Origin of the sequence: Algoriphagus yeomjeoni, assembly GCF_049821175.1 — a bacterium.
Classification (GTDB): domain Bacteria; phylum Bacteroidota; class Bacteroidia; order Cytophagales; family Cyclobacteriaceae; genus Algoriphagus; species Algoriphagus yeomjeoni_A.
The window spans coordinates 3,012,501-3,127,843 of the sequence record NZ_CP187512.1; the positions used below are offsets into that span (position 1 = coordinate 3,012,501).

At 40.6% G+C, this 115,343-nt stretch carries 104 protein-coding genes (1 of these 104 only partly in view); 41 read left to right on the forward strand and 63 right to left on the reverse strand.

The features are described 5' to 3' along the window. Positions 1 to 7: 7 nt before the first annotated feature. From ACPUEN_RS12110 to ACPUEN_RS12120, 3 genes are read right to left on the reverse strand one after another with little or no spacing between them, the layout of a single operon-like run. Positions 8 to 766, reverse strand: coding sequence for a helical backbone metal receptor (locus ACPUEN_RS12110; protein ID WP_425636137.1), 759 nt, complete (start codon positions 764 to 766; stop codon positions 8 to 10). 56 nt (positions 767 to 822) lie between these two features. Next, a complete protein-coding gene (locus ACPUEN_RS12115) occupies positions 823 to 1,887 on the reverse strand; it encodes a M42 family metallopeptidase (RefSeq protein ID WP_425636139.1) in 1,065 nt (354 codons plus the stop codon). Between the two features lie 35 nt (positions 1,888 to 1,922). After that, positions 1,923 to 3,506 (reverse strand): acyl-CoA carboxylase subunit beta, encoded by a 1,584-nt coding sequence (locus tag ACPUEN_RS12120; RefSeq protein WP_425636141.1) that lies wholly within the window; start codon positions 3,504 to 3,506, stop codon positions 1,923 to 1,925. 330 nt (positions 3,507 to 3,836) lie between these two features. Between ACPUEN_RS12120 and ACPUEN_RS12125 the strand changes: the two genes are divergently transcribed. The 5 genes from ACPUEN_RS12125 (at position 3,837) to ACPUEN_RS12145 (ending at position 9,078) form a co-directional block, all read left to right on the forward strand. Then, positions 3,837 to 4,781, forward strand: coding sequence for an exopolyphosphatase (locus tag ACPUEN_RS12125; protein ID WP_425636143.1), 945 nt, complete (start codon positions 3,837 to 3,839; stop codon positions 4,779 to 4,781). A gap of 69 nt (positions 4,782 to 4,850) precedes the next feature. After that, positions 4,851 to 5,921: an Ldh family oxidoreductase gene (locus ACPUEN_RS12130; RefSeq protein ID WP_425636145.1), complete on the forward strand. Its 1,071-nt coding sequence runs from the start codon at positions 4,851 to 4,853 to the stop codon at positions 5,919 to 5,921. Between the two features lie 680 nt (positions 5,922 to 6,601). Further along, positions 6,602 to 7,063 (forward strand): hypothetical protein, encoded by a 462-nt coding sequence (locus ACPUEN_RS12135; protein WP_425636147.1) that lies wholly within the window; start codon positions 6,602 to 6,604, stop codon positions 7,061 to 7,063. A gap of 138 nt (positions 7,064 to 7,201) precedes the next feature. After that, entirely contained in the window at positions 7,202 to 8,569 is a 1,368-nt protein-coding gene (locus ACPUEN_RS12140; RefSeq protein ID WP_425636149.1) for a Gfo/Idh/MocA family protein, read from the forward strand. Positions 8,570 to 8,583: 14 nt separating this feature from the next. Beyond that, on the forward strand, positions 8,584 to 9,078 hold the full coding sequence (locus tag ACPUEN_RS12145; protein ID WP_425636152.1) for a GNAT family N-acetyltransferase: 495 nt from the start codon (positions 8,584 to 8,586) through the stop codon (positions 9,076 to 9,078). Between the two features lie 214 nt (positions 9,079 to 9,292). Here the strand turns inward: ACPUEN_RS12145 and truA are convergent, their stop codons facing one another. Both truA and ACPUEN_RS12155 read right to left on the reverse strand, forming a co-directional pair. Next, complete coding sequence (truA, locus tag ACPUEN_RS12150; RefSeq protein WP_425636154.1) at positions 9,293 to 10,120, reverse strand: tRNA pseudouridine(38-40) synthase TruA; 828 nt, start codon at positions 10,118 to 10,120, stop codon at positions 9,293 to 9,295. A gap of 413 nt (positions 10,121 to 10,533) precedes the next feature. Then, positions 10,534 to 11,730: a histidinol-phosphatase gene (locus ACPUEN_RS12155; protein WP_425636156.1), complete on the reverse strand. Its 1,197-nt coding sequence runs from the start codon at positions 11,728 to 11,730 to the stop codon at positions 10,534 to 10,536. 218 nt (positions 11,731 to 11,948) lie between these two features. On the opposite strand from ACPUEN_RS12155, the gene ACPUEN_RS12160 reads away from it, so the two are divergent. Together ACPUEN_RS12160 and ACPUEN_RS12165 are read left to right on the forward strand one after the other, a co-directional pair. After that, entirely contained in the window at positions 11,949 to 12,239 is a 291-nt protein-coding gene (locus ACPUEN_RS12160) for a nucleotidyltransferase family protein (protein WP_425636158.1), read from the forward strand. A gap of 136 nt (positions 12,240 to 12,375) precedes the next feature. Beyond that, a complete protein-coding gene (locus tag ACPUEN_RS12165; RefSeq protein ID WP_425640192.1) occupies positions 12,376 to 12,648 on the forward strand; it encodes a DUF86 domain-containing protein in 273 nt (90 codons plus the stop codon). Here ACPUEN_RS12165 and leuB read toward each other — a convergent pair. From leuB to ilvD, 9 genes are all read right to left on the reverse strand, one after another. Next, a complete protein-coding gene (gene leuB, locus ACPUEN_RS12170; protein ID WP_425636160.1) occupies positions 12,625 to 13,692 on the reverse strand; it encodes a 3-isopropylmalate dehydrogenase in 1,068 nt (355 codons plus the stop codon). The genes ACPUEN_RS12165 and leuB overlap by 24 nt on opposite strands. Beyond that, entirely contained in the window at positions 13,661 to 15,247 is a 1,587-nt protein-coding gene (locus ACPUEN_RS12175; RefSeq protein ID WP_425636162.1) for an alpha-isopropylmalate synthase regulatory domain-containing protein, read from the reverse strand. The genes leuB and ACPUEN_RS12175 overlap by 32 nt, the downstream gene beginning before the upstream one ends. Before the next feature lie 6 nt (positions 15,248 to 15,253). Further along, entirely contained in the window at positions 15,254 to 15,844 is a 591-nt protein-coding gene (gene leuD, locus ACPUEN_RS12180) for a 3-isopropylmalate dehydratase small subunit (RefSeq protein ID WP_425636164.1), read from the reverse strand. A 107-nt stretch (positions 15,845 to 15,951) separates the two neighbouring features. Then, the gene (gene leuC, locus ACPUEN_RS12185) at positions 15,952 to 17,358 is read right to left on the reverse strand and encodes a 3-isopropylmalate dehydratase large subunit (protein ID WP_425636167.1); all 1,407 of its coding nucleotides are present in this window, start codon (positions 17,356 to 17,358) and stop codon (positions 15,952 to 15,954) included. A gap of 2 nt (positions 17,359 to 17,360) precedes the next feature. Continuing rightward, positions 17,361 to 18,869, reverse strand: coding sequence for a 2-isopropylmalate synthase (locus ACPUEN_RS12190; protein ID WP_425636169.1), 1,509 nt, complete (start codon positions 18,867 to 18,869; stop codon positions 17,361 to 17,363). 19 nt (positions 18,870 to 18,888) lie between these two features. Then, positions 18,889 to 19,932, reverse strand: coding sequence for a ketol-acid reductoisomerase (gene ilvC, locus ACPUEN_RS12195; RefSeq protein ID WP_425636171.1), 1,044 nt, complete (start codon positions 19,930 to 19,932; stop codon positions 18,889 to 18,891). Positions 19,933 to 19,994: 62 nt separating this feature from the next. Further along, on the reverse strand, positions 19,995 to 20,495 hold the full coding sequence (gene ilvN / locus ACPUEN_RS12200; protein ID WP_057939693.1) for an acetolactate synthase small subunit: 501 nt from the start codon (positions 20,493 to 20,495) through the stop codon (positions 19,995 to 19,997). A gap of 9 nt (positions 20,496 to 20,504) precedes the next feature. Further along, complete coding sequence (gene ilvB / locus ACPUEN_RS12205; RefSeq protein ID WP_425636174.1) at positions 20,505 to 22,199, reverse strand: biosynthetic-type acetolactate synthase large subunit; 1,695 nt, start codon at positions 22,197 to 22,199, stop codon at positions 20,505 to 20,507. A 4-nt stretch (positions 22,200 to 22,203) separates the two neighbouring features. Next, a complete protein-coding gene (gene ilvD, locus ACPUEN_RS12210; protein WP_425636176.1) occupies positions 22,204 to 23,883 on the reverse strand; it encodes a dihydroxy-acid dehydratase in 1,680 nt (559 codons plus the stop codon). 533 nt (positions 23,884 to 24,416) lie between these two features. Here ilvD and ispE point away from each other — a divergent pair. From ispE to ACPUEN_RS12225, 3 genes are all read left to right on the forward strand, one after another. Beyond that, positions 24,417 to 25,226, forward strand: a complete 810-nt coding sequence (gene ispE / locus ACPUEN_RS12215; protein WP_425636178.1) for a 4-(cytidine 5'-diphospho)-2-C-methyl-D-erythritol kinase — start codon at positions 24,417 to 24,419, stop codon at positions 25,224 to 25,226. Positions 25,227 to 25,307: 81 nt separating this feature from the next. Further along, positions 25,308 to 25,550: a ribbon-helix-helix domain-containing protein gene (locus ACPUEN_RS12220; RefSeq protein ID WP_425636180.1), complete on the forward strand. Its 243-nt coding sequence runs from the start codon at positions 25,308 to 25,310 to the stop codon at positions 25,548 to 25,550. Then, the gene (locus ACPUEN_RS12225; protein WP_425636182.1) at positions 25,537 to 25,869 is read left to right on the forward strand and encodes a type II toxin-antitoxin system PemK/MazF family toxin; all 333 of its coding nucleotides are present in this window, start codon (positions 25,537 to 25,539) and stop codon (positions 25,867 to 25,869) included. The genes ACPUEN_RS12220 and ACPUEN_RS12225 overlap by 14 nt, the downstream gene beginning before the upstream one ends. Positions 25,870 to 25,873: 4 nt before the next feature. Here the strand turns inward: ACPUEN_RS12225 and ACPUEN_RS12230 are convergent, their stop codons facing one another. From ACPUEN_RS12230 to tgt, 3 genes are read right to left on the reverse strand one after another with little or no spacing between them, the layout of a single operon-like run. Further along, positions 25,874 to 26,782 (reverse strand): DMT family transporter, encoded by a 909-nt coding sequence (locus ACPUEN_RS12230; RefSeq protein ID WP_425636184.1) that lies wholly within the window; start codon positions 26,780 to 26,782, stop codon positions 25,874 to 25,876. Beyond that, positions 26,783 to 27,856, reverse strand: a complete 1,074-nt coding sequence (locus ACPUEN_RS12235) for an LptF/LptG family permease (RefSeq protein ID WP_425636186.1) — start codon at positions 27,854 to 27,856, stop codon at positions 26,783 to 26,785. Positions 27,857 to 27,858: 2 nt separating this feature from the next. Continuing rightward, positions 27,859 to 28,989: a tRNA guanosine(34) transglycosylase Tgt gene (tgt, locus tag ACPUEN_RS12240; protein ID WP_425636188.1), complete on the reverse strand. Its 1,131-nt coding sequence runs from the start codon at positions 28,987 to 28,989 to the stop codon at positions 27,859 to 27,861. 121 nt (positions 28,990 to 29,110) lie between these two features. Here tgt and ACPUEN_RS12245 point away from each other — a divergent pair, with 121 nt between their 5' ends. Genes ACPUEN_RS12245 through rsmG form a run of 3 tightly spaced genes read left to right on the forward strand, consistent with a single transcriptional unit; the run spans position 29,111 to position 31,493 of the window. Continuing rightward, positions 29,111 to 30,247, forward strand: coding sequence for a glycosyltransferase (locus ACPUEN_RS12245; protein ID WP_425636190.1), 1,137 nt, complete (start codon positions 29,111 to 29,113; stop codon positions 30,245 to 30,247). Continuing rightward, the gene (locus ACPUEN_RS12250) at positions 30,238 to 30,849 is read left to right on the forward strand and encodes an RNA polymerase sigma factor (protein ID WP_425636192.1); all 612 of its coding nucleotides are present in this window, start codon (positions 30,238 to 30,240) and stop codon (positions 30,847 to 30,849) included. The genes ACPUEN_RS12245 and ACPUEN_RS12250 overlap by 10 nt, the downstream gene beginning before the upstream one ends. Then, positions 30,849 to 31,493 (forward strand): 16S rRNA (guanine(527)-N(7))-methyltransferase RsmG, encoded by a 645-nt coding sequence (rsmG, locus tag ACPUEN_RS12255; RefSeq protein ID WP_425636194.1) that lies wholly within the window; start codon positions 30,849 to 30,851, stop codon positions 31,491 to 31,493. The genes ACPUEN_RS12250 and rsmG overlap by 1 nt, the downstream gene beginning before the upstream one ends. A 4-nt stretch (positions 31,494 to 31,497) precedes the next feature. On the opposite strand, the gene ACPUEN_RS12260 is transcribed toward rsmG, so the two are convergent. Together ACPUEN_RS12260 and ACPUEN_RS12265 are read right to left on the reverse strand one after the other, a co-directional pair. After that, complete coding sequence (locus ACPUEN_RS12260) at positions 31,498 to 31,788, reverse strand: type II toxin-antitoxin system RelE/ParE family toxin (RefSeq protein ID WP_425636196.1); 291 nt, start codon at positions 31,786 to 31,788, stop codon at positions 31,498 to 31,500. Next, positions 31,785 to 32,003, reverse strand: coding sequence for a hypothetical protein (locus ACPUEN_RS12265; protein ID WP_425636198.1), 219 nt, complete (start codon positions 32,001 to 32,003; stop codon positions 31,785 to 31,787). Before ACPUEN_RS12265 ends, ACPUEN_RS12260 begins: the two co-directional genes overlap by 4 nt. A 189-nt stretch (positions 32,004 to 32,192) precedes the next feature. Between ACPUEN_RS12265 and dnaE the strand changes: the two genes are divergently transcribed. The 4 genes from dnaE (at position 32,193) to selD (ending at position 39,206) form a co-directional block, all read left to right on the forward strand. Beyond that, positions 32,193 to 36,479, forward strand: coding sequence for a DNA polymerase III subunit alpha (dnaE, locus tag ACPUEN_RS12270; RefSeq protein WP_425636200.1), 4,287 nt, complete (start codon positions 32,193 to 32,195; stop codon positions 36,477 to 36,479). A gap of 269 nt (positions 36,480 to 36,748) precedes the next feature. Beyond that, positions 36,749 to 37,069: a thioredoxin gene (trxA, locus tag ACPUEN_RS12275; RefSeq protein WP_111612532.1), complete on the forward strand. Its 321-nt coding sequence runs from the start codon at positions 36,749 to 36,751 to the stop codon at positions 37,067 to 37,069. Positions 37,070 to 37,135: 66 nt separating this feature from the next. After that, entirely contained in the window at positions 37,136 to 38,191 is a 1,056-nt protein-coding gene (mnmH, locus tag ACPUEN_RS12280; RefSeq protein WP_425636202.1) for a tRNA 2-selenouridine(34) synthase MnmH, read from the forward strand. Then, positions 38,163 to 39,206, forward strand: coding sequence for a selenide, water dikinase SelD (gene selD, locus ACPUEN_RS12285; RefSeq protein ID WP_425636204.1), 1,044 nt, complete (start codon positions 38,163 to 38,165; stop codon positions 39,204 to 39,206). The genes mnmH and selD overlap by 29 nt, the downstream gene beginning before the upstream one ends. 18 nt (positions 39,207 to 39,224) lie before the next feature. Here the strand turns inward: selD and ACPUEN_RS12290 are convergent, their stop codons facing one another. The 10 genes from ACPUEN_RS12290 to cmk form a co-directional block, all read right to left on the reverse strand. Beyond that, positions 39,225 to 40,313, reverse strand: a complete 1,089-nt coding sequence (locus tag ACPUEN_RS12290; protein ID WP_425636208.1) for a 6-bladed beta-propeller — start codon at positions 40,311 to 40,313, stop codon at positions 39,225 to 39,227. A gap of 368 nt (positions 40,314 to 40,681) precedes the next feature. Continuing rightward, the gene (locus ACPUEN_RS12295; protein WP_425640194.1) at positions 40,682 to 41,236 is read right to left on the reverse strand and encodes a DUF502 domain-containing protein; all 555 of its coding nucleotides are present in this window, start codon (positions 41,234 to 41,236) and stop codon (positions 40,682 to 40,684) included. 85 nt (positions 41,237 to 41,321) lie between these two features. Then, complete coding sequence (locus ACPUEN_RS12300; protein ID WP_425636209.1) at positions 41,322 to 41,951, reverse strand: 3-keto-disaccharide hydrolase; 630 nt, start codon at positions 41,949 to 41,951, stop codon at positions 41,322 to 41,324. Between the two features lie 130 nt (positions 41,952 to 42,081). Continuing rightward, positions 42,082 to 42,693: an NADH:ubiquinone reductase (Na(+)-transporting) subunit E gene (gene nqrE / locus ACPUEN_RS12305; RefSeq protein WP_111612527.1), complete on the reverse strand. Its 612-nt coding sequence runs from the start codon at positions 42,691 to 42,693 to the stop codon at positions 42,082 to 42,084. A 14-nt stretch (positions 42,694 to 42,707) separates the two neighbouring features. After that, positions 42,708 to 43,379 carry an NADH:ubiquinone reductase (Na(+)-transporting) subunit D gene (locus ACPUEN_RS12310; protein WP_425636212.1) on the reverse strand — a complete coding sequence of 224 codons (672 nt, stop codon included), beginning with the start codon at positions 43,377 to 43,379 and terminating at the stop codon, positions 42,708 to 42,710. A 30-nt stretch (positions 43,380 to 43,409) separates the two neighbouring features. After that, a complete protein-coding gene (gene nqrC, locus ACPUEN_RS12315; RefSeq protein ID WP_425636213.1) occupies positions 43,410 to 44,174 on the reverse strand; it encodes an NADH:ubiquinone reductase (Na(+)-transporting) subunit C in 765 nt (254 codons plus the stop codon). Further along, complete coding sequence (locus ACPUEN_RS12320) at positions 44,161 to 45,378, reverse strand: NADH:ubiquinone reductase (Na(+)-transporting) subunit B (RefSeq protein WP_425636215.1); 1,218 nt, start codon at positions 45,376 to 45,378, stop codon at positions 44,161 to 44,163. Before ACPUEN_RS12320 ends, nqrC begins: the two co-directional genes overlap by 14 nt. Before the next feature lie 5 nt (positions 45,379 to 45,383). After that, the gene (locus ACPUEN_RS12325; protein ID WP_425636217.1) at positions 45,384 to 46,736 is read right to left on the reverse strand and encodes a Na(+)-translocating NADH-quinone reductase subunit A; all 1,353 of its coding nucleotides are present in this window, start codon (positions 46,734 to 46,736) and stop codon (positions 45,384 to 45,386) included. Between the two features lie 133 nt (positions 46,737 to 46,869). Continuing rightward, positions 46,870 to 47,766, reverse strand: coding sequence for a 4-hydroxy-3-methylbut-2-enyl diphosphate reductase (locus ACPUEN_RS12330; protein ID WP_425636218.1), 897 nt, complete (start codon positions 47,764 to 47,766; stop codon positions 46,870 to 46,872). Then, complete coding sequence (gene cmk, locus ACPUEN_RS12335; protein WP_425636219.1) at positions 47,750 to 48,454, reverse strand: (d)CMP kinase; 705 nt, start codon at positions 48,452 to 48,454, stop codon at positions 47,750 to 47,752. Before cmk ends, ACPUEN_RS12330 begins: the two co-directional genes overlap by 17 nt. A gap of 129 nt (positions 48,455 to 48,583) precedes the next feature. Here cmk and ade point away from each other — a divergent pair, with 129 nt between their 5' ends. From ade to ACPUEN_RS12350, 3 genes are all read left to right on the forward strand, one after another. Beyond that, entirely contained in the window at positions 48,584 to 50,212 is a 1,629-nt protein-coding gene (ade, locus tag ACPUEN_RS12340) for an adenine deaminase (protein ID WP_425636221.1), read from the forward strand. A gap of 138 nt (positions 50,213 to 50,350) precedes the next feature. Then, positions 50,351 to 50,569 (forward strand): hypothetical protein, encoded by a 219-nt coding sequence (locus ACPUEN_RS12345; RefSeq protein ID WP_425636222.1) that lies wholly within the window; start codon positions 50,351 to 50,353, stop codon positions 50,567 to 50,569. A gap of 76 nt (positions 50,570 to 50,645) precedes the next feature. Next, the gene (locus tag ACPUEN_RS12350) at positions 50,646 to 51,839 is read left to right on the forward strand and encodes a DUF4221 family protein (RefSeq protein WP_425636223.1); all 1,194 of its coding nucleotides are present in this window, start codon (positions 50,646 to 50,648) and stop codon (positions 51,837 to 51,839) included. Positions 51,840 to 51,962: 123 nt separating this feature from the next. Here ACPUEN_RS12350 and ACPUEN_RS12355 read toward each other — a convergent pair whose 3' ends face one another. The 11 genes from ACPUEN_RS12355 to ACPUEN_RS12405 all read right to left on the reverse strand — a co-directional run bounded on the left by ACPUEN_RS12355 (position 51,963) and on the right by ACPUEN_RS12405 (position 63,570). After that, positions 51,963 to 53,543, reverse strand: a complete 1,581-nt coding sequence (locus tag ACPUEN_RS12355; RefSeq protein WP_425636224.1) for a peptide chain release factor 3 — start codon at positions 53,541 to 53,543, stop codon at positions 51,963 to 51,965. 435 nt (positions 53,544 to 53,978) lie between these two features. Beyond that, positions 53,979 to 55,214 carry a sensor histidine kinase gene (locus ACPUEN_RS12360; protein WP_111612518.1) on the reverse strand — a complete coding sequence of 412 codons (1,236 nt, stop codon included), beginning with the start codon at positions 55,212 to 55,214 and terminating at the stop codon, positions 53,979 to 53,981. Between the two features lie 294 nt (positions 55,215 to 55,508). Then, positions 55,509 to 56,819: an ABC transporter permease gene (locus ACPUEN_RS12365; RefSeq protein ID WP_425636225.1), complete on the reverse strand. Its 1,311-nt coding sequence runs from the start codon at positions 56,817 to 56,819 to the stop codon at positions 55,509 to 55,511. After that, on the reverse strand, positions 56,812 to 57,705 hold the full coding sequence (locus tag ACPUEN_RS12370) for an ABC transporter ATP-binding protein (protein WP_425636226.1): 894 nt from the start codon (positions 57,703 to 57,705) through the stop codon (positions 56,812 to 56,814). Before ACPUEN_RS12370 ends, ACPUEN_RS12365 begins: the two co-directional genes overlap by 8 nt. A 17-nt stretch (positions 57,706 to 57,722) precedes the next feature. Beyond that, a complete protein-coding gene (locus tag ACPUEN_RS12375) occupies positions 57,723 to 58,610 on the reverse strand; it encodes a hypothetical protein (protein ID WP_425636227.1) in 888 nt (295 codons plus the stop codon). An 80-nt stretch (positions 58,611 to 58,690) separates the two neighbouring features. Further along, the gene (gene dnaJ, locus ACPUEN_RS12380) at positions 58,691 to 59,803 is read right to left on the reverse strand and encodes a molecular chaperone DnaJ (protein WP_425636228.1); all 1,113 of its coding nucleotides are present in this window, start codon (positions 59,801 to 59,803) and stop codon (positions 58,691 to 58,693) included. A gap of 4 nt (positions 59,804 to 59,807) precedes the next feature. After that, positions 59,808 to 60,380 carry a nucleotide exchange factor GrpE gene (locus tag ACPUEN_RS12385; RefSeq protein ID WP_425636229.1) on the reverse strand — a complete coding sequence of 191 codons (573 nt, stop codon included), beginning with the start codon at positions 60,378 to 60,380 and terminating at the stop codon, positions 59,808 to 59,810. A 77-nt stretch (positions 60,381 to 60,457) separates the two neighbouring features. Then, the gene (gene obgE, locus ACPUEN_RS12390) at positions 60,458 to 61,453 is read right to left on the reverse strand and encodes a GTPase ObgE (protein WP_425636230.1); all 996 of its coding nucleotides are present in this window, start codon (positions 61,451 to 61,453) and stop codon (positions 60,458 to 60,460) included. A gap of 74 nt (positions 61,454 to 61,527) precedes the next feature. Beyond that, entirely contained in the window at positions 61,528 to 62,100 is a 573-nt protein-coding gene (locus tag ACPUEN_RS12395) for an adenylate kinase (RefSeq protein WP_425636232.1), read from the reverse strand. Positions 62,101 to 62,115: 15 nt separating this feature from the next. Beyond that, positions 62,116 to 62,652 (reverse strand): hypoxanthine phosphoribosyltransferase, encoded by a 537-nt coding sequence (hpt, locus tag ACPUEN_RS12400; protein ID WP_425636233.1) that lies wholly within the window; start codon positions 62,650 to 62,652, stop codon positions 62,116 to 62,118. Between the two features lie 9 nt (positions 62,653 to 62,661). Then, the gene (locus tag ACPUEN_RS12405; RefSeq protein ID WP_425636234.1) at positions 62,662 to 63,570 is read right to left on the reverse strand and encodes an aminopeptidase; all 909 of its coding nucleotides are present in this window, start codon (positions 63,568 to 63,570) and stop codon (positions 62,662 to 62,664) included. Positions 63,571 to 63,741: 171 nt separating this feature from the next. Here ACPUEN_RS12405 and ACPUEN_RS12410 point away from each other — a divergent pair, with 171 nt between their 5' ends. Continuing rightward, positions 63,742 to 65,028 carry an OmpA family protein gene (locus tag ACPUEN_RS12410; RefSeq protein WP_425636235.1) on the forward strand — a complete coding sequence of 429 codons (1,287 nt, stop codon included), beginning with the start codon at positions 63,742 to 63,744 and terminating at the stop codon, positions 65,026 to 65,028. A 450-nt stretch (positions 65,029 to 65,478) separates the two neighbouring features. Here ACPUEN_RS12410 and ACPUEN_RS12415 read toward each other — a convergent pair whose 3' ends face one another. Further along, on the reverse strand, positions 65,479 to 66,060 hold the full coding sequence (locus ACPUEN_RS12415; protein WP_425636236.1) for a DsrE family protein: 582 nt from the start codon (positions 66,058 to 66,060) through the stop codon (positions 65,479 to 65,481). A gap of 209 nt (positions 66,061 to 66,269) precedes the next feature. Here ACPUEN_RS12415 and ACPUEN_RS12420 point away from each other — a divergent pair, with 209 nt between their 5' ends. From ACPUEN_RS12420 to ACPUEN_RS12445, 6 genes are all read left to right on the forward strand, one after another. Next, positions 66,270 to 67,226, forward strand: a complete 957-nt coding sequence (locus ACPUEN_RS12420) for a calcium/sodium antiporter (RefSeq protein ID WP_425636237.1) — start codon at positions 66,270 to 66,272, stop codon at positions 67,224 to 67,226. A 23-nt stretch (positions 67,227 to 67,249) separates the two neighbouring features. After that, on the forward strand, positions 67,250 to 69,400 hold the full coding sequence (locus ACPUEN_RS12425) for a cation:proton antiporter (protein WP_425636238.1): 2,151 nt from the start codon (positions 67,250 to 67,252) through the stop codon (positions 69,398 to 69,400). Positions 69,401 to 69,447: 47 nt separating this feature from the next. Further along, the gene (locus ACPUEN_RS12430; protein ID WP_425636239.1) at positions 69,448 to 70,107 is read left to right on the forward strand and encodes a DUF3575 domain-containing protein; all 660 of its coding nucleotides are present in this window, start codon (positions 69,448 to 69,450) and stop codon (positions 70,105 to 70,107) included. Between the two features lie 166 nt (positions 70,108 to 70,273). Beyond that, positions 70,274 to 72,670, forward strand: a complete 2,397-nt coding sequence (locus ACPUEN_RS12435) for a TonB-dependent receptor domain-containing protein (RefSeq protein WP_425636240.1) — start codon at positions 70,274 to 70,276, stop codon at positions 72,668 to 72,670. A gap of 133 nt (positions 72,671 to 72,803) precedes the next feature. Further along, positions 72,804 to 75,038: a DPP IV N-terminal domain-containing protein gene (locus ACPUEN_RS12440; protein ID WP_425636241.1), complete on the forward strand. Its 2,235-nt coding sequence runs from the start codon at positions 72,804 to 72,806 to the stop codon at positions 75,036 to 75,038. A 63-nt stretch (positions 75,039 to 75,101) separates the two neighbouring features. Continuing rightward, entirely contained in the window at positions 75,102 to 75,506 is a 405-nt protein-coding gene (locus tag ACPUEN_RS12445) for a carboxypeptidase-like regulatory domain-containing protein (RefSeq protein WP_111612502.1), read from the forward strand. A 1-nt stretch (position 75,507) separates the two neighbouring features. Here ACPUEN_RS12445 and ACPUEN_RS12450 read toward each other — a convergent pair whose 3' ends face one another. Further along, positions 75,508 to 75,690: a CPXCG motif-containing cysteine-rich protein gene (locus ACPUEN_RS12450; RefSeq protein WP_425636242.1), complete on the reverse strand. Its 183-nt coding sequence runs from the start codon at positions 75,688 to 75,690 to the stop codon at positions 75,508 to 75,510. Positions 75,691 to 75,812: 122 nt separating this feature from the next. Here ACPUEN_RS12450 and ACPUEN_RS12455 point away from each other — a divergent pair, with 122 nt between their 5' ends. After that, positions 75,813 to 76,955, forward strand: coding sequence for an ATP-binding protein (locus ACPUEN_RS12455; RefSeq protein ID WP_425636243.1), 1,143 nt, complete (start codon positions 75,813 to 75,815; stop codon positions 76,953 to 76,955). Between the two features lie 56 nt (positions 76,956 to 77,011). Here the strand turns inward: ACPUEN_RS12455 and clpB are convergent, their stop codons facing one another. Then, entirely contained in the window at positions 77,012 to 79,630 is a 2,619-nt protein-coding gene (gene clpB / locus ACPUEN_RS12460) for an ATP-dependent chaperone ClpB (RefSeq protein ID WP_425636244.1), read from the reverse strand. A gap of 260 nt (positions 79,631 to 79,890) precedes the next feature. Between clpB and ACPUEN_RS12465 the strand changes: the two genes are divergently transcribed. Further along, the gene (locus ACPUEN_RS12465) at positions 79,891 to 80,400 is read left to right on the forward strand and encodes an ORF6N domain-containing protein (RefSeq protein ID WP_425636245.1); all 510 of its coding nucleotides are present in this window, start codon (positions 79,891 to 79,893) and stop codon (positions 80,398 to 80,400) included. A gap of 54 nt (positions 80,401 to 80,454) precedes the next feature. Here the strand turns inward: ACPUEN_RS12465 and ACPUEN_RS12470 are convergent, their stop codons facing one another. Beyond that, complete coding sequence (locus ACPUEN_RS12470; RefSeq protein ID WP_425636246.1) at positions 80,455 to 81,714, reverse strand: dipeptidase; 1,260 nt, start codon at positions 81,712 to 81,714, stop codon at positions 80,455 to 80,457. 170 nt (positions 81,715 to 81,884) lie between these two features. Between ACPUEN_RS12470 and ACPUEN_RS12475 the strand changes: the two genes are divergently transcribed. The 6 genes from ACPUEN_RS12475 (at position 81,885) to ACPUEN_RS12500 (ending at position 89,737) form a co-directional block, all read left to right on the forward strand. After that, positions 81,885 to 83,612, forward strand: a complete 1,728-nt coding sequence (locus ACPUEN_RS12475) for an alpha/beta hydrolase-fold protein (RefSeq protein WP_425636247.1) — start codon at positions 81,885 to 81,887, stop codon at positions 83,610 to 83,612. Between the two features lie 5 nt (positions 83,613 to 83,617). Then, on the forward strand, positions 83,618 to 84,502 hold the full coding sequence (locus tag ACPUEN_RS12480; protein WP_425636248.1) for an SMP-30/gluconolactonase/LRE family protein: 885 nt from the start codon (positions 83,618 to 83,620) through the stop codon (positions 84,500 to 84,502). 320 nt (positions 84,503 to 84,822) lie between these two features. Continuing rightward, positions 84,823 to 85,824, forward strand: coding sequence for an acyl-ACP desaturase (locus tag ACPUEN_RS12485; RefSeq protein ID WP_111612495.1), 1,002 nt, complete (start codon positions 84,823 to 84,825; stop codon positions 85,822 to 85,824). A 110-nt stretch (positions 85,825 to 85,934) separates the two neighbouring features. Continuing rightward, a complete protein-coding gene (locus ACPUEN_RS12490; protein WP_425636249.1) occupies positions 85,935 to 87,233 on the forward strand; it encodes a M20 family metallo-hydrolase in 1,299 nt (432 codons plus the stop codon). Between the two features lie 44 nt (positions 87,234 to 87,277). Beyond that, positions 87,278 to 88,816, forward strand: coding sequence for a carbon-nitrogen hydrolase family protein (locus ACPUEN_RS12495; RefSeq protein WP_111612493.1), 1,539 nt, complete (start codon positions 87,278 to 87,280; stop codon positions 88,814 to 88,816). A 66-nt stretch (positions 88,817 to 88,882) separates the two neighbouring features. Further along, positions 88,883 to 89,737, forward strand: a complete 855-nt coding sequence (locus ACPUEN_RS12500; protein WP_425636251.1) for a pirin family protein — start codon at positions 88,883 to 88,885, stop codon at positions 89,735 to 89,737. Here ACPUEN_RS12500 and ACPUEN_RS12505 read toward each other — a convergent pair whose 3' ends face one another. The 8 genes from ACPUEN_RS12505 to bshC form a co-directional block, all read right to left on the reverse strand. Next, positions 89,738 to 90,511, reverse strand: a complete 774-nt coding sequence (locus tag ACPUEN_RS12505) for a Rossmann-like and DUF2520 domain-containing protein (RefSeq protein WP_425636252.1) — start codon at positions 90,509 to 90,511, stop codon at positions 89,738 to 89,740. It abuts the gene before it with no gap. Positions 90,512 to 90,595: 84 nt separating this feature from the next. Beyond that, on the reverse strand, positions 90,596 to 91,993 hold the full coding sequence (gene lpdA, locus ACPUEN_RS12510) for a dihydrolipoyl dehydrogenase (RefSeq protein ID WP_425636253.1): 1,398 nt from the start codon (positions 91,991 to 91,993) through the stop codon (positions 90,596 to 90,598). A gap of 103 nt (positions 91,994 to 92,096) precedes the next feature. Beyond that, the gene (odhB, locus tag ACPUEN_RS12515; RefSeq protein ID WP_425636254.1) at positions 92,097 to 93,626 is read right to left on the reverse strand and encodes a 2-oxoglutarate dehydrogenase complex dihydrolipoyllysine-residue succinyltransferase; all 1,530 of its coding nucleotides are present in this window, start codon (positions 93,624 to 93,626) and stop codon (positions 92,097 to 92,099) included. Between the two features lie 87 nt (positions 93,627 to 93,713). Continuing rightward, a complete protein-coding gene (locus ACPUEN_RS12520) occupies positions 93,714 to 96,506 on the reverse strand; it encodes a 2-oxoglutarate dehydrogenase E1 component (RefSeq protein WP_425636255.1) in 2,793 nt (930 codons plus the stop codon). Positions 96,507 to 96,732: 226 nt separating this feature from the next. Then, positions 96,733 to 98,397: a patatin-like phospholipase family protein gene (locus ACPUEN_RS12525; protein WP_425636256.1), complete on the reverse strand. Its 1,665-nt coding sequence runs from the start codon at positions 98,395 to 98,397 to the stop codon at positions 96,733 to 96,735. A gap of 189 nt (positions 98,398 to 98,586) precedes the next feature. Beyond that, the gene (locus ACPUEN_RS12530; RefSeq protein WP_425636257.1) at positions 98,587 to 99,084 is read right to left on the reverse strand and encodes a hypothetical protein; all 498 of its coding nucleotides are present in this window, start codon (positions 99,082 to 99,084) and stop codon (positions 98,587 to 98,589) included. Positions 99,085 to 99,106: 22 nt separating this feature from the next. Then, positions 99,107 to 99,679 carry a 5-formyltetrahydrofolate cyclo-ligase gene (locus ACPUEN_RS12535; protein ID WP_425636258.1) on the reverse strand — a complete coding sequence of 191 codons (573 nt, stop codon included), beginning with the start codon at positions 99,677 to 99,679 and terminating at the stop codon, positions 99,107 to 99,109. Beyond that, positions 99,669 to 101,234, reverse strand: a complete 1,566-nt coding sequence (gene bshC / locus ACPUEN_RS12540) for a bacillithiol biosynthesis cysteine-adding enzyme BshC (RefSeq protein ID WP_425636259.1) — start codon at positions 101,232 to 101,234, stop codon at positions 99,669 to 99,671. The genes ACPUEN_RS12535 and bshC overlap by 11 nt, the downstream gene beginning before the upstream one ends. Before the next feature lie 204 nt (positions 101,235 to 101,438). On the opposite strand from bshC, the gene ACPUEN_RS12545 reads away from it, so the two are divergent. The 4 genes from ACPUEN_RS12545 (at position 101,439) to ACPUEN_RS12560 (ending at position 104,553) form a co-directional block, all read left to right on the forward strand. After that, positions 101,439 to 102,680, forward strand: coding sequence for a M16 family metallopeptidase (locus ACPUEN_RS12545; RefSeq protein ID WP_425636260.1), 1,242 nt, complete (start codon positions 101,439 to 101,441; stop codon positions 102,678 to 102,680). Then, on the forward strand, positions 102,677 to 103,159 hold the full coding sequence (gene ispF / locus ACPUEN_RS12550) for a 2-C-methyl-D-erythritol 2,4-cyclodiphosphate synthase (protein ID WP_425636261.1): 483 nt from the start codon (positions 102,677 to 102,679) through the stop codon (positions 103,157 to 103,159). Before ACPUEN_RS12545 ends, ispF begins: the two co-directional genes overlap by 4 nt. Further along, positions 103,156 to 103,839: a tRNA (5-methylaminomethyl-2-thiouridine)(34)-methyltransferase MnmD gene (gene mnmD / locus ACPUEN_RS12555; protein WP_425636262.1), complete on the forward strand. Its 684-nt coding sequence runs from the start codon at positions 103,156 to 103,158 to the stop codon at positions 103,837 to 103,839. Before ispF ends, mnmD begins: the two co-directional genes overlap by 4 nt. Positions 103,840 to 104,079: 240 nt before the next feature. Beyond that, the gene (locus tag ACPUEN_RS12560) at positions 104,080 to 104,553 is read left to right on the forward strand and encodes a Clp protease ClpB (protein ID WP_425636263.1); all 474 of its coding nucleotides are present in this window, start codon (positions 104,080 to 104,082) and stop codon (positions 104,551 to 104,553) included. A gap of 55 nt (positions 104,554 to 104,608) precedes the next feature. Here ACPUEN_RS12560 and ACPUEN_RS12565 read toward each other — a convergent pair whose 3' ends face one another. From ACPUEN_RS12565 to ACPUEN_RS12585, 5 genes are all read right to left on the reverse strand, one after another. Then, positions 104,609 to 105,271, reverse strand: coding sequence for a phosphatidylserine decarboxylase family protein (locus tag ACPUEN_RS12565; protein ID WP_425636265.1), 663 nt, complete (start codon positions 105,269 to 105,271; stop codon positions 104,609 to 104,611). 72 nt (positions 105,272 to 105,343) lie between these two features. Then, positions 105,344 to 106,621, reverse strand: coding sequence for a Glu/Leu/Phe/Val family dehydrogenase (locus ACPUEN_RS12570; protein ID WP_425636266.1), 1,278 nt, complete (start codon positions 106,619 to 106,621; stop codon positions 105,344 to 105,346). 70 nt (positions 106,622 to 106,691) lie between these two features. Beyond that, a complete protein-coding gene (locus ACPUEN_RS12575) occupies positions 106,692 to 107,531 on the reverse strand; it encodes a phosphatidate cytidylyltransferase (protein WP_111612477.1) in 840 nt (279 codons plus the stop codon). Beyond that, entirely contained in the window at positions 107,515 to 107,721 is a 207-nt protein-coding gene (locus tag ACPUEN_RS12580; RefSeq protein ID WP_111612476.1) for a putative signal transducing protein, read from the reverse strand. The genes ACPUEN_RS12575 and ACPUEN_RS12580 overlap by 17 nt, the downstream gene beginning before the upstream one ends. Beyond that, positions 107,705 to 108,646, reverse strand: coding sequence for a CPBP family intramembrane glutamic endopeptidase (locus ACPUEN_RS12585; protein WP_425636267.1), 942 nt, complete (start codon positions 108,644 to 108,646; stop codon positions 107,705 to 107,707). The genes ACPUEN_RS12580 and ACPUEN_RS12585 overlap by 17 nt, the downstream gene beginning before the upstream one ends. Before the next feature lie 37 nt (positions 108,647 to 108,683). Between ACPUEN_RS12585 and dusB the strand changes: the two genes are divergently transcribed. Together dusB and ACPUEN_RS12595 are read left to right on the forward strand one after the other, a co-directional pair. Next, complete coding sequence (dusB, locus tag ACPUEN_RS12590) at positions 108,684 to 109,673, forward strand: tRNA dihydrouridine synthase DusB (protein WP_425636268.1); 990 nt, start codon at positions 108,684 to 108,686, stop codon at positions 109,671 to 109,673. 93 nt (positions 109,674 to 109,766) lie between these two features. Continuing rightward, positions 109,767 to 110,678: a DMT family transporter gene (locus tag ACPUEN_RS12595; RefSeq protein ID WP_111612571.1), complete on the forward strand. Its 912-nt coding sequence runs from the start codon at positions 109,767 to 109,769 to the stop codon at positions 110,676 to 110,678. 131 nt (positions 110,679 to 110,809) lie between these two features. On the opposite strand, the gene ACPUEN_RS12600 is transcribed toward ACPUEN_RS12595, so the two are convergent. The 6 genes from ACPUEN_RS12600 to ACPUEN_RS12625 all read right to left on the reverse strand — a co-directional run. Beyond that, complete coding sequence (locus ACPUEN_RS12600) at positions 110,810 to 111,883, reverse strand: DUF3810 domain-containing protein (protein WP_425636269.1); 1,074 nt, start codon at positions 111,881 to 111,883, stop codon at positions 110,810 to 110,812. An 11-nt stretch (positions 111,884 to 111,894) separates the two neighbouring features. Next, on the reverse strand, positions 111,895 to 112,476 hold the full coding sequence (locus ACPUEN_RS12605) for a NifU family protein (RefSeq protein ID WP_425636270.1): 582 nt from the start codon (positions 112,474 to 112,476) through the stop codon (positions 111,895 to 111,897). Between the two features lie 76 nt (positions 112,477 to 112,552). After that, positions 112,553 to 113,287 (reverse strand): ThuA domain-containing protein, encoded by a 735-nt coding sequence (locus ACPUEN_RS12610; protein WP_425636271.1) that lies wholly within the window; start codon positions 113,285 to 113,287, stop codon positions 112,553 to 112,555. Positions 113,288 to 113,359: 72 nt separating this feature from the next. Continuing rightward, complete coding sequence (locus ACPUEN_RS12615; RefSeq protein WP_425636272.1) at positions 113,360 to 114,109, reverse strand: M15 family metallopeptidase; 750 nt, start codon at positions 114,107 to 114,109, stop codon at positions 113,360 to 113,362. Positions 114,110 to 114,114: 5 nt separating this feature from the next. Continuing rightward, on the reverse strand, positions 114,115 to 114,870 hold the full coding sequence (locus tag ACPUEN_RS12620) for an SDR family NAD(P)-dependent oxidoreductase (protein WP_425636273.1): 756 nt from the start codon (positions 114,868 to 114,870) through the stop codon (positions 114,115 to 114,117). A 96-nt stretch (positions 114,871 to 114,966) separates the two neighbouring features. Next, positions 114,967 to 115,343, reverse strand: partial view of an outer membrane beta-barrel protein gene (locus tag ACPUEN_RS12625; protein WP_425636274.1) — the 3' portion only. It continues 430 nt past the right edge of the window; only the last 377 of its 807 coding nucleotides appear in the window; its start codon lies off the right edge, out of view — the gene reads right to left on this strand; it ends in the stop codon at positions 114,967 to 114,969.

The window sequence follows — 115,343 nt, forward strand, 5'->3', positions numbered from 1 at the left end:
TTTGCTCCTATAAACTTTCTAAATATACCTTTGCTTTAAGTAGTCTACTACCGTACCAAGAAAACATCTCTCCATCAACTAATCTAACATTAGCCTTCGGTAAAAGCGATTTGAAATACTGAAGGTGTGACTCTTTAAAAGGATAAGGCTCTGAACTGAGTAATAAATGTTCAGGATTTAACTCTACCAATTCCTTTTCTGATAGCTGTGGATATCGCGAAGTTCGAACTAGGTTCTCAAATCCAGCAAACCCCAACATTTCATTAATAAAAGTATTGTTTCCTGCTGCCATAATAGGATCCTTCCATATAAGATAAATAGCATTTCCCTTCTTTGGTAGCGAAGAAGCAAAGTCGTTTTTCAACTTCTCTACGAGCTGCTCTGATTTGGTTTTTTTTCCAAGCATTTGTCCAAAAGCCCCAATCATCTCCAAGCTATCCTCCAAATTATAAATATCACTCATCCAAACCGGGTACTTCCCCATCAATTCTTCTATTCCCGATTGCTCATTCTCCTCTTTGTTACCAATAATCAAATCAGGCTTCAGAGATTCGATCACTGCCATTCGATAGTTTTTCGTGCCACCAACTATCGTTTTACGCTTTTGCAATCCACTCGGGTGCACACAAAACTTGGTAACTCCTACTATTTTTTCCTCCAAACCCAAATCAACCAATAGCTCGGTCTGAGATGGAACAAGCGAAATAATCCGCTGGGGAGGTGAAGTAATTGAAATAGTTCGTTTCAGTTGGTCGGTAAACTGCATGTTGATTTATATTCCATAATCCATGGCGCCATGAACTATGGAACATTTGCTAATAGCTACTTTATATATCTAAAATCAAAAGTTGGATCAAAATCAATCAGAAACTCATACATCAAATTGATCACCTGCTCGATATCATCCTTGCTTGCAGTCTCAACAGTAGTATGCATGTATTTCAAAGGGAGGGAGATCAATGCCGATGGCACACCTTCATTAGAATAAGCAAATGCATCCGTATCCGTTCCTGTGCCTCTAGATGCCGCAGCTCTCTGGAAAGGAATCTCTTTCTTTCTCGCCGTGGCAATAATCAAATCCAACAACTTCTTGTGAACTGAGGCACCAACTGGCAACACCGGGCCTTTGCCTGCGGTGTAATCTCCACTTGTGACCTTATTATAAAGCGGAGCAGTGGTGTCATGACAAACATCTGTGATAATTGCTGCATTAGGTTTGATTTTGGCAGCGATCATTTGAGCTCCACGAAGACCTATTTCCTCTTGAACGGCATTTACTATATAAAGTCCAAATGGCAATTTCTTTTTCTCTTCTTTAAGTCTCTTGGCGACCTGAGCAATCATATAGCCTCCTATTCTATTATCAAGGGCTCTACCTGAGTAGAATTTGCCATTCAATTCAGTCAACTCATCCTTGAAAGTGATCACGCAACCTACATGAATCCCCATTTCTTCAACTTCCTCCTTTGATCTAGCTCCCACATCTATGAAAATATTATCCAAAGTTGGCGCATCCTCCTTGCCTTCTTTCCTAACATGGATAGCTGGCCAGCCAAATACCCCAGGGAGTATTCCTTTGTCTGTATGGATATTTACCCTCATGGATGGAGCGATCATGTGATCAGAACCTCCATTTCTACGAACATAGATATACCCATCGTCTTTGATATAATTCACAAACCAGCTGATCTCATCCGCATGAGCTTCGATCACGACTTTATATTCAGCCTTTGGGTTAATTACCGCAACAGCAGTTCCGTAATTATCAGTAAAATAATCATCAACGAATGGCTTAACATAATCCAGCCAAATTTGCTGACCTGATGCTTCAAAGCCTGTTGGGGAAGCGTTGTTTAAGTACTTATATAAAAAGGTATTCGAATCCATTGAAAATTATATTTGAAAATTGATAATTGAATTTTTTACAGCGGAATATTCCCATGCTTCTTTCTAGGGATCCTATCCACCTTGTTTTCTAGCATTTTGTATGCTTTGATAAGTTTGATGCGGGTTTCCGAAGGCATGATGACTTCGTCAATAAAACCTCGGTGCGCTGCACGATAAGGATTGGCAAACTTAGCAGTGTACTCATCTACTTTTTCCTGAAGTTTGGCTTCTGGATCTTTGGCTTCTGCGATTTCTTTCTTGAAAATAATCTCTGAAGCCCCCTTAGCTCCCATGACAGCGATCTCTGCTGTTGGCCATGCAAAGTTTAGATCGGCACCTATATGCTTAGAATTCATCACGTCATAAGCACCACCATATGCCTTTCTGGTAATCACTGTGATTCTGGGAACTGTAGCCTCCGAAAAGGCATATAGCAATTTTGCTCCATTTGTAATAATGCCATTCCATTCTTGATCGGTACCAGGCAAAAACCCTGGGACATCTACCAAAACTAAGAGTGGAACATTGAAACTGTCGCAGGTCCTCACAAATCTGGCAGCTTTTACTGAGGCATCGTTATCCAAAACACCAGCCATAGACTGCGGCTGATTCCCTACTACTCCGATACTCCTTCCAGCAATCCTTGCGTAGCCAACAACAATATTGTCTGCAAAGTTTTCATGTACCTCCAAAAATGAACCTTCATCTACTATTCCTCTTACTGCATCTCGAATATCATACGGTTGATTGGGATTATCTGGAATCAAGCTGTCCAAATCCTTCCGACTTTCATCCTTTAATAATTCATATGGATAAACAGGAGCGATTTCCTCACAATTTTGAGGCATATAGCTCAAGATCTTTTTGATGTGTTGAAGGCATTCTAATTCATTTGCGCAAGCGAAATGAGTTACACCACTTTTGGTACTATGAGCCGAAGCTCCTCCAAGTTCCTCGGCGGTAACATTTTCCTGGGTGACAGTTTTCACCACATTTGGTCCTGTCACAAACATATAGGAGGTGTTTTCCACCATCAATATAAAGTCTGTAATTGCGGGAGAATAAACGGCTCCACCAGCACATGGACCCATGATCGCTGAGATCTGAGGTACTACTCCAGATGCAAGTGTATTTCTATAAAATATATCAGCATAACCGCCGAGCGAATTCACTCCTTCTTGGATTCTCGCCCCTCCAGAATCATTCAATCCTACCACGGGAGCACCATTTTTCATCGCCATATCCATGATCTTGCAGATTTTCTCCGCGTGGGTTTCGGAAAGGGATCCTCCAAAAACTGTAAAGTCCTGAGAAAAAACATAAACCAACCGCCCATTCACCTCTCCGTAGCCAGTAATCACACCATCACCTAGGTAATGCTCCTTGTCGAGCCCAAAATCCTTTGCGCGGTGCATTACGAATTTGTCAATTTCTTGAAAAGTGCCTTCATCCATCAGCAATTCTACACGCTCACGGGCGGTGAGTTTACCTTTCTGGTGTTGAGAAGCTATTCTTTTTTCTCCTCCACCGAGTAACGCTTCCGCATTTTTCTTTTTCAGCAACTCTATCTTGCCTTCTTTTCCTGGTAAAGTATAATTGGGTTTATCTTTTTTGCTCATACGATAGTTTTTAGACTTGCTCAAATATAGCAGGCTTTGCTAGCTAAGGAAAAAAACGGGATAGAATGTATGTGTCTGCCTCTATGGTAAAAAGTAAGTGGTAAAGGTTTCCAGAAAAATCCATCTTCAAATAAACAAGCGTATGTACCTAAGTAGCCCATTAGAGAAGAGCAAGTTGCAGGCGAAACCACTCTCTGTGGATCTCCGCGAAATCTCTGTGCGCTCTGAGGTTAGATGACTTTCTTAAAAAAACTGAGTAATAAAATAAAGGTTGAAATACCTCATTTCAAATAACTTTCTATATTCGCCCATCTTTAAAATTGGCAGCGTATGAGTACCCGAAAGGCGGCGGTAATTGACATGGGCACCAATACATTTCATTTGTTATTGGTTGAATTAGACAATGTAACTTTTAAAACAATTTACAAGGAGAAAATCCCTGTGAAATTGGGTAAGGGCGGAATCAACCAAAACAACCTTGCTGAAGATGCCGTAAAACGAGCTTTTCATACGCTCAAACATTTCAAAAACCTGATCGATGGTGAAAACATAGATCAGGTTTTTGCTTTTGCTACCAGTGCTGTTCGAAATGCGGAAAATGGTCCAGAGTTCGTCAAAACTGTCAAGGAAACTATTGGAATTAACATTCAAGTGCTGTCAGGCGAGGAAGAAGCTCAAATGATTTACCAAGGAATTCGGCTTTCCGGTTCTTTAAATGGACAAACTGAACTAATGATGGATATCGGCGGTGGTTCTGTAGAATTCATAATAGGTAACAGTCAGGAGTCTCTTTGGAAACAAAGTTTTGAAATAGGAGGTCAACGTCTTTTGGAGCTTTTTCACTACCATGACCCAATTCTTCCAGAAGAAATCGATAAGCTGGAAAGTTATTTGGAAGAAAAACTTCAGCCACTGATCGAAGCTATCCAACTCTACAAGCCAGTTGGGTTAGTTGGAGCTTCAGGGACTTTTGACACCTTAACTGATATTTACTTTGAATCTATGCTTCAGTGCAAACTCACTGGACGTCATGTTTTTGAACTACCCATAGAGGAATATGAAGCAATTCATCGCATGATTTTGACGAAAAATAAAGAGGAGCGTTTATTAATTCCAGGCATGATTCCCATGCGGGTAGATATGATCGTGGTAGCATCCAGTTTGATAGAATTTATTTTGCGCTACATAGAGGTGGATTTTATCACCTGCTCGCACTATGCACTCAAAGAAGGAGCAATTGCTTCTTTGCTAATTCCTGAGCAAACCGCTATTTAAGCCTTTCTGAAAAATTTCATTTCTTATATTTAGCTGCTAATTATTTAACAGTTTATTCCCTCTATTGCTATGACTTATTCTTTTGAACAACTTCACGCTTTTACATTAGGCATGCTTACCAAAATCGGTTGCCCGGCAGATCAGGCCAAAACAGCTGCTGACGTATTGCTTGCGGCGGATCTTCGAGGAGTGGACAGTCATGGCGTTGCACGGCTTTCTGGCTATGTGCGTTTGTGGGAAAAAGGGAGAATAAATGCTACGCCAAATGTGCGGGTAGTTCACGAAACTCCTTCCACTGCTGTGGTAGATGGAGATGGAGGTTTGGGGTTGGTTGTAGCTCCTTTTGCCATGAAGGTTGCTATCGAAAAAGCTAAAATCGCTGGAACAGGTTGGGTTTCTGTGAAAAACTCGAATCATTACGGCATTGCCGGTTATCATGCTATGCAGGCTTTAGCTCATGATATGATTGGGATTTCCCTAACTAATGCAAGCCCGCTAGTGGCTCCTACTTTTTCTCAGGAAAGATTATTGGGAACGAATCCAATAGCAGTTGCCATTCCAGCAAAGGATCAGCCTCCTTTTGTCGCGGATTTGGCAACCACTACGGCTGCCAATGGTAAATTGGAAATCCTTCAAAGAAAAGGAATGGATACGCCAACCGGCTGGGTACAGGACAAAGAAGGAAATCCAACCACTTCCGCCAATGGCGTAAAAGATGGTGGAGCTTTACTTCCGCTCGGTGGCGATCGGGAACATGGTTCTCATAAAGGATATGCTTTGGGTTCGGTCGTGGATATTTTCTCCGCAGTACTTTCCGGTGCTAATTACGGTCCTTGGGTTCCACCTTTTGTGGCATTCCTCGAGCCAGATCCTAATCCAGTTGGAGAAGGAATCGGCCATTTCTTCGGAGCAATGAGAGTAGATGCTTTCCGACCTGCTGATGAATTCAAAGCACATATGGATAACTGGATCACCCGATTCAGAGCTGCCAAACCAACGCCTGGAAATGAAAAAGTATTAATCCCAGGTGATCCTGAGCGGGAATTAGAAGCTATTCGCATGAAGGATGGAATTCCATTGCTTGATCCAGTAGTAAAGGATTTGACAGAATTGGGAGTGCGATTTGGGGTGAAGTTTTAGGAGTGTGGGGTGTTAGGTGACCGGTGCATACCTCCCACTTTTATGAGCAAGTAGGATTTTAGGTGAAAAGAGATTTGAGATAGAGAGTGATATGCATACAATTTTTCAAGGTGACTTTTTATCTTTAAAAGAATATGTCTAACAGCCCTAAGAAATTTAACCATGACCGATCTGCCTTCGAGCAAGAAATGCTTCGGAAAAGGTCTACTATGGTGAAGAGGATAAAGATTCTACGTGTCAGGAAAGACTTCGAATCCATCGTTATCTGAATAGCATTGCTTACTGTAATGACATTGATAATCCACCCAGGATGGATAAAACAGCCTCTAGCGCACGCTACCAAGTAAAATGATAATCAACAGCATTCGGCGGTTTAATCTAATCATGTCTTTGATTATTTTTATCACAAATTTTTGCCTATTCTTACCTCTAACAATAGAGATTTTGCTGACAGGAGGAGGCCCTTTCGCCTTCGGGTTGTTACTTCTACCTTTTCAAGGAATTGTCCATCTATTTTTAATTCCTGCATTTTTCGATGTCAATAATAATCGAAATTCTCACTCATTTAAATGGACCAATGTACTTGGGGCTTTTATCTCAATACTTTGGTCAATAATAGTCTTAATATCAATTGAATCTTACCCAACCCTGTTCTTAGAAATCTTTTTTAACTTTATGTCATGTCACTAACTCCCCTCACGTTACGCCCGTCTTTCGAAGAAAATCCAAAACACGCCAAAGCTGCTAGTAACCTAAGCACGCTCATTGCCACCATTGAGCAAAAGAAAATCCCACTGGCTCAACAACAGAAAATCAACGAGATCATCACGGGAGTAAATAACTTCCCAGGGCCAGATCCAGAATTGCTGAAGCAAATAAAATCAGCACAAGCAGCTATCATTAAACTCCTAGATCAGGAACTCAACCTTGTCCCACAAAATCACTATCAGCTCCAATGGCTCGTTCTTGGAATGGCTACTTTCGGGATCCCGCTAGGAGTGGTATTTGGCATTTCCCTGGGAAATCTTGCTTTTTTGGGAATTGGACTTCCCATCGGCATGGCAATAGGCATAGCAATTGGAACGTCGAAAGATAAGCAAGCAGCAGAAGAAGGCAGGCAGTTGGATTGGGTGGCTAAGTGATTCAAGCCTTTTCCAAGCTATTTTTTTTCAAACTGAGTTTCATCAATTTTATCCTATGATCACATACTGATTAAAAAGCACTTGATGAAGACTGTGCTTTTTGTAATTTAAAGCTCCTATTCCGAAAACCCATAACCTATGAACCCACTCAATCGACGAGAATTTTTAAAAGGAAGTACCGCTTTGATGTCTCTGGCAAGTTTTGGCTTGCTCGGCATGGATTTCAAAGATCGCGAAGGCCCATTGCAAGTTGCATTGATCGGCACAGGCTGGTATGGGAAATCTGACCTTTTTCGCTTGATTCAAGTGGCAGATGTAGAAGTTGTTGGCCTTTGTGATGTGGATAGCAAGCAACTAGCAGAGGCAGGAAGATTGGTTTCGACTCGTCAAAAGTCGGGTAAAGTTCCAACTCTTTATGAGGATTACAAGGAGCTTTTGGCAAAAGAAAAGCCAGAATATGTTCTGATCGGAACTCCAGACCATTGGCATGCGCTCATGGCAATTGATGTCGTTAAGAGTGGGGCACATTTGTATTTGCAAAAGCCAATTTCGGTGGATGTGATCGAAGGTGAGGCGATTCTAGCAGCTGCAAGAAAGTACGATCGCAAAGTACAAATCGGCACGCAACGCAGAAGCACTCCACACTTAATGCAGGCAAAAAAGGAAATTATTGATTCTGGCAAACTTGGAAAAATATCGCATGCTGAGGTTTGCTGCTATTACCATATGCGCAACAACAGCAATCCTGATGTCATGCCTGTCCCAGATAATCTGAATTATGATCTTTGGGCTGGTCCTGCACCAATGTTACCCTACCGAGGTATACTTCATCGAGGCTGGAGAGCTTTTATGGAATATGGAAATGGGATCGTGGGCGACATGTGTGTACACATGCTGGATTCCGTCCGATGGATGCTGGATTTGGGTTGGCCAATTCAGGTCACATCAACAGGCGGGATTTATGTACAAAAAGATAGTGTTGCAAATATTTCAGATACCCAAACTGCTCTATTTGAGTTTGACGAGATGAATGTGGTCTGGCAACATCGCACCTGGGGCAATCCTGTGGACAAGGATTATCCTTGGGCTTTTAAGATCTATGGGGAAAATGGAATGCTCGCTGGAAGTCCGATGCGTGCGGATTTTTATCCTGAAGGAAGAAATAACGGTGATCCTATTCATTATCCGGTAGTATTGGAAAAAGAGCAATACCCAGAAGATTTTACCGAAAAAGACAATGAAGTTCATGCAGCACCAGCTACTCGTGAACAGATGAGAGATTGGCTTAAGGCCATAGAGAATGATACGTTGCCTGTTGCAGATGTACTTGAGGGACATATTTCAACTGCTTCCTGCATTTTAGCAAATATGTCTATGGAACTAGGTGGAAGACCTCTTCGCTACAATCCAAAGACTATGATCGTTGAGGGCGACGAAGAAGCTACGGCACTTTTGAGAAGACCTTATCGAGATGGCTATGTTCATCCGGAGCCAGATAAAATCTAAATGATATTCTGAATATGATTGATATCATTCCTGCCAATGTTGAAGACTTGATTCACGTTCAGTCAATCGCTCATCGAACTTGGCCACATACTTTTGGCGAAATATTAAGCCCCGAGCAAATCAAATATATGCTCAATTGGATGTATAGTTTGGAGACTTTGGAAAAGCAAGCTAGCGATGGCTACCTCTTCTTGCTGGCTGAAGAAAATGGTGAAAATCTTGGATTTACGGGAATTGAAGTGAATCAAGAGCCTGGGAAAACCAAAATCCATAAAATATATATTCTCCCTACTGCTCAAGGAAAAGGAATTGGAAAGAAATTAATTCAGGCAATAAAGGATATAGCCTTAGAAAATAAGCAGAAAAGTCTACTGCTGAATGTCAACAAATACAATACTGGAGCAATTGCGTTCTATGAATACCTAGGGTTTGTGAATATCAAGGAAGAAGTCATCGACATCGGAAATGGGTATGTGATGGATGACTATGTGTTTGAGTTGAAGCTTTGAGAATTAACCTTTGAGGTCTCAAAGACCTCGAAGGTTTAGATTCGAGCCCTATTTCATCCAACTAACCAGAATCGAAAGAGATTGATTTGGTGTTATTTAACGTGTCCACATTACAAAGGTCGGGCAAAAAATACAGTAAGAAAGAAAGACCAGGGTAATTATTTTTAAAACCTTCGAGGAGATTTCTCAGTCGTTCCTCCTTCGAAATGACACCTCAAAGGTTATTCAGAATAGTCTCCCAAAGTACCAGACCATTTGCAGGAGCTGGAGGTAGTTTTTCGAATTCCTCAGGGGATTCAAATCGACCTCCAATTTCCGATAAATCCATTTCTCCCTTTCCTATTTGCCAGATAGCGGACATCATCATGCGAACCTGATGATGCAAAAAACCTGTGCCGGTGATTTCGAAATAATAAATTTCTTGAGGGAAAATCTGTCCTAAAAAATCATTGGTTTTATGAATCCCAGCTGCAATCACTTCACGAACATAATCGGTCTTATTTTCTGAAGGCTTACAAAAGCCCTTATAATCATGCTTGCCAATAAATAATCCACACGCTTCGTTCATCTTCTCCCAATTCAGCTCTTCTGATACATTCACCATAAAAGCAGAAGCAAAAGGGTGAAAATCACAAGAATTGGAGAAATAGTATCGGTAGGTTTTCTGCTGAACAGATTGAATCAAATTGAAGCTTATGGGAACCGACTTCACTGAATTCAATCGTATATCCTGTGGAAGGTGTTCGTTGAATTGGGGCAAAAGTGAGTTCATATCCATCTCCTCCCGAAGGAAAACCTGAACATATCCACCCTCGCAAGAGACACCTGAATCTGTACGACTAGCCCCGATCAGTGAAAAATCCTCATGCCCCAAAACATGCCGAATCACACGCTCCAGTCGTCTTTGCACAGTAGGCTGATTTGGCTGAGGAGCCCAACCTTTATATCGAGCGCCGAAATAGGAAATGGAAAAAAGATAAGAGAAGGGACGGGATTGCAAGAGTTTACTTATTTGAGATTTAAGAATTGAAAGTAAGGGCAATTTCGCTCAAATCATCAATGCATTATGATTTTTGCTAGCAGTCCTTTTTAGTGCATATGGAACATTTGAGAATGCCAAAATGAATGAGGTCTTCCATAATAATCACAATTATACATAGGTATTTCAAGAAGAAACCAAAGGACTAATCCAAAGATAACTACTACCGTAAGTACTCCTGCTTTACCTTTTTTGATTTTTAATATTCCAAAAACAATCAATAAAATTGATAAGCTTAGGTAGAAAAAAAATTGACCTAAAAAGATGCTAGAGGAAAATATATTACCCGATAAATCTGCTGACTTATCAAAGAAATAAGATGACTCTAACCACATATTCCTGTATAGCCAAAAGGAAAACATCCCAATTGTTACGAAAAAGCACCCTATGATTTTATTCTTCATTGTTTTATAACTTCATTCCACTTTCACTGGCTGTGTCCAAGCCGTTTCAGTGTCGCCAATTTGATATGGATTTTCTTTGGGTTTGGAAGAGATGATTTTTGCACGGACGTACATATCATTCTCATCTAGGGTATATGCAGCGGTTTCACCCTCCGACTCTTTCAAAAGAATGCCGCTGTCCTCCGGATTTGATTTTCTAGCCCCAAAGAATTGAATGGTATAATCCACACCGTTTTCAGGTTTAACGGAAACTGATAAGGTCTTTCCATCGAAATTGATCTCATCCATGGTAATGCCAGTTGTCGAATAAAAGTCACCTTTTTCCATTGCCTCGATTAAAGAAGCAGGATCTAAGCTTTCTGATAAAACCATCACCCAACCCCGACCTGGATTGCTGTTATTTTGGTCGAAAACATGATAATTATGCGCATCATCTACTGCCAATCCATAGAGCAAAGGCTTATTAGCGAGTAAGTAAGCTGCTTGGACTTTATCCCAAAGTACTTCCATACTTGGTCTCAAAGAATCTCCATAATTGTGGACTTGCGGATGACCGTTGTATACTTCAAAAAATCGCTCACCATCCAATGCGATAATATCCTCCGGAGTAATTGCCCATACGAAATTGGGATGGTTAATATGTAAAAACATGGGAACACCGGTAGAATCACGTTGGGCCTTAACTCTATCCAAACCATGCTGTAATATTTCAGGAATAGAGTTCCCTCCTTCTGCAGGGATCAGTTTCTGGATATTCGTCACGTTCATATGAAGTGGTTTACTCTCAAAACTCTCCGTTAACTCCTGCGATTGAATGATCAAGAATTTGCCTTTCTCTTCGAACATTGGAGCATATTCTACCAAGGTTTTTAACTTCACTTCTATCCTACCGGCCGAATCCTCCCGAAAGATTACCTTATCGCCATACTTCTCAACATATTTCTGAAAGCCCATTTCATGGGATGGAGATTTTGGAATCAACTTCCATTTTTCGCCGCTAGCTAGAGTATTGTGATCAGATAGTACCACGAAATCGTAGTCGTGCGACTTGTACCAATCCATTATCATCTCAGGGTAATCATCTCCATCAGACCAGTATGAATGTGTATGAAGATTGCCTTTGTACCATTGTTTGGTTGGTTCTTCCTGCGGTGTGCAGGCCAAAAGGAAAGCAAAAAGACAGGTCAAAATAAAGAAGATGCTTTTCATGTGTGTCTGGTAAGATTGTTCTCAATATACCAAAGCTTGGAGAATTTGGGATAGTTTCCAAGAAGACTTAGCCTGAAGATTAGGTGCAGCTGCAATGTCGAAAACACAAACCAAATCATTCTAGATTTTAGAAACCAGTAAAAAATAATGGTAAGGGAGGCCTTAAATTTGTTTAAATTGTATGTTTAGATACTGGTACTAATTTTATTTAAAGAGTCATGAAAACGACAGAGGCAATCAAGAAAAGCATAGCATCACGGCGAGATGACTTCTTCCAAAAGTATTCTATCAAGTCTTTGGCAATATTTGGCTCATTTGCTAGACATGAACAAAATGAGGATAGCGATTTGGATTTGATGGTAGAGTTTAATCGATCTGTAGGTTCTGAGTTCATTCAACTGGCTGATGAACTGGAAGAATTTCTGGGATTTAAGGTCGACTTAGTCTCCAGAAATGGAATTAAGCAGAAATACTATGATCGTATAAAGGATGAGTTGATTTATGTCTAGTCGAGATACTAACCTTTTACTTTGTGACATTAAGGAATCTGCAGAAAAGATCCTAAAATATACGGAAGGTCTAACTTTTCTTGAATTCCAAGAAGACGATAAAACAGTAGATGCTGTAATCCGAAATTTCTAAATTATTGGAGAAGCTTCTATAAGAATTGATGACGACTTTAAGCTTTCCCACCCTCAAATTGAGTGGAAAAAATTAAGAGGTTTCAGAAATAGGATTGTTCACGAATATTTTGGAATTGACATTGAGATTGTGTGGAATATTATCGAATCAGACATTGATGATCTACTATTTCAAATTGAAAACCTGCTGAACAAAAACCAAAAAAAAACCACCTCTGTCAAGGTGGTTTTTTATTTTTTAAGCTCTTTTATCCTAAGCCAAAATCTTAGCTGCTAGCCAATCACCAACTTCAGAAGTCTTGTAAGCGGTACCGCCATCAGCGATATCTTCGGTTACATAGCCGTCAGCTAAAGATTGATTTACCACATCAGAGATCAATTGAGCTTCTTCCTTCAAGTCAAAAGCATAATCAAACATCATGGCCGCAGAAAGCACAGTAGCCAAAGGATTGGCAATGTCTTTTCCAGCTGCCTGAGGATAAGAACCGTGAATTGGTTCGAACAATTTGATGGAAGTTCCCAAGGATGCAGATGGCATCAAGCCCATAGAACCTGAAATCACAGAAGCCTCATCTGTCAGGATATCTCCGAACAAGTTTTCAGTAATCAATACATCATACGCTTTTGGCCACTGGATCAATCTCATCGCCACAGCATCTACGAATTCATATTCCACTTTAACATCTGGATATTCTGGAGCAAGCTCCTGCACAGTCTCTCTCCACAGTCTGGAAGTAGCCATTACATTTGCTTTATCCACGCAAGTCAGGAGTTTTCTTCTTTTTTGCGCAGCTTCGAAACCCATTCTTGCCAAACGAACGATCTCATGCTTGCTATACACATTGGTATCGAAAGCTTTGGTGCCTTGCTCGTTTCTTCCTCTTGGCTCGCCGAAGTAAATTCCACCAGTTAATTCTCTGAAGAACACAAAATCAACACCGTCCACACGATCTAATTTCAAAGGAGATTTGTGTACCAAAGAAGGAAAAGTGAAGGTAGGACGCACATTGGCAAACAAACCTAATTTCTGACGCATGAGTAACAATCCCTGCTCTGGACGAACCTTAGCTTTAGGGTCATTATCGTATTTTGGATCACCGATAGCTCCGAAAAGCACTGCATCGGAAGCTGCTGCGATTTCGTGAGTTGAGTCTGGATAAGGTTCACCAGTCGCATCAATTGCAGCGGCTCCTACAACTGCTTCTGTAAAAGTGATTTTGTGTCCGAATTTCTGGCCAATAGCTTTCACTACTTTCACAGCCTGGTCGATTACTTCAGGTCCGATGCCGTCACCCGGCAACAGCGCGATATTCATTTCCATAAAACTTGGATTCTTCTTTCGTTGGTGTTTGATTGAATGATTCGACGATGTTCAGCATTTTCTCTGTGGCCATCATCGCAGCCACTGTTTGATCGGGATCTAGCCCTTTCGTTTTAAATATTTTCCCATAATCCCAGGTGATGACAGTCTCCACAAAAGCGTCTGTTTTTCCTCCAGGAGGAATAGAGACATGGTAGTCAATCAATTTAGGAAGTTGTCTTTTTCGTGATTTGTAGATTTTCTTAACAGCTCGCATGAAAGAATCATACTGACCATCTCCTGTAGCGGTGGCATCGTAAGACTTCCCGTAAATATTCAATCTCAACTGCACCGAAGGCTTCAATCCTTTGGAATGAGTCATATGATAACCTTCAATGAAGATGTTTTTGGAAATGGAATTATTCTGCAACACATCAGAAATGATGTATGGCAAATCTTCCGTAGTGACCCGCTCCTTTTTATCACCAAGTTCGATGATTCGTTGTGTCACTTTTGTCAACTCATCCTTTTCCAAAGATATCCCCAACTCCTCCAAATTCTTAAGAATATTGGCTTTGCCGGAAGTTTTACCTAAGGCATATTTACGCTGGCGACCAAATCGCTCTGGAAGCAAATCGTTGAAATATAGATTTTTTTTGTTGTCACCATCTGCGTGAATTCCCGCAGTTTGGGTAAATACATTTTCACCTACTACAGGCTTATTTGCCGGAATATGCTGTCCGGAAAACTGCTCTACCAGTTTGCTAACTCGGTAGATTTTCTGCTCCTGCACGTTGATCTGAAGATCAGTGAAATCTTTAATCACAGCAATAACGGATTCCAAAGGGGCATTTCCTGCTCTTTCACCAAGTCCGTTGACCGTAGTGTGGATTCCTGAAGCGCCGTACATGATCGCTTCCATGACATTGGCAACAGAAAGATCGTAATCGTTGTGGGCATGGAAATCGAAATGTGCATTTGGGAATTTGGTAGAGATTTGGATGAAAAATGCCTTTGTCTCTTCCGGAGAAAGAAGTCCCAAGGTATCCGGGAGCATTATTCTCTTCACAGGAAGAGTTGTCAGGAAAGCTATCAGTGCAAGTGTATATTCCGGAGAATTACGCATGCCATTCGACCAGTCTTCCAAATATACATTCACATCAATCCCATTCTCCTGAGCGTATGCTATGCTCTTTTGAATATCTTCGAAATGCTCTTCCTGAGTTTTTTTGAGCTGATGTGTCAAATGATTATGTGAGCCTTTGGTCAATAGATTCATGACTTTGGCACCAGCTTTCAACAGCCAATCCACCGAAGCCGGCGTATCCACAAAACCCAATACCTCCACCCGATCCAGGTAGCCTTTCTCAGCCGCCCAATGGGTGATTTTCTGAACTCCTTCTAATTCCCCCTCTGATACTCTCGCTGAAGCCACCTCAATTCGATCTACCTTCAATTCATCCAGCAAAAGTTTGGCGATCTGCAGCTTTTCAGAAGGCAAGAAGGAAACGCTTGAGGTCTGTTCTCCATCCCTCAGCGTTGTATCCATTATTTCAATGCGCTTCCCTGCGGTCATTTTCACTTATTTATCTGCAGCAAAAGCATCAATTTCATCAGACATACTCAACAAGTAGTCTATATCATCAAAGCCATTTTGCATATTGTCCTTCTTGTATTCATTGATATCAAAAGATTCAAATTCTCCAGTGGAGTCCAACGTAATCTTTTGATTCGGAATATCTACCGTAATCGTAGTTTCAGGATTTGCAGTGATCGCCTCCATAAGTTTATCAGAAAACTCAGGTGAAACAGTTACAGGTAGTACTCCAATATTTAAGCAGTTATTTTTGAAGATATCAGCAAAGAAGCTGGAAACTACGCATCTGAATCCATAATCATAAAGAGCCCAAACTGCGTGCTCCCGACTGGATCCAGAACCAAAGTTTCGGCCTGAAACCAAGATTTTACCGCTATAGGTAGGATCATTTAATACAAAATCCTTTTTAGGATTGCCCTCTACATCATACCTCCAGTCACGGAAAAGATTATCCCCGAAACCTTCACGCTCAGTAGCCTTAAGGAATCTAGCTGGGATGATCTGATCTGTATCCACATTGTCGGTCGGTAAAGGAACCGCAGTGCTGGTGAGAACAATAAATTTATCGTAAGCCATTTTATAGTAATTGAAAGATTGGAAATTTGGAAAATAGAAAGATTTGATCGGCACTAAATCCTACTTACCGGATCAAACTCGTATTTCCCATTTCTGACTTCGTATTTTTAATTTTGAAATACTTCTCTTGGGTCGCAGATTTCGCCTGCAATGGCTACTGCTGCCACGGTCAAAGGAGATGCGAGCATAGTTCTAGCTCCTGGCCCCTGACGTCCTTCAAAGTTTCTATTGGAAGTTGAGACGGCATATTTTCCAGAAGGAATCTTATCATCATTCATCGCTAGACAGGCAGAGCAACCAGGCTGACGTAGTTCGAATCCAGCTTCTTCTAGGATCTTCACCAATCCTTCATCATGCGCCATTTTCTCTACTTCGCGAGATCCTGGTACAATCCAAGCAGTGATGTTATCCGCTTTTTTGTGACCTTTTACATAGGCTGCCACAGAACGGATATCTTCAATACGACCATTGGTACAGGAGCCAACAAATACGAAATCCACCTTTTTGCCTTTGATTGCTTCACCTGGCTCAAAGCCCATGTATGCCAACGATTTCAGGTAAGAAGATTTATTGCTTCCTTCCATTCCTTCGGTCGTAGGTATATTTCCTTTCACTTTGATGCCCATTCCAGGATTTGTTCCGTAGGTGATCATCGGCTCAATATCTGCAGCGTCGAAGTGATATTCTTTGTCGAAAACAGCACCTTCGTCAGTTTTTAGTGTTTTCCAGTGAGCTACTGCTTTGTCCCATTCTTCGCCTTTTGGAGAATATTGTTTTCCTTTTAGGTATTCGAAAGTAGTCTCATCCGGCGCGATCAAACCTCCACGTGCTCCCATTTCGATAGACATGTTACAAACAGTCATTCTAGCTTCCATAGATAGGCTTTGGATCGCAGATCCTGCATATTCCACAAAGTATCCAGTAGCACCAGCGGCTGAGATCTGAGCGATGACGTAAAGGATCAAATCTTTGGAAGTCACGCCTGGCCCGGCTACGCCATCGATAGTAATTCTCATTTTCTTAGCCTTAGACTGCATGATGCACTGCGTCGCCAAAACCATTTCTACTTCAGAAGTACCAATTCCGAAAGCAATAGCTCCGAAAGCACCATGGGTAGAAGTGTGGCTATCTCCACAAACTATCGTCATTCCAGGCTGAGTGATTCCAAGCTCTGGACCGATCACGTGAACGATCCCGTGATGTGCAGAACCCAAATCGTGAAGCTCGATGCCATATTTGGCACAGTTCTCACGAAGTCTTTCTACCTGCATGCGTGAAAGCTTGTCTTTGATAGTCTTGTCCTGATCTACAGTTGGTACGTTGTGATCAGGCGTAGCTACTGTTCTGATTGGGTTTTTAACTCCGATACCACGCTTCTCTAGATTGAGGAAGGCGACCGGTGAAGTTACTTCATGGATAAAATGCTTATCGATGAAGAATACATCTGGTCCAGCCGGAACTGATTTTACTACGTGAGCATCCCAGATTTTATCAAATAATGTTGTCTTTTCCATAATTAAGCGGTCGCGTATTCTTTGACCGGGATTTTATTGAGTGCATCTACAAAGGCTTGAGCTGAAGCCAATACGATGTCTGTATGTGAAGAAAAGCCATAGTAAGGCTTATCTCCTTTGATTAATCTCATGTGAACTTTGGCCACATCATCACTTCCGTGGGTAATGGCTTGGATCAGGAATTCTTCCAGTTCTACAGCTGGCTTGGCAATTTTATCAATTGCTTTCAACACTGCATCCACTGGGCCATTTCCATGCGCAGTAGAAGTATGAGATTCGTCTCCGATTTTCATTTCTACCTGAGCTTGAATAGTTCCATTGGATGAATAGGTAACTTTTCCCAATTCTATGAAATTTGAATCAGTCACAAATTTACCCACCAAGCCCATCAGATCTTTACGACCGATATCACGCTTGCTATCTGCCAAAATCAAGAACTCTTCGTAAACTTCACGAAGTGCTTCCCCTTCCAATTCCACTCCCAAAGCATCCAAGTGATGCTTTAAGGCAGCTCTTCCAGATCTTGCCGTCAGCACGATAGTGGACTCACCTACTCCGACATCTTTGGGATCGATGATCTCGTAATTTTCTCTATGCTTCAACACGCCATCTTGGTGAATTCCTGATGAATGCGCAAATGCATTTCTACCTACAATAGCCTTATTTGGCTGAACTGGCATGTTCATCAATTTGGAAATTAGACGACTGGTATTGTAAATTCTTGGCGTGACAATATCAGTATGAACTGGAATAGACTTGTGACATTTGATCGCCATCACTACTTCTTCCAGAGAGGTATTTCCAGCACGTTCACCTATGCCGTTGATGGTTACTTCCACCTGACGGGCACCATGCTGTACTCCGGCTACAGTATTTGCAGTAGCCATTCCTAGGTCATTGTGACAATGTGTAGCAATAATAGCTTTGTCAATGTTTGGCACATTATTCTTCAAACTTGCGATAATAGCACCGTATTGCTCTGGAAGGGTATATCCCGTAGTATCAGGAATATTCACTACTGTCGCTCCTGCCTTGATCACTTCCTCAATAATCTTATTCAGAAAGTCTGCTTCTGCACGACCTGCGTCTTCAGCGTAAAACTCAACGTCATCCACAAATCGTCTAGCAAACTTCACTGCAGCTACACCCCGAGCAATAATATCCTCGGGAGTGGAGCGCAGTTTGTATTGAATATGATAAGGTGAAACACCAATTCCAGTATGAATACGACCTTTTTTTGCGAATTTGAGGGATTGAGCCGCTACTTCAATATCTTTTTCTACAGCTCTGGAGAGGGCGCAGATAATCGGGTTAGAAACTGCCTTTGAAATCTCGAGTACAGAATTGAAATCTCCTGGACTAGAAATTGGAAAGCCGGCTTCGATAATATCTACACCTAGTTCTTCCAGCGCTTTTGCTACCACAATTTTCTCCTGGGTATTCAGCTGACACCCGGGTACTTGCTCCCCGTCTCTCAGGGTAGTGTCAAATATCCATAGCTTCTCACTCATAATTCTTGGGGTTTTTGTGTTAATTATTTTCTGGTCTCAACTGACGGACGACAGCACCTGCCTGCCACATTTCAGAATCTCTCAATTCTTTCAATTCAGCTTCCAATTTCACTCTGTAATCTTCTTTTGAATTAGAGTCGATTGACTTCTGAGCCTCTTGACCAGTTTTTACACTGTTATATAATTCTTCGAAAACTGGCTTAGTAGCATCTCTGAAAGGCTTCCACCAGTCAAGTGCGCCTCTTTGTGCAGTTGTAGAGCAGTTGGCATACATCCAATCCATTCCGTTTTCAGCTACCAATGGCATCAATGATTGAGTCAATTCTTCCACTGTTTCATTGAAAGCTTCAGATGGAGAGTGACCATTCGATCTAAGCACCTCATACTGTGCAGCGAAAATTCCCTGAATAGCACCCATCAAGGTGCCTCTTTCGCCAGTCAAATCGGAAGTTACTTCACGGTAGAAATCTGTTTCAAACAGATAGCCTGACCCAACTCCTATACCTAGTGCAACAACACGATCATAAGCTCTGCCAGTTCCATCCTGATAGATTGCATAAGATGAGTTCAACCCTCTACCTTCTACAAACATTCTTCTCAAGGAAGTACCAGAACCTTTAGGAGCTACCAAGATCACATCTACGTCAGCTGGAGGAATGATACCTGTTTTTTCTTTGTATGTCACACCGAACCCGTGAGAGAAATAAAGTGCTTTACCTGGAGTAAGATGCTTTTTTACTGTTGGCCAAAGAGCAATCTGACCTGCATCGGAAAGAAGGAACTGAAGGATAGTACCTTTTTCGCAAGCTTCTTCCAATTCGAAAAGTGTTTCGCCAGGAACCCAGCCATCAGCTACAGCTTTGTCCCAAGTTTTGGAGCCTTTACGCTGACCTACAATCACGTTGAAACCGTTGTCTTTCAAGTTAAGTGCCTGACCTGGACCTTGGACACCGTAACCCAATACTGCGATCACTTCGTCTTTGAGCACTTCTCTTGCTTTTTCCAGTGGAAATTCTTCCCTAGTTACTACGTTTTCTTCTGTTGAGCCGAATTTTAATTTCATCTGTTTTTTATTTATTACTAGTGTTTAATAGGTTCCTGCGGAAGCCTTTTTTTGGTTTATTATTATTTGACAAAACTGTCAATGGTTAACATTCTTTTTGCGACAGCTACCCTGCCAGATCTAGCAAATTCCAGAAGACCATAGCCTTTGAGAATTTCTAATAGTTCTTGTGTTTGTTCCTTATGACCTGTCAGTTCCAGAACCACAAAATCAGGTTCTGCAGCTATAATCTTGGCATTGTGCTGACGGATTATTTTCTCCAAGCCTCCATCTAGTCGTGAAACCGGAATTTTATACAAAGCAATTTCCTGATACACCACGCTTTCATCTTCATGATAAAAAGCCTTAATCACATCGATAATCTTCTCAATCTGATTGACCAGCTGAATGACAGTATCCTCTGAAGCTGTCACCTCGATGGTGATCCTATGGATTCCTTCCAACCGGCTTTCCGAGGCTGTGAGGGCATCGATATTGATACCTCTACGGGTAAAAATAATGGTAATGCGATTTAGAATACCGATGAAGTTTTCGGTAATAACGAATATGGTATATCGTTTCATTTGTTTGAATTAGCTAAGTCTAACCTCTTCCACTGAACAGCCAGTGGCAATCATTGGGAATACATTATCTTCTTTTTCCACTACCACCTCGAGGAAATAAGGTCCATCGTGAATCAACATATCTTCGATAGCTTCCTGCAAATCACCTCGTTCGGTGACTTTTTGCGCTTGGATATTATATGCTTCAGCTATTTTGATGAAATCCGGATTGTCAAGTTCGGTAAATGAATAGCGTTTGTCAAAAAACATTTGCTGCCATTGCCTTACCATGCCTAAGAAATTGTTGTTAAGCAGGACAATCTTCACAGGAGCTTTGGTCTGCATGATAGTTCCTAGTTCCTGAATAGTCATCTGAATCCCACCATCTCCTACTACACATACTACCTGTCTGGAGAAGTCATACATCTGGGCTCCCAATGCTGCAGGAAGAGCAAAACCCATCGTCCCTAAGCCACCGGAAGTGACTTGAGTTCTTGGCTTTTTGTAATTAAAATACCTCCATGCAATCATTTGATGCTGACCTACGTCAGTCACTAATATCGCATCATCAGCTTTGTACTGGTTGACCCGATGGATGACTTCTCCCATGGTCAAACCATTTTTGGTTGGCATTAAATCTGGCTGAATGACTGTAGCATTTTCTTCATCAGCAAGCTTTTGAAATTTAGCCATCCACTCTGGATAGGAATTCTCTTTAACTGCTTGAGTCAATAATTCTAAACTATCCTTACAACTTCCTAAAACCGCTACTTCACATTTCACATTTTTATTGATCTCTGCTGGGTCAAGTTCCAAATGAATCACTTTGGCTTGCTTGGCATAACGCTTCAAATCTCCCGTCACCCGGTCATCAAATCTCATCCCTACAGCGATCAAAACATCACATTGGTTTGTCAAAAGATTTGGCGCATAATTTCCATGCATCCCGAGTTTACCAACATAATTTGGATGATCCTCAGATAATGCTCCTGAGCCCAGCAATGTGCAGGCTGCTGGGATTCCTGATTTTTCCAAGAATGCTTTTAATTCAGCCTCCGCTTGTCCCAATACGACACCTTGACCAAAAAGAACATAAGGTCGCTTAGCCATATTGATAAGAAATGCAGCTTCTTGAATAGCAGTTTTTTCTATTGGAATGTGCGTCCTATAAGATCTGAATCCTAAACATGGCTCATAATTAAACTCACCAAAGTTTGTCTGTGCATCTTTAGTAATATCAATCAAAACTGGCCCTGGCCTTCCTGATTTAGCTATATAAAAGCCTTTCGCAATGGCTGGAGCAATATCTTCCACTCTTCTGACCTGGATATTCCACTTGGTACCTGGCATAGAAATGCCCACTACGTCAGTTTCCTGAAAAGCATCTGTTCCCAAAAGATGTGAAGCGACTTGTCCTGTGATGCAAACCAAAGGAGTGCTATCGATTTGGGCATCGGCCAGACCAGTAATCAAATTGGTAGCACCTGGACCAGAAGTAGCAATACAGACACCTACTTTACCAGAGACGCGTGCGTAGCCTTGAGCAGCATGGATCGCACCTTGCTCATGGCGTGTAAGTACATGTCTCAACTGATCATGATAATCATGCAATGCGTCGTAAACGGGCATTATTGCTCCTCCGGGATACCCGAAGATTATTTCCGCATTCTCAGCAATGAGTGATCTAACCACGATGTCAGCTCCTCTTATCATTGAATCCTTCATGGGCTTAGAATTTGTCTGTTACGCAACCTTCGGATGCGGTAGATACTAGTTTGTTGTATTTCTTTAATGTCCCTTGCAATTCAGGCATCTCTTTCTGCTTCCAGGATTTTTTCCTTTCAGCTAGTTCTTCATCAGATACTGCTACTGTAAGTTTTAACCCATCAGCATCGATGGTAATTACATCTCCATTCTGCACAAGTCCTATAGGGCCACCAGACCAAGCCTCGGGAGTCACGTGTCCTACGACAAAACCGTGAGTACCTCCAGAGAATCTTCCGTCTGTGATTAACGCCACATCCGAACCTAATCCAGCTCCGATAATCATAGAAGTAGGCTTGAGCATTTCCGGCATACCGGGACCTCCTTTTGGACCAATATTTCTGATGACGAGTACTTCACCTTTTTGCACTTTATGATCGCGGATCGCATCATTTGCCTCTTGCTCCGAATCAAATACGTGAGCAGGGCCAGTAAATGAACTTCCTTCTTTACCTGTGATTTTAGCTACGGCTCCTTCTGGTGCCAAATTCCCATCAAGAATGCATAAATGGCCCGTTGCTTTGATAGGAGTCTCTAGTGGGTGAATCACATTGACCATAGAAACGGTCACTGGCTCAATATCTCTTAGATTTTCTTCCAAAGTTTGACCTGTCACAGTCATGCAATCTCCGTGAAGGAATCCATTTTGAAGCATATATTTCATAAATGCCGGAACTCCACCTTGCTCATGAAGATCTTCCATCATGAATTTACCTGAAGGCTTGAAGTCACCAATCATTGGTGTTTTAGCGTTGATCGCTTTGAAGTCATTTATAGTAAAATCTACTCCGGCAGTTCTAGCAATTGCAATGATGTGCATCACCGCATTAGTGCTTCCACCTAATGCAATCGCAACTGTAACAGCATTTTCTATACTTTTTCTGGTGACGATATCACTTGGTTTGATGTCTTTTTCCAACAAAACTTTCATGTACTTATTGACATCACGGCATTCCTGAAGTTTCTCGGGAGAATTTGCAGGATTAGAGGCAGAATACGGCAACGACATGCCCAATGCTTCAATCGCTGAAGACATGGTATTTGCAGTATACATTCCTCCACAAGCACCAGCGCCTGGACATGCATTACGAATTACACCATCGTAATCTTCGTCCGAAATATTTCCATTTACTCTTTTTCCAAATGCTTCAAAAGCTGAAACAATATTCAACTTTTCCCCTTTATAATTACCTGAAGCTATCGTGCCCCCATAGACCATAATAGAAGGTCGATTAATACGAAGCATTCCCATGACAGCACCGGGCATATTTTTATCACAACCAGCAACTGCCACACAGGCATCGAATGAGTGACCTAATATAAAAGACTCAATAGAATCTGCAATTATCTCTCTGGAAACCAATGAATAACGCATTCCAAGCGTACCCATAGACGTTCCGTCAGAAATCCCAATGGTATTAAAAACCAAACCGGTCAGATCTTGATCCTGGGAGGATTCTTTGATCAGACCGGCAAAGTCATTTAGATGCATGTTGCAGGGATTGCTCTCATAACCACAACTGGCTATCCCTACAAAAGGCTGTTTCATTTTCTTATCACTCATTCCAGTGGCATACAACATTGCCATTCCTGCTGGATGCTCAGGATTATCGCTTATTTCCCAACTGTGTTTTTTCAGGGTCATATTCATGGGGTATAAAAAAAGTGCCTCAGGTTAGTGAGGCACTTCAGATTTTTTTTTATTTCATTATAAAGAATAGTCTAGTGCCTCACATTTAGAATCCAATGAGAATAATTAAGCTTAGCAAAATGACTACTTTATACATACTGTTTTTCAAAATTATCTCCGGCTCTCAGCCGAAGTACTAGACAAACTTAAAACCGAATTTTCAGACTTACAATATTTAATTTTACATTTTTAAACTTACTCATATAAAAAATGTATGTTAAATTAATTTTTTCAAAATAAAAATCTTATAAACCCGTCATTTACCCCTGTTTTTCAGCAAATGATTTGTTGAAATTTTCGATTCTCAAAATTTTGTACTGATTTCAATTTTATTCAATTTTAATCAAAAATTATTCTCTTTTTTTTAATAAGAAAAATGATATACCATATTTACTTCAATAAATACTAGATTTTTTACCGAATTCTCAATTTGGAAAAGCTTCGCTTCCCCTGCTTTTTGTTTTATTTTTGACCAAACAACAAATCCAATGATTTCATTTCCAAACGCTAAGATCAACTTAGGACTTCATATCACTGCCAAAAGAAAAGATGGATACCATGATATTGAGAGTTGCATGATCCCGATTCCACTGAATGACGCCTTGGAAATGATCGTAAGTACCAAAAAAACAACATTTGAAAGTACAGGGCTAGAAATCCCCGGAAATTCCAATGACAATCTAATTCTAAAAGCCTATCAGCTTTTGAAAAAAGACTTCCCAAACTTACCGCACCTGAACATCCACTTGCACAAACATATTCCGATGGGTGCTGGATTGGGTGGTGGCTCTGCCGACGCAGCATTCGCATTGAGTTTGATGAATAATTTATTCGATCTGATTTTGGATGATTTCTTTTTGGAAGAATATGCTGCGCAACTTGGAAGCGACTGCGCATTTTTCATTGAAAATACACCTAAAATCTCCAGAGGAAGAGGTGAGCTCTTGGAACCGGTGGATTTGGACTTGGGTGGCACTCATTTGATTTTGATAAACCCGGGGATTCACATAGGAACCAAAGAAGCTTATGAGGGAGTGACTCCAACTGCGCCAAAAGTAAAGTTGGAGGAAGTTTTGACCGATAAAAGGAGATGGAAAGGTGAACTTGTAAATGACTTCGAGGCCAGCATTTTCCCAAATCATCCTGAGATCGCAGGTATAAAAGAAAAGCTTTACGAACATGGAGCTTATTATGCTGCAATGTCTGGGTCCGGCTCTTCGGTCTTTGGGTTGTTTGAGGAGAAACCGGAAAACATGGACTGGAACGAGAGCTATTTTAAATTTGAGGCACGAATTTAAAATGCTTAAAATAAATGACTTAGCCACATTGTAAAACAATAATTGGTTATTTATATTTGTAATTCATAAATATAAAATACAATGGCAACTTTCACTAGTACACTTCCAGACGACCTGCTCCAACGACTCGCTGATTATGCTAAAAAGCTTTCTCTGCCAAAGAATAAATTGATGGAAAATGCGCTCAACCTCTATCTCGATCATCTAAAAAGAGCTGAATATATCAAATCCTACAGACAAGCTGCTCAGGATGATGATATACTTATGGTCGCTGAAGAAGGAATGGATTACTATCTAAAGCAGATCGAAGATGAGGCAGGGTGAAATCTGGATGTCTGATCTCAATTCTGTAATAGGTTCTGAGCAAGCAGGAAGAAGGCCGGTGGTGATCCTTAGCGGAAATCTGATGAATAAATTTCTGCAAGTGGTGATCACCGCTCCGCTAACTTCGAAAATCAAAAACTATCAGGGAAACCCAATTTTGAAACCATCAACTAGCAATGGTCTGAAACTGGAATCTGAACTGATGGTTTTTCATATCAGATCAATTTCAAAGGATAGATTGACCGAAAAAGTGGGAGAAATATCCAATGATGAGTTGAAAATGGCACTTGCTACTTTACAGGACATTACAACTCTTTAAGTGTTCACCCCAACGGTCTTACTGGCTTCCGCCTTTTATTTATATAATTTAAGACTGGGTAAGTAAGAACCGAAACCAGAATAATCCCAGTACCCAAATAAAACTGTGGAGTCATTTTTTCGCTTTCCCCAAAAATCAAAACAGCTAGAATAATACCGTAAACAGGTTCTAAGTTAACAGTCAGATTGATTGAAAAAACTGAAAGTCTCTTCATCAATTCCACCGAAACGGAAAAAGCATACACCGTACATATCCCTCCAAGGATAAACAGCCAAAACCAATCGTATCCAATCCAAGCAAGTTGTAGACCTTCTTCGGTCATGAAATTGGAATAGATTGGCATAAATAAAATAGTGAAGAGACAGGCCCCGGCCATTTCATAAAAAGTGATTTGATATGGATTGTACTTATGCGCAAGTTTCCCATTCAATACTGAGAAAACGGCAGCAAGAAAAGATGACCCCAGTGCCATACTTAGTCCTAGCCAATATCCTGATTCGAAACTGAAAATCACCAATAGCCCGCAAATCACCATTAACCCCAGTCCTACTTCGTACCATTTGATCTTTGTACGATTGAACAATGGCTCCACGAAAGCTGTCCAAAGTGAGGTCGTTGCCATTCCTGCGAGACAAACCGAAGCTGTAGAAACTCTGGCAGACCAAAAAAACAATATCCAATGCATCGCAATTACAAACCCAACCCCAGTAACTCTGATCATAGAAGGGAATGGCATAAGAAGATTTTTCTTTTTCAATAGAAAAAGCCCAGCTACTCCCACGGATGCAATCAAAGTCCTATAAAACACCAGTTCTATCGCAGGCAAACTAATAAGCAGTCCCAGAATAGCGGTAAATCCCCAGATCAGTACGATGAAATGAAGCATCAAGTAATCCTTGATTGTTGAATTCATCTAGCGAGGGACAGTTTTATAAAGTAAAAGGCCAGTAACAGCAAAAATGATATTGGGTAGCCAAACTGCAAAAATCGGATAGGTAGCTCCATTTTCAGCGAATGTCCTAGCGAGAATAAACAGTATGATGTAAATAAATGCTAATAGAAAACCCATAGCAATCTGAAATCCAGAACCACCTCTAGTTTTCTTTGCAGACATGATCACCCCAATAAAAGTTAAAATTATAGCCGCGAAAGGCGACATAAAACGAACATAGCGCTCGATTTTATAAAAACCTACATTGTCAGCTCCCCGTGCTTCTAGAACTTTAATCTGCTTCCCCAATTCAGGAAGCTTAAGCGTCTCATGATGATTTGGAGGTAGATCAAAATCCTCAGGCCGGATGGAAAGCATGGTATCGAGCTCTTCGCCAACCGTATATTCTTCTGTTCTACCTTTAAGTTTGCGTAGCCTCCAGTTGTTTATAGTCCAAACATTCTTGGCAGTGTCCCATTCTATATTATCAGCAGTGAGCTTTGCTAAAAGCTCTCCGTCTTTTATGGTTTCCAAAGTAAAAGAATATCCTATTAATGAAGTATTATAGAAGCGACTGATGTATGCATAAGATTCTTCGCCTACTTTAATATGAATATTTGCTTCTGAGGTCGTTTTCTCCTTTTCCAAATAATTAATGCGGAATTCAGTAACACCAGCAGTAGCTCCTGGCAGAACCCAACCATTCAGTAAAAAACTAGCTCCACCTATCATACTTGCTGCAAATAGAAATGGCCGAAGCATTCTCATAAAACTTACTCCACTGCTCAGAATTGCAATAATCTCCGTTCTTCCAGCCATTTTGGAAGTAATGAAAATAACTGAAATAAATACGGTGATCGGTGTGAGGAGATTATTCAGATACAAGCCGTAATTGGCCATGTATTTGAAAATTTCTCTTGAAGGAACATCATTCCTAATGTAGGTGTCGTTCTTTTCGGTGAAATCCAAAACCAAAACCACCAGAACCAACATCACCACTACGAAAAAGTAGGTCTTGAGAAAATCCTTGATGATGAGCTTGTCTAGTAATTTCATAATTAGAGTCTGGTACTCACTTTTTTTACCATTTGATCTTTCCAAACGGCAAAATCACCTGCAAGGATATGTTCTCTAGCTTGGCCAACTAGCCAAAGATAAAAACTTAGGTTATGGATACTGGCAATCTGTGCAGCCAAAATCTCCTTACTGACTGTCAAATGCCTCAAGTAAGCTTTAGAATAGAATGTACTGACGTAGCCGCCGATAGCTGGATCGATAGCACTAAAGTCTTCCTTCCATTTTTCATTACGAATATTGATGAATCCTTCGGAAGTGAAAAGCATACCATTTCTAGCATTACGGGTTGGCATCACACAATCAAACATATCAACTCCGAGAGCAATACACTCCAAAATATTTGCTGGAGTTCCTACGCCCATTAAGTAACGTGGTTTATCCTGAGGCAAAATATCAGTGACCAGTTCGGTCATCTCGTACATCATTTCGGCAGGCTCGCCTACCGATAGGCCACCAATTGCATTTCCTTGTTGATTGGTAGAAGCTATGAATTCCGCACTTTGCTTACGCAAATCCTTATAAACAGAACCTTGAACAATAGGAAAAAGCGTCTGATTGTATCCGTATTTTCCTTCAGTTGCATCAAATTGATTAATACAACGCGTCAACCAACGATGAGTCATCTCCATGGAATTTCTCGCGTATCCATATTCGCATGGGTAAGGAGTGCATTCATCAAAGGCCATAATAATGTCAGCACCAATAGTCCGCTGAATATCCATGACATTTTCTGGTGTAAAATGATGCTTCGAGCCGTCGATGTGAGACTTAAACATCACACCATCTTCCTTTATTTTGCGGGTGCCGGACAGCGAAAAAACCTGATATCCTCCACTATCCGTCAAGATAGGTTTCTCCCATCCGTTAAATTTGTGGAGCCCACCAGCCTTTTCAAGCACATCGAGCCCTGGCCTCAAATACAAATGATAAGTATTCCCAAGAATGATTTGAGCCTTGATATCCTGATCCAACTCCCGCTGATGAACAGCTTTTACGGAACCTGCCGTGCCTACGGGCATAAAAATCGGTGTCTGAATATCACCATGATCAGTTTTAACTACACCTGCTCTGGCTTTACTCTTGGAATCTTGTTGGGCTAAAGTAAACTTCATATCGCTAATGGGTTGCTGTTGAGACATTCTACACCTTGTCTCTTTCAGCCTACAAAAATATACGCTTATTCTTAAATGGTTTGCTGAATTTGATTTTATATTTGCTCAGCAAAAGCGACCTATGGGCCTATTTTTACTTTGGTTTTTCTTCGGTGTTGGAATCCTTATCCAAGCAGTTTACCTATTGGTTATTTTCGGAAAATCAGCATTTTATGTGGGTAGCAAATCCCAATCTAATTCTGAAAATGAGGAAGGGGTTACGGTTGTAATTTGTGCTCATAATGAATTTTCAAATCTTAAAGTTCTAATCCCTAAGCTTTTCGAGCAAGATTACCCAGCATTTGATGTAATGATCGTCAACGATCGATCCAACGACAGGACTAAACGCTTGCTGGAGCAAATGATGGAAATTTATCCCAAGCTTCGATCGGTCACTATCAAATACACACCGACTCATGTCACTTCCAAAAAGTATGCACTGACACTAGGTATTAAAGTCGCTAAAAATGACGTTATACTTCTGACCGATGCAGATTGCGTCCCAGAAACAAATCAATGGATCAGAAAGATGACAGCTCCAGTGCGAAATCAAGACAAAACATTTGCTATTGGGTTCTCTAGGTATGAGCAAAAGCCTGGTTTTTTAAATAACTGGATTCAGTTTGAAACCTTGCTGACTGGTTTATACTATCTGTCTTTTGGCCTGTGGAAAAGACCTTTCATGGGAATCGGTAGGAACTTATGCTATCGCAAGGATTTTTTTATGGAAGTAAAGGCTTTCAAAGGTCTTTGGCATATTGAGGGTGGAGACGATGATCTTTTCTTAAACCAATATGCAAGCGGTGGAAATACGGCAATTGTGTTGGATCCTGAAGCAAACACGATTTCCAAACCAAAAGAAACGCGCAAAGAGTACCTCATTCAGAAAAAAAGGCACCTGCATGTGGGTAAATATTATCGTGGCGAAGACAAGAGAAAGATTGGATTATACTCCTTTTCACATGCATTATTCTGGCTTGGGGGGATAGGATTGCTTATTTATTTCGGTTTAGCCCAAAGCTGGGAACATTTTTCAGCTGTTTTCGGTATTATCCTATTAAGATCTATTCTCGTAACGCTGATTTTCAAGGCAGCTGAGAAAAAGATTCAAGGTACTAAACCACCGAAAAATATCTGGATGCTAGATTTCTTGTATTTAGGTTATTTTTGGATTTTAGGGACAATATCCCATCAGGCAAAAGACATCCAATGGAAATAAATGAACGCGGTTTTTCTAAGAAAGCACTTGAAGATTTTGAGTTAATTGATCAGGCTGTTGATCATAAAGATCAGCAAGCATACGCCTCCTTGATGAAGCGCTACAAAAAGGCCGTTTATTACATGATCCTGAAAATGATCCGTGATGCTGACGATGCTGAGGATCTGACGATGGAGGCTTTTGCGAAAGCATTCAAAAACCTACATCGCTTTAAAAAAGATTATACTTTTTCCACCTGGCTTTTTAGAATTGCCACCAATAACACCATTGACTTTATCCGAAAAAAGAAACTCAAAACCATGAGTTTGAACACGACGATGTCTGATGATGGGGGCAATTCGGTGACCATCGATGTGGAAGATGATGACAACAACCCGCAAGATGAATTCATCCGTACACAGCGAATCGAAATGGTGAGAATCTTCGTGGACAAGCTTCCTGCGAAATATAGAAAGCTAGTCCAGCTTCGGTATTTCGATGAGCTTTCTTACGAAGAAATTGCGCAGGAACTTGAAAAACCATTGGGAACTGTGAAGGCACAACTTCACCGCTCCAGAGAACTACTTTACGAAATTGCCGCGGGCAAAGAAAAACATATTTGATGAATTCTGGCAATCAGCTTATCCAGTCCTATTTTCCTGACCTTACCGAGACTCAGCTTGCCCAATTCGACAAGCTTCAAGCTCTTTATGAAGATTGGAATTCTAAAATCAATGTAATTTCACGTAAGGACATGGAGCAATTCTACGTACATCATGTACTGCATTCTCTAGGGATCTTGAAAGTGATGCCCTTCGAGCCAGGGTCTAAGATTTTGGATATTGGTACGGGAGGTGGATTTCCTGGGATTCCGCTGGCGATTATGTTTCCAGAGACGCATTTTCACTTGGTGGATTCCATTGGGAAAAAGATCACTGTTGTAAAGGACGTGGTGAAGCAGCTCAAACTCACTAATGTGGAAGCACAGCAAGCAAGAGCTGAACAGTTGATCAGGAAATATGATTTTGTGATCAGCCGGGCAGTTACTCGCATGGTTAACTTTTATCCTTGGGTGAAAAACAAAATCCGCAAGGAAGATATCAATGAATACCCTAATGGCATTCTTTACCTGAAAGGTGGGGAAGTTGATGAAGAAATGGAGGAGTTAGGAAAATCTTATGTGGTATATCACTTAGAAGACTACTTCAAGGAAGAATTTTTTGAGACCAAAAAGGTGATTTACATGCCTTGGGAGGATAAGAGGTAGAAATTTAGAATTTCTTTGGGTTCTGTTTAACATGTCTAATTCTCAATATTTGGAGTTGCTCAGGTGTGATTTTATAATAGATGCGTACACTAAATCTTTCGAAAGCTCTGAATTCCCCTCCATTATTTAATTTAAACTTATCTGAAGGAAATCTCTTTGGATGTAAAGGTAAACCTTCAATTTCTGTAATGATTTCAGACTCTATTCTCTCAGCTTGAATTATAGAATCTTGGGCAATCCATTCTAAAAAATCTGACAGTTGTTTTACCGCCACATTACTCCAAACGATTTTCATCGCCAGCTTTGAACTTTTTTTGTAGCAGAATTATGATCTAGGTACTCTCCCCTTTCCATCTCAGACACTGCATTTTCCAGATCTTTATTATATTCTTCAATTGAAACCGCATCGTTTAGGATTAAATGAAAAGAGCTTTCAAGCTTCTGAATTGCCTTCTCATCCATTTCGACAATCTTTTCAATCATCTTCAATTTCCTAGTTTGTAAATCCATGATGTATAAATTATCCCTAATAAATCTAACGAAATAAAATTGGAAAAGAATGCCGCACTTCTCTCAGAGTTAGCCTTGCTCTCCCTATAAATAGAATAATATTATTACAATTCTCCGACAATTACCCCCTCTCGACTTTCCTCCTTTCGGAGATTAGCCCTAATTTGAAGTCTCAATTCCCCAAGCTGTATGTATTTAATTTTTGATACCGAAACCACCGGTCTTCCCCGCGATTATAATGCTCCCATGTCCGATGTGGACAACTGGCCACGGCTAGTCCAACTCGCATGGCAACTGCATGATGCTAAGGGAAACCTGATTTCGAATCACAATTACATCATCCGACCTGAAGGATTTACTATTCCCTACAATGCGGAAAAAGTACATGGGATATCCACGAAACGTGCTTTGGCCGAAGGCCACGACCTGAAGCAGATTCTTGGAATATTCGAAGGCGATGTGAAGCAAGCCAAATACTTGGTTGGTCACAATGTGGAGTTTGATGTTAATGTCACTGGTTCGGAATATTACCGAGCGGAAGCAACTATGCCGCTGACGGCAAAGCAGCTGGACACCAAAGACATTTCCACGGATTTCTGTGCACTTCCCGGAGGTCGGGGAGGTAAATACAAGTGGCCAACACTTACTGAATTACACCAAAAGCTTTTTGGGAAAGGCTTCGGTGATGCCCACGATGCAGCTTACGATGTGGACGCTACCGCTCGATGTTTCTTTGGGTTAATTACCCAGGGAGTCCAAGCGCCAGAGTCCGGAATCTCTATTTCTGAAGTTATCTACGAAGCTCCAAAACTGGAGGAAGCGAACTTTGCGCAAGCAAAAGATGCTCAAAAAACCGCTGCAAAAGATGTACTGAAGCAAGCTGGAAAAGCGGATATCTCAGATCTTACTGACATTCCATTCACCCATCTGCATGTGCATAGCCAGTACTCCGTACTTCAGGCCACCTGCGAGATTCCGGCTATGATTGCTCGCGCAAAAGAGTTGGGAATGCCAGCCATTGCGATGACTGATCACGGAAATATGATGGGTGCTTTTCACTTCGTAAAAGAAGCCTTAGCAAAAGAAATCAAACCGATTTTAGGTTGTGAATTCAATCTTTGCCGCGACAGAAAAAACAAAGCAAATAAGGATGACGGCTACCAAACTGTCCTTTTGGCAAAGAATAAAGCGGGGTATCATAACCTAGCAAAACTGGCTTCCTATGCCAATATCGAAGGTTTTTACTACTTACCAAGAATTGATAAAGAGCTTTTAGTGGAATATAAAGGAGACCTCATCGCTACAACTGGTGGCCTTTGGGGTGAGATTCCATTTCTGATTCTGAACGTCGGTGAAACGCAAGCGGAGGAAGCTTTTGTCTGGTGGAAAGAACAGTTTGGAGAAGACTTCTATGTGGAGCTCAATCGACATGGAATTCCTGAAGAAGAGAAAGTGAATGAGGTGCTCTTGGAGTTTGCGAAGAAATATGACGTAAAGTATTTCGCAGCAAACAACTCTTACTACAGCGAAAAGTCAGATGCCAAAGCACATGATGTCCTGCTTTGTGTGAAAGACGGTGAGCTTTACGATAAACCAAAAAAGTACATCGGTAAGCGTGGACGTGAGTTTCGCTACGGTTTTCCAAACGATGAATTCTACATCAAAACTCCCGTTGAGATGAAAAAGCTCTTCGCGGATTTGCCTGAAGCCATCGAGTGTACCAATGAGATTACCGAGAAAATCGAGACCTACAAATTAGCCAGAGAAGTTCTACTCCCAGCTTTTGAAATCCCTGATGAATTCAAGCATGCAGAAGATGAAGTTGATGGTGGAAAACGAGGAGAGAATGCATTTCTAAGACATTTGACCTACGAAGGAGCAAAAAAACGCTACCCAGTAATCACACCCGAAATCGAAGAACGCTTAGATTTTGAGTTGGCAACTATCCAGAATACCGGGTATCCAGGTTACTTCCTGATTGTACAGGATTTTATCGTAGAAGCGAGGAAAATGGGGGTTTCTGTAGGTCCAGGCCGTGGATCAGCGGCGGGATCGGCAGTAGCTTATTGCACAGGCATCACCAACATTGACCCAATCGCATACAATCTACTATTTGAGAGATTCCTAAACCCTGACCGGGTTTCACTTCCCGATATTGATATTGACTTTGACGATGAAGGTAGGGGCTCTGTGATCGACTATGTGATCAAAAAATACGGTTCCAATCAAGTTGCCCAAATTATCACCTATGGCACCATGGCCGCAAAGTCTGCTATCCGTGATACCGCACGCGTCTTAAACCTACCACTTCCTGAAGCTGGAAGACTTGCCGGCTTGGTACCGGATATTAAGCTAAAAGCATTATTTGGTTTAGCTGGAAATCGGGCTGCACTTTCGGACAAGCTAAAGGGGCAAGGTGAAATGATCGCCAAAGCAGACGAACTGATCCGGATTTCCAAAGGCCAAGATGATTCTGCAAAAACGATCAATCAGGCTACCATGCTGGAAGGTTCAGTTCGAAATCTTGGGATCCACGCCTGTGGTGTAATCATCACACCGGCCGATATAACGAATTATGTTCCCGTAGCTTTGGCGAAGGATTCTGACATGGTTTGTACGCAGTTTGACAACTCCGTGGTGGAATCTGCCGGCTTACTAAAAATGGACTTTTTGGGCCTTAAAACCCTGACGCTGATCAAAACCGCTGTTCGAATTGTAAAAGAACGTCACGGAATCGAGTTGGATGCGGATCACTTTCCAATTGACGATGCAAAGACTTACGAGCTTTTCCAACGGGGAGAAACAGTTGGCATCTTCCAATATGAATCTGCAGGCATGCAGAAGTACATGCGCGAGCTGAAGCCTACGGTTTTTGCGGATTTGATTGCCATGAACGCCTTGTATCGTCCAGGACCATTAGCTTACATTCCTTCTTTTATCAAAAGAAAGCATGGAACTGAAGCGATCGAATACGATCTGGATGACATGCAGGAATACTTGGAAGAAACGTATGGAATTACCGTTTACCAAGAGCAAGTGATGCTTTTGTCCCAAAAACTTGCTGGTTTCACTAAGGGTGAGGCGGATGTTTTGCGTAAGGCGATGGGTAAAAAGCAGAAGGATGTACTCGACAAAATGAAGCCAAAGTTTGTCGAACAAGCTTCTGCCAAGGGTCACGATGCCAAGAAACTTTCGAAGATTTGGACTGACTGGGAAGCTTTTGCATCCTATGCATTCAATAAGTCACACTCGACTTGCTATGCTTGGATCGCTTATCAAACAGCGTATCTAAAAGCTCATTATCCAGCAGAATACCTTGCCTCGGTACTGAGCAACAACATGAACGACATCACTCAGGTGACGTTTTTCATGGAGGAATGTAAGCGTGCCGGAATCCCAGTTTTAGGACCGGATGTGAATGAATCCAAAAATGGATTTACAGTAAACCAAGCTGGAGAGATCCGATTTGGCATGGCTGCAATCAAAGGCGCTGGCTCTGCCGCAGTGGATGCGATTATTGAAGAGCGGGAGAAAAACGGTCCGTATAAAAACATCTTTGACTTTGCGAAGCGGGTAAGTTCCAAGGCTCTGAATAAGAAAACGATGGAAGCGCTGGCAATGGCAGGTGGATTTGACTGCTTCCCACAGCACCATAGAAGACAATACTTGGAAGCAGCAGATGGAGATTTGAATTTAATTGAAAAAGCAACCAAATACGCCCAAAAAGTACAGCAGGAAGAGGAAAGCAACCAAGTAAGTTTATTTGGAGGGGGTGCTGGCAATATGGAAGTTCCCCTTCCTACGATTGCCCCAATGGAGCCATTTACCCAACTTCAGCAATTGAACATTGAGAAAGAAGTGGTTGGGCTATATATCTCCGGTCACCCTCTCGATCAATTCCGATTGGAAATTGAGTCTTTCACCAATGCCTCCTTGCCTGATCTAAATGATTTGGAAAGTCTAAGAAATCGATCAGATATCAAACTAGCAGGATCAGTTTCAACGTTTGCTCACCGAACTACAAAAAATGGAAAGCCCTTTGGTACCCTAACACTCGAAGATTATCAGGGAGCATTTACATTTTTCCTGTTTGGAGACGATTACGTGAAGTTCAAAGAATATTTTATGCCAGGCTGGTTTTTGTTCATCAGTGGAACGGTGGCAGGTAAGCGATGGGCGGAGAATGAGCTGGAATTCAAGATTAGTAGCATCACCTTGCTCGATGAGATCCGTGGAAAAATGGTAAAAGGTCTGCGTGTCAATATTAATCTGGACGATCTCACCCTTGATTTGATGGAGAAATTACAAGCCATCACCGAGAAATATAAGGGTGATGCCAAGCTTTACTTTGATGTGATTGACCGCAAGGAAAATATTGCACTGGAGCTTTTCTCTAAAAGATTCTCCATAGATCCAAGTGCTGATATGATCACTGAACTGAAGCAAATTCCGGAGGTGATGTATAAAGTTGTATAGTTTGTTTTCAGATTTACAATAAGACCAATTATCTTATCCCCGTTGCTTTACTTTACTGAAGACCGAAGTGGCTTCAAGAATATATGCAAAGGTGCTTCAAGCAATTTTTGGACAGTAGGTATTTGACATTCTAAAAAAATACGTTTTATAAATCATCGCTTTTGTCAATCAATCATTGACAAAAAAATTAAATCCCTCGGAACTTATTAATACGCTATTGGCTTTTGGTCATATATTTGAAATCCGAGAAATTTTAAACCAAACATACAATGTCAAAAGCAATAGAAATTACTGACGCAAACTTTGAAGAAATAATCAAATCTGAACAGCCAATCCTAGTGGATTTTTGGGCTGAGTGGTGCGGACCTTGTAAAATGATCGGTCCAGTAGTGGAAGAGCTAGCCGGAGATTATGATGGCAAAGCTGTCGTAGGTAAAGTAGACGTGGATGCAAATCCAGGTGTAGCGCAAGCATTCGGAATCAGATCTATCCCAACTCTGCTCTTCTTCAAAGGTGGAGAAATAGTAGATAAGCAAGTTGGAGCAGTTCCAAAATCTGTTTTATCTCAAAAACTTGATGCTCAACTTTAAGTAGTTGACTATATTACATTCAGAGCCGCAAGGAATTCCTTGCGGCTTTTTTTATCTTCAAACTTTATGGCCGAGCAGTTAATTACTTTAGATGAATTTTGGAGTTTGAGAGATCAATTTCCTGTGATCGATGCCCGTAGCGAAAAAGAATTTGATCAAAGCCATATCCCTGGCTCCATTAACATCCCAATTCTGAATAATACTGAGCGAATTCAGGTCGGCACACTTTATAAAGAAAGAGGCCCAGAAGAAGCGACCATCAAAGGGTTCGAATTAGTTGGGCCTAGATTCCATTTAATCATAAAAGACGCTCTCAAGCACTTTCCTGAGAAAAAAGTAATAATCTATTGCTGGCGTGGAGGGATGCGAAGTCATATTCTTGCTTGGCTATTGACCATGGTAGGTTTTGATATTTTTCGCCTCAAAGGTGGCTACAAAACTTACAGAACTTACAGTTTTGATTTAGTCAGAAAAGACTGGAATCTGATCGTTCTAGGAGGAAAAACAGGAACCGGGAAAACCAGATTACTGAAAAAACTTCAAGAAACTGGAGAGCAAATCATAGATTTGGAAGGCTTAGCCAATCATAAAGGATCTTCCTTTGGCGCTATTGGACAGCCTGCTCAACCCTCTGTGGAGCAGTTTGAAAATGAATTTGCCGAAACCTTACATAAGCTAGATCCAAAGAAATCCAGCTGGGTAGAAAATGAAAGTCGGAAAATTGGGCGCCTGATCCTCCCTGACAATTTTTACCATCAGATGCTTGGTTCACCAATGATCGATATATATAAAACCGAACAAGAACGAGTCAATTTGATTGTAGAAGAGTACGCAAGCTTACCTCAGGATGAGTTAATTCTTGCTGTTTTAAGGATCAAAAAGAGACTGGGGGGCTTACGAACTTCCCAAGCGATTCAAGCAATTATTGAAGGAAATCATGAAGACTGGATCTCAAATATGCTGATCTACTATGATAAGGCCTATAGCTTTGACATAGATAAGCATGCTGATGGAAAAACATTCCAGATAGACCTTTCTGGAATGGATGAAGGAACGGCAACAAAAACATTACTAGAAGCAAAATCTCAATTTCATGGAAAATACACCAACCCGACTGACTGAATGGAGTGAAGGTTCAGGCTGTGGCTGTAAAATCGCTCCAGCCATATTAGACCAAATACTAAGTTCAAGTGGCTCATTCACCCAATCTGACCCAAAGCTATTGGTGGGAAATTCGGGAAAGGATGATGCAGCAGTATATCAGGTTTCGGAGGATTTGGCTGTGATCAATACAGTGGACTTTTTCACTCCTATCGTCGATGATCCTTTTGACTTTGGCAGAATAGCCGCAGCTAATGCATTATCGGATGTCTATGCCATGGGAGGTAAACCGATTTTTGCAAATGCCATTCTCAGTTGGCCAGTTGAAAAACTTTCACCCGAACTTGCCTCTAAGGTAATGGAAGGGGCAAAATCCATTTGTAAAACTGCTGGAATTGAATTGGCCGGTGGACATTCCATTGCCGCAAAAGATCCAATTTTTGGTCTTTCAGTCAATGGCATTGTTCATCCACATAAAATCAAGAAGAATCAGGGTGCAAAGGCAGGAGACATCATTTACCTCACCAAACCACTTGGTGTGGGCGTATTGGCGACAGCACTAAAACGTCAAAAGATATCTGACAAAGATTATTTGAGCTTACTTGATACAGCCTGCAGATTGAATTCCATTGGAGAAATAATCGGCAATCACGAAGAGGTTCATGCCATGACGGATGTGACTGGATTCGGTCTACTTGGCCATTTGATAGAAATGTGTGAAGGCTCTGGGGTTTCCGCAGAAATCGATCTCTATAAGCTCCCAATGATTGAAGGTGTTCAAGAATATATTAATCAGTTTATTTTCCCTGACAATACTTATCGTAATTGGAATGCTTACAGCTCCAAAACAAAAGGAGTGGTTGGAATGGATTTGGTCAAACTATGTGACCCACAGACAAGCGGCGGGCTAATGATGGCTGTAAATCCTGAAAATCAAGCTCGGTTTGAAGAGGCAATGAAATTGCAAAATCAGGTTATTTGGGAAATAGGTCGCTTCACGGAAAAAAATGAGCAGATAGTTGAAGTTTTGCAGTAGCAAAAAGAAATCAAAACTTTAATTTGAGAAGCTAATTTTGATAATAACTTGGTTTTGAGAAAGTCCGAAAAATTGTTGTTTCACTCCCATTCTTTCATAATCATCATTCATCAAATAGGATAGCATATAGTCATCATTAATATAAAATGGCCTTTTAAAGATTACATTTTTACCTTGATAGTTTAGCGTCTGGTTGTGTTTTTTATCATAAAAGGTAAAGTTCTCAAATTCATCTTCTCCCCACCACAAAAAGAACAAGAACTTCTCATTTTCAATGAAATTCCCATTATGGTAAAATGGAACTTCTCTCATCAATCTCATTCTCATATCCATAAGTGGCAACTTTTTTATTTCATCAGAAACACTTTTATCGCCAAAATCAATCAAATACTTAGGATAAAAACCATCTTCACCCACTCTATAAATGGTATCATTAAATGATTTAGAAAATAATAGATCTTTACTCCCAAACAAAAAATCACCTCCCGTTATATTCTGGTCAGTTTTTGAGAAATCCAAAACACCTTGGTAGATAAATTCTTTTTTTTGAAGGTCCAATATTCCTCCTAAATAATCTAATTCCTTTCCTGAAAACTGCCCGTCGAAGTGAACTGCAATTAAATCCGGCGAAATAAACTGCAACGACTTTGCCTGGAAATTAATTGGTATTTCTTCAATAAAATTTCCATCAAGGAGAGAATAAATAATAATTTTTCTCTGGTTTTGATCCAAGACCGCCAACCTATTAGTTTCTGGAATTAAACTTATGTCAAAAGGTAATACATAATTTCCCAACCCATCACCCTGAGTTCCGATTACAAATTCAAATCCTCCATCATTGTTAAATTTGAGTACTCGTTTAGTTATCCTTTTATCTGAAATGATAAATCCATCTGGTACTTTCAAAATCCTTGAAATATCTCCTATGATGCAATCATCACAAAACTCTAACGGAATGAATGTAGTGTCGCTTATAAAGTCGACTGACTCAGTAAATTCCGTGTTCAATTTAATAGTTGAAAAATTATGATTTTCCGAATCGGAATTATCTGGCGCACAAGAAAAAATGATAAATCCTATTAGAACAAATAAAATATATTTTGACATGTTTTTAAGAATAAGAAAAGGCTAGAAGTATGAGATTCTAGCCTAATTGAAAATTACAAATTACCCGCCTATTACAGGTGGTTCAGGATCAGGATGCGACACGCAACAGATAGCTTCAGTCGCCTCATCACATGTTAATTCCTATCGGCCATTTGGACCCCCTAATTCTTGGTTTCCAGTAGAATAATGACCTTCGTTACAATCCGCAATAGATGGTGTTATGCTTAAAAAGCACATAAAAAACGAAAAAGGCAATACTGCCAAAAGAACTTTTCTCTTCATAATAAATAAACTTAGAATTGAACAATTATTTTTTCTAAGAAAGAAAGAAAGAAAGAAGCAAATTCTTAGTTCATTTTTTTTTAAAATTAAATCAATGGTGACACCCCACCAGAAACCATAAATTTCATCACATCAGAGCTTTTCACCCCTAATAGCGGAGTTACTTTATCTTTTGGCACCAAGAATACATTCCCAGAAACATTGTAGCTATGAGGGAAATAAACAGCAACCATATCAGGCTCACCCACAATAGCCATATCCTCTTGGGTAATAAATCCCAATCGAATTAACGTATCACTCAGCTGTACTTTGACAGGAGAAGAAAATTTCTTTTTGTCCCCGACAAAAGCTCCCATCAGATCCTTGATGCTTGTGTAGATCAGATTCACCAATGGAATCTTGATCAGTCCCCGCTCAAACCAATCAAAAATAGGTTTGGCAAAGAAAAGGCTGGCCAGATATCCTACAAAAGTAATCAACGCCAAAACCATCAAAATACCGATCCCAGGTAATGGTACCGGGATCAAGTTATCCAGAAAAAGGATTGTCTGATAAATGATGTAAAAGGTGACTGCTAAGGGAGTCACAAATAACATTCCCCGAAGGAAATAAGAAAGAATACGCTTGTATGTAAATGTCATGACTGTAAAATGAAAATCCTGATTATTACTCAATAATAATCAGGATTTGTGCTTGAAGATATTTAATGTCTGATTTTCTCTCAGATTAATCCGGTAAGATTTTCACTTTAACGCTTTTGTAATAGATCACAGACTTTGGATCATGCGCTTGAAGAGCAATGGTACCATGATCAACTTTCTTTGTACCTAGATCACCTTTACGGTTTTCATCCTTAGATTGATCATAGACATTGACAGTTTCGCCATTGATCTTTACTGTCACAATATCACCTTGCACGATGATATGCTCAGTGTACCATTCTCCATCTTCCACATAGACATCTCTTACGTCTTGGAAAGAATACACACTGCCCGTCTTTCTCCAGTCACCATGACTTTGATTGACTTGAATCTCATAGCCAACATTTGGCCAGCCGTCTTCTTGGTATTGGGTATGGATAAAAATGCCTGAATTAGCTCCAGGCATGGTTTTCACTTCAGCAATTACTTCAAAGTTATTGAAATCATGATTTGCTACATCTCCATTGTAAAAAGCGTGTCCACGTGGTCCAGCTACTTTAATCACGCCATCTTCCACTTGAAAAGATTGTGAGTTTTCAGAGATCTTCCAGCCGTCTAGATTTTCACCATTGAATAATTCGATCCATTCTCCGCTTTGTGCGGCAGCCGAAAATGTAAGTGCTATAAAGCAGCAAAATGCTAATAGGGTTTTCATAAGAGTCAGGGTTATTGAATAGTAAATTAAAGGTAAAAGTTACGAGCTATTAGACAAAATCAAATACCACTAAAAACAAAAGCTCCGAGATTGTATCCCGGAGCTTTCGAATATTTTTATAAAAGGCTGATTACAAATCAATCCCCATAAAGGACATAAATGCGATTCCCATCAAACCTGTCAAAAGCATAGTGATACCAAGTCCTTTCAAACCATTTGGAACATGGGAATATTTTAATTTCTCACGAATAGCAGCCAGAGCTACAATGGCAAGACAGAATCCAGTTCCAGACCCGAAGCCATAAACCGTGGATTCAGCAAGTGTGTAATCCCTTTGAGCCATGAATAGGGAACCTCCTAGGATCGCACAGTTTACGGCGATCAACGGAAGGAAAATACCCAAGGCACCGTAAAGAGCTGGAGCAAATTTCTCAACCACCATTTCCACCAATTGTACCATCGCTGCGATAATCGCAATAAACATGATGAATCTTAAGAATGAGAGATCTATGTCTGCTAATCCTGCATTTACCCAAGATAAAGCACCTTCTTTCAGTACATACTCATTTAATAACCAGTTCACCGGAACAGTCACTGTCAATACAAATATTACTGCTGCGCCAAGACCGATAGCTGTAGTTACTTTTTTGGAAACTGCCAAAAAAGAACACATACCAAGGAAGTAAGCGAAAATCATATTGTCGATAAAAATCGACCGAATACCTAAGTTAAATAAATCCATTTCTTCAGTTGGTTTTAGTGTTCAACATATCCAGTTTTGGTACGCTGTACCCAAATCAATAATCCCAAGACCATAAATGCCCCTACAGGTGACACCATTAGGCCGTTTGTTGCCAATTGGAAATCAGGACCAAATAAGCTAGAGACATAGTCGTAAATAGGGATACCAAATACTGCACCTGACCCTAACAATTCTCTGAAGAAGGCCACAGTTAGTATAATCCAAGAATATCCTAGAGCAGACCCAAATCCATCAAGAATGGAATCGTAAGGCTTATTACCCAAAGCGAAAGCCTCTAAACGACCCATCACAATACAATTGGTGATGATCAAACCGACGAATACGGAAAGCTCTTTATACATATCATACGCAAAAGCTTTTAGTACCTCATTCACCAAAGTCACCAATGTAGCGACTACTGCAAGCTGTACAATGATCCTCACTCGGCTAGGAATAGTATTTCTCAAAAGAGAAATCAAAAAATTGGACATCACAATAACGAAGATAACCGCAATAGCCATAACCAATGTAGGTTTCATTTGCGTCGTAACTGCAAGAGCAGAACAAATACCAAGTACCTGGATAGTCACCGGGTTGTCATCGATCAGCGGATCGCTTACCAGTTTTTTCCTACGCTTGGAGAGTAACGCCTCTGCAGGCTTTTTTTCTATAGTTTCAGCACTCATATTTAATAATTATTGAGTTGAATAGTTCGATTAAAGTGTAGCTACAGATGAAGAAGACTTCTTGTTTTCAATGTAAGCTTCATAGTAGCCAAGATAATTCTTAAGCATATTATTAACTCCTTTTGCAGTAATAGTAGCCCCAGACATACCGTCTACTTGGTGAGGATCGCCAGAGTAATCTTTGCCTTCTCCTTTTTGCATCTCTACTGCCACTAACTCTCCTGACTCATTGTATATAGTCTTGCCCTCATATCTCTCTTGCACACCTGGCTCGGTGATTCTAGCTCCTAGACCTGGAGTTTCTCCCGCATGGGCTAAGGTAATTCCTCCTACTGTGTTCATATCTGTCTCCAAAGCAACATATCCCCAGATAGCATCCCAAAGACCTGCTCCGTATAGAGGCAAAATGTAATTTTCAGCAGATTCAGGACTTCCTTCTGCATGGAAAATATACACTGGATATAGTCTTTCTTCAGCTGGCTTTTTATAGTTCTTAGCAATATCAACAGTTTCAGCAGTGACTGCGGCACCATCGCGCTCAGTAACTTCCTTACCTGTAATATCCACTACTACGGAAGCAATTCTGTTACCGTAGTATTCATTCACTTCCTGAGGAGTCATGGCCGCAATCTCTTCGCCAGATATAACTGCACCCAAGATTTGTTTTTTGTTGTCCAATGCAATTGCTTCTTTTTGCAAAGGACCCAAAACTTGAGAAGTACCTGAAAGAAGTAATCCCAGAACTACCGTCAAGATGACGGAGAACGTAATAATATAAGTGTTAGACTGTTGCACGTTGTAACCTCCTTGTTTTATTTGCCTTAACTACATAATAATCGATCAGTGGAGCGAACACGTTCATAAATAGAACCGCTAGCATAATTCCCTCAGGGTAAGCTGGGTTAGTCACTCGAATGATCACAGTAAGCATACCTATCAAAAGACCGTAAATCCATTTTCCAACCTCTGTCTGCGCTGCAGATACAGGATCAGTTGCCATAAAGACAATACCGAATGCCAAGCCACCCATCACCCAGTGATACTGAGGAGGCAATGACATGTATTCATTTGCTGAGAATAGATTCATCACAAATCCCATAATGTACGCTCCTGCGAAACCTGAGAAGATAATCTTCCAGCTTGCTACTCCAGTACCGATTAGGATTAATGCGCCAACCAATGCCATCAATGTAGATGTCTCACCAATTGACCCTGGTATCCATCCTATGAACAAGTTTGTGAATTCATACAATCCAGATCCTAGTGCTGTGTTGTGGCTTGCTAAAGCTTCGACAGCGGACTGTGTACCGTCCACGCCAGCATTGTAAACTACTGATAGAGCAGTAGCTCCAGAGAAGCCATCAACTGGCATTTTGTCGCCTAAGTAGGTCCAAACCTGATCACCAGAAATCTGTGCTGGGTATGCGAAATACAAAAACGCTCTTGCTGTCATGGCAACGTTCAACACGTTCATACCAGTACCACCAAATACTTCTTTCGCAATCACTACTGCAAAAACAGTAGCCAAGGCAACTTGCCATAATGGCGTGGTAGCAGGCACCACCAACGGAATCAACATCCCTGTTACCAGGAAGCCTTCGTTGATTGGGTGCTTACGTACAATCGCAAAAATAGCTTCTACCATACCACCTGCTGCATAAGCAACTAAGACGATTGGTAAAACTAAGAATGCGCCAGTACCTAACTTCTCACCAAAATTTTCCCAAAGGCCAGCTGTTCCGCCAGTTGCCAATAAGTGCTGATGACCTGTATTGTACATACCAAAAAGCAAACATGGAATCATAGCGATTACCACTGTGATCATCATTCGCTTCAAATCAATAGCATCTTTTACTTGAGCACCTTTGATGCCGGTAGTATGCTTAGGGCTGAACATGAATGTCTCCCCTGCCTCAAATGCGTAATATAGACTTTCAAGCTTGCCACCTTTTTCGAAAAGTGGCTTCTGCTTGTCCAATAAATCTCTTAGAAACTTCATATGGATTAACTGTATTGGATTAATTCAATTCCTTTTCTCACTAACTCCTGCACAGGATGCTTTGACACATCCACAAACTCGCAAAGAGCTAAATCTTCTTCCACGATCTCATAGATCCCCAATTCTTCTATTTCGTCAAAATCCTCAGCCATGATAGCTTTCAATAGATAAACAGGAAGTATATCCATTGGAGTCACGGATTCAAAAACACCAGTTTGCACGAATGCTCTTTCTTCTCCTCTTCCGTTAGAGTCCATGACGAATTCTTTGTTTGGAGTAAGGAAAGAAAGCAACCCTAGCGCTCTGTGGTAGCTCAATCTAGTGGTAGGCTTTGCCCATCCCATGAATTCATAGTAATCACCCTCAGGGATAACTGTGATCTGGTTGTGGTAAAAGCCTAAGAAGCCTTCCAAAGAAATTTTCTCACCAGTAAGCACATTTCCAGATATCACTCTTACATGACCAGAATTAAGGTTTCCTTTTACGAAAGAGGAAACTGAAGCCCCCATGTAAGTCTTTACATAAGCTGCTTTGGTCAATTCAGAGCCAGTTACAGCGATGATTTTAGAAGCATCATATACACCTTCTAAAATGAATTTACCGATCTGAGCAAGTCCATATGGGGTGATAGTCCAAGCAATTTCACCTTTGTTCATAGGATCAAGGTGATGGATCTGAACACCTACATTACCTGCAGGGTGAGGTCCTGAAAACTTATTTACTTGGGCACCCTTCAAGTTTGCGAAAACAGCTGGAGTAGCTTTCGAACCATCAACATTCAAGTGAACTTTGCCACTAGTAAGTTTAGCTAAAGCCTCAATACCTGCCTGAAGGTATTGTTCTTGGCCTTGCAGGGCAAAACCGTAATCCGGAGCTAGCGGGTGTGTATCAAAAGCAGATATGAAGATACTCTTTGGAGTATCAGCGGGATTTGCTACTATACCGTAAGGTCTTTGGATGATGTTTGGCCAAACACCACTAGCTGCCAATTTAGCTGCCAAAGCGTCTCTATCCAGAGATGCGATATCAACTTGGCCAAACTGCTCGTGGGAGATGGTAGCATCCGCCAAAATACTGATTTCAAGCAATTTTCTACGATCTCCACGCTTCACTTCGACAATTTTGCCGGAAACAGGAGCCGCATACATTACTTGATCCAATGCTTTGTCGATCAGGATTGGAGTACCTGCCTTTACGGTATCTCCTTCATTGACAAGAACTTTAGGGCGCTGGAGCCCGATAAAGTCTGTCGGCTTAATTGCGAAGGTTTGAGCCGGGGCGAAATCAGCAAGCTCTTGCTTAGCCTTTCCCACCAAGTTGATGTCAAAACCTTTCTTAAGCTTCACTATTTTAGACATATCTGTTTTTGAACTATGAGCTTTTGAAAAACGCCCCAAATCTAATAAATAACCTTTTTAATTTGAGGGTATATGAACTTTAATGTTTGAACTTTTGGAAGAATGGCTTCCTAAGTTTTTAAATAACTCTCTTTTATACTGAAAGCACCCCTTCTTCGAGCGATTCCACATAAGATTTAACCTGTTCCATCAACCACATGGGCGTAGATGTAGCTCCGCAAATCCCTACTTTCTCATCTTTTTGAAACCAGTCTGGATCAATTTCCTTTTCATTTTCAATGAAATAGCTTCTTTCGTTTTGTGCGAGACAAACTTGATGAAGAGCCTTGCCATTGGAACTTTTCTTTCCCGACACAAATAAAATCACATCATTTTCCTGAGAAAACCGCTGCAATTGAGGTTCTCGATTAGAGACCTGACGACAGATGGAATCATTCGTATTGAATGTTTCTCGGTTAACCTCTTGTTTTGCGGCTTGTATTCGCTCTTCTATTTTTTGAGAAATCTCGTAAAAGCCTTTCGTGCTTTTGGTGGTCTGACTGAAAAGTGTCACAGGTCTGGAAAAATCAATCTTTTCCAAATCAGCATCTTCCATCACCACTATGGCTTTCTCCAGCGTCTGCCCAGTCAAGCCGATCACTTCCGCGTGGCCTTTTTTGCCATAGATGACAATCTGCCCTTCATCTCGCTCCATCTTGTCGAAAGCGCTTTTCACACGATGCTGAAGCTTCAGTACTACTGGGCAAGAAGCATCAATCAACTCAATATTATTTTCAATGGCAGTTCTGTACGTCTCAGGTGGTTCACCATGAGCTCGGATCAGCACTTTACAATCGTGGAGCTCTGACAATTGCTCACGATCTATCACTACCAAGCCTTTTGCACTAAGACGAGAAACCTCCATATCATTATGGACGATATCGCCTAGGCAATATAGCTGATCACTTTGCTCCATTTCATCCTCTGCCATTTTGATGGCAAATTCGACACCGAAGCAATACCCAGAGTTTTTATCAATGCTTACCTGCATAGCTCTCTTGTTTATCAATGATTTGTCTGGCCAAGTAGACAATCTTCCCCACTTGCTCCGCAAAGGTAATATTACTAGTATCTACCTCCACAGCATCCGGCATTTTCTTTAGTGGACTTTCTGCCCGAGATGAATCCACTCGATCTCGTTCTGACAAATTGGTCTTTATAGCCTCAAGCTCTACCATTTCGCCTTTTTCCAAAAGCTCCTTCTGACGTCTTACTGCTCGGGTATCCAAATCAGCAGTCATAAATACTTTTAAATCTGCATCTGGAAATACGACTGATCCAATATCCCGACCGTCCATCACCACTCCTTTTTTCCTTCCCAGACGTTGCTGTTGAGCAACCAATTCTTTTCTGATGGAAGCAACGGTAGCTATTTCTGAGACTTTATTGGAAATTCGCATGGTGCGGATCTCACCTTCCACATTCAAACCATTCAGATAGGTTTCTTGTTTGAGCGTATCAGGATTTAGGTGAAATGAAATTTCCAGTGATTTCAGCCCTTTTTCCACATCATGTGGATTGGATGGAGAAAGGAAGTTGTTCAAAAAGTGTAAAGTCGCCGCCCTATACATGGCTCCGGAATCGATGTAAGTATATCCCAAATCCTTTGCAACTGCTTTGGCCGTGGAACTCTTCCCACATCCCGAATATCCATCGATGGCGATGACGATTTTATTCATTCAAAAAACCCGCTTAATTCGTTTTTTTATTACTGCGCAAATATAGTAGTTTTAATCTAAACCAATCCCCAAACCACAGAAGCGAATCGCTTATACGGATTCACTCCAATTAATCCCTTCCCAATTTTTATGCAGATCCTAGGTCAATTCGTAGACATCCCAAACCGAGAAATCTATGCCGCTTCTCTCAATATAGCGGATGGAAAAATAGTGAAAATGGAAAAAATCGAAGCGGATCCTACTTTGCCCTATTTGATGCCTGGCTTTATCGATGCACATGTACATGTGGAAAGCTCTATGCTCGTCCCTTCCGAATTTGCAAGACTTGCTGTGGTTCATGGCACAGTCGCAACTGTCTCTGACCCACATGAGATCGCCAATGTCTGTGGAATGCAAGGCGTGGAATACATGATCGAGAATGGAAAGCAGGTTCCTTTCAAGTTTTACTTCGGCGCGCCTTCCTGCGTACCAGCAACTCCTTTCGAGACGGCAGGTGGTGAAATCAATGCTGCTGATATAGAAAATCTGATGTCTCGTCCTGAGATTCACTACTTGGCAGAAATGATGAACTGGCCCGGAACGGTGAATAGGGATGAATTAGTGATGGAGAAAATCCGAATCTCCAAGAAATACGGAAAACCTATCGATGGGCACGCTCCTGGACTGAAAGATAAACTTGCTGAGAAATACGTAAGTGCTGGCCCAAGCACTGATCATGAGTGTTTTACTTCTGAGGAAGCTTTGGGAAAATTAAAACTTGGGATGAAAATCGCCATACGTGAAGGTTCAGCTGCCAAAAATTTCGAGGCGCTCATCGACCTCATCGATGAATATCCTGAGATGATTATGTTTTGTTCGGATGATAAGCATCCAGATAATCTAGCAGTTTCTCATATTAATGAGCTAGCAGCTAGAGCTGTCGCAAAAGAAAAAGATGTGTTTCATGTGCTTCAGGCAGCTTGCCTGAATCCTATTACCCATTATTCCATGAATGTGGGACAACTGAGAGAAGGAGATCCTGCTGATTTTATTTTAGTAAAAGACATGAAAGAGTTCCAAGTCATCAGCACCTATATAGCTGGAGAAAAAGTAGCTGAAAATGGAAGGACGCTTATCAAACCCATCAAAAACGCAATCATCAATAATTTCAATACTTCTCCGAAAAAGCCTGAAGACTTCCAACTCAAAGCTAACGGATCCAAAGTCAGAGTCATCGAAGCTCTCGATGGACAATTGATCACTCCGGAAATCTCAGGTGAAATTTTGATCAAGAATGGCTTTGCCGAATCGAATCCTGCGGAAGACATCCTAAAAATCACCGTGGTCAATCGATACGAAGATGCTCCGCCAGCTGTGGCTTTTATTAAGAACTTTGGGATAAAAACTGGAGCAATCGCTTCCTCCGTTGGACACGACTCCCATAATATTATCGCGGTAGGAATCGACGATGAATCCATCTGCAAAGCAGTGAATCTAATCATAGCGGCCAAAGGAGGGGTTTCCGCTGTCTCTGGGAATCAAGAAGAAATCCTTCCCCTTCCCGTCGGAGGAATCATGTCAGCATCCGATGGCTACGAGGTGGCGGCTTCTTACACCCGAATCGACAGAATGGCAAAAGAAATGGGAGCTACGCTAAACTCTCCATTTATGACGCTGAGCTTTATGGCCTTGCTGGTAATTCCTGACCTGAAGTTGAGTGATAAAGGGCTGTTTAATGGAAAGGATTTTGCGTTTTCTAACGTATTTTTTGTAGTGTAACCAATTTTTTAAAATATTTTTACAAATTAGTTGCTTTCTTACCCCCCCCACCTATATTGCTAGTAATCTATTGGCCAAGTGATTAGGAAAACGAATCCGCCTACTCAAAAGGATTTTTTAATGTAAATTTTAATTATTATGAAAAAAGTATTTCTAATCGCATTAATTTCAATTTTTGCTTACGAGATTAATGCAACTGAACAAGGGGATCAGTATTGGTGTATTACATCATCGATAACTTCGGAAAATGATGGGCATTGCAGAGCATTATCTACTGGGCATGGTGATAGGTGTTATCCATCTGGCACAGGACCTGCATGTGCCGGAACTATATCCGGAGTAATTGTTGGAGAATAAACAAACTCATTTGTAATTAATTCTTTTAAAGCCTGCTATCATAAATAAAAGGTAGCAGGCTTATATTTATGTATATATGAAATTTAAATTAATACTTAAAAGAGTCTTATTCCTCACTCTCATTATATCTGGGTGCAATCAAAAAATGGAGGGAACATTTTCAATCCCAACTTACACTAAATCAACTTCCTTAATTCCAATAGATTCCTTTAAGATTTCAACCGAAAATAAATTTAATTTCTACTCAATTTCACTATCTTATCTCAAATCATTTGAGTCAGAATACATTTCAGTTTTCAACGCCAATACACAGTCTATTTTCTTATATAAGAATAAAGCATCTAATGCAATAAAAGAAATTCCTCTGGAACTTGATGGGCCACATGGATTGGGTGAATTGGGATTTGATTCATCCCATTTTCTGTTTTCTAAGGATTCAATTTACATATATAACCTACAAATTGGTATTCTATTTCTTATTAATGAAAAAGGGGAGGTCTTAAATCGGCAAAGATTAACAGATTATTCAGACCCAATCAATCTTCCAGTTCCATATCCTTCAAATGTACGACCTATTCAATCTGACTTCAAAAAACTATATTTCCCCTGCGGGATTAATAGTTATTCCGATGACTTTGAAAACCATCCCTCTGTCTTATCCATTGATTTGAATAGTGGAGAAATCAAATACCCGATCACATACTCCAAAATTTATGATAACGCGTTCTATGGGCTGTCTTTCAAATACGACACTGGAATTGCATTCAACAGAACCGATAACTCTGTAACAGTTAGCTATCCTGTAGATAATTTCATTTATAAGTACTATACAAAAAATGCTAATAAGGAAAAGAAATACGCGGGCTCTGAACATTTCAATAATATTGAAGCTTATGATGCTGATCCAAGTAAATTTGAAAAAATCGATTTCAGTAATGAAAATGATAAATTAAAAAATCATGCACTTTCTAATTCAGATTTTGCAGGAATATTATATGACCAATTTCGTAATTTTTACTACCGCATTGCGTATATAAGACCAACTGTCGAGGATGTAAAATCCGGCAAGACTATTCCTGAACTTTCAATAATTATTCTTGATAAAGATCTTAATAAGGTTGGGGAAGATATTTTTTCTTCAAAAATTTATGATAATTCACTGATCTTTGTTTCCGCGACGGGTCTGAATATTGCCAGAAGGGATTTATATGAAACAGATGAAAACTTCATTGTATTTGACACATTTATTCCAAAAGAGACCGGAGGATAAATGTAAAAAACCAAAACACTCAGATCAGAAGGGTTCTCACAAACCTTATCAGTCTATTATCCAGATTTTACTAATTAATTCTAGAAAGAATTTCTAATTCCTAGGATCAAATCCTTGATATTATCAAATATCAGAAGTAAAGTGAAACTCTATTTCAGGGTAATTATCCATCACCATCTGAAGCCAGGCTTTTGACTCGGCCATAAAGACCAGCTTACCATCTTTGTCGTGCGCGATGTGACGGTTTTTGGAGCGTACAAATTCATCCAGCTGCTTTTTGTCCTTGCTTGTGATCCAGCAAGCTTTGTACAAGTTCATCGGATGAAACTCCACCGTGGCATTGTATTCGTTCTTTAATCGGAACTGGATGACTTCAAACTGAAGTTGACCAACCGTACCCACTACTTTTCTGGAACCCATATCGAACGTAAAAAGCTGCGCTACTCCTTCTTCCATCAGTTGCTTCAAGCCTTTTTCGAGTTGCTTGGTCTTCATGGCATCCTTGTTCACCACCTCACGGAAAATCTCTGGGGAGAAACTTGGAATCCCCACAAACTGCATGTCTTCGCCATCAGTCAGTGTATCCCCGATTTTCAGGTTTCCCGTATCATACAATCCCACGATATCTCCTGGGAATGCCTCATCGATCATCTCCTTATCCTGCGCCATGAATTGTGTCACGTTGGAAAAACGAAGCGGCTTCGGTCCACGCACATGATTGTAAGGCTTGTTTCGCTCAAAAGTACCGGAGCAAATTCTCAAGAAAGCGATTCTGTTTCGGTGATTTGGATCCATATTGGCGTGAATCTTAAACACAAAACCTGAAAATTTCTTCTCGTCAGGTTTCACTTCACGATCCTCCGTTCTACGACTTTTCGGAGCTGGTGCAATTTTGATAAACGTATCCAGCATCTCGTTGATCCCGAAGTTATTCACCGCAGAGCCAAAGAATACTGGTGCCACTTTTCCTTCCAAATACTCAGTAGGATCAAAGTCAGGATAAACCCCCTCTATCAATTCCACATCTTCACGAAGTTGCTCAGCATAGGTTTTTCCGATCAATCCTTCCAATTCAGGATCATTCACATCCTCGAAAGATTGACGCACATCGCTGAGTTTTCGCTGAGAAGGGGTAAAAAGATTGAGTTTGTGGTCAAATAGATTGTAAACGCCTTTGAATGTTTTCCCCATTCCGATAGGCCAAGAAAGTGGGCGGCACTGAATATTCAGCTTTTGCTCCACCTCTTCGATTAACTCATATGGATCACGTCCTTCTCTATCAAGTTTGTTGATAAAGCAGATCACTGGAGTATTTCTCATCCGGCACACTTCCATGAGTTTCTCCGTCTGAATCTCCACGCCTTTCACGCAGTCAATCACCATAATCACCGAATCGACCGCCGTCAACGTACGATAGGTATCCTCAGCAAAATCCTGGTGACCAGGTGTATCAAGCAGGTTGATTTTGATGTCTTTGTACTCAAAGCCCATGACAGAAGTAGCCACGGAGATACCTCTTTGCTTCTCAATCGCCATCCAATCCGACTTCGTTCCTGTGTCGATTTTATTCGACTTTACCGCACCCGCTGTCTGTATCGCACCTCCAAAAAGCAATAGCTTCTCAGTCAAAGTGGTCTTACCTGCATCAGGGTGAGCAATAATTGCAAAGGTTCTACGCTTCTGGATTTCTTCTTTCAAACTCATGGGACTTGTATTTCAGCGGGCAAAGGTAGGAAAAAAATGGGTGGTAAGGTGGTAAAGTTAAAAGTTGGGTTTTGATGTTTGATTTACGAAGTACGATTTACGCGGTTCGCGAAAGTGTTTACCTCATTCTTCATTTCAGTCGTATATAAGAAAAGTATATTAATCTTGTCGCGAACTCATCCTTACCTCAAACTTCATTATTCGCTATTCTTCATTCGACATTCATCATTAAAAAGTTTATTTTGATTGGGGAGTTACATCCTCGCGAGGCACGAACCAATCTCATTATCACAACCAGACTGCTTCCGCGTACCGCGTCGCAGTGGTAAGCGGAGACTTCATCATTCAAAATGCACAAGGGTTTACTGCGAGTAGTAACGCTTGATTTCCAAATTGCCCTCGTAAATCGTAATTCAAAAAATCGTAAATCCCCAGTCAATACTCAAGAATTCCTTCGGTAATAAACTGCGATGCTCCCTCATGACTTCCATGTAGCAAAATTCTAAAAGTAGTTCCTTTCCCTACTTCAGAATGTTTGACGAAAATCTTCCCTCCATGATAGCCTTCTACGATTCTTTTGGCCAGCGTCAGCCCCAAGCCCCAACCTCTTTGACGGGTAGAGAAGCCAGGATTGAACACCCGTCTATACATTTTCTTCTCCATACCTTTTCCAGTATCAGTGATATCGATGATTACAAACTTGTCACTGTCTTGAAGAATTTCTATATCGATTTGACCTTTTCCTTTCATCGCATCTACGGCATTCTTACAGATGTTCTCGATCACCCATTCAAAAAGTGGCTTATTCATCATCGCATCCAAATCCTTGGAATCTGCATGAATATTCAAATCAACCTTGGTGGAAATCCTCGGACGCAAGTAATTCATCGTTTCCTCGATGGTCTCATAAACATTCCCGGATTGGATGACAGGCTTAGATCCTATACTACTAAATCGCTCTGTCACCATCCTAAGCTTCACCACGTCTTTATCCATTTCAGTGATAATTTCCTTATTTTCCTCCCACACAGGAGAATTCCTGAGATAATCTATCCAAGCCATCAAGGAGGCTATCGGCGTCCCGAGTTGATGAGCAGTTTCTTTGGTCAATCCAGCCCACACACGGTTTTGCTCTGCGATTTTACTTTGATTGAAGAGTGCATAGGCAAAAGCACCAAAAATCAGAATAATCCCAAGCTGCACGTAGGGGTAGTATTTTAGATTAATCAGCAGCTCAGAATTCCTGTAAAAAACCTGAATATCTGCCTCTGGTAGAAGAATTGGCTCGTATTCTCCACGCATTTCAGCCAGTTCTCTCTCGAGAGTTTTAACTGAATCTTCCGCAGTGGCATTTTTTTTAAATGGAATGTTTCTGAATTCTATGGGGTTTTCGGAGTCATCCACCATAATAATCGGAATGGAATAATTCTGTTGGATGATCTCTTGGTTGATGAAGGTGAGATTCTCCATCGTAGTAGCAGCGTATTCCAGGGCACTGGAAAGCAATTCTATCTGCCTTCTTTCTCGCTCCCGCAACTCCTCCACAAGGCTATTGGTATACCAAATCGACCCGGCTCCAATAATCAAAGAAGAGGCAACCACAAGCCACTTGACTTGCTTCCTATTCGTGTAAAAATCTAGAGAGGTAAGGTCCTGAAATCGTTTTTTCATTAATCAAACTTGAATTACTATCGTTACTAACTACCTATTCAAAAAGATAGTATCATCGGGATACAGAATTTATTAGACGGAAAGGCACAGCTTCTGGAGTAGGATTGTGATATTTCTTAAATAGGTGATACTCTTCAACTCAATCAAAAGATAGGAAATTTGAAGATCAGCAGTCAAATAAAGAAAATATTTGAGAGAAATACTTTCATTGATTTCCAACAGAAAATCCAGACGGTTATGTCTGGATTTTCTGTTGGAATCTAATCATGGTACTCAACCATAGTGCAGTAAATATCAATTATTTGTCTTAATCCACTTCCAGAGTGTTTTATAGCTAGGCTTTGTCCCATGCATAAGAATCCCGATTCGGTAGATTTTGCCAGCTACCCAAGTAGTGACCAGAAAACCAGCAATCAGTAATCCCATTGATAAAGCTAGCTCCCAGAAAGGAACACCATAACTCACTCGACCCATCATCGCAATCGGAGACGTGAGCGGAACGACTGAGAGCCAAAATGAAGTCGTGCTAGTTGGGTCGTTCAGGACAAACACAAATAAGCCCATGTATGCAACAATCAATGGAATAGTCACAGGTAACATAAATTGCTGGGCATCTGAAGGCGCATCCACTGCCGATCCAATTGCGGCAAACAAGGCTCCATACAGCAGATATCCTCCCAAGAAATAAAACACAAAACTTAAAGTTATTTGCACGTAATTGATACCTGCAAGAACAAGAAGTATATCTCCCATTTCAGAATTCTGCGCCATACTCTGGGCCAATTCTGGATTAGCCATTTCCATGGCTTGCTGCTGCGGCATTTGCATTCCCAGAAAACCTGTCACTAGTGTAGTCAAGGTTCCGACTAGCACTATCCAAATCAAAAGTTGAGTAAGGCCAACTCCAGCAATACCAATTATTTTACCCAGCATCAGCTGAAATGGTTTGAGTGAAGAAACCAATATCTCTACGATTCGGCTGGATTTTTCCTCAATCACGCCCTGCATGATTTGATTGCCATAGATGAAAATAAACATGTAAATCAAAATACCAGCAACAAATCCAATCGCATAATTCACTGTGGCGTCACTTACAGTTTCTGTCCCCTCTTCATCCAGCGTGATGGATTTAATGCCCACTTTCGTACGCACGTCATTGATGATTTTTGGATCTATCCCACTTTCAAAAAGTCGTTGTTCTTCGATTTTCTTACGAAGATTATTTTCCAAATAGCTGATCAAACTCATACTTGGGTTTTCCTCTCCATAAAAGGAAATCCCTTGGGGATCCTTTATATCAAACTTAGGGATATGAAGAAAACCGTAACGATCTCCATCCTGTACTAATTTCTTGGCTTCATCGGAATTTATATCCGAAAATGAAAAAGCATATTGCTCCGAACTCTCAAGAAAGAATAGCTTATTATCATCTACCACTTCTATAATCCTTAGCGCTTGGTTGTCGTCTTCTTCCAAAGCAATCCAAACGAAAATCCCCATGATGGCAGGAAAAATCAAAGGAGTCAATAAGGTGACAAGCAAAAAAGATTTCTTTTTGACACGAGCGACATATTCTCGCTGAATTACTAACCAGATCTTATCCATTTTCAGTTGATTTTACCTGGTGAATAAAAATTTCTTCCATACTCGGAATCAGTTCCTGAAAACGGTTCACTTCTCCATATTGCATTAGCTCACTTAGAAGTTCATTTGGGGTCTTACCGCTAAGAGGGAGTGTAAAACTGTGACTTCCCTCATCTTCCTTGGATATCCATTCTGTAGGTAAATCCCTTTTGATTTGGTCTAAGGTAATCGAATAAACTTCAGGTCTATAAATTGATTTCACTTGTTTAATGGTGCCGTCAAGAATCTTTCTGGAGCGATTGATCATTGCTACTTGATCACAAAGTAACTCTACAGATTCCATTCTATGCGTACTCAGGATCACGGTAGTTCCCTTTGCTTTTAGCTCCAAAATCTCATTTTTGATGATCTCAGCATTTACTGGGTCAAAACCGGAAAATGGTTCATCCAGAATTAACAGCGGAGGGTTATGAATTATAGTAGAAATGAATTGGACTTTCTGAGCCATCCCTTTTGAGAGATCCTCAATCTTCTTCTCTCTCCAAGTTTCCATTTCCAGCTTTTCCAGCCAGTATTTAATCTTGATTTTAGCTTCTTGTGGAGTAAGTCCTTTGAGTCTGGCGAAATAAAGCATCTGATCCCAGACTTTCATTTTCTTATAAAGCCCACGCTCTTCAGGCAAATACCCGATCAATCCAATATGCTTAGGTGCCAAAAGCTCACCACCAATGTAGACTTCCCCGCTATCGCTGTCAATAATCTGATTTATTATTCGGATTAGGGTGGTTTTCCCAGCTCCATTTGGCCCAAGGAGACCAAAAACTACCCCTTCGGACACATTCAAATCCACATCTGTCAATGCCTTATTGGCCCCGTAGGATTTATTAAGCTTTTTAATTTTCAGCATATTCCAAAAAATAGGGATTATTCTACAGTTAATGAACCCACTCCTACATCAATGATCAATTCCATTAATCTTGGGTCATCCGCTTTGTATCCTTTCGTGATGTAAGTTCCTTTTTCTAAGGTTTTTAAATATTTCGGTAAGGTAGTTTTACACATCGCCGTTGTTCGCATTTTTATTTTGATTGGAAAAGAGTCTGAAGGCAAACGCAAATGAAGCGTACCTGCCCCTACTGCCGCGATTACATGGCTAGCATTATGCATCCCGTCTGAAAAATTCAAATCAATTTTACCATAATTCACTTCGAATATCATTTTCTTGGCATTAGTGAAATTGGCATCATTTACCACCACAGATCCCATATTCAGCGTGACCAAAAGAGTATCCATCTGAACTTGATTTGGAGATTCACTACCATAATGGATCGCTACATCAGCGCTGGCACTTTTCACTTTCAACTGGCTAATGGTGAGATTCGCTAAATCTAAGTCTGACTTGCCCATACCCAAATTGAAATCCAGATGATACAGGAAATTGGTGCTTAGCCCTACATTCCAGCTATGATCAAAATCATCAGAGGAACCCGAAAAAAGTTTTGAGGTAATGCTTTTCCCTAAGTTTTCAGACTCCACATTCTTGTGAATCAAGGATGTCTGAAGGACATTATTTGATACCTTCTGAGAAAATACAGGAAGGATATTCGTTTGATTAAGATGTCCATGAATATAGACAGGATCGGAAGATTTAGTTCTTTTAAGTTGAGTTGTACTTTTATAAGAAGTAAACTCTAGAGCAACCATATCAAAACCGTTTCTTTCTGTCGCCTTGAACTCTTTGACGAGTTGCGCCTTACCCACAGCTACCCATCCAATCATCATCAGGAAAAGCAGACACAATTTTCTAAGCATACGGTTAGGTTACGAGGCGACTTTGAAAAGGTTTTTTAAAAATATAAAAAAAGCCAGAATTGCTTCCGGCTTTTTTTGTATTAAAAGAACTCTTTCATTTTATCAAAAAAGGATTTTTCACTGTTCCCTGGGTCAGGTTTAAAATTATCTGAATCCCTGAGCCCTTCCAGCGCTTCTTTTTCCTCTTTAGATAAATGCGTAGGAGTCCACACATTTACCATGATCAGCTGATCACCTTTAGTATACCCATTGATGTCTTTGATGCCTTTACCTTTCAGACGAAGCATTTTACCACTTTGGGTTCCCTGATCAATTTTGATCTTTACTTTACCCTCGATTGTTGGCACTTCTATAGAAGCACCAAGTGCTGCATCGATAAAGGAAACGTATAGATCATAGATCACATTGTTTCCATCACGCTGAAGAACTTTATCCTCAATCTCCTCTATAACTATAAGTAAATCTCCGGCAATACCACCTGGGATTTCATTTCCTTTTCCAGACATGCTAAGCTGCATTCCTTCAGCCACACCACCTGGGATATTAATAGAAATTACTTCCTCTTTTACGATTAGACCTCTTGCATCAGCATCTGCAGGTTTTTTATCGACTATCTGACCACTTCCTCCACAAACACCACAGGTGCTTGCCGAAACCATCTGTCCCAGCATGGTATTGACTACTTTCTTCACTTGTCCAGAGCCTTGGCAGGCAGAACAAGATTTAAAAGTCACACCATCAGCAATCAGATGGCGCTTCACTTTAATCTTCTTCTCGACACCATTAGCAATTTCAGCAAGTGTTAGTTTCATCTTCACACGGAGATTGGTTCCTTTCTTTGTTCGTCGACCGCCGCCGCCGCCGAAAAATGAACCGAAGCCTCCACCGCCACCGCCGCCGAAAATATCGCCGAACTGTGAAAAGATGTCATCCATATTCATTCCGCCTCCGCCAAATCCTCCGGCACCACCTACTCCTTGATGACCAAATTGATCATAACGCTGCTTTTTCTCCGGGTTACTTAACACTTCATAAGCCTCAGCTGCTTCTTTGAATTTGTCTTCAGCCTCTGGATTGTCAGGGTTTTTATCCGGATGATATTGAATCGCTAGTTTCCGATACGCCTTTTTTATTTCATCGGCAGATGCGGACTTCGTTACTCCAAGTACTTCGTAATAATCTCTTTTCGCCATAATATTATGCTCCTGTCACCACTTTCGCGTAGCGCACTACTTTATCTCCTAATACGTAACCTTTTTCGATTACATCAACTACTTTACCTTTCAATTCTTCGCTAGGTGCAGGAATTTGAGTGATTGCTTCCTGAGTCTCAGGATCGAAAGGCTTTCCTACTAAGTCATCCATTGGCTTTAGGCCTTTAGAACCAAGTATTTTACCTAATTTCTGAAAAATTAGGAGATTCCCTTCTCTTACCTTAGCACCTTCAGCCTCATTTTCGCTAGCTTTTAAACCCCGCTCAAAATCATCTACAATTGGGATAAGATCCCTAATAACATCCTCAGAAGCCGTGGAAATCAAATCCAATCGCTCCTTAGCGGTTCTTTTTCTATAATTCTCAAAATCTGAATAGAGACGAAGGTATTTATCTTTTAGATCGGCTACTTCATACTCCAATTTATTCTCTTCTGATTCAGTTTGAGGTCCTTCATCTTCAATTTCCATCTCAGGAGAAGTGTTTTCTACCGTTTCTTCATTGATATTCTCGTCCTTGAGATTCATTTCTTGATCCACTTGTTCTTTATTAGTCATAATTGAAATAGACAATAGTTGGCGTTGACCCTGCAACAATATTGTTGCCACAGCACTTTCTCTGACAAACTGACACCTTAACCCTCGTGTATAGCCTGCCAGATTAGATCTTTGAGCCTGTCAAGATTGTATTGTGAGACAGATGAGATGAATACGTGAGAAATGCCTTCTGGCACTTCCTTTTCCATTTCTTTTACCAGCTCTTCATCCAACATGTCTGCTTTAGATATTGCAAGGAGTCTTCGCTTATCGAGTAGTTCTGGGTTGTACTTTTCTAATTCCCCTAGCAAAATCCTGTATTGATCACCAATATTAGCAGCATCCGCAGGCACCATGAATAATAAAATAGAATTTCGCTCGATATGGCGAAGGAAACGTATACCTAATCCTTTGCCTTCAGCGGCTCCTTCAATAATACCCGGAATATCAGCCATCACAAAAGATTGATCTCCTCTGTAGCCTACCACACCCAAATTTGGAACGAGGGTAGTAAATGGATAATCGCCTATCTCTGGCCTCGCTGCAGAGATAGAAGAAAGTAGCGTGGATTTACCAGCATTTGGGAATCCGACCAAGCCAACATCAGCCAAAAGCTTTAGCTCAAGAATAATCCATTCTTCTATTCCTTCTTCGCCAGGTTGTGAATAATGAGGTGCTTGGTTGGTTGAAGTTTTGAAATGATCATTGCCCAATCCTCCTCTACCACCTTTAGTAAGCACTACCTCTTGACCATCTTCAGTGATTTCAAATCGCTTTTCTCCAGTTTCAGCATCTTTGGCAATGGTACCAAGTGGCACTTCCAGGATCATATCCTTGCCGTCAGCACCAGTTCTTCTTCCTCCTTCTCCACCTTTACCAGCCTCGGCGATTACATGCTTTTTGTATTTTAAATGGAGTAAAGTCCATACTTGGGTAGTACCTCTTACGATAATGTGCCCACCTCTACCACCGTCACCACCATCTGGACCTCCTTTAGGCACATGTTTTTCTCTTCGAAAATGTGTCGATCCTGGTCCGCCTGCGCCTGATCTGGAACAGAACTTTACGTAATCTATGAAATTTGAATCAGCCATTTTTTGATAAAGAAAAAGGCTAAGCTTACTAGCCTAGCCAAATATGAATTGCAAAATTAGGAAAATAAAGGCAATCAGTAGCTATCAATTACCGAAGTGATGTCTGAGAAGATCTGCTCGATCTCACCTACACCATTGATTTTCTGAAGTTTCCCTTGAGACGCATAGTAATCCGCCACCGGAAGAGTCTCATCCAGATACACTTTAATACGTGTATTGATTTTCTCATCATCCTGATCATCTACTCGGTTTGAAGTCTTACCGCGTTCTTTGATCCTTAGTCTAAGTACTTCTTCAGGCACATCAAGTGCAATCATCCCACTGATTGCAATTCCATGCTTCGAAAGCATTTCATCCAAAGCTTCTGCCTGTGCAGTAGTGCGGGGAAATCCATCAAAAATAAACCCTCTAGCGTTATTGGTCTCATTTATCTTATCCTCTACCATTCCAATAACCACTTCATCAGGAACCAAACGACCTTCATTCATGTACTTTTTGGCAAGCTGACCAAGTTCTGTGCCTTCTCCTAGATGCTTTCTGAAAAGATCTCCAGTTGATAAATGAGTGAGACCATATCTCTGAATCAATTTTTCACTTTGGGTGCCTTTGCCTGCACCCGGAGGACCAAATAATACAATGTTATACATTCGTAAGTCTATTATTTAAGGAGTACTGAGTTGGTAAATATCAGGTAGATTCCTACCCAAGCCATCGTAATCAAGGCCGTAACCAACCACAAATTTATTGGGAATTTCAAAACCCACATAATCCAAGGCGTAATTAAACTGAAAAGCCTCCGGTTTGTGAAGTAGAGTAACTATGGAAATTTTGGTTGGATTGTGCTCAGAAAGTGTCTTTAACAAATAATCCATGCTGATTCCTGTATCTACTATATCCTCAACAATCAAGACATTCTTTCCTTCAATTTTTTCTTCCAACCCTAAAATAGACCGGACTTTTCCTGTTGATTCTGTCCCCGAATAACTACTCACCTTTATAAAAGAAGTAGAAATAGGCAAGTTAATCTTTCTGCAAAGGTCAGCCATGAATACAAAAGAGCCATTCAATATCCCAACTATAACTAATTCTTGACCTGCAAAATCCTGAGTTATCGCTTTCCCTAGTTCGGAATTCCGCCCATCAATTTCCTCAGCACTTAGGTAAGTTTCAAATTCCTTGTCTTTTACTATAATGTGCATTTCATTTTTTTAAAGTCTTTCCATTAAGTATGGATATATATTCAGCATTGCTTCATAATCAGCCAGTGAAACTTTTTCGTCAGGTGAATGTACATTCTCTTCTGCTGCTCCAATAAAACACCAATCAATTGCATACGGTGAAAATTGCACTTCCCTACCATCACTTCCGCCATACTCCTCCACTTCAAGCTGGAAAGGAATACCACTATCCTTAGCAAGGCTTACAATTCTATCAATGAATTTTTTGCGCGGGATAAATTTATCACGAATTGAGATTACAACTCCTTTATGAAACTGAACTCCTTCAGTAATCCAGGTAATATCGGATATCAATGCTTGCTTAATAGGAGCAGTCTCTTGAATGAACTTTAACAAAAACGGCATGCTTCCTCCCCCATGTTCCTCATATGTGGAAAAAACCACCCACCCGAGGGTAATAGTTTCACAAAGTTTTAAAGCAGCATATACACCTAGCCTATTATCCAAGTAAGCTGCTTGAATAAACTCTTTATCAACTCTTATATTCTGAGCGAAAGATAGTCGTGTTCCGGGATCAATTCCCCTCGGAAAATCATGAGTGATATTATTTTCGTCCCCTTTTAATTTACAAGATATCTCCCCGAGTGAGTCTCTCCCCTCCAAAATAACACCTTCAATTACTTCAGGTCCACCTATGCTAATCAACTGATTATTATACCTTGACATAAAACCAATAGTATCAATATGAGCAAAAACAGCAGTTCTAGGTTCCCCGAATTTCAACAAAATGCAATCATGAAAATCTTCACCTGAATAGATCTCTGGCAAAACTTTCCAACTTTTCTTCCGTTGTTCAATATACTTTAAAATGAATTCAGACGTTTGTGATTCATCACTCGAAACACTATTTTGTTTAAGGATTTCGAATAAAAATTTCATTATGGCATAAATTATGTTAATATTTTGACGTTATATTTGAAAAAAGACTTGAATTTATTTTTTATCCTCAGTGGGTTCTAAATAATTCAGCTAGATTTGCAGTAAATTAAAAGTTTATAAATTTGTATTCACATCAATCAACACTTAAAATTTGAACAAAAATTTTTTGTTATGAAAAAACTAATACTATCAACAATTATCGCAGGCGGTCTCGCATTCGGAGCAAATGCACAGGAATTCGACAAATTCTCTCTCGAGGTTGGCGGAGGTTTTAACAAACCTATGGCACCATTAGCAGGAGGTTTTCTGTCCCCTACTCTTAATCTAGGTCACATCGATTTCGGTGCTAGGTACATGTTCAATGAGAAATTTGGTTTGAAACTAGATTACGGTTTCGGGTCCGTAAAGGAAGCAGGTAACGAAGATGCTATCACAGGTTCCTTTGATACCAAATACTTCCGTTTAGACCTACAAATGGTTTCTAACCTTGGTAGAATCATGAACTTCGAATCATTCACCAGATCTCTAGGCTTATTGGGCCACTTTGGTGGTGGTATAGGTAATGTAAAACCTCAAGAAAATCAATTTGCTGGTTTTGATGATGACGTTTACAATTTAATGGTAGGTATTACACCTCAATTGAAATTAGGTAAAGGTGTTGCTTTGTACGGTGACATCAGTGCAATCATGAATGGCCGTCAAACTGTTACATGGGATGGATCTACTCCTGTAGGACCAGCTATTGATAATGGTTTCTTCGGAGCTAATAGTGTTTTGTGGACTGGTACACTTGGACTTCAATTCTATATCGGAAGTAATGAAGAGCATGCTGACTGGTACATCGCAGCTGATAAATATGCTACAAAAGAAGAACTTGCAACTCAAATCAACGGAATCAAAGATATGTTGAAGGATTCTGATGGTGATGGCGTTCCTGATTATTTGGATAAGGAGCCTAATACTCCAGCTGGAGCAAGAGTTAATTCTGCTGGAATGACTTTAGATTCTGACGGTGACGGTACTCCTGATCATATGGATAAGTGTCCATTCCTTCCTGGCCCAGCATCAACTAACGGATGCCCAGTTGAAGAAGTACAAGAGCAAATCGATTTCTTCAAGAAAGCTATCAACGATGGTTATGTAAATGTTTACTATGCATTCGATAGCGATAAGCCACTTGGATACTCTACTAGCGCAGCTAGTTATGTTTCTAACTTCTTGAAAAAGAATCCAGGTGTAAGTGTTGAAATCAAAGGTTATGCCGACGAATTAGGCCCTGAAGATTATAACATGAAACTTTCTGAAAGAAGAGCTAAGTCTGTTTATGACATCTTAATAGCTTCTGGAGTTGACGCTTCAAGATTATCTTACAAAGGATATGGCGAAGATACTAGCGTAGATAAGTCATCTGCTGATGCAAGACAAATGGCAAGAAGAGCTAGTTTCGAAGTGAAGTAATTAGCGCTTAATACATAAAATGAAGGGGTTCGATAATATATCGAACCCCTTTTTTGTTGAGGTAAAACCTATTTTTTTACTTTTTACCTATTGGAAATTTCTAATTGGTTCTGAAGCGTATTTCATTCTATAACCCAAAACCCATTTATAGTTTAATCCAATCAGATTTTTCATCTTAAACAATCGAGCTCTAACTAAGGCTAAATGATGTAAACATAATTGTAGAATCTCCCTCACCTTTTATAAGTCAATTAGTGAAATGCCAGAAAACGCTTTATTTGCACTGATTTTAGTCTCAACAGCGTTTAATCGGGACAGTATCAATTAAATCACTATCTAAAATTTCTTCTAGTTGGAAGAACAAACCGTTATAGGCGTTTAGATTGTAAGGATTATCAAAAAAATAGTTGACAGAACGTCGAATATGCCTTAAAATATTCTTGAAATAAATTAATCTTCACTCACATTGAGATAAGAATATCCCATCTGATCTAACTTGATAAAGGTAGTCTTTGCTGATACCGCCATTTTGACGATCGGTGTAATATTCTCAGTCTTCAAGTTGTAGAACGCCATGCTTTGACCGCATACGTAAAATTCAACTCCTACTTCTTCAAGAGCTTTTAAGGCCATCAAATTAGGGTTAGGAAGACCATACTTATTTAGGTAGTCTTCTTCTTTTAAAATTGCCTGTACTAATCCTCCATGGATTACTGCAGCTAAATGAATCTTTTCAGCAGGTACTCCATTTGCAATAGATAGGTTATAAGTCCGAGCTACTTCCAAAATAGCAGCGTTGATTGCTGTAGAATCCTTCACTTTTCCATATAAGTCCAGTGCAACTTTATAGTCAAGATTAGAATCATAGGTCATGGCCGGGTTGGCAACTGGCATGACTCCTACCCAAGGATGAAAATCCAGGAAAGGATAAGTAATACTTTCCTGGATATGGGGAGGCATATTGTCTTGAGCCAAAGATTCGCCACTTGAAAAAGTAAAAGCGAATAATAATACTAAGCAAAACAGTTTCATAAAATTTTGTTATTTAGAGTCTTAGGAAAAGTATCAAATAAAAACAACAAAGCAATCTTAAAATGTAAAAGATAAAATGGAGGATTAAAACAGTCAGTATTTTATTCTAAAAATATTTATTGGTACAGCATGAAATTACCCACATTTTTCATTCTACTTTTGATTGATTTTTTAAAGCGTTATGCTTTAAAGGAAAAATCAATAAAGCTATGATTCTTCAAAGTATAATTCTTATTGTCGGTCTTTTACTATTAGTAAAGGGTGCTGATTGGCTGGTAGATGGAGCATCGGTATTAGCAAAAAAATACAAGGTTTCGGACTTAGCCATTGGTTTGACAATAGTTGCTTTTGGCACATCTGCCCCAGAACTAGTAGTCAACTCAGTTGCTTCCTCGGGAGGGTATCCAGATATAGTTTTCGGAAACGTAATCGGTTCAAATAATTTCAATCTCTTTATAATTCTCGGAATTGCAGGAATAATAACTCCCCTAACTGTTCAGTCTAGTTCAGTATGGAAAGAGATTCCTTTTTCATTTCTTGCCGCGATCATCTTGCTAGTTTTGGCAAATAATTTCTTTTCAGGAACTGGGACTGGACTTTCTATTATTGAGGGCTTTGGCTTATTGGTTTGCTTTGGTTTCTTCCTGTATTATGTTTTTACACAATTAAAATCAGAGCCTTCAAATGAAGTAGTAGAATCTAAGGTTTATTCTAATCTAAAGATCTGGGTCTTGATACTAGGTGGACTGGGTGGTCTAGTGATTGGGGGAAAATTAGTGGTAGATAATGCCGTGAGTATCGCTCAGAGCCTAGGTGTTAGTGAGAAAATAATTGGTTTGACCATCATTGCAGCGGGAACTTCCCTGCCAGAATTGGCCACCTCTGTAGTAGCATCCATGAAAAAGAACAATGATATCGCTATAGGCAATATTATAGGGTCTAATATTTTCAATATTTTCTTGATCTTAGGTGTTAGCTCGATCATTAGTCCTTTGTCTTTTCAAATTTCATTTAATACAGACATTTACATTCTTTTGGGAGGCACCCTATTTCTCTTTATCGCAATGTTTACAGGAAAAAGAAAAAGCCTGGATAGATGGGAGGCTGCAATTCTTTTGCTGACCTATATCGGATACACCACCTACTTAGTAAGTATGGAGATTTGAAGTATTGATTAATATTTATAAAAATGATCCTGGAATCAATTTTTTCTTCCGAATTGCCTATTACCAATCCGGTGATCAAATTCCTATTGATTCTATTGATCATCCTATTAGCTCCCATCCTATTAAATCGAATTAAAATCCCTCCATTGCTAGGGTTAATTATAGCTGGAGCCTTTGTTGGTCCAAATGGCTTTGATTTGATTGAACGGGATAGTGGAATTATCCTTTCTGGAACAGCTGGGCTACTCTATATCATGTTTCTAGCAGGATTAGAGATTGACTTGCAAGACTTTAAGAAAAACAGGAATAAGAGTCTAGTTTTTGGCATGTATACCTTCATGATTCCCATGACATTAGGAATCATTTCAGGACTTTATCTTCTTAATTTGTCATTGATTTCCTCAGTTTTGCTTGCAAGTATGTTTGCCTCGCATACCCTGATAGCCTATCCTTTAATTTCAAAATTGGGAATTGGAAAAAATCGAGCCGTGAATATAACCGTCGGAGGCACATTGATCACAGACACGTTGGCTCTATTGATTTTAGCAATTATAATTGGGTCTACAAAAGGCGAAGTAAATACAGCATTTTGGTTTAAACTTATACTCTCCATCTCCGCATTTGCATTAATTATCATCTTTGGGTTCCCGAGGCTAGGTAGATGGTTTTTTAAAAAATATTCAGATAATTCTTCCCAATATATTTTTGTATTAGTTCTGGTTTTTCTGGGTGCCGCATTGGCAGAATTGGCTGGAATCGAAGCCATAATTGGTGCATTCCTTGTCGGTCTATCCATCAACTCCCTGATTCCTCACACTTCTCCCTTAATGAATCGGGTCGAATTTGTAGGGAACTCGATATTCATTCCATTTTTTCTAATTGGAGTAGGAATGCTGGTCGACTTTAGGGTTTTCTTAGAGAGTTGGGAAACGATCTGGGTAGCGTTTGTGATGACAACAATTGCTATCTCTGCCAAATGGCTGGCAGCATTTGCAACTCAAAAAACATACAAATTCACCATAGATGAGCGGAGAATTATTTTTGGGCTTAGCAATGCACAAGCAGCAGCGACTTTGGCAGCAGTAATCATTGGATATAACACATTTTTAGGTTTTGATGATTTAGGTGAACCTACCCGACTTTTATCCGGATCTATTTTGAATGGGACAATCATCATGATACTTATCACTTGTACCATTGCATCTTTGGAAGCTCAAAAGGGCGCTAAGAATATTGCGCTAGCCGAAACGGTTATTGACGATGTAAATGAAGAAAAAGAAACTCCCGAGCGAATCCTTATTCCTGTTAGAAATCAGGAAACTTCAGACGAACTTATCAATCTAAGTATCTTGCTCCAGTCTCCGAAAAGAAAAAGTAGTATGTATGCTTTGAGCATTATCAATCCTGATCTGCAGGATTCTGCTGCGGAAATGAAAGCTCAAAAAACTCTAAACAAAGCAAGTGAAACAGCATCAGCTACTGACCATTTCCTGATTGAATTACTTCGCTATGACACGAATGTTGAGCAAGGAATCACCGGAGTAATTCATGAAAATAAGATTACCGATTTGGTCTTGGGACTTCATGAAAAACAAGGTATGGACGACAGCTTTCTGGGAAATCTCACTGAAGGTCTGCTAAGCAAATCGAATACAACGACGTTTATCTACAAATCCCATCAACCCTTTGATACGCACAAGAGACATTTGATTCTTGTGCCTCCGAATGCAGAAAAAGAGTTAGGATTTCCGTTTTGGCTGGTCAAGGTCTGGAATATTGCGAGAAATACCGGAGCACGTATTATTTTCTACGTAGCACCTGAAACAAGGGAATATCTAGCCGACATCCTAAAAAATTACCCAATCAGGGTTGATTTTCGCGCTTTCCCAGATTGGGAAGAGCTTTCAAACCTAAATATTCATCTCAAACCAGATGATAACTTAATCATGGTATTAAGTAGAAAAGGTACTATCTCCTACCATACAAAACTTGAGCAGGTCCCAAGCTTAATCAATACTTGGTTGCAGAATAATAGCTTTATCTTAATCTATCCCAACCAACCCAAATTCGCAGGAATGGACGGAATGGAAATGATACATGGATCACTGGTAGGGCCTATTGAAGGACTAGACTATACGAGTAAATTAATAACCAGACTTTTTCGTAGGAAATAATCAGTACATAAACTATAATTACCGAAGACAAATTAATTTAGCTATTGATGAATTTAAGGGTTCTGGTATGCTTACTATTTTTAGGATTAATTCCTTTGAAAACCTTTGCCCAGCAGCATCTTGACCTTGAGAAAAAACTGCTAATAAAAACTTCTCCTCTTGCATTGCTGGATCCTGAAACCTTCGTGATTCAAGGAGGAATTGAATACTTTATTGGTCCTAAATTTAGTATTCAGTCAGAATTAGGAATAAACGGTGGGGTTTTTGGAATTCCTGCTGGAAGAAGCAAAAATGAGGATTTCAAATTATGGAGAAGTAAAAACGAGCTGAAATTCCACACCAAAAACTATTATTGGGGACTTGAGCTATTTTTTGTGGACAAGGACTTTATACGTACGGACGATTATTTTTTTGATTCCAATAGTACAACCTGGTATAACAAAGCACATATTGACTTCCAAGTTCTAGGCACAGGATTGAAATTCGGGAAACAGAAATACATTTCTCAGAATTTACTTCTAGACAGTTTCCTTGGAATAGGAATCCGGTCAAGATATAGAAAAATTACTATGCTGGAAATCTCTCCGGATCAAGAGCAAGAAGATGAGTATTTTTTGAGCAGCGATCGATACCGAATCAATGGAAGGGACTATGTTCCTCATTTCACGATGGGAATAAAAGTAGGTATCCTTACCATGGGAAGGTAAAACAAATCTTCAAAGTATCACCTTCAATTTTCATCCAGCATTTTAAACCTTTGATCAATTATTCTCTGGATATACGGATTATTCAAAATATATTTCCAAAATTTCTTCTCAAATCAATATTTGATTTGGAGACGCAAAACCCAAAAATCAACCCTAGATGTGCAAAATGGACCAAACCAAAAATACTTGTGTTGGGAAATTCGCTCCTTTACTTTTTCTCGCAATCCTTATCAGTACATATGGATTTTCGCAGCAACGCAGCGCTAAGCTTTCCGGAACAATCCATGAAAAAGGAAATGAAAACCCACTAGGGTTCGCTACTGTTGGGATTTATTCAGAAAAAGACAGCTTGGTAGCCGGGGGAATAACAGAGGAGAATGGAAAGTTCAGCATTGATGTTCCAATGGGTAATTTTTATGGTTTGATTGAATTTATGGGCTTTGAGTCACATAAGACTAAATCAATTAATTTCTCCCCTGAAAACAACAAAGTAGACCTTGGTATCATAGCATTGGAATCCACGTCTGAAGATTTGGACGAAGTCGTTGTACGTGGTGAGAAGACCATCATGGAACTTTCACTGGACAAGAGAATTTTTAACGTAGGAAAAGATTTGGCAAATGCCGGCGGAACAGCAAATGACATTTTAATGAATTTGCCTTCTATTGCAGTCGACCCGGATGGAAATGTACGTCTAAGAGGATCATCGAACGTTAGGATACTAATCGACGGGAAGCCATCAGGTTTGGTCAGCTTCAAAGGTAGTAGCGGATTGCGCCAGCTGCCTGCCAATATGATCGACAGAGTGGAAGTCATCACGAATCCATCTGCCCGATATGAAGCCGAAGGTATGGCTGGAGTCATCAATATCATTTTGAAAAAAGAGAATAATCAGGGTTTCAATGGTTCTTTTGAGGTTATTGCCGGAACACCAACTAACCTGGGTTTTACAGCTAATTTGAATTACAGGCACAAAAAAATCAACTGGTTTATAAACTACGGGCTCGCTCACCGCCGATCTCCAAATGTGGCAGATTTGTACCAAGAAGTTTATTCTGAAGACACCACTTTCATCTCAAATCAGACTAGGGATGGCTATGTGGAAAGTTGGAATAATAACATCCGAGGAGGCCTGGATTATTATTTCAATGAGAATAGCATCCTAACTTTTTCCTATTTGTGGAGAAGAAGTGATGCACATCGAATCACAGACATCCGCTACGAAGATTCCTGGAACAGGATCGGCAACCTTCAAAGCTATACGCTCCGGAGACAAGATGAAAAAGAACAGGAGCCAAACTCAGAGATTTCAGCCAACTATAAGCGGACATTTGAGGAAAAAGGCCATGAGCTCACTACTACTTTTACCTACCTAAACTATTGGGAAAACTCGGATCAAATTTTCACACAGAACACTTTTTCCCCTGATGGCATCGAAAATCAAGCGCTAGAGGAAGTCCAAACTTCGCTAAATGACGAATACGAAAATCAATATTTGCTCATGCTGGATTACGTCAGACCTTTTGGAAAAGAAGGAAAGTTTGAAACGGGCTTTAGAACGAGTTTCAGAAGAATGAAAAATGATTACCTCGTGCAGGAAAAAGGTGAGGATGGAGAATTTACACCGATTCCAGGATTGGATAATATCTTTCTTTATGATGAAAACATCATGGCTGCGTATGGCATCATTGGCAATAAGACGAACAACTGGAGCTATCAGGCAGGTTTAAGAGTGGAAAACACAGATGTCAGAACTATTCTGGAAGAGACAAATGAAGAGAACCCAAGAAAATACACCAACCTTTTCCCAAGTGCTCATTTGACCTATAGCATCACCGACGAAAATGCTTTTCAACTCAGCTATAGCCGAAGGGTCCAAAGACCTGTTTACAATGATTTGAGTCCTTATGTTACCTTCTCAGATGCGAGAAATTTCTTCAGCGGAAATCCAGATTTGGATCCAGAATACACCGATGCATTCGAATTGGGCCACATCAAGTACTTTGAAAAAGGGACCCTCTTTTCCACCGTCTATTACAGGAGTACTGTAGAGAAAATTGAGAGAATTCGAACCGTAAATGAACATGGTCAATCGATTACAAGGCCCTATAACTTGAACGGTGAAAACTCATTTGGAATAGAACTAAGCGGAGATTACCGCCCAAAAGACTGGTGGAAAATTGACCTAAATGTGAATTTCTTTCATGCTACAATCGATGGAAGCAACATTCAGGCTGACTACACTGCAAAAACCTATTCTTGGTTGTTCCGTCAAACTTCCCGATTTACTCTAAAAAATGGGCTGGACTTACAGTTCCGTGCTAATTATGAAGCAAGGCAAAAGACTGCTCAGGGAATCAGAAAAGGGATTTTCTTTATGGATTTATCCGCTAGTAAGGATATATTCAAAGAACGGGGAACTTTGACATTGAACGTGACTGACATTCTAAATTCAAGGAAAGACAGAAATATCACTGAAGGAGTGAATTTCTATACAGAATCCAGCTCTCAGCGTCAAATGAGACAAATCAACTTGACAATGAGTTATCGCCTAAAGCAGTAAATACGAGTTTCATTAGTTTAAAAAGCACAGTAAACAGGTCACATTGATCTGTTTTTCGTTTGAATTGACCTCTATTGAAAAATCTTGGGATATTCCCTTATTTTTGAAGACTTCAGTTTAAACTAAACAAGTCATGCGTTTTACAAAACCATCACAACTGTTATTCTTCCTTTGCTTCTTTATAACAAGCTCTATTCTTGCCCAAAAATCAGACTTACTCACACTAGAACGAATCTATGCTTCGAGTGAATTCCAGCAGGAAAGACTTCAACCCATCCAATGGATAGAAAATGGAGCGGCTTATGTGACCGTGGAGGACGGAAATGAATTGGTGAGATGGGATAGTAAGAGTTTGGAGAAAAGTGTTTTCGTGCCGGGTTCTGCGTTGCAAAACAATGGCAAACCAATCACAATCGAATCCTTTAGTCTTTCTGATGATGGATCTAAAGTCTTGATTTTCAGCAATTCCAGTCGGGTCTGGAGATCAAATACAAAAGGAGATTACTGGGTTTATGATTTGGAGAATGAGAATTTAAAGCAACTTGGAAATGACTTTGAGCCTTCGTCTCTGATGTTTGCAAAGTTTTCTGCCGACAACTCAAAAGTCGCTTATGTGCAGAAGTTCAATCTGTACCTGGAAGACTTTCAAACTGGAGAAGTCACCCAATTGACCTCCGACGGAACAGACAAAATCATCAACGGAACCTTTGACTGGGCTTATGAGGAGGAATTTGGCAAGCGGGACGGTTTTGCCTGGAGCCCTGATGCGGAGCACATCGCTTTTTGGCATATCGACGCCTCGGAAATTGGCACTTTTTACATGATCAATAATACCGATTCGGTTTATTCTAAGCCCATTCCACTTCAATATCCAAAAGTCGGTGAAGAGCCGGCTGGAGCCAAAATCGGTCTCATTGATTTGGCTTCGCAAAAAACCAAGTGGATTCCTATTCCGGGTGGAGAAAAGGAAAATTACTTGCCTGGCATGCAGTGGATCAATGAAGATTTGTTGTTGATCCAACAGATGAACAGAAAGCAAAACCAACTAACCATCTGGACCTATAAACCTTCCAACGAAGACCTGAAAAAAGTGTATGTGGAGACGGAAGAGACTTGGGTAGATCTAGCCTATCCTGATTTGTCCAGATATGGCTGGAGCGATAATAGCTTGCCGCTGGTCGATGATGGAAAAGCTTTTCTACGCATGACCGAAAAAGACGGATGGAGACATATTTATAAAGTAAATATTGCTTCCGGAAACAAGACTTTACTCACACCAGGGGAATTTGATGTCGCCTCATATGGAGGACTTTCGGACAAGGAAGTTTTCTTTATCGCTTCACCAGTTAACGCCACCCAGCGGTATCTATATGCGATTGATCTAGCTGGCAAAGGAAAACTCCGACGAGTGACACCAGATGCTTTCGAAGGAGTGAATACCTATGACATCGCACCAAACGGACAAGTTGCGGTTCACAATCATCAAAGCACTTCAGATCCTTTGACCACAAGATTGGTTGCCTTGCCTGATCATAAGGTCGTAAAATACCTGGTGGAAAATGAGGCTTACAAAGCAAAATTAGCTTCGCTCAAAACACCGGAAATCAAATTCACAACCGTCACTACGTCTGGGGGCGTAACCTTGGATGCACGGGTTATTTATCCGGTGGATTTTGATGAGAAAAAGAAATACCCAGTGCTTTTCCACGTCTATGGCGAACCTTGGAGCACGGTGGCTACAGATACGCAAGTTGGACTTTACAATATCATGCTGGCGCAAAAAGGCTACTTCATCATTGATATGGATAATCGAGGAACACCTACGTTGAAAGGTAGCGAATGGAGAAAGAGTATTTACCGGAAAATCGGTGTGATCAATACTCGGGATCAAGGTTTGGCTGCGAAGGAATTACTGAAACTTCCTTACTTGGATGAATCTAGAGTAGCCGTTTGGGGCTGGAGCGGTGGAGGTTCTATGACTTTAAATTTGATGTTTAAATTCCCTGAAGTGTATCAAACTGGAATGTCGGTAGCGGCAGTTTCGAATCAGCTGATCTATGACAACATCTATCAAGAACGCTACATGGGACTCCCTCAGGAAAACATGGACGACTTTGTCAATGGGTCTCCAATTACTTATGCCAAAAATCTCGAAGGAAATCTCCTGATCGTACATGGTACAGGCGATGACAATGTGCATTATCAAAGTGCAGAAATGCTGATGAACGAACTGATCAAACATAATAAGCAATTCCAGATGATGCCTTACCCAAACCGATCACATGGAATTTATGAGGGAGCTGGAACGTCCCTTCACTTGTATACACTATTAACAAATTATTTGCTTAGAAACACTCCAGTTAACTAATTATCAAAAGATTAGGATTAATCAACTATTTTATTTTTCTTGCTATTAAAATTTAGTAGAGCTATGAAAAACACATCGATTGATTCACACAAACGTAAGTTAAGGAGGATAAATATTGGGGTGATCGTCTCATTTTGTTTATTTCTTGGAGGATTAGCCTTTTCTATCTCCAAGCTTACCGCAGCTCCTGACACGGAACAAGTAGAATATGAAAAAACTGTAAAAGGCCTTATTGTTTCATCAGAAAACAAGCCAATCCCTGGCGCGGTCATCAAAGTCAAAGATGCAACTACCGGAACCGTTGCTAACATAGAAGGTAATTTCTGGTTGGATTTGGAAAAATTTAATGAAGAAACTGTGACCTTAAAAATCTCAATGATTGATTACGAATCCACAGAGATGTTGGTAAACACAAAGAAATTACCAAAGGACCTGGGAAAAATCACCCTGAAAAAAGAAGTAGAGTAGCTTAATGCTCGATTGATTTTGCTTCAAAAGAAACAAGTTCATTTTCCTCAATCGTGATCTGAACCTCAATCGGATTACAGCAAATTTCACAGTCCTCAATATACTTTTGGGAGGCCACGGAAGGATCAATCAACATAGAAATCTCCTCGAAGCAATAAAGACACTGGAAGAAGTGTTCAAGCATATCGGAAGGTAATGAATAACATTTTTCTTATCAACTGACGCTATTTACGTTAATTCCGTCAGTTATCTTTTTAATTCTGGCAAGAATAATTTGCCTTGCACTGTATTTCAATAAGATAGACGGTGCAAAATATTCCCAGAGCATTACGAGCCGATTTTGATCGGAAACTCATACCGAATAAAGTATTGATGATTCTCGGTCCACGTAGATCAGGGAAAACTGCGCTTGTACGTCAATTTACCAAAGATGTCGATCCTCAGCAAAGCCTGATCCTCAATGGAGAAGATGTGCTCGATGCGGCGCTTCTACAAGAAAGATCAGTAGCAAACTACAGCCGTTTGCTAGCTGGCAAAACGTTTTTGATCATCGATGAAGCACAGCATATCCCTGAGATTGGGCTGATTCTAAAGCTGATTGTGGATACGATTGAAGGAATACAAGTAATAGCCACTGGCTCCTTATCCTTCGACATGCACCAGCAAGTAGGCGAACCCCTGGTAGGGAGAAAAAACACGCTATTCCTCTTTCCTTTAGCCCTGATGGAATTTGCTCAAGTGGAAGATTTCAAAACTACGCTGGAAAAGCGCGAAGAACGACTGATATTCGGAGGCTACCCTGAACTGACTCGCTATCCCGATTGGAAAGATAAGGAAGACTACCTCTATCAGATTATGAATGATTATCTTTTGAAAGACATTCTGATGGTGGATGGGGTGAAAAATTCCGACAAGCTCTACTCGCTACTCCGGTTAGTGGCTTTTCAGGTAGGAAAGGAAGTTTCGCTGGAAGAACTCGGAAAGCAACTTGGAATGTCCAAAAACACCGTGGAGCGCTACCTGGATCTCCTTTCCAAAGTTTTCGTGGTCTTCAAGATCGGTGGATACAGTAGAAATCTTCGCAAGGAAATCGTCAAAAATAGCCGCTGGTATTTCTATGATAATGGTGTGCGGAATGCGATTATTCAAAACTTCAATCGATTAGAACTTCGGGCTGATGTGGGGGAACTTTGGGAAAACTACCTCGCCGTAGAACGGATGAAGTTTCAGTATTACAGTCATATTCGCTGTACTAATTATTTCTGGAGAACTTATGATCAGCAGGAAATCGATTGGGTGGAAGAAGGGGCTGATACACTTCGGGCTTACGAGTTTAAATACAAAAGTACCAAAGCTCCCAAAGCTCCCGCTGCCTGGGCAAAAGCCTATCCTGACTCCACATACGATGTGATTCATTCAGGGAATTACCTGGATTGGATCGGAGGGTAACAAAAAACCCTCGAAGCGACTTGCTCCGAGGGTTTAACTCTAACCAATAACCTAAATTACACTTCTATTTCAGAGCCAACATTTTTAAAGTAAACCTGCTTATCAGCATCCAAATCCACCAAGACCGCAGAGTCGTTTTTGATATAACCTGCCAAAATCTGTTTGGAAAGCTCGTTGAGTACTAATCGCTGCATGGTTCGCTTCAGCGGTCTTGCTCCGAAATTCGCATCAAAACCTACTTCACCTAGATAATCCAAGACGTCTTTGGTCGCTTCTATTTCTATACCTGATTCTGATAATCTGTCATGTATTTCTTTCCATTGAATATCCACGATCTTACGGATGATCTGCTTATTCAGCGGCTCAAACATGATTGTCTCATCTATTCTATTTAAGAACTCTGGCCTTACTGACTTTTTCAACAACTCATAAACTTCTGCTTTGGTCTTGTCCAAAATCTCGTCCTTATTCCACTCTTCCATCTCAGCAAATCTCTCTTGAATCAAATGCGAACCGATATTAGTAGTCAGGATGATAATCGTGTTCTTGAAATTGGCGATTCGTCCTTTATTATCAGTCAATCGACCATCATCCAAGACCTGAAGAAGTATGTTAAATACATCTGGGTGAGCTTTTTCGATCTCATCCAATAAGATCACAGAATACGGCTTCCTACGAACAGCCTCAGTCAACTGCCCACCTTCATCGTATCCTACATAGCCTGGAGGTGCTCCTACTAAACGACTGACCGCATGTCTTTCTTGGTACTCTGACATGTCGATTCGCACCATGGAGTTTTCATCGTTGAAGAGGTATTCTGCCAAAGCTTTCGCAAGTTCAGTTTTACCAACTCCAGTGGTACCCATGAAGATAAAGCTACCAATTGGACGTTTTGGATCTTGCAACCCAGCACGGCTTCTCCGAACAGCATCTGATAAGGCAGTGATTGCTTCCTTCTGACCTGCAACTCTTTTACCCAATTCATCCTCCAAGTGCAATAACTTCTCACGTTCAGATTGGATCATTTTGTTCATTGGAATTCCTGTCCATTTAGACACTACAGCTGCAATATCCTCCTGATCTACCTCCTCTTTCAGCAAAGGAGAGCCAGCTTGCATTTCCTTCAACTGACTTTTGAAAGACTCCAATTTCTGTTCTGATTCACCAATTTTTCCATATCGGATCTCAGCTACTTTGCCAAAATCTCCAGCTCGCTCAGCTTGCTCAGCTTCAACTTTATAATTGTCAATACGCTCCTTTTCACGTTGAATACCCGTGATTACAGCCTTTTCACTTTCCCACTTCGCTTTTACACTGTCACGCTTTTCAGCCAACTCAGCCAATTCCTTACTTAATACTGTCTCCTTATCCTTGTTTTTTTCCCTTCGAATTGCCTCTCGTTCGATCTCTAGCTGCATAATTCGACGATTCAACTCGTCTAATTCCTGCGGTAAGGAATCAATTTCCATCCTTAATTTGGCTCCGGCTTCATCCATCAAGTCAATGGCCTTATCTGGCAAGAAACGATCGGAAATGTATCGCTGAGAAAGCTCTACAGCCGCGATTACCGCATCATCCTTGATCCGAACTCCGTGGTGCAATTCATACTTATCCTTGATTCCCCGAAGGATGGAAATCGCATCCGCAGCGTCCGGCTCATCTACGATTACTGCCTGGAACCTTCGCTCCAGCGCCTTATCTTTTTCAATGTATTTCTGATATTCCTTCAGCGTCGTAGCACCGATCGCATGAAGTTCTCCTCGTGCCAAAGCTGGTTTCAACAGGTTAGCTGCATCCATGGCTCCTTCACCGCCTCCACCTGCACCTATTAGTGTATGAATCTCATCAATAAAGAGAATGATTTCACCTTCTGCATCAGTTACTTCTTTGATCACTGCTTTCAATCGCTCCTCAAACTCTCCTTTATATTTGGCTCCTGCCACTAGCAAACCCATATCTAAAGAGATAAGGGTCTTGGATTTTAGGTTTTCAGGCACATCTCCAGAAACAATTCTTTGCGCGAGGCCTTCCACAATTGCAGTCTTACCCACACCTGGCTCACCAAGAAGAATCGGGTTATTTTTGGTTCTTCTAGCCAAAATCTGAAGCACTCTTCTAATTTCTTCATCACGGCCTATCACAGGGTCAATTTTCCCCTTTTTAGCCATCTCGTTCAGATTCTTAGAGTATTTCTCCAGTGCCTGATATTTACTTTCTGCGTTTGGGTCTGTCACTTTATTTCCTTTTCTAAGTTCTTTAATTGCCTCGATCAGTGCTTTTTCTGAAATTCCTTGATCCTTCAATAGCTGAGAAGTAGCATCACCTGAGGCCAAAATAGCCAGCAACAAATGCTCTATTGCAACATATTCATCTCCAAAAGTCTTCAGGTAATCCTTCGCTTTTGTAAGCACTTGATTAGAATAATTCGATAAATGTGGCTGCTGCCCGCCGCTTACTTTCGGCAGTCTCGCCAATTGCTCGTCTAGCCTTTGAGAAATGAACTGCTTATTGGTTCCAAGTTTCTTAAACAAAAACTCAGTTACATTTTCATCCTCTGAGATAATTCCTTTCAGCAAATGTGCCGGCTCAATATTGGGCTGTCCAGCTGAAGAAGCTATCTCCAGAGCCTTTTGAATCGCCTCCTGAGATTTTATAGTGAATTGCTTAAAGTCCATAGTTATAGTTGGTTATTAGTGGTATCTACTTTTACTAGTCAAGGCCAAATGATTCAATCTCTGGACTTGCTTTAATCCTTATTATCAAAACTACCTCCAATTACTTTTCTCGGTCACAATGGCTGGAAAAATTAAATTTTACCCTATAAAACTGAAAAGTTGGCAGAATTTTATTCGGAATATGATGATTTCACGACATTATAAGTAGTTAAAAGAGGCTATTTTTATATATTAGTTTACACTTTTTAAAACAATCACGTATGAGTGAGCTTTTAAATGAGGAGCAGGTACTACAGCTCATTCACAAAACCCGAAATCAGAAGGTAATGCTGGATAGTGATCTGGCGGAAATGTATGGAGTTGAAACAAAAGTTTTGAATCAGGCCATCAAAAGGAATCCCGAAAGATTTCCAAAAGACTTTATGTTCCAACTTTCTACAGAAGAATGGGAAAACTTGAAGTCACAATTTGTGACCTCAAGTTGGGGAGGTCGTCGAACCTTGCCATATGTTTTCACAGAACAGGGCGTTGCTATGCTTTCATCAGTGCTAAACAGCCCTAGGGCCATTCAAGTCAATATTTCTATCATTCGAACATTCGTAAGGATCCGAGAATGGGTGCTTAATTATTCAGAGCTGCAGGACAAAATTCAAGCATTACAAGATGCCGAATCCAACCAAAATCAGCACATCAATCATATCTATCAAATGATAGAAGAACTTCTGAAACCAAGTTTAGGGGAAAGGAAAACAATTGGTTTTAAAAAATAAAACCCTGTTCCATTTCCATGAAACAGGGTTGAATTAAAAATATCTTTCAATTTTTCATCCCTTTTCAGAAACTGCATAATCCTCCACAGCCTGCCATACTCTGAATATATTTTTATAACAAATCTTCTCAATTTCATCCCGAGAGTAACCACGCTTTAAAAGTTCCGCAATCAGGTTTGGATACATAGAAACATCTTTCAGTCCTGTAGGCAAAGAATCACCAACTCCATCGAAATCGGAACCCAAACCTACGTAGTCAATGCCCACTAAATCTTTCACATAATCTATGTGATCAGCAACTCTCTGCACTGTTGGAAATGGGTTGTTAGCGGCTGTGTATTCAGAAATATACGCTTGAGCTGCTGAATCTCCTCTCGAAAGATTATTTTCTGCTAGGTAGTTAATAAGATGCTCACGTACCGCTGAACTTCCCGCCGCGTAAGCAGAATCAATAAAAGTACCACCGAAATTAATCATCATCACGCCACCATTTTTGGCCATTGCCTGAATCAACTCATCACTCATGTTCCGCTCAAAACCTGGAGTAAAAGCCCTCACAGAAGAGTGCGAGGCGATAGTAGGAACTTTGGTAATCGCCAATGCATCTTTGAAAGTATCATCGGAAACGTGTGACAAGTCAACCATAATACCCACTCGGTTCATTTCAGCCACTACCTTCTCGCCATATTCACTCAAGCCATTATATAGTCTTACTGTATCATAGCTGCTGTCTCCAATCAGATTGGCTTTCCCGTGAGTTAGTGTGATGTACCGAATACCTCTTCCGTGAAAATATTCCACGTTTGAGATATCATCCTCTAGTGCGGATCCATTCTCCATTCCCATCGGAAGAGAGACTTTGCCTAGGGCAAAATTAGCTTCAATATCGGCGGGGCTATATGCCATGGCAAATTGATCTGGAAAAGTCTCAGCTAAACGCTCCGTCATTAGAATAAGAGAATCTGCCAAAGCCTTGGAAGAACCTGGCGTCTGCTGAAGTCCAGCAGGGATATAAATAGACATAAAAGGCGCATCAAGACCGCCTTCTTTGGCTCTGGGAAAATCAAAGTTCCCATCAGGTGTACGGACAGACACATCCAAAATCTCGCGTTGCAGTGTAAATCCACCTACTTTCATTCGGTAGGGTAAATCCACATGGCCGTCTACCATGATAGTTTCATGTGCAATTTGTGTTGCTATCTCAAGGCGCTCTTCATCAGATAGAGCTGTGTAATCGACTGCAGTTTCTTCTTCCTTTGGGGCGCATGCAATTGCCATGGTTGCCAATAAGGCAAGGCTTAAATATTTTCTCATAAGTTGGTGGGTTAGATTAATCCGTAAGATAAGTGGTTTTTCTAATTGAAATCCCATTAATCCATCAATGGCGTTTTGAACCAAATTATTATCGATTCTAAAGTTTATAAAAACCAATAACCCCTAGAATCAATGGGAAATATGTAAATTCCAACACAAAACCACCCAACATGAAACAATTCATCTATTTCGCCCTGATTCTATTTGCAAGCTGGGCCTGTACTTCTCCAAATAATTCTCAAATCGAAATCGAAATTGATGAACCTCTACAAACAGAGCTAAAAGATGGGCGAGTGCTCTTGATTTTTTCTACAGATAGCACTTCAGAACCTCGATTCGGAATCAATGATAATGTGGGTACAAATCAGGTTTTTGGGATGAATTTTGAAAATTATGAAGCTTCGAAAGCAATCGTTTTCGACATTGAAAGTTTTGGATATCCAGTAGAAAGCATTGGGGAAATGGAAGATGGCACCTATTATGTCCAAGCTTTTATCCAAAAGCACGACACCTTCGAAAGAGCTGACGGACACACCGTAAAACTTCCCATGGATCAAGGAGAAGGTAGGCAGTGGACACGGGCTCCAAAAAATATTTACAGCAATCCAGTTAAAGTGGACTGGAAAAAAGGGCAAAAATTAAGCTTGACGATTGAAAATATTATCCCGGAAGTCACCCAGCCAGAAGACACAAAATATATCAAGCATATTCAATTCAAATCAGAAAAACTTTCAGAATTCTGGGGAAGAGACATGTTCCTTGGCGCAAACATTTTGCTTCCAGAAGGCTATGATGAAAACCCAAATCAGTATTACCCCCTGATGATTTTCCACGGGCATTTTCCTTCGGATTTTTCAGGTTTTAGAACAATCCCACCTGACCCCAGCCTTTCTGAAGATGATTACAGTGCACGGTTTGGAATCTATGGCTACGAAAAAATTCAGCAGCAAGAAGCCTATGATTTCTACCAAAAATGGACTTCGCCAGACTTCCAGCGCTTCATTATTATCGAGATCCAACATGCAAATCCTTATTATGACGATAGCTATGCTGTCAATTCTGCCAATCTTGGGCCTTACGGAGATGCCATTACTTATGAATTGATTCCCCATATTGAGGAAAAATTCCGAGGTATAGGGGAAGGGTGGTCACGCTTTCTCTATGGAGGATCTACCGGTGGATGGGAAGCTTTAGCGGTACAGGTTTTTTATCCTGATGAATACAATGGCTGTTTCGCAGCATGCCCTGACCCTATAGATTTCAGAGCTTATACTTCAATCAATCTCTATGAAGATCAGAATGCCTATTATCAGGAAGGCGAATTCCGGAAGACCCTTCGCCCGGGTCATAGGGACTATTTAGGCCATATTTCTGCTACTGTGCAGGATATGAACCATAAAGAACTGGCTATAGGGGGCAACAAAAGTAGGTCCGGAGATCAGTTCGATATTTGGCAAGCTGTTTATTCTCCTGTGGGCACAGATGGTTATCCAAAACCAATTTGGGATAAATATTCAGGAGAAATCGACTCAGAAGTTGCTTCCTATTGGAAAGAGAATTACGACCTTCGCCATATCATGGAGCGGGATTGGGATACTTTAGGACCAAAACTTGAGGGAAAAGTAAATATATACTGTGGGGACATGGATAATTATTACCTAAATAATGCAGTTTACTTGACAGAAGAATTTTTGGAACAAACCCAAAATCCATATTATGATGGCACAGTCGCATACGGTGACCGCGCCGAGCATTGCTGGAACGGAGATCCTACACTGCCAAACTATATCTCCAGACTAAGGTATAATACACTCTATCTGGAAGAAATAGGGGAACGTCTAAAAGAAACAGCCCCAGCAGGATTTAATCAATACAACTGGACACTAACTAAAAACTAACTAATATGAAATCATCTGCACTAAAGCTTGGTCTTCTCGGACTTTCAAGCGCATTCTTATTTGCAAATTGTTCCTCTCCAAAAACAGAAGAAACGACTGAGGAGGTAGTCGTAGAGGAAGTAAAAACACCAACACTTACTAAGATTTGGGAGACAGATTCGACTTTGACAACTAATGAATCTGTACTATTCGACGCTGCTTCTGGCAAAATCTATGTATCTAATATAGAAGGGCAGCCTACTGATAAAGATGGAAAAGGTTCTATTTCCATCATCGATAAAGAAGGAAACATAGTCAATCAGGAGTGGGTCACTGGATTGAATGCACCAAAAGGTATGGGCATTGCAAACGGAAACCTTTACGTAACTGACATTGATCAATTGGTCGAAATCAACTTAGAATCAGGAAAAATCTCCAAGAAATATCCGATTGAAGGTGGACAGTTTCTCAACGATTTGGCTACTTATGATGGCAAAGTTTATTTCACAGATATGAATACTGGCAAAGTACACATGCTCGATGGCGGTACAATTTCCACCGTAACTGAAGGTCATGAGTCTATCAATGGTATTGCTATTGGAGAAGATGGGGCATTATATGGTTTGGATAAATCCGGACTAGTTGCGCTCAACTCAGACGGATCTGACATGATCATGAATAGCACTGTCACAGGTGGTGATGGATTGGTGATTTTGGGAGATGGCAATTATGTAGCTTCTCGCTGGGCAGGAGAAATTTACTTTGTAAATGCAGAAGGAGAGACATTGCTATTAGACACTAAAGATGTTTCGTCCAATACTGCAGATATCGGGTTTATTCCAGAAGACAACATTGTTTTGGTCCCTACATTCTTCAAAAACAAAGTTGTAGCCTATAAATTGGATTATTAATCCTCCCTTGCAAATCTTAGAAAAAAGCCTTCCTTTGGAGGCTTTTTTTAGTTAAGTGAACGGGAAGGCCTGATTTTTCCTTATATTAATGAACATGCCTCCTAAAGAATCTCACCCTTTTTGGAGCACCTAAAAGCAAAACATGCACTATTTTATGAATAATATCATGTTTTGTATAGTTAAACCTCTGTAAGTTGACCACTTATAGAATGACAAATCATTGATAGGTACTTTCTATCAGAAATTTGTTCAAATGTGAGTAAATTTGTCCTAATTCAAAACCATACCGAGTTAGCCATAATTCGGACTTAAATTTATCCATGATGAAATCAGGAGAAATAGATTACGAACTAGAAAAAAACATAGAGGTTATCTCTCAGCTGGATGGTCTTGTTGGCGAAGCCGTAGATAATATCCTAGTTGATCCAGACAAATGCTGGCAACCATCAGATTTCCTACCCGACTTTGGAGATCCGGATATTCATGATCAAATAAAGCTGCTTCAGCAACGATCTGAAGGTATTCCAGATACAGTTTTCACTTCCCTTGTTGGCAACCTGATAACTGAAGAAGCTCTTCCAAGTTATCAGACTTATTTCAATCTCTTAGAAGGAATCAATCCTGAAAGAAGTTTACTTTCTCCTTCTGGCTGGGTGAGATGGTCTAAATCCTGGACAGCTGAAGAAAACCGTCATGGTGATCTTCTTAATAAATACCTCTACATGACTGGAAGGGTAGATATGAAAGCTATGGAACAAACTATTCATAGATTATTGATGAATGGTTTTGATGCGAATACTGGAGGAGATCCCTATCAGGCCATAGTTTACACCTCATTTCAGGAAAGAGCGACGAAAGTCTCTCACGTAAATACCGGGAAACTGGCAGATATCGCTGGAGACCCAGTTTTAGGTAGAATCTGTAAGCAAATTGCTGGAGATGAAGCGAGACACGAGAAAGCCTATAAAAGCTTTATGTCAGCCATTTTTGATATTGATCCGAATGGAGCAATTCTCGCTTTTGAAAAATTAATGAGAAAGCAAATCGTAATGCCTGCAGTGCTGATGGGAGAAGGTGGTTCAAACCCTTCTCTTTTCGCTGAATTCTCAGCGATCACTCAGAAAGTAGGAATTTATACCGGGTGGGATTATGCGAGAATTATCGAGCATTTGGTGAGCCTTTGGAAAATCGAAAGTCTAACGGGCCTAAACGATGTAGCTTCAAAAGCTCAGGATTACCTTGTCAAACTCTCAGATAGATACATGAGGTTGGCTGATAGAATGAAGGCTCCAGAAGAAGTTAAACTAGCTTGGTTGAAATAGTCATGAACAATATTCAAAAAATCCTTTCCACATCGGAAGGGATTTTTTGATTAAGGACAGTTTAAGCTAACTTATAAGATTGTTATAAATCTGGACGTGATTTGAAAATTATGAAATACATATTTTGCCTGCTTCTTTTATCCTTTTCAGTTTCTTGCTTGAAAGCTCAGGAAACTCAATCAATTCTAGTAAACCAAAATCGCCTTTCTGGTCTGATCAAAGAACTGTCAACGTATGGAAAAAATGAAGCCGGCGGATCTGATCGAGTTGCCTACAGCCCCCATGATATTGCAGCCCGTAAATTTTTAATTCAAAAGTTAGAAAAGCTCGGATTGGAAGTATCAGTTGATTTTTCCGGTAATATCATCGCAAAAAAGGCTGGAAGCAATCCTAGATTGAAGCCCATAATTTTCGGATCTCATATCGATGAAGTTCCAAACGGTGGCGATTACGATGGCCCAGTTGGCTCTATGGGTGCCATTGAAGTCATGGAGACATTACTAGAAAACAATATCACTACACTGCATCCGTTAGAACTCATTCTTTTCACCAACGAAGAAGGCGGAGTCGTAGGAAGTCGGGCTATCGCTGGACAACTTTCTCCAGAAGCTTTACTAACAAAAAGTAGTAGTGGTTTAACCCAATCTGAAGGAATCAGAGCAGTAGGAGGAAATCCAGATCGTATCATGGAAGTAAAAAGAGAAAAAGGTGACATCGCTGCGTTTCTAGAACTTCACATCGAGCAGGGTGGGAATCTTGAGAAAAATCAAAAACAAATCGGAGTTGTAGAAGGAATCGTCGCTATAGAATGGTGGCAATTCACGTTTAAAGGGATGGCAAACCACGCTGGAACCACTCCAATGAATATGCGAAAAGACCCGATGCTTCCTGCTGCCAAATTCATTTTGGCAGTGAATGAAACGGTTAAATCTTACGAAGGAGCTCAGGTAGGAACAGTGGGGAAAATAGAAGCTTTCCCAGGCGCAGGAAATGTAATCCCGGGAGAAGTAACTCTGAATCTAGAACTGAGAGACCTTTCTTCTGAGAAAATCTGGAAAATCTACGCTGAGCTTGAAAGCAAAGCGAGGGCATTTGCTGAAGAAAGTGGCACCGAGCTCCAGATTGTTCATCAAGAAGTGGCTAGCAAGCCAGCATTAGCTAATCCAGCTATCCAAAAAGCAATTGAAAACTCTGCCTCTTCTCTTGGTTTGAGCACCATGTACTTACCAAGTGGTGCAGGACACGATGCACAGGAAATGGCCAGGCTAGGTCCTATTGGGATGATTTTTATCCCAAGTAAAAATGGAGTTAGCCATTCCCCACAAGAATATTCTTCGCCAGAGGCCATTGCAAATGGAGCGAATGTCTTGCTTCAGACCATTCTTAGAATTGACAAAGAATTAGACTAATATCGCACCCAGTTAGCGGCCAACAAACCACATTTAGCAACTCCATGGACAATACGCAAGTAGAAAACATATCATTATCCTACCTACAACCTTCTGATTACGCAGACCTCAAATCGGCGATGATCGAAGCATACAGAAGTATGCCTGGTTCGTATTGGAAAGAAAGTCAAATTGAAAGTTTAATCACCAAGTTTCCTGAAGGGCAAGTCGTAATTCGAATTAATGATAAGCTAGCCGGCTGTGCACTATCGATCATTGTGAGCGATTCTGATCTGGAAGGAGAGCATACATACAAAGACATCACGACCAACTTTACGTTTGATAATCATAACAATGGTGGAGATATGCTATATGGTATTGACGTCTTCATAAAACCAGAATTTCGAGGCTTGAGGCTTGGTAGAAGATTATACGATTACCGAAAAGAGCTTTGTGAAAAACTAAACCTTAAAGGGATAGTATTTGGCGGTAGAATCCCTAATTACCACAAGTATGCGGATCAAATGGGACCAAAGGAATATCTGGAAAAAGTAAAACTTAAGGAGATCTACGACCCTGTATTGAATTTTCAATTGGCGAACGACTTCCATCCAGCGCGGATCATGAAGAACTACTTGGAGGGAGATGCTGCATCAAGTGAGTTTGCTGTCTTGTTGGAATGGAATAATATTTTCTACGAAAAGCCAAATAAAAAAGCCTCCACAAACAAGACTATCGTGCGCCTGGGATTGATTCAATGGCAGATGCGCTTGTATGAAAATCTCGACGAACTGATGCAACAGGCAGAATATTTCATCGATGCTGTGTCAGGATATCGTTCGGACTTTGCCCTTTTCCCCGAGCTTTTCAATGCTCCGTTAATGGCAGAATTCAATCACCTGAGCGAAGCACAGGCTGTTCGTGGTTTAGCAAAATATACAGATGAGATTGTCAAGCGTTTTGCGCAGCTGTCAGTCTCTTACAATATCAATATCATCACCGGCTCCATGCCTAAGATCAAGAATGATAAGCTGTATAATGTAGGTTATCTCTGCAAACGTGATGGTTCGGTTGAAATGTATGAGAAGCTGCATATTTCCCCACTTGAAGCAAAAGTCTGGGGAATGCAAGGAGGAACTCAACTGAAAGCTTTTGACACAGACTGCGGTAAAATTGGCATTCTGATTTGCTATGATGCTGAATTTCCAGAATTGAGCAGAATTCTTGCTGATGAAGGAATGGATATTCTTTTCATTCCATTCTTGACAGATACCCAAAATGGCTACTCAAGAGTCCGAAATTGTGCAATGGCTAGAGCTATCGAAAATGAGTGCTATGTAGCCATGGCCGGAAGTGTAGGGAATTTGCCAAAAGTTCACAATATGGATATGCAATACGCCCAGTCCATGGTCATTACTCCTTGTGATTTTGCATTTCCAAGCAATGGCATCAAAGCTGAAGCTACACCTAATAGCGAAATGACTCTGATTGCGGATGTGGATCTATCCTTGTTGCGTGAATTAGAGCAATTTGGAAGCGTGAGAAACCGCAAAGATCGTCGGACAGACTTGTTCGAGCTAAGACTCAAGGATATTTCAAAATAAATTGGATTTATGTAAACCAAATTCGCCTCAAAACCATTACATGTATATACATCAATTGGAAAAATCATGAGAGCAATTAAAAAAATACACAAAGCAGAATATAGACCTATTGCAGATTTGGAGACTTATAGCCCAATGCCTACTCAGCAGCTCCAGCAACTGGACCCTTTCATTTTCCTAAACCATCACGGTTTCCAAACCTATCCTGCCCATAATCAAGGGTTGCCTTTTGGTCCGCATCCACATAGAGGTATGGAAACAGTCACCTTCATTACCGCAGGAGATATCATGCACTTGGATTCATCTGGTCATGAATCGGTCATTGGTCCAGGAGGAGTTCAGTACATGAGTGCTGGGAGTGGCTTGATTCACTCGGAGGTGAGTAGTTCAGATTTTAAGAAAAACGGAGGGGATTTAGAAATCCTTCAACTTTGGTTAAATCTCCCGGCAGATAAAAAAATGATGAAGCCGAGCTATGTAGGCTTGCAGGAAAAGGAAATTCCAAGTTTCACCTTGGATAATGGCAAAATAAAAGTTCAGCAGCTTTTCGGAGAATGGGATGGAAATGGTGGCGCTTTTGAAGGCAATTTTCCAATTACGATGAGTACGATTTACTTAGAAAAAGGAGGGAAATTCGAGAAGGCAATTTCTGCTAAAGAAAACATTTTCTTCTACATCGTGCGAGGTTCACTCATTGTAAATGGCGAAGAAGTCAATTTCAGAAACTTGGTAGAATTTGAAAATCAGGATGGATCAATCTCAGTAGAAGCTACCGAGGATGCTATTCTGATTCTAGGTCATGCAGCACCTTTCAATGAACCAATGGTCGCACAAGGTCCATTTGTAATGAACACACAGCAACAAATCCAAGAAGCTTACGATGATTATCAAGCAGGGAAGTTTGGTACTTGGACCCACTAATTAACTATCTATAATATCCTGGGAGATAAGTCGGTAGATTTCAGCGATAGATTCGTTGTAATTCAAAAAACGATGATGATCTTCCAGGGTTTCATAATCCTCCCGGATAGCCGGACCTGTTTGCGCTGCCTTGGCTCCTAGTTGAAGACTTTTGGAAATAGTCTCAATAATCAGCGGCTTGAGCATGTCAAAATCCAATCCTTGCCTGTGCATCACTTCCTCAGCAATTCTAATCATGTGATTGGAGAAGTTGCTGGCAAATACTGCTGCGATATGCATTGCTTTTCTATCTTTTGATCGTACAGTATAGATCAGTGGAGACAGACTTTTTGCTAATTTTTTGAGCTTTTGTAATGTCTCCTCATCATCAGATTCTAGCAAAAAAGGCACTTCATCAAATTCAATTTTTCTTCCCTTGGTAAATGATTGCAAAGGATAAAATATACCCGTGTAGCTGGCTGAGCTATAATTCAACATATCCAACCCTACGGATCCTGAAGTATGTACAAGAATAGAATCCTCTGGCAAAATAATCTGGTCTGCTACTTCCATTATAGCAGAATCTTTAACTGCCAAAATAAAAATCTCTGCGTCACTCGCCGAAAAATCAAAGTCATCTTTAGCTTCTCCTGCATAGACCCGATCTGTAATAGTCTCTGCACTTTTCATGGTGCGCGCATAGACTTCTGTGATGATGTGACCTGCGTCTTCTAAAGCTGGCGCTAAATGCCAAGCGACATTTCCAGCACCAATTAGGGCAATTTTAAACTTCATACGCTAATTAAACCAAAAATTCGACCAAAGAAAAAGCCATTCGAATCTCTTCAAATGGCTCATTTTAATTCTATATTTTCAAACTTAAATATGCAGCGCTCTATTATCAGTAGCGGCCAAACAAGCTTCTTTGAAAGCCTCTGTATAAGTCGGGTGAGCATGAGACATTCTAGCGATATCCTCAGCAGATGCTCTGTATTCCATCGCAACAACCGCTTCAGCAATCATATCAGCCGTTCTTGGACCGATCATGTGAACACCTAGGATCTCGTCAGTCTCAGCATCTGCCAAGACTTTCACCAAACCATCGGTATCCATGGAAGCTCTCGCACGGCCAGAAGCCATGAAAGGGAATTTCCCAGTTTTATATTTGATACCTTTTTCCTTCAATTGCTCTTCGGTATATCCTACAGCAGCCACTTCCGGCCAAGTGTATACTACACCAGGAATCAGGTTGTAATTGATATGTGGCTTCTGTCCCAAGATCGTTTCTGCCACAAATACTCCTTCTTCCTCAGCCTTGTGTGCAAGCATTGCGCCTTTCACCACATCACCGATTGCATAGATATTTGGCACATTAGTCTGCAAGTGATCATTTACTTCTACTTGACCTCTGTCCGTAATTTTCACACCTGCTGCTTCCGCATTCAAGCCATCTGTATAAGGTCTTCGGCCAATAGAAACTAAGACATAATCACCTTTCACCTCTACTGTTTCACCTTTTGAGTTCTCTGCTTTTACAGTAACTTCTTTGCCTTTGCTTTCTACAGCTGTTACTTTATGCTTTAGGAAAAACTCAAAACCGATTTTCTTCAAAGACTTCTGAAGTTCTTTTCCCATGGTACGATCCATGGTAGGAATCAGTGAATCCATGTACTCGATCACGGATACTTTCGAGCCCATTCTACCGTATACAGATCCAAGTTCCAAGCCAATAACTCCACCTCCAATGACTACAAGGTGCTTTGGAATTTCTTTCAAATTCAACGTTTCAGTAGAGGTGATTACTCTGTCCTTATCAATCTTGATGAAAGGCAAAGTAGATGGCTTTGATCCAGTTGCAATGATGATATTCTTGCCCTGAATATCAGATGTGGTTCCATCGTCTTTAGTCACCTTCACGGTAGTTTTATCTACGAAAGTGCCAACTCCTTGATGAACTTCGATCTTATTCTTTTTCATCAGATAGTTAATTCCATCTGTATTCTGCTTTACCACGTCTTCCTTACGTGCGATCATTTGCTTCAAATCAACTTTCAAATTACTCAACTTAATTCCATGAGTTTCGAAAGTATGAGCAGCATTATGGTAGTGCTCAGAGGAATCCAACAAAGCTTTGGATGGGATACAACCCACGTTCAGGCAAGTCCCTCCTAGCCTTGGGTATTTTTCAACAATGGCGGTTTTCAGTCCAAGTTGCGCACAACGAATCGCTGCAACATATCCACCCGGACCAGAACCTATAACTATTACGTCGTACATTTTTTTTAGATTTTAGAGTCTAGAACCAAGAGCCAAGACTGTTTAAAATGAGGGCTGAAGTTCCTCAGCCCATCGTAAATCGTATATCAGAAATCGTAAATCCTTATACTCCAAACAACAATCTTGTTGGATCTTCAAGCAATTCTTTTACCCGAACAAGGAAGCTTACTGACTCACGTCCATCGATGATTCTATGATCATACGAAAGTGCCAAGTACATCATTGGAAGTATGACAACTTCACCGTTCACTGCCATTGGGCGCTGCACAATGTTGTGCATTCCTAAAATAGCGGACTGAGGTGCATTAATGATAGGAGTAGACATCATGGAACCGAATATTCCTCCGTTAGTCAACGTGAAGGTACCTCCAGTCATTTCCTCTATAGAGAGTTTATTGTCTCTAGCCTTGCCAGCGAGTCTTACCACTTCTTTTTCTATCTGATCAAAGCTAAGTGTTTCAGCATTTCTGATTACTGGAACTACTAGTCCCTTTGGAGCAGAAACGGCAATAGAAATATCACAATAGTCGTTGAAGACCATCTCATTTCCGTCAATCTTAGCATTTACTGCAGGCCATTCTTGTAGGGCTACGCAAACAGCTTTGGTAAAGAAAGACATAAATCCAAGTCCTACCCCATGCTTTTCTTTGAATTGCTCTTTAAATTTGGATCTCAAATCCATGATTGGCTTCATGTTCACCTCATTGAAGGTGGTTAACATGGCCGTCTCATTTTTCACAGAAACCAAACGCTTAGCAACCGTTTTTCTCAAAGAAGACATTTTCTCTCTACGCTCATCTCTTGAACCAGGAACTGGCGCAGGAGCAGAAGCCGCGGCTGGTTTGCTTTCAGCTTTTGCAGGAGCAGGAGCTGATTTTTGAGCAGATTGAGCATCTTCTTTGGTAATTCTACCATCTTTTCCAGTTCCTTTTACGGACTCAGGAGAAACTCCTTTTTCTGCCAGGATCTTGGAAGCAGCTGGTGATGCATGTCCTGTGGCATAGTTTGTATTTCCTGAGTCAGCGGATGCTGATGAAGGAGTTGAAGAAGAATCTGAAGATGCTGCAGCAGGAGGCTCGCCTTCCGTCACTTCGATTTTACAGATCATTCCGCCAATCTCAAGCACATCACCTTCTTGTGCCACATGGCGAAGAATTCCTGATGCCTCGGCTGGCAATTCAAAAGTAGCTTTATCAGAATCTACCTCAGCGATGATTTCATCCAACTTCACATAATCCCCGTCACCTTTCAGCCAATTAGCCAAGGTAACTTCCGTGATAGACTCACCTACAGTAGGCACTACCATATCTTTCACTTCTCCGGTACCTTTTGCTCCCGAAGATTTCTCTTCAGCTTTCGGTGCAGCCTCAGCTGCTGATTCTGATTTACCTGGAGTTCCAGTTTCGTCAATTTCACAGATCACAGCTCCGATTTCCAGTACATCACCTTCTTGGGCTTTGATTCTAAGCACACCCGCAGCTTCTGCCGGCAATTCAAAAGTGGCTTTATCAGATTCCAGCTCGCATAGGACTTCGTCCATCTGAACTTCTTCCCCATCTTTTTTAAACCATTGACCGATAGTTACTTCCGTGATGGACTCTCCTACCGCTGGGACTTTAATTTCTTTGCTCATAAGTTTTTCTTTTTTCTCTTTTGTAGTCAAAAAGAGAGGAACAAAATGATACGATTATTTTGGATGTCTTTATAAAAAGAGCTGTAATTATTTTAATTTAAGTGCCTGAGCAATAATGTTTTTCTGCTCTTCTACGTGTACTTTATTGTATCCAGTAGCCGGTGAAGCACTTGCTTTTCTTGCGATTACGTCCATTGGGATTTCTTTATAAAGTAATCTTAAGATATAATTCCAATACCCCATGTTAGAAGGTTCTTCCTGAACCCACACGACTTCAGCTTTAGGATAGCCAGAAAGAACATCTTGCATTTGTTTCTTTGGAAGTGGATGGAGTTGCTCGATTCTCACGATAGCTACATCTTTCACTTTCTCTTTCTCGCGAGCTTCTTCCAAATCATAGTAAATCTTACCGGAGCAAAGCACCACTCTCTTCACGTCTTTGGCATTTACAGTAGTATCTGGAAGCACTTCTCTAAATGTACCTTCGGTAAATTCGGAAAGTGGTGAAACCACTTTAGGATGTCTAAGCAATGACTTTGGTGACATCACGATACAAGGCTTTCTGAATTCCCACGCCAACTGTCTTCTCAATAAGTGGAAGAAGTTTGACGGCTCAGTTACGTTTGCCACAACGGTATTGTATTCAGCTGCTAGTTGAAGGAATCTCTCAGGACGCGCATTGGAGTGCTCTGGTCCCTGTCCTTCATAGCCGTGAGGAAGTAGCATCACCAAGCCATTCATTTTCTGCCATTTTGATTCACCCGAAGTAATAAACTGGTCAATCATAGTCTGAGCTCCGTTGGCAAAATCACCAAATTGAGCTTCCCAGATTGTCAAAGAATTTGGGTTTGCCATGGCATAGCCATATTCAAAACCTAACACTGCATACTCAGAAAGAAGAGAATTGTAGATGTAGAATTCACCTTTTCTATCCTTCATCTCCTTAAGAGAGTTGTAAGCCTTGTTGGTATTGGCATCATGAAGCACAGCGTGACGATGAGAGAAGGTTCCTCTTTGCACATCTTGTCCAGTCAGTCGAACTGTCTTTCCTTCCAAGGTCAAGGATCCGTAAGCCAGTAATTCTGCAGCTGCCCAGTTCAATGATTTAGACTGGAAGAACATGTCTTTACGCTGCTTCAACTGCGCTTCAATCTGTTTTAGCGGTTTAAATCCTTTTGGAATTACTGTCAGCGCTTCAGCTACTTTTTCTATTTGCTCCTGAGTTACTCCGGTCTGTGGAGATTGATCAAAATCTTCTGGCTTGGATCTTCTCAAGGTACTCCATTCATTTTCAAAGCGAGTTGCCTGATAAGGGAGTGGCTTTTCTTTCACCAAGTTTAATCGGTCTTGAAGAAGTTGTCTAAACTCCTCATCCATCTGCGAAGCCAATTTCGCTTCCATATCACCACGTTCTGCTAGACGCTTCACGTAGATTTCCCTAGGATTTGGGTGCTTAGAGATAATGTTATATAATTCTGGTTGAGTGAATTTTGGTTCGTCAGATTCGTTGTGTCCATGACGTCTGTAGCAGACCATATCGACAAAAATATCTCGGCTGAACTTCTGTCTGAATTCTGCAGCAAGTTTTGCGGCAAACACCACTGACTCAGCATTATCACCATTCACGTGGATTACTGGTGCATCAATGATTTTAGCTACATCTGTACAATAGATGGAGGATCTGGCATCGTCAAAATCAGTCGTAAAACCTACCTGGTTGTTAATCACAAAGTGAATTGTCCCTCCTGTATTATATCCTTTCAGGTCTGCCATCTGAGTAACCTCATATACGATCCCCTGTCCAGCAACAGCGGCATCCCCATGAATTAAAATTGGAAGAGCCTTGGTCTTATCTCCTTTGTACTCAGAGTCAATTTTCGCTCTCAAGAATCCTTCTACCACTGGATCTACCGCTTCAAGATGTGATGGGTTTGGAGCAAGCTTCAAGTGGACTTTATTTTCATTTGGAGTCACTATATCGCTTGAATAGCCCATGTGATATTTCACATCACCATCACCCATAGTTAAATCCGGCTTTGCAGTTCCTTCAAATTCAGAGAAAATCTGTTCATAGGTTTTGCCCATAATGTTAGCCAAAACATTCAGACGGCCACGGTGAGCCATACCGATCATTACTTCTTTAACTCCTAACTGAGAGGAGGTATTTATAACGGCATCCAAGAATGGGATTGTGCTTTCTCCACCTTCCAGCGAAAAACGCTTTTGTCCAAGGTATTTGGTATGTAAAAAGTTTTCAAAAACTACCGCTTGGTTAAGCTTGGAAAGAATTCTCTTTTTCTCCTCATGAGTTGGGTTAAATGCTAAAGCATCTTTTTCCACCTTAGTTTTAAACCAATCCAGCATCTCAGGATCACGGATATATAAGTATTCAAAGCCTACTGAACCTTCGTAAATGGATTTCAGAGAATCTAAAATTTTGGAAAATTTCGCAGTACCAATTCCAATCTCGTTTCCAGCTTGGAATTCAGTATTCATATCTTCTTGACCCAAACCGAAGTCCTGCGGATCAATCAACGCTTTTCTATCACGTCGCTCTCTTACTGGGTTGGTCTTTGATCTCAAGTGAGCTCTAGAGCGATAAGCGTGTATCAACGCTCTTACCTTGATTTCTTTAGGCAGCTGCTCCATGTCCATGATGGTACCTGGTGTCGCAAGTGCGCCATTTTTTGCAGGGGCAGCAGCTTTTCCATTCGATGAAGGAGGATTGTCTTCGTCACTGTAGTTTGTCAGCGCAAAGTCAAAGCCATCAAAAAACTCTTTCCAGCTTGGGTCGATTGATTCTGGGTCACTCTTGTAAGAAGAGTAAAGCTCATCGATATAAGACACATGAGCATTAGCGATATAAGAAAACTTATCCATTGTTAATTATTCAAGAAGAGTTCAAAGCTAAGGTCTTAAATCTATAATAAAAAATTGCTTATTTGCCTTTGCGAATATATAGTTTACTCTTACAGATTTATTTGGCATATAACAGCGAAACCGTAGATTTTAGAAGTAATACTCCCAATTTCTTTATTAAAAGAAGTTGATCAACTCAACTTGGAAGGAAAAAACTTCAATGTTGGACGCAGACAAATTCATGAAATTACTTTCCAACAAAAGCCAAAGGATCGGTTTTAAATTGTTTCCAATCTTCCAAAAGTGCCTTATGGAGATTCTTGACCTGATCAGTTTGATATTCTAAAGGCAGTTTCTGTATGTACTTGATCAGATTGTAACAAGTAGTAAACTGTCCACATGCAATAAGGTTATCTTGACGATGTACTTTTAAGTCTTCACTATCCCACCAAAGCGTGGTTGGCATCTGAGAAGCGATAAGTGCTGACTCTTTAATTCTTCTGGAAATAGTGATATCATCCGCTTTTTCCTTTTGCTTTTCATCACTGATAGTATTTTGCTTCCCATTCAATTGGTACACTGTGGAGGTTATTCGGCGATTAGCAAACTTCGGGGAGGTATACAGCAAGTCAAAATTCAACCTTCTTATTTGTCTCAGGAATATTTCATTGATCATCAGTAAGGCAGAAGTCCACCTGTTAATTATCATTTTCTTTACCTGGTTCACTTCCAAATCAGCGAACTTTTCTACGTCATCCAGCAGAGCAGAGGGCAAGACATTTTTAATCGTACTTTGAACCTCCTTTTTAGCTTTTTTCACTAAATAATCACCTAAAAAACCCAAACCGGTCAATAAGCCAAATACGCCAATCAAGCCACTTGAAATCCCATAAAGCAAAATCCAGGTTTTCTCAAAAAACACGTCTAAAACACTAGAGAAGATTAACCCAAATACCCCTATCAACAGACCAATCCAATAAATAGGTTTCATTTGAAGATGCCCTAGCCACCCGGTAACATAGGAGGAAAACGATTCTTTACCATTGCTGGAATCGGAACCTTCATAAGGGTTCCAAGGAGGCATGACAAAGCCATCCACATCATTGACAATTAGTAGATCTAAAGGAAAGCCATCCCGAGAACTTTTATCAAAATTCACCATACTGCCAATTCCTTGATTATCCACAATTCCTCCATCCATGACACCTACTCCCTTAGCAAATTTGGGGACCGTGATCAAGTCAATATATTCTTGTCTTTCATGATCTTCTACATAATCATTAGGGAATATCATTGGGGAAAAACCAACAGGAAAACAGGAAGAGGATGCAATTGCATCGGCAATACGTATGTCATTCAAAACCGCCTGAATCTGGTCACATTTCAATTCATAATTCCCAAATTTATTGACGTTTTGAAATCTAAAAGTTAACCCATAAGAAAACTCGGTGGCATTGAAGCAGACATATTTTAGGTGACCTTGTATTTTCTCCGGCTTCAAATCCTCAAAGCTTTCAGCGACTAACTTCTCATAGTAAGTGAGCGCAAAGCCGTTAATAACTGAACGACTCCGAGTGGTGGTCTTCCAAAATTCATCATCCATGAACTTTGCCGTTGCCTCATCTACCAGCTTATCCTCTTTCAAAAAAGTATAGAGTTTTGAGTAAAAAGTATCAAAGGAATCACCTTTTGCATTACTGGCTGCAAACAGCCCAGCTGTGATTGTACCCCCACTTACCGAGCTTAGAGCAATTACGTTTTCAAGAAGAGGCTTACCTTCAAACTTTATTCTATTCAGGTAATCCAGAACCCCTAAGCTAAATGCGGTTGCTCGGTATCCACCGCCACTGAAACATACTCCGATTGATTTCAGAGGTGTTAAAGGTTGCGAAACATCATCTGATTGCGCCATAAAAGTGTAGTTATAAAAAGAGACTTAATTAAAAATTAAATTTTAATATACCGATAAAGAGTGATATAAAATATAAGCAATAAAAAAGCAGCGCCTAAATAGACACTGCTAATATCAAATAACATTTTCACAATACTGAATTAAAAACTCGCCTTATAATGCTGTCAGTTTACCGAAAGTCACCTTAAGCTACAATGAATACCTCAGCGTAAAAGCAACTTCATCTTCCCAAAACTTTGTGTATTCATTGAAATTATAGGCAGGCTTCCAATAAAGCCCAACAAAAAAATTACTCCTATTGATATTATATTCTACACCTGTAATTGCATCTACTCCATAAACATTATAATCCTGGTCAATCTTATAAACCCAAGGCGGCTCCCCTTTTCCATCTTTCCAAATTCCGTAATGAGCCCCGCCCCCAAAATACCATTCCAAACCTCTGAATTCCCTAATATCCATATGGTGTTCATATAGAGCGGCTGCCACCCAGCCTTTCCACCTTCTGTAAACGAGCAGGTCAACAGCGCCATTATAAGAGATAAATTGTTTTACAGTCCCACCAATGTTAGTTCCCCCTACTACTCCTATCATCGTATTGTAATCCGCAATCTGTGCGCTGGATTCATTCACCAATGAAAAAAGTATGGATACTGTGACAAAAAGGACGAGTAGAGTAAATCGCATATAATGGCCTGTTAATTCAAGGTTAAAAAGTAATAATATTTTCTGGGGTAATGCAATAATCAAGTGGGATATCATGAATTTCGGGAGAAATCCTTAACTCAGGAGGAAAAAAACTCAATCCTACTTTGATAACAGACGAGTCAAGGCTAGCTAAAAAAACATCATAAAATCCTTTCCCAAAGCCAATTCTATTTCCTTTTTGATCATAAGCGAGTAAAGGCACAAAAACCACCTGAATCAACTCATTCGAAGTTATCTCATACTCCTCAGGAATAGGAATCCCCCAACTATCCAACTGAAATTTTGTCTTAGGCCTCAAAAGTAAAGTCTTCAATTCCAAAGATTCAGAATCAACTTTTGAAGTATAGATCTTTCCACCAATTTCTTCTAGGTAGTCCTTAATAGGATAAGTATTTATCTCTAGCTGCTTTGAGATAGGAAAAAATAAGTGAAAATACGTGAGACCTTTCCTTTCACTCAAAAAATCAATCACATTCTGAGAGATCTGAATAGACTTTTGTTCTCGTTCGTCAGCGGACATAGCTGCTCGCAACTTCTTGTAAAAAACCCTAAGTTGATGTTTATCAGGACTCATCTGACAATACCATCATTCTAAAATCCAATGGGTCAAAACAATCCAATAGCTCAGTAATCAAATCTGGATTGCCTAAATAAAACTGCATCATATTTACAACACGCTCCTGTGGACTTCCCCCTGGCTTTACAAGTTCTTGAATGCAACTGGCACGTTCTATTTGTGTGTGCAATCTTCGTTCCTCAGCTTTACGAAGTTTTCTCGCCATTTGATCCATGATCTTCAAAGAGCGGACCTTTCCAGCTGCAAAAGCATTCTCAAGGCTTTTCTCCAAATGCGCAGCTTCTTTTCCCTTCAAATCAAACAGCGTAGCGATAACCTCCTTTTGCTTGGTGAGCTCTATATCCATGCTAGCCTCCGCTTTCACAAAAGTCTTTTTCCAATGCTCCACATCTACAAAAAGATCCTCGACACCCCAATTCAACTGCTCCATTTTACGCTGCACTTTCGTGTTTAGAAGTAAGGCAAAATTACGAGGCAATAAGACAGGGAAAGGAGTATTAAAGTGCTCAAAAACGCCCTTCAGTTGAAGCCAATAAACCACTTCAGCCGGGCCGCCTAAATAAGCTAAATTCGGCAAAATCATCTCTTGGTATAAAGGACGCAACACCACATTCGGGCTAAATCGCTCAGGATGTTTGGCTACCAAATCCTTCATCTCCTGATCTGAGAATCGTAACTCAGTGTTCACCACACCAAAGCCTGAATCCATCTTTTCAATTCGCTCCCGAACACCTTTGTCTAAGTAGAAGAAATTCACTTCCCTTGGGAAAATCTGACTACTATATCCTAGTTCTTCCAACTTTTCTGTCGCCTCGGTAGCTTTCTCATAGGAAGTATGCTCAAACAAATCTGAAAGAATCACTTCTGAGAATTCTCGCTTCAAGTTCACATCGTCCCCATCTACAATCAGCAAACCTTCCTCCCCGAAAAGTGAATTTACATACTTGCGTACTGCCTCTGCTAGTGTCTTTGAGGAAGAATAAGCCTCCAAAAACACATCTGGGGCGAATGATACCGTCTTCAAAAACTCTTTAAAATCTTTACCTAATTCAAAATCACCGACGGCACCGGTTTGATCAGAATTCCACTGGTATTTCTTACCATCGAGTTTGAAGTAATTGATCTCATCAAAATCATGATCCTCCGTGGCCATCCAATACACTGGTACAAACCTATGCTTTGGATAGGTTTGTGCTAATTTCTTAGCAAGATTGATGGTAGATACAATTTTGTAGATGAAGTAAAGAGGTCCTGTGAATAAATTCAGCTGATGACCTGTGGTGACTGTAAAAGTATGTGCCGATGATAATGATTCAATATTCTTTGAAACTGCATAGCTCACTTCTTGGTTGGCATATTGACTCTGTAGCGCCGCTACAAGTATTTTGCGATTTTCTTGAGAAAAAGTCTTCTGGTCAATTGCTTGCTTAAAACTCTCCAAGTTGGGAGCATGAGCATAAAATGGTTGTAATTCTTTTTTCCCTGCGATGTAATCCAAAAAAAATTGTGAAAACTGTCCGGTCTCGTAAAGTTCTACGCAATGTTTTAACATAAGGGAGTTGAGCTGAGGGTTATATTGGAAAACTAACTTAGGCAATCATTCCAAAGTTCGTTTTTTTTTTCTGAAAAATGAGGAATGCTTATACCAATGGGGCATAATCTGATTAAACATTAGAATTCCGTGGAAGGTTTATTTAAAATAAGCTTTCCTAATTAGCCAGAATTGCCAATTATCTTAGCTTTGCAAGCTACAATTATGCTACCCTACACAAGATTTTTCTTAGATAACGGATTAGAAGTGATCGTCCATGAGGATCACGGCAGTAAAATCGCTGTTTTCAACCTACTTTATAAAGTTGGATCCCGGAACGAGAAGCCCGGAAAAACCGGACTTGCACATTTCTTCGAGCATTTGATGTTTGGAAGTTCAGCGAACGTTCCTGTTTTCGACCGAGAATTAGAGCGTGCCGGCGGCGCCTGCAATGCTTTCACCAGTCCTGACATTACTAATTACTACATCACTATCCCCGCTGCCAATCTGGAAACTGCCTTTTGGCTGGAATCTGATCGTATGCTGCAATTAACACTCAGCGAGAAAACGATAGAAACTCAGCGGAAAGTAGTGATGGAAGAATACAAGCAGCGCTACCTCAATCAGCCTTATGGAGATGTATTTCACCACTTGCGCGGCCTTGCTTTCGATACACACCCTTATCGCTGGCCAACTATAGGTCAGAACTTAGACGATATTATCAACTATACCCAGGAAGATGTCTGGGCATTTTATCAGGCAAATTATCGGCCTGACAATGCTGTACTCGTCGTCGCTGGAGCTGTTAGCCAAGCTGAAGTAGAACGGTTAGCTAAAAAATGGTTTGAACCCATTCCTAATCTTTCAAAAGCAAATCACCAAATCCCTGCCGAAGCACCTCAGCTCACCAAAAAGACAAAAACAGAGGAAGCAACAGTGCCCACAGATGCGCTTTACAAGGCATATAAAATGCCGGCAAAGCTATCGCCGGGATACTTAGAAGCTGATTTAATAACTGACATCATTGGCTTTGGAAAGTCTTCCTTGCTTGAGCAAACCTTAGTGAAAAATGGGAAGTTGTTTGCGGCAGTTGGAGCTTATATTTTAGGATCAGTAGATCCAGGACTGCTGATTTTCTCAGGGAAAATGGAATCAGGCGTTTCAGCTGAAGAAGCGGAAAAAGCATTGGACGATGTAATTTCTAAATTCCTTACTTCAGAAATCTCAGATTACGCGCTGCAAAAAGTAAAGAATCAAGGTGAAGCTATGAAAACCTATGAATCCATTCAGGTATTAAACCGGGCTATGAATCTGGCAAATTATGCGCAGCTTGGAAACCCAGACCTTTATTACCAAGAATTCGAAAATAAATCCAAAATAAAAGGAGACGAAATTATGATGTGGGCTAACCGACTTATTCGTGAAGAAAACTCCTCTGTCTTATATTATAAATCTGTACCTGCATGAACAAATTCAGAATAGGTTTTGGCTATGATGTCCATCAACTCAAAGAAGGATATGACTTCTGGCTGGGAGGAATCAAATTAGAACATGAGAAAGGTGCTGTCGGACATTCCGATGCAGATGTTTTGATCCATGTGATTTGCGATGCGCTTCTCGGTGCTGCAAACTTACGTGACATAGGATATCATTTCTCTGATCAAGATCCACAATTCAAAGGTATTGATAGCAAAATTTTACTTGCAGAGGTGATGCTTCTAATCCGGGATGCTGGCTTCGAAGTAGGTAATTTAGATACGACGATTTGCTTGCAACTTCCTAAGGTCAACCCACATATACCAACTATGAAAATCTGTCTGGCTGAGGTGATGAATATCTCTGAAAACGACATTTCCATCAAAGCTACTACCACCGAAAAACTAGGTTTTGTTGGTAGGCAAGAGGGAGTCTCGGCATATTGCACGGCTTTAATTTATTCGGTATGAGCGGAAACTTAAAAATCATAACCACTGAAGACGGTTCCCATTCTCTTTACAACGAAGAGCTAAAAGAAACCTATCATAGTTTTCACGGCGCTTTCAAGGAATCTATTCATGTTTTCATGCTTTATGGACTAGATTCATGGGTGATAAATAACCCTAAGAAAAAACCACTGAGGATTTTTGAGGTTGGTTTTGGGACAGGCTTGAATGCTTGGTTAACGCTCGTTTGGGCAGAGCAAAATCAGATTCCAGTCCTATATCATAGTATTGAACCCTTTCCATTAACCGAGGATATTTATTCCCAGCTTAATTACGGTGATATGGACGATGCCATATTTCACTATAAGCCATATTTGCAGCGATTGCATAAAGCGGACTGGGACAAAGGCATCATCATGTCTGAGTATTTCAACATGAAAAAGGAGAAAACTACACTGGAAGATGTAATTCTTTATCCAACTGACGTAGTATTTTACGATGCTTTTGCACCAAGCAAACAGCCTGAAATGTGGTCAAAGGAGGCTCTAAGTAAGGTTTGTGAAACTTTGAACCCAGGTGGAATATTCACCACCTATTGTGCATCTGGACAGCTAAGGAGAGATTTGAAAGATCTCGGACTTGAGGTAGAAAATCTGCCTGGCCCTCCGGGCAAAAAAGAAATGACCCGAGGCTGGAAACGATAAAAACAACAAGTTTATTGCTGTTTAGAAAGAGATTAGGAAATCCTTGTAAATTATCCATGGGTAATTCAAATCTTCGAAAAGGACATCGTGATTACTCAAAAGATTCAATCACAAAATTAAATTGAAGGGGCTTCAATTCGTTCTATATAAATCGTCATTCTCTTTCCTTTATATTCGAACCAAAGTGAATTTTCTATTCCCTGATTCGTTACTACTAAGTCCTTTAATATCTGAAGAAAAATGATCCTAATAGCACTTCTTACTTTTCTAAATGCATTTACACCCCAATTCACGGAAGCAGGTAAAGCAAAGCTGGAAAAAATGGTCCAAGAGCGTGATGCACTGACCCAACAATGGAAGGCATCAGAAAGTAAAAAGTCCGGAATCTTTGGTAATCGGACCAAAAAGGACATGATCGAAACCAATGAATGGCTGGAGCGCATTATCGCAAAGGACAACCTGATTATGGATGAACTACGAATGATTGGGGATATCGAAACCACCGTTGCCACTCAGACCGGGGAAGACTACAAAGCCATTGCATTCAAGCAAGAAAAGGATGTCCAAGCGCTAAAAAGAGCAGTTGCAGAAAGAGACAAACAAATCGAAGAAAAGCTTTCCGAAAAAAGAACTTTCGAATGGATCAGTCTGATTTTATTTCTGATTACGTTGGGACTTGGATTTGTGGTGTACAAAAAAGTCATCAAGGCATAAAACCAAAAAAGCTCCTTATTTGGAGCTTTTTTGGTTTTATAGGTTTCTTAAAAAGTTACGCTTTCAATCTCGCAATCGGAGTTCTCCCTCCTTTGGTTTTCTCGTCTAATCCTACCAATATCTCAGCCTCTAATGGAAGGTAAACATCCACTCTGGATCCGAATTTGATAAAGCCAAATTCACCGCCTGAGACCAATTCGGAACCTGGCTTCACATACCATTTGATTCGTCGTGCCAAGGCACCTGCTACCTGTCTTACCATAAGTTTTGTTCCATTCTCATGAGTCACGACCATGGAAGTACGCTCATTTTCCGTACTTGACTTTGGATGCCAAGCTACCAAGTATTTACCTGGGTGATATTGAAAAAACTCAACTATTCCTTTGATCGGAGATCTAGTAACATGCACGTTGATCGGAGACATGAAAATCGAAATCTGTCTTCGGTTTTCTTTGAGATATTCATCTTCGAAAGTCTCCTCGATTACCACGACTTTACCATCCACAGGCGCATATACCAAACTTTCATCAGTTGGCAATTTGAAAATCGGACTTCTGAAAAATTGTAGGATAATCAGGTACAATACAATGCTGCCTAAAACAGCAACATTAGAAAGTACTCTGGCATCTGGCATAAAGTAGATGATAAGGTAATTCCCAGCCACTAAGACAATTAGCAACCAAAACAACAAAACTTTTCCTTCTCTGTGTATAGTCATATTCTTTAAAACTAAAAGGCGTGGAGATATCCCCACGCCTCAAAGATAAAATATTCTTTCGATAGAACAGGCTTAGAAGCCTCCTCGGAATGTATAAGTCTTCGCTACTTTATCGATAGCAACAATATATGCTGCAATTCTCATCGGCACATCGTACTTCTGAGACGCCTGATAGACCATTTCAAAGGAATCTTTCATAATACGATCTGAACGCCTATTTACGCGGTCAGCAGTCCATTTGTAGCCCAATCTGTTTTGAACCCACTCGAAGTAAGAAACAGTCACACCACCGGCATTTGCCAGGATATCTGGTACAGCCATGATACCTTTTTCATTGATGATCGCATCTGCCTTTGCCGAAGTAGGACCATTGGCACCTTCAACGATGAGTTTAGCCTTAATATCGTTTACGTTGTGAATAGTGATCACATCTTCTACAGCTGCAGGCACTAACACATCAACTTCCAAGGTAAGCAAATCGCCAGCATCAAGCATTTTCTCACCTCCTGTGAAGCCTTCCAAATTATTGTTATTCCCATCCCGGTAAGCGATAGCCTCCAGAATATTGATTCCATTGTCATTGTAAAAAGCACCTGTATGATCTGAGATTGCTACGATTTTCAAACCTCTTTCTTCCAACAATCTAGCTGCCCAAGAGCCCACATTTCCAAAGCCTTGTACAGCACAGGTGGCTTGAAAAGGGTTGATTTTAAGTTTTTGCATGGCTGCCAAAGCGGTTACCATCACACCTCGACCTGTCGCTTCTGTCCTGCCGAGAGAGCCTCCCAACACAAGGGGCTTCCCCGTTACAACCGAACTTACCGTCATACCCTTTGCCTTGGAATACTCATCCATCAGCCAAGCCATCTCTCGAGGACCAGTTCCCATATCCGGAGCAGGAATATCCTTATCCGGACCGAAAACATCGATCATTGCCATGGTATAAGCTCTGACAAGACGCTCGATTTCACCCTTAGACATTTCCCTTGGATTACATCTTACTCCGCCTTTACCTCCACCGTATGGAATGTCCACTACTGCACATTTCCAAGTCATCCAAGCCGCTAAGGCACGAACCTCATCGATGTGTACATCTGGCGCAAAGCGAATACCGCCTTTGGCTGGGCCAAGAATGTTGGAGTGAATTACTCGGATCCCCTCGAAGACCTGAATCTTACCATTGTCCATGGTGATAGGTAGGGATACGATTACTTGTTTGGCTGGATTTTTCAGGACATTGTACACCTCTTCGGAGAGGCCTAGCTTTTCAGCTGCAATGTTGAATCTTTCCATCATTGACTCCAAAGGATTTTCTTTATCCTTAATCGGAGCCGGTTCAATGTAAGCCATATTCGGGTTTGATTTAGTTATTCAAATGCGGTGTAATATTAAGCAGATTTTCAATCAAGAGGGCTTCAAATTAGAAGATTTTCAAAAAGGCTGTGATAAAAGGGGCCGAAAGTAACAATCCATCAAAACGATCCATAAATCCACCATGCCCAGGAAGTCCTTTTCCAGAATCTTTAATCTCAATTGATCGCTTGAAAAGCGACTCTATAAGATCTCCATACGTACCGGCAATTATTATGATTCCGGCAATTACTAACCACTTCCAATCTTCGATCACATGGAAGTATCTTGTCAAGGCAAAAGCTACTCCTATTGCGGAAAATGCCCCCCCCAGAAATCCTTCCCATGACTTCTTAGGTGAAACCCGCTCGAATAACTTAGTCTTTCCAAATTTTGTTCCCGCAAAGTATGCGCCTGTATCGCTGGCCCAAAGAATCAACAAGCAGCCAATAATGATCTCATAATTATAGGTAGCATCTACTGAAAATACCGCAAGATTTAGCAGAGAAAATGGCACCGCCACATAGAAAAGGCCCAAAAAAGTATATGCGACACCAGTGAAAGGTTTTTTGTCTGTTTTGCGATAAAGTTTAATAAAGAAAGTAATGGAGACAATCGGAAAAATCAAAAAGAAATACTTATCTGATAGATGTTCCTGCTGTACCAAAAAGGTGAGACAGAATATCATCAGCCCTAAGAATGTACCGAAACTTCTCAAAGGAAGCATGCCATCCAATCCACTAAGCTTGTAAAACTCCATTTGTGAAAAGCCCAGAATTCCTGCAAAAACCAAAAAATAGGTGTATTCCGAATAAATACATCCACCCACAATAAGCAAGGCTCCAAACAATCCAGTGATGGCCCTCTGTCCTAGATTACTGTAATTATTGATACTAAAACGTGATCTCATTCTGGACAAGGTTATTCGCCTTAATTAAATCTTTTTGCTGCACTAGTACCTCGTAGTTTCCAAAAATCTGATAAATAGTTTCTTTTTTGTTCAATACCACAGCTTGAATTTGGTTCTCCTCCAAGACTCCTTTTACAATCTCCGCTCGCACTTGCATTGAGCTTTCAAATACCTTATTCCAGTTCTCCATTGGGCTTATTTATTTTCTTAAAGTAAAAGATTCCTGCCAAAAGAACTAATAATCCAATGATTGCAGCAGGATATGACACCGTGTCTGTGGACTCCATATCAAAATCAATCAATCCTTGATTCGAGGCGTAAACCATCAAGACAGTCACTGTATTATTTAAAATATGAGCTAAGATAGGATACGTAAGACTTCCAGAATAATAATAAAGGTAACCAAACATACCTCCCAAAAATAAACGAGGAAGAAAGCCGTAAAACTGAAGGTGAATTGCTGAGAAAATAAAAGCCGTCACCCAAACCCCAGCATGTCCATTCCCTGTATATAAATGCATCTTTGGCTGAATTAGACCTCTAAAAAACATTTCTTCACCTATTCCTGCAAGAATCCCAATAACCAGAACACCCATAAGTAACTCGGGAATTGTCTGAAAATCAGTGAGGTATTTAGTCATCTCCATCAGCTGAGTTTCCATCTCCAGCATCCAAATCTCTAGGTCAGAAAAAACCTCTGGAAGTACCAGTTGAGAATTCCAATACACCAATAGCCCATTGAAAAGCATCCCTCCTATAGCGATAAGAAAAACCAAACCTGCACCTTTGGCATTAAACCTTGGCAATTGAATTTCCCAATGCAAATCTGCTTTATCAATAAAATGCATGACTACATAAGCTGCTAACCAGAATCCTATTCCAGAACCTAATCCCTGTACAAAATACATGGCCATCCGCCCATTTGGAGGAGAATAATCACCAGTCATAAGACCAATTATCTCTTCCATGGTGATATTAAATAGGAATGGAGCAATTGCCAGCGCCACTACCTGTAGTACTATCAAAACACCTAATCCTACTAAAACAATGACTATCAAGGACAAAAGCCAACTCTTTCTCTTGGCAATTTCTGATTCCGTTTCGTATATCTCCATAATTGAGGTAAATTTACGCGCAAATTTAAAATAAGAAGTGGTTAAGATAGGAAACTTGGAGTTAGGGGACTTCCCATTGTTGCTTGCACCGATGGAAGATGTCAGCGATCCGCCGTTCAGAGCAGTCTGCAAACAGAACGGTGCAGACCTCATGTACACAGAATTTATCAGCTCAGAAGGCTTGATCCGTGATGCCGCCAAAAGTGTGGCTAAGCTCGATATTTTCGATTATGAGAAGCCTATTGGGATTCAAATTTTCGGAAATGAAATTGATTCCATGCGTGAAGCAGCAGCTATCGTAGAAGAAGCTCAGCCAGATATTTTAGATATCAATTATGGCTGTCCTGTGAACAAAGTAGCCTGCAAGGGCGCTGGAGCCGGGATTCTTCTGGATATCGACAAGATGGTCTCCATGACCGCTGAGATCGTAAAAGCTGTAAATATCCCCGTCACTGTGAAGACTAGACTAGGCTGGGACCAAAACACAATTCGTATAGTAGAAGTCGCTGAGCGTCTTCAAGATGTAGGAATCCAAGCAATCAGCATTCATGCGCGCACTAGAGCTCAAATGTACAAAGGCGAAGCCGATTGGAGTTATTTGAATCTGGTCAAAGACAATCCACGCTTACACATTCCAGTCTTTGGAAATGGAGATATTGATACTCCTGAGAAAGCACAGGAATACAAGAATAAATACAACGTCGATGGAATGATGATAGGCAGAGCATCCATAGGATATCCGTGGATATTCAACGAGATCAAACATTTCCTTGCCACAGGAGAAAAACTCGCTGCACCAGGATTGGAAGAAAGAATAGCTGTAGCAAAGAAACACTTAGATTTCTCTGTACAGTGGAAAGGACCAAAACTTGGTATTCTTGAAATGAGGAGACACTACACTAATTATTTCCGCGGTATGCCAAATTTCAAACAGTATAGAGCTGAGATGGTTACTGCAGAAACTTATGAGCATGTTTGCGATATCCTGAATCAGGTTTCTGACGTCTACGCAGATCATGTTTTTTAGAAGAAATAGTTAAAAAGTTGGAAGGAGGTAAAGTTGGAAGGTAAACTGCAACTTTACCACCTTCCCTACCTTACCACTTCTCAATTTCCTCAAATGTCAACTACCACCAACGACGGCAACCTTAAAAACTGGGGTTTACTAATTCTACTATCCTTGATCTGGGGCAGTTCATTTATTCTAATCAAAAGAGGCCTGGAAGTTTTTTCACCTGGAGAAGTGGGAGCCTATAGAATAGTCGCGGCCGCCACTTTCTTGTTACCACTTTCTATCCCAAGGCTCAAAAATCTTGATAAAACTCAGATCAAAAATTTGATTATCGTAGGTCTTGTCGGAAGTTTCATCCCTGCTTTTCTTTTTGCAAAAGCACAAACTCAACTCAGTAGCTCCTTAACTGGCGTCTTAAATGCACTCACTCCTCTTGCAGTGGTTGTGATAGGTGCATTGTTTTTCCAGTCTAAAATCACTCGCAGAAATGGAATAGGCCTTGCCATTGCTTTCGTAGGGGTTTTTATTTTGGTTACTGTCAAAGAAGGTTCTGGCTTCGGCGCTTTTACTGATATCAACGCCTATGCTTTCTTTGTGATTTTAGCTTGTATTTGTTATGGATTTAACCTGAATATCATCAAATACCGCTTTCAAAAATTAAAGCCGATTGAGATCACAGCTATTTCATTGATAATGGTTTTGCCTGTCGCATTACTCTATTTAATGGCCGGTACTCAGTTTTCTTATAAAGTCGTGAATATCGAAGGTGCATTGCCTGCCTTGGGTTACATCACATTACTGGGAGTGATGGGAACGGCTATTGCCTTGATCATTTTCAACGTGATGGTAAAGACTGCCACTCCTGTTTTTGCTTCCTCAGTGACTTATCTGATTCCTATTGTTGCAATCTTCTGGGGAGTACTTGATGGAGAAGTGCTTCTTTTCGGTCATTATGTTGGGATTGTGGCAGTGATTATTGGTGTTTGGTTCGGAAATAGAAAGAAAATAGTTCAACCCTGAATTTCCGCCTTATACTAAGTGGTTTTGCGATATAGGCATCAGATGGCGAAACCCAATAATTCGCATTATAAAAACTATAGCATTTTTATAAAGCTTGCTTACAAAGCTTTATAAAATCAGCTAGCTAAACCTTATAAATTATTCATCCGCTCCCTCCATGCAAATGCCAGCTTGGGAAGCTGCTGATAACTATTTATCCCAGCTTTGACGCCTTGAGTTTTTAGAAACACGTCGTTAGTTTTTCTACTTATCTCTAATGAAAATGCCTGAATTGAATCACTGTTTCGCTTGATGGACATCATGTCGTTTTTGATTCCTGGATCGAGATTCTTTAGCCACTCTCTGTAGTCTTCCGGTGCCATTCTATAGTAATCGCGGATCTGATACATCAGCAGTCTCAACTGCCCGGAATAGCGAAGCAATTGGTCCTCACTATTGGTGCAGATCACCCAAGCAATAAAGTTTGCCTCTCCTTCGTCAGTCACGCCATAACTATGCGCCATTTCATGGGCGACAGTAAAAGGTTGTTCTAAAGCGTGTAGCGTAGGGTCTATATAACTTTCGCCCGTAAAAGGAAAATAGATTCCTAGGATACCCATTTTCCTCATAAATCCAGGGGGAGGAAAAAGCTTGGTTCGGGGTCGCCCAGTAAAATTCAATCCAAGCATGTCTAGGTTGTCTGCAATGTTAGCTCTTACCAGTTTTTCCAGCTCTGGATAAGGCAAAATATTTTCAATAGCAGCAGTATCCTGAGTGATCGAGTTCCTGTATTGTTGTGCCAAGCGCTGAGTAATAAGAACTTCATTTTGCAATTCCTCCAAGTTCATGGCGCGTGGACTTAGTCCGAGTTGCTCCACTATAGGTGTCCGCTGATAATTGAAACCCCAAAGAAAGAGAAAGAAGAAAATCAGGGCCCCAAGGCCATTCGCCAAAGCTCGAGAGGAATATAAGACTCTATTTCTCCAACCTACTTTTTTGCGAAGCTTAAAAATATAAATCCCGATGATCAGTATTACCGATAGGATAAACAAATAGACGCTGGGAAAAGGCATTCTTCCCAGCGTCATGTCAATTACATTCCGGATTCCCGGAAAGAAAATTCTAGAATAAATATCGTCAGTTGCTTCAGGATTTTGAGCCGCCAAATAACGTATTCCCAAAGCAATAACTCCAAGAATCGCCCAGGACCAATCTCTCTTACCCATAAAAGAACAACTTAAACTCCCTCTGCTACCACTTCCTTCACTTCAGGAAGCATTCTGGTCAGCAGGTTTTGAATTCCGGCTTTTAAGGTCACCGTACTAGAAGGACAGCCAGAGCATGAGCCTTGCAACTGCACTTTCACCACGCCCTCATGGAAAGAATGGAAAACGATCGCTCCACCATCTTGCTCTACAGCAGGACGAATGTACTCATCCAAAATCCCCTTGATTTTTTTCACCACCTCTGAATCATTCTCATCGAAAAGCGGATCCTTGTCAAATCCAACAGGAACTGGAGCTTTTCCTGCCTCCAAATACTGCTTGATATGATCACGAACGATGCCTTGAACTTCTGCCCATTCTACAGATTCAGATTTGGTAACAGTCACGAAATTAGAAGCTATAAATACTCGCTCGACAGCAGCAAAATTAAAAAGCTCTTGAGCTAAGGGACTTATTTTGGCACTTTCAGCATCCGGGAAATCAAAACTTACTCCCTCATCCACCAACATGAAGTTGGCTACAAATTTCATGGAATTTGGGTTTGGATTGGCCTCCATGTAGAGGTGAACAGGTCTTGCTTGTGCTTGTAGCATGGTATTCTTGATTTTTGTTTAGAAAACCGATTTGCTGGCATTAAGTTCCAGCAAATCCAATTTTCCTGCAAATGTATTATTTATACGGTTCACCCGTAGCAGCATACCAGATTCCTCCGTATAGGTGCTTTAAGAAATCATCCTCTTCCCAGGCGGCCTCCACATGGCCCAAAGCAGTATAAAACACTCTTCCACCGTCAAACTCATGGTACCAAGCCATCGGGTGATTATCTCCATTCCCTCTAGCTACTTTATAGGTACTTTCATCAGCTTTGATCAGCACTTTGATATCAGGATTGATTTCTCTGAATTCATACAGTTCATCAGTCCACAACCAGTTTTTCGGTAAATGCCAAGTCGATGGGTGAGTTTGATCGACTACATCAAGTCTTAGTGTCTGCTGGGCTGGGTGCGAAAGGAAGTAAGCTCCAATCATTTTGTTATACCAAGGCCATTCATATTCGGTATCTGTAGCAGAGTGAATGCCTACAACTCCTTTTCCACTTTGAACGAATCGCTGGAAAGCTGCCTTCTGCTCCTCATTGAAAATCGTCCCGGTTGTGGTGGTCAAGATCACTACATCATATTTCGCCAGTTTTTCATCGGTGAATTCACCAGCATCTTCTGTAGTATAAACACTGAAAACCTGTGTTTTACCCAATTTCTTTAACGCCACAACAGCATCAGAAATGGATTGATGGCGGAAGCCTGCGGTCTTGCTAAAAACCAGCGCTCTAAATTGCTGAGCATTAGACATCAGAGCAATGCTAAAAATCAGCGAAAAGGTGAGAAATATTCGTTTTAAGTTCATAGGGTTTGAGTTGTTGGGTTATTGAAAATTGTATAGTGTATTTGAAACTTGATTATTGATTATTGAAAATTGTTACTTAATGATTTCAAACTTTTCTCCAGCTTCTTTTCTGGAATATGCATTGAAATGCCACCATTCTGAGCCAATTCCTGTGAAACCGTTTGAAGTCATCACGCTGCGAAGAATTTCCCGATTTGCGATTTGTAGGTTGGTTATTTTTGCTTCGGCGAGCATTTGCTCTTCACGATCTGGATAAGCTTGGTAGCCAAAGAAATCGTAGCTAGTGCCCATATCCAACGTAGAATCAGCTTTGGTGTCAAATATGGTCAAATCCACCGCAACTCCGAAGTTATGTAAGCTACCTATTTTAGGATCTGCCACATAAAGCGGTTTCAAACTATCCGGTTTGTCTAAATTATCCCAAAGTATCTGTTGCACAGAAGCTGGACGAACGCCATCGTAAACCAACAAAGTATAATCAGGATATTGAGTCTGGAGCATTTGCTGAGCTTTTTTCAATTGCTCTGCGACTTCAGGTTGAAGAAAAGCCTTAGTCAAATCGCCATAGACATCTTGACCGAAGAAATTGTCTGTTGTGGAATATTTCAATTCTACTTTAATCCCTGGAATAAATCCCTCCAACTCTACCAATCCTTGTTCGCGAAGCGTCTTCTCTAACTCTGGCATTTCCTCCACAAGATCTATTTCCTGGATAGGATCAAGTACTTCCCGCTGCTGCTCGGAGAATATCTCCTGATCGCTCTTCTGGGAAGTGCCACAACCAAGCATTAGTAGTAAAACAGGTATGTAAAGTTTTCTCAAAATTTCTAATTTCTATTGACAAGTGTAGCGGAAGCTTGAGCTGTTGGAAGCACCACCACATCAGCAATCGTTACATGCGGAGGTCTAGTTACAGCAAATTCAATAATATCCGCAATATCCTGAGCTACCAATGGCTCCATTCCCTGATAAACAGTCTCTGCCTTACCTTCATCTCCTTTAAATCTCACCAGTGAAAATTCCGTCTCCACTAATCCTGGGTGAATTGCGACAACGCGAATACCAAAGGAATTCAAATCTATCCTCATCCCTTTTGTGATCGCATCTACTGCATGCTTGCTACCGCAATACACACTTCCGTTGGGATAAACTTCCTTTCCAGCGATAGATCCTATATTGATGATCATTCCTGATTTACGAACTGTCATTCCAGGAATAATAGCTCTGGAAACATACAGCAATCCTTTCACATTAATATCCATCATCGCATCCCAATCATCGAGATTTGCTGACTGCACAGGATCAATTCCGTGGGCATTTCCTGCATTATTGATCAGGACATCGACTGATTTCCATTTTTCGGGGAGATTATCAAGAACCTCTTTCACATTTTCACGATCACGCACATCAAAAACCAATGGCAAAAAATCAATTCCCTGAGGTATTTCACTCTTTAATTCTTCCAGACGATTACCACGTCTTCCGGTGGCGATGATATCAAATCCAATTTTAGCTAGGGTTATTGCAGCAGCTTTACCAATACCTGAGGTTGCTCCTGTAACTAAGGCGATTTTATTTTTCATGAAGGCAAGTTAAAAAAATTATCAATGGACAATTCTTAATAATCAAAGTTCAAGGATGTCAACCTTCCCACTTTACTACTTTTCAACTTTTAACTTCTATTGGAAATTCAGATAAAGCGTAATACTCTTTCTTTTAATAGACTCGATTGCTCCCTGAAGTTCAGGACGGGTGTTTTCTGCTTGATAGGCATTCATCAGTCCATGTGAAAAACGAACCTCTGGAGCAAACTTGAAGTATTTGAAGTAAAACTCGAATCCCATTCCCGCTTCTAGAGAAAAATCCTGTCCGGTCATCACGATGTCATCTACATTAGCTTCATCCTGTCCCTTTGTCCGAAACTGGTAACTCGCTCCGCCTAGCCAATACATTCTAGTATTGTTGAATCTCACCGAACGGTATTTAAAAAGCAAAGGCAGCTCGACCATGGTGGCCTCTGAAGTGTATTCTATAACCTGCCCCAGATTTTCGCTAC

Bases quoted from the DNA above. Each gene is read 5' to 3' on its own strand.
- hpt (WP_425636233.1), bottom strand. From the start codon at position 62,652: ATGCACATTATAGTAAAAGACAAGGAATTTGAAACTTACCTAAGTGCT.
- ACPUEN_RS12265 (WP_425636198.1), bottom strand. From the start codon at position 32,003: ATGGATTTACAAACTAGGAAATTGAAGATGATTGAAAAGATTGTCGAA.
- ACPUEN_RS12365 (WP_425636225.1), bottom strand. From the start codon at position 56,819: ATGGATAAGATCTGGTTAGTAATTCAGCGAGAATATGTCGCTCGTGTC.
- ACPUEN_RS12585 (WP_425636267.1), bottom strand. From the start codon at position 108,646: ATGGAGATATACGAAACGGAATCAGAAATTGCCAAGAGAAAGAGTTGG.
- ACPUEN_RS12565 (WP_425636265.1), bottom strand. From the start codon at position 105,271: ATGACTATACACAGAGAAGGAAAAGTTTTGTTGTTTTGGTTGCTAATT.
- ACPUEN_RS12520 (WP_425636255.1), bottom strand. From the start codon at position 96,506: ATGGATAAGTTTTCTTATATCGCTAATGCTCATGTGTCTTATATCGAT.
- ACPUEN_RS12545 (WP_425636260.1), top strand. From the start codon at position 101,439: ATGCTACCCTACACAAGATTTTTCTTAGATAACGGATTAGAAGTGATC.
- ispE (WP_425636178.1), top strand. From the start codon at position 24,417: ATGATTTCATTTCCAAACGCTAAGATCAACTTAGGACTTCATATCACT.
- ACPUEN_RS12560 (WP_425636263.1), top strand. From the start codon at position 104,080: ATGATCCTAATAGCACTTCTTACTTTTCTAAATGCATTTACACCCCAA.
- ACPUEN_RS12160 (WP_425636158.1), top strand. From the start codon at position 11,949: ATGAAAACGACAGAGGCAATCAAGAAAAGCATAGCATCACGGCGAGAT.
- ACPUEN_RS12420 (WP_425636237.1), top strand. From the start codon at position 66,270: ATGATTCTTCAAAGTATAATTCTTATTGTCGGTCTTTTACTATTAGTA.
- ACPUEN_RS12120 (WP_425636141.1), bottom strand. From the start codon at position 3,506: ATGAGCAAAAAAGATAAACCCAATTATACTTTACCAGGAAAAGAAGGC.
- nqrE (WP_111612527.1), bottom strand. From the start codon at position 42,693: ATGGATTTATTTAACTTAGGTATTCGGTCGATTTTTATCGACAATATG.
- ACPUEN_RS12235 (WP_425636186.1), bottom strand. From the start codon at position 27,856: ATGAAATTACTAGACAAGCTCATCATCAAGGATTTTCTCAAGACCTAC.
- ACPUEN_RS12395 (WP_425636232.1), bottom strand. From the start codon at position 62,100: ATGTATAACATTGTATTATTTGGTCCTCCGGGTGCAGGCAAAGGCACC.
- ACPUEN_RS12130 (WP_425636145.1), top strand. From the start codon at position 4,851: ATGACTTATTCTTTTGAACAACTTCACGCTTTTACATTAGGCATGCTT.
- tgt (WP_425636188.1), bottom strand. From the start codon at position 28,989: ATGAAGTTTACTTTAGCCCAACAAGATTCCAAGAGTAAAGCCAGAGCA.
- ACPUEN_RS12610 (WP_425636271.1), bottom strand. From the start codon at position 113,287: ATGAACTTAAAACGAATATTTCTCACCTTTTCGCTGATTTTTAGCATT.
- rsmG (WP_425636194.1), top strand. From the start codon at position 30,849: ATGAATTCTGGCAATCAGCTTATCCAGTCCTATTTTCCTGACCTTACC.
- ispF (WP_425636261.1), top strand. From the start codon at position 102,677: ATGAACAAATTCAGAATAGGTTTTGGCTATGATGTCCATCAACTCAAA.
- ACPUEN_RS12470 (WP_425636246.1), bottom strand. From the start codon at position 81,714: ATGAGAAAATATTTAAGCCTTGCCTTATTGGCAACCATGGCAATTGCA.
- leuC (WP_425636167.1), bottom strand. From the start codon at position 17,358: ATGGAAAAGACAACATTATTTGATAAAATCTGGGATGCTCACGTAGTA.
- ilvB (WP_425636174.1), bottom strand. From the start codon at position 22,199: ATGAAGGATTCAATGATAAGAGGAGCTGACATCGTGGTTAGATCACTC.
- ACPUEN_RS12135 (WP_425636147.1), top strand. From the start codon at position 6,602: ATGTCACTAACTCCCCTCACGTTACGCCCGTCTTTCGAAGAAAATCCA.
- ACPUEN_RS12415 (WP_425636236.1), bottom strand. From the start codon at position 66,060: ATGAAACTGTTTTGCTTAGTATTATTATTCGCTTTTACTTTTTCAAGT.
- ACPUEN_RS12330 (WP_425636218.1), bottom strand. From the start codon at position 47,766: ATGCAGGTAAGCATTGATAAAAACTCTGGGTATTGCTTCGGTGTCGAA.
- mnmH (WP_425636202.1), top strand. From the start codon at position 37,136: ATGGCCGAGCAGTTAATTACTTTAGATGAATTTTGGAGTTTGAGAGAT.
- ACPUEN_RS12115 (WP_425636139.1), bottom strand. From the start codon at position 1,887: ATGGATTCGAATACCTTTTTATATAAGTACTTAAACAACGCTTCCCCA.
- ACPUEN_RS12445 (WP_111612502.1), top strand. From the start codon at position 75,102: ATGAAAAACACATCGATTGATTCACACAAACGTAAGTTAAGGAGGATA.
- ACPUEN_RS12425 (WP_425636238.1), top strand. From the start codon at position 67,250: ATGATCCTGGAATCAATTTTTTCTTCCGAATTGCCTATTACCAATCCG.
- ACPUEN_RS12405 (WP_425636234.1), bottom strand. From the start codon at position 63,570: ATGAAATTTTTATTCGAAATCCTTAAACAAAATAGTGTTTCGAGTGAT.
- ACPUEN_RS12155 (WP_425636156.1), bottom strand. From the start codon at position 11,730: ATGAAAAGCATCTTCTTTATTTTGACCTGTCTTTTTGCTTTCCTTTTG.
- ade (WP_425636221.1), top strand. From the start codon at position 48,584: ATGCAGATCCTAGGTCAATTCGTAGACATCCCAAACCGAGAAATCTAT.
- ACPUEN_RS12535 (WP_425636258.1), bottom strand. From the start codon at position 99,679: ATGAGTCCTGATAAACATCAACTTAGGGTTTTTTACAAGAAGTTGCGA.
- ACPUEN_RS12475 (WP_425636247.1), top strand. From the start codon at position 81,885: ATGAAACAATTCATCTATTTCGCCCTGATTCTATTTGCAAGCTGGGCC.
- ACPUEN_RS12140 (WP_425636149.1), top strand. From the start codon at position 7,202: ATGAACCCACTCAATCGACGAGAATTTTTAAAAGGAAGTACCGCTTTG.
- ACPUEN_RS12260 (WP_425636196.1), bottom strand. From the start codon at position 31,788: ATGAAAATCGTTTGGAGTAATGTGGCGGTAAAACAACTGTCAGATTTT.
- ACPUEN_RS12360 (WP_111612518.1), bottom strand. From the start codon at position 55,214: ATGAAAAAACGATTTCAGGACCTTACCTCTCTAGATTTTTACACGAAT.
- ACPUEN_RS12525 (WP_425636256.1), bottom strand. From the start codon at position 98,397: ATGGCGCAATCAGATGATGTTTCGCAACCTTTAACACCTCTGAAATCA.
- ACPUEN_RS12485 (WP_111612495.1), top strand. From the start codon at position 84,823: ATGATGAAATCAGGAGAAATAGATTACGAACTAGAAAAAAACATAGAG.
- ACPUEN_RS12495 (WP_111612493.1), top strand. From the start codon at position 87,278: ATGGACAATACGCAAGTAGAAAACATATCATTATCCTACCTACAACCT.
- ACPUEN_RS12250 (WP_425636192.1), top strand. From the start codon at position 30,238: ATGGAAATAAATGAACGCGGTTTTTCTAAGAAAGCACTTGAAGATTTT.
- ACPUEN_RS12450 (WP_425636242.1), bottom strand. From the start codon at position 75,690: ATGCTTGAACACTTCTTCCAGTGTCTTTATTGCTTCGAGGAGATTTCT.
- dnaE (WP_425636200.1), top strand. From the start codon at position 32,193: ATGTATTTAATTTTTGATACCGAAACCACCGGTCTTCCCCGCGATTAT.
- ACPUEN_RS12220 (WP_425636180.1), top strand. From the start codon at position 25,308: ATGGCAACTTTCACTAGTACACTTCCAGACGACCTGCTCCAACGACTC.
- ACPUEN_RS12245 (WP_425636190.1), top strand. From the start codon at position 29,111: ATGGGCCTATTTTTACTTTGGTTTTTCTTCGGTGTTGGAATCCTTATC.
- ACPUEN_RS12505 (WP_425636252.1), bottom strand. From the start codon at position 90,511: ATGAAGTTTAAAATTGCCCTAATTGGTGCTGGAAATGTCGCTTGGCAT.
- ilvN (WP_057939693.1), bottom strand. From the start codon at position 20,495: ATGAAACGATATACCATATTCGTTATTACCGAAAACTTCATCGGTATT.
- ACPUEN_RS12230 (WP_425636184.1), bottom strand. From the start codon at position 26,782: ATGAATTCAACAATCAAGGATTACTTGATGCTTCATTTCATCGTACTG.
- ACPUEN_RS12435 (WP_425636240.1), top strand. From the start codon at position 70,274: ATGGACCAAACCAAAAATACTTGTGTTGGGAAATTCGCTCCTTTACTT.
- ACPUEN_RS12570 (WP_425636266.1), bottom strand. From the start codon at position 106,621: ATGGCTTACATTGAACCGGCTCCGATTAAGGATAAAGAAAATCCTTTG.
- clpB (WP_425636244.1), bottom strand. From the start codon at position 79,630: ATGGACTTTAAGCAATTCACTATAAAATCTCAGGAGGCGATTCAAAAG.
- ACPUEN_RS12480 (WP_425636248.1), top strand. From the start codon at position 83,618: ATGAAATCATCTGCACTAAAGCTTGGTCTTCTCGGACTTTCAAGCGCA.
- dnaJ (WP_425636228.1), bottom strand. From the start codon at position 59,803: ATGGCGAAAAGAGATTATTACGAAGTACTTGGAGTAACGAAGTCCGCA.
- ACPUEN_RS12600 (WP_425636269.1), bottom strand. From the start codon at position 111,883: ATGGGTAAGAGAGATTGGTCCTGGGCGATTCTTGGAGTTATTGCTTTG.
- ACPUEN_RS12320 (WP_425636215.1), bottom strand. From the start codon at position 45,378: ATGAAGTTTCTAAGAGATTTATTGGACAAGCAGAAGCCACTTTTCGAA.
- ACPUEN_RS12110 (WP_425636137.1), bottom strand. From the start codon at position 766: ATGCAGTTTACCGACCAACTGAAACGAACTATTTCAATTACTTCACCT.
- ACPUEN_RS12595 (WP_111612571.1), top strand. From the start codon at position 109,767: ATGTCAACTACCACCAACGACGGCAACCTTAAAAACTGGGGTTTACTA.
- lpdA (WP_425636253.1), bottom strand. From the start codon at position 91,993: ATGTACGACGTAATAGTTATAGGTTCTGGTCCGGGTGGATATGTTGCA.
- selD (WP_425636204.1), top strand. From the start codon at position 38,163: ATGGAAAATACACCAACCCGACTGACTGAATGGAGTGAAGGTTCAGGC.
- mnmD (WP_425636262.1), top strand. From the start codon at position 103,156: ATGAGCGGAAACTTAAAAATCATAACCACTGAAGACGGTTCCCATTCT.
- ACPUEN_RS12580 (WP_111612476.1), bottom strand. From the start codon at position 107,721: ATGGAGAACTGGAATAAGGTATTTGAAAGCTCAATGCAAGTGCGAGCG.
- leuD (WP_425636164.1), bottom strand. From the start codon at position 15,844: ATGGCTTACGATAAATTTATTGTTCTCACCAGCACTGCGGTTCCTTTA.
- ACPUEN_RS12290 (WP_425636208.1), bottom strand. From the start codon at position 40,313: ATGTCAAAATATATTTTATTTGTTCTAATAGGATTTATCATTTTTTCT.
- ACPUEN_RS12375 (WP_425636227.1), bottom strand. From the start codon at position 58,610: ATGCTTAGAAAATTGTGTCTGCTTTTCCTGATGATGATTGGATGGGTA.
- ACPUEN_RS12575 (WP_111612477.1), bottom strand. From the start codon at position 107,531: ATGAGATCACGTTTTAGTATCAATAATTACAGTAATCTAGGACAGAGG.
- ACPUEN_RS12145 (WP_425636152.1), top strand. From the start codon at position 8,584: ATGATTGATATCATTCCTGCCAATGTTGAAGACTTGATTCACGTTCAG.
- ACPUEN_RS12430 (WP_425636239.1), top strand. From the start codon at position 69,448: ATGAATTTAAGGGTTCTGGTATGCTTACTATTTTTAGGATTAATTCCT.
- ACPUEN_RS12310 (WP_425636212.1), bottom strand. From the start codon at position 43,379: ATGAGTGCTGAAACTATAGAAAAAAAGCCTGCAGAGGCGTTACTCTCC.
- trxA (WP_111612532.1), top strand. From the start codon at position 36,749: ATGTCAAAAGCAATAGAAATTACTGACGCAAACTTTGAAGAAATAATC.
- ACPUEN_RS12295 (WP_425640194.1), bottom strand. From the start codon at position 41,236: ATGACATTTACATACAAGCGTATTCTTTCTTATTTCCTTCGGGGAATG.
- ACPUEN_RS12490 (WP_425636249.1), top strand. From the start codon at position 85,935: ATGAAATACATATTTTGCCTGCTTCTTTTATCCTTTTCAGTTTCTTGC.
- ilvC (WP_425636171.1), bottom strand. From the start codon at position 19,932: ATGAAATTAAAATTCGGCTCAACAGAAGAAAACGTAGTAACTAGGGAA.
- ACPUEN_RS12530 (WP_425636257.1), bottom strand. From the start codon at position 99,084: ATGCGATTTACTCTACTCGTCCTTTTTGTCACAGTATCCATACTTTTT.
- ACPUEN_RS12325 (WP_425636217.1), bottom strand. From the start codon at position 46,736: ATGTCTAAAATAGTGAAGCTTAAGAAAGGTTTTGACATCAACTTGGTG.
- ACPUEN_RS12410 (WP_425636235.1), top strand. From the start codon at position 63,742: ATGAAAAAACTAATACTATCAACAATTATCGCAGGCGGTCTCGCATTC.
- ACPUEN_RS12465 (WP_425636245.1), top strand. From the start codon at position 79,891: ATGAGTGAGCTTTTAAATGAGGAGCAGGTACTACAGCTCATTCACAAA.
- bshC (WP_425636259.1), bottom strand. From the start codon at position 101,234: ATGTTAAAACATTGCGTAGAACTTTACGAGACCGGACAGTTTTCACAA.
- ACPUEN_RS12300 (WP_425636209.1), bottom strand. From the start codon at position 41,951: ATGAAAACCCTATTAGCATTTTGCTGCTTTATAGCACTTACATTTTCG.
- ACPUEN_RS12370 (WP_425636226.1), bottom strand. From the start codon at position 57,705: ATGCTGAAAATTAAAAAGCTTAATAAATCCTACGGGGCCAATAAGGCA.
- ACPUEN_RS12500 (WP_425636251.1), top strand. From the start codon at position 88,883: ATGAGAGCAATTAAAAAAATACACAAAGCAGAATATAGACCTATTGCA.
- ACPUEN_RS12355 (WP_425636224.1), bottom strand. From the start codon at position 53,543: ATGAGTTTGAAAGAAGAAATCCAGAAGCGTAGAACCTTTGCAATTATT.
- ACPUEN_RS12225 (WP_425636182.1), top strand. From the start codon at position 25,537: ATGAGGCAGGGTGAAATCTGGATGTCTGATCTCAATTCTGTAATAGGT.
- leuB (WP_425636160.1), bottom strand. From the start codon at position 13,692: ATGGAAATGAATATCGCGCTGTTGCCGGGTGACGGCATCGGACCTGAA.
- ACPUEN_RS12345 (WP_425636222.1), top strand. From the start codon at position 50,351: ATGAAAAAAGTATTTCTAATCGCATTAATTTCAATTTTTGCTTACGAG.
- ACPUEN_RS12125 (WP_425636143.1), top strand. From the start codon at position 3,837: ATGAGTACCCGAAAGGCGGCGGTAATTGACATGGGCACCAATACATTT.
- ACPUEN_RS12175 (WP_425636162.1), bottom strand. From the start codon at position 15,247: ATGACCGCAGGGAAGCGCATTGAAATAATGGATACAACGCTGAGGGAT.
- obgE (WP_425636230.1), bottom strand. From the start codon at position 61,453: ATGGCTGATTCAAATTTCATAGATTACGTAAAGTTCTGTTCCAGATCA.
- cmk (WP_425636219.1), bottom strand. From the start codon at position 48,454: ATGAATAAAATCGTCATCGCCATCGATGGATATTCGGGATGTGGGAAG.
- ACPUEN_RS12440 (WP_425636241.1), top strand. From the start codon at position 72,804: ATGCGTTTTACAAAACCATCACAACTGTTATTCTTCCTTTGCTTCTTT.
- ilvD (WP_425636176.1), bottom strand. From the start codon at position 23,883: ATGACCCTGAAAAAACACAGTTGGGAAATAAGCGATAATCCTGAGCAT.
- odhB (WP_425636254.1), bottom strand. From the start codon at position 93,626: ATGAGCAAAGAAATTAAAGTCCCAGCGGTAGGAGAGTCCATCACGGAA.
- ACPUEN_RS12385 (WP_425636229.1), bottom strand. From the start codon at position 60,380: ATGACTAATAAAGAACAAGTGGATCAAGAAATGAATCTCAAGGACGAG.
- ACPUEN_RS12350 (WP_425636223.1), top strand. From the start codon at position 50,646: ATGAAATTTAAATTAATACTTAAAAGAGTCTTATTCCTCACTCTCATT.
- ACPUEN_RS12605 (WP_425636270.1), bottom strand. From the start codon at position 112,476: ATGCTACAAGCACAAGCAAGACCTGTTCACCTCTACATGGAGGCCAAT.
- ACPUEN_RS12190 (WP_425636169.1), bottom strand. From the start codon at position 18,869: ATGAGTGAGAAGCTATGGATATTTGACACTACCCTGAGAGACGGGGAG.
- ACPUEN_RS12620 (WP_425636273.1), bottom strand. From the start codon at position 114,870: ATGAAAAATAAAATCGCCTTAGTTACAGGAGCAACCTCAGGTATTGGT.